107 protein-coding genes, 1 tRNA gene, 1 other RNA gene and 1 pseudogene (1 of these 110 only partly in view) are annotated in these 110,804 nt (G+C 72.3%); 56 read left to right on the forward strand and 54 right to left on the reverse strand.

Features of this window, described 5'->3' with window-relative positions; genetic code table 11:
• Positions 1-211 precede the first annotated feature (211 nt).
• Positions 212-4,942 (forward strand): ExeM/NucH family extracellular endonuclease, encoded by a 4,731-nt coding sequence (locus tag DC432_RS01065; RefSeq protein ID WP_116536311.1) that lies wholly within the window; start codon positions 212-214, stop codon positions 4,940-4,942.
• Positions 4,943-5,006: 64 nt separating this feature from the next.
• Here the strand turns inward: DC432_RS01065 and DC432_RS01070 are convergent, their stop codons facing one another.
• Entirely contained in the window at positions 5,007-6,020 is a 1,014-nt protein-coding gene (locus DC432_RS01070) for a LacI family DNA-binding transcriptional regulator (protein WP_116536312.1), read from the reverse strand.
• A gap of 237 nt (positions 6,021-6,257) precedes the next feature.
• Here DC432_RS01070 and DC432_RS01075 point away from each other — a divergent pair, with 237 nt between their 5' ends.
• The 3 genes from DC432_RS01075 (at position 6,258) to DC432_RS01085 (ending at position 10,043) form a co-directional block, all read left to right on the forward strand.
• On the forward strand, positions 6,258-7,589 hold the full coding sequence (locus DC432_RS01075; RefSeq protein ID WP_108317204.1) for an ABC transporter substrate-binding protein: 1,332 nt from the start codon (positions 6,258-6,260) through the stop codon (positions 7,587-7,589).
• 124 nt (positions 7,590-7,713) lie between these two features.
• Positions 7,714-9,069, forward strand: a complete 1,356-nt coding sequence (locus tag DC432_RS01080) for a carbohydrate ABC transporter permease (RefSeq protein WP_375136041.1) — start codon at positions 7,714-7,716, stop codon at positions 9,067-9,069.
• Entirely contained in the window at positions 9,066-10,043 is a 978-nt protein-coding gene (locus DC432_RS01085; protein WP_108317203.1) for a carbohydrate ABC transporter permease, read from the forward strand. The genes DC432_RS01080 and DC432_RS01085 overlap by 4 nt, the downstream gene beginning before the upstream one ends.
• 332 nt (positions 10,044-10,375) lie before the next feature.
• Here the strand turns inward: DC432_RS01085 and DC432_RS01090 are convergent, their stop codons facing one another.
• Together DC432_RS01090 and DC432_RS01095 are read right to left on the reverse strand one after the other, a co-directional pair.
• The gene (locus DC432_RS01090; protein ID WP_243392973.1) at positions 10,376-11,047 is read right to left on the reverse strand and encodes a DUF305 domain-containing protein; all 672 of its coding nucleotides are present in this window, start codon (positions 11,045-11,047) and stop codon (positions 10,376-10,378) included.
• Between the two features lies 1 nt (position 11,048).
• Complete coding sequence (locus tag DC432_RS01095; RefSeq protein WP_116536314.1) at positions 11,049-11,756, reverse strand: DUF3105 domain-containing protein; 708 nt, start codon at positions 11,754-11,756, stop codon at positions 11,049-11,051.
• Between the two features lie 329 nt (positions 11,757-12,085).
• Between DC432_RS01095 and DC432_RS01100 the strand changes: the two genes are divergently transcribed.
• The 3 genes from DC432_RS01100 (at position 12,086) to DC432_RS01110 (ending at position 16,204) form a co-directional block, all read left to right on the forward strand.
• Complete coding sequence (locus DC432_RS01100; protein WP_431739668.1) at positions 12,086-13,390, forward strand: multidrug effflux MFS transporter; 1,305 nt, start codon at positions 12,086-12,088, stop codon at positions 13,388-13,390.
• A 116-nt stretch (positions 13,391-13,506) separates the two neighbouring features.
• The gene (locus tag DC432_RS01105; RefSeq protein ID WP_116536315.1) at positions 13,507-14,205 is read left to right on the forward strand and encodes a phosphatase PAP2 family protein; all 699 of its coding nucleotides are present in this window, start codon (positions 13,507-13,509) and stop codon (positions 14,203-14,205) included.
• Positions 14,206-14,215: 10 nt separating this feature from the next.
• The gene (locus DC432_RS01110) at positions 14,216-16,204 is read left to right on the forward strand and encodes a helicase HerA-like domain-containing protein (protein WP_116536316.1); all 1,989 of its coding nucleotides are present in this window, start codon (positions 14,216-14,218) and stop codon (positions 16,202-16,204) included.
• A 377-nt stretch (positions 16,205-16,581) separates the two neighbouring features.
• Here the strand turns inward: DC432_RS01110 and DC432_RS01115 are convergent, their stop codons facing one another.
• From DC432_RS01115 to DC432_RS01135, 5 genes are all read right to left on the reverse strand, one after another.
• Complete coding sequence (locus DC432_RS01115) at positions 16,582-18,051, reverse strand: MFS transporter (protein WP_116536317.1); 1,470 nt, start codon at positions 18,049-18,051, stop codon at positions 16,582-16,584.
• Between the two features lie 62 nt (positions 18,052-18,113).
• Entirely contained in the window at positions 18,114-19,676 is a 1,563-nt protein-coding gene (locus DC432_RS01120; protein WP_116536318.1) for a carboxylesterase/lipase family protein, read from the reverse strand.
• Positions 19,677-19,684: 8 nt separating this feature from the next.
• Entirely contained in the window at positions 19,685-20,359 is a 675-nt protein-coding gene (locus tag DC432_RS01125; RefSeq protein WP_116536319.1) for a GAP family protein, read from the reverse strand.
• A gap of 10 nt (positions 20,360-20,369) precedes the next feature.
• Positions 20,370-22,049, reverse strand: coding sequence for a hypothetical protein (locus DC432_RS01130; protein WP_116536320.1), 1,680 nt, complete (start codon positions 22,047-22,049; stop codon positions 20,370-20,372).
• On the reverse strand, positions 22,046-22,675 hold the full coding sequence (locus DC432_RS01135) for a response regulator (RefSeq protein ID WP_116536321.1): 630 nt from the start codon (positions 22,673-22,675) through the stop codon (positions 22,046-22,048). Before DC432_RS01135 ends, DC432_RS01130 begins: the two co-directional genes overlap by 4 nt.
• 78 nt (positions 22,676-22,753) lie before the next feature.
• On the opposite strand from DC432_RS01135, the gene DC432_RS01140 reads away from it, so the two are divergent.
• From DC432_RS01140 to DC432_RS01150, 3 genes are all read left to right on the forward strand, one after another.
• Positions 22,754-24,367, forward strand: a complete 1,614-nt coding sequence (locus DC432_RS01140; RefSeq protein WP_116536322.1) for an SDR family oxidoreductase — start codon at positions 22,754-22,756, stop codon at positions 24,365-24,367.
• A gap of 90 nt (positions 24,368-24,457) precedes the next feature.
• On the forward strand, positions 24,458-24,970 hold the full coding sequence (locus DC432_RS01145) for a MogA/MoaB family molybdenum cofactor biosynthesis protein (RefSeq protein ID WP_116536407.1): 513 nt from the start codon (positions 24,458-24,460) through the stop codon (positions 24,968-24,970).
• On the forward strand, positions 24,967-25,395 hold the full coding sequence (locus DC432_RS01150; protein ID WP_108320487.1) for a molybdenum cofactor biosynthesis protein MoaE: 429 nt from the start codon (positions 24,967-24,969) through the stop codon (positions 25,393-25,395). Before DC432_RS01145 ends, DC432_RS01150 begins: the two co-directional genes overlap by 4 nt.
• 514 nt (positions 25,396-25,909) lie before the next feature.
• Here the strand turns inward: DC432_RS01150 and DC432_RS01155 are convergent.
• From DC432_RS01155 to moaA, 5 genes are read right to left on the reverse strand one after another with little or no spacing between them, the layout of a single operon-like run.
• The gene (locus tag DC432_RS01155) at positions 25,910-26,146 is read right to left on the reverse strand and encodes a MoaD/ThiS family protein (RefSeq protein ID WP_116536323.1); all 237 of its coding nucleotides are present in this window, start codon (positions 26,144-26,146) and stop codon (positions 25,910-25,912) included.
• On the reverse strand, positions 26,143-26,634 hold the full coding sequence (moaC, locus tag DC432_RS01160) for a cyclic pyranopterin monophosphate synthase MoaC (RefSeq protein WP_116536324.1): 492 nt from the start codon (positions 26,632-26,634) through the stop codon (positions 26,143-26,145). The genes DC432_RS01155 and moaC overlap by 4 nt, the downstream gene beginning before the upstream one ends.
• Positions 26,631-27,854, reverse strand: coding sequence for a molybdopterin molybdotransferase MoeA (locus DC432_RS01165; protein ID WP_116536325.1), 1,224 nt, complete (start codon positions 27,852-27,854; stop codon positions 26,631-26,633). The genes moaC and DC432_RS01165 overlap by 4 nt, the downstream gene beginning before the upstream one ends.
• Positions 27,851-28,627 (reverse strand): HesA/MoeB/ThiF family protein, encoded by a 777-nt coding sequence (locus tag DC432_RS01170; RefSeq protein WP_116536326.1) that lies wholly within the window; start codon positions 28,625-28,627, stop codon positions 27,851-27,853. The genes DC432_RS01165 and DC432_RS01170 overlap by 4 nt, the downstream gene beginning before the upstream one ends.
• A complete protein-coding gene (gene moaA / locus DC432_RS01175) occupies positions 28,624-29,793 on the reverse strand; it encodes a GTP 3',8-cyclase MoaA (protein ID WP_116536327.1) in 1,170 nt (389 codons plus the stop codon). Before moaA ends, DC432_RS01170 begins: the two co-directional genes overlap by 4 nt.
• 88 nt (positions 29,794-29,881) lie before the next feature.
• On the opposite strand from moaA, the gene DC432_RS01180 reads away from it, so the two are divergent.
• From DC432_RS01180 to DC432_RS01195, 4 genes are all read left to right on the forward strand, one after another.
• On the forward strand, positions 29,882-30,274 hold the full coding sequence (locus DC432_RS01180; protein ID WP_116536328.1) for a TOBE domain-containing protein: 393 nt from the start codon (positions 29,882-29,884) through the stop codon (positions 30,272-30,274).
• Between the two features lie 112 nt (positions 30,275-30,386).
• Positions 30,387-31,148 carry a molybdate ABC transporter substrate-binding protein gene (modA, locus tag DC432_RS01185; RefSeq protein ID WP_116536329.1) on the forward strand — a complete coding sequence of 254 codons (762 nt, stop codon included), beginning with the start codon at positions 30,387-30,389 and terminating at the stop codon, positions 31,146-31,148.
• Complete coding sequence (gene modB / locus DC432_RS01190; protein ID WP_116536330.1) at positions 31,145-31,921, forward strand: molybdate ABC transporter permease subunit; 777 nt, start codon at positions 31,145-31,147, stop codon at positions 31,919-31,921. Before modA ends, modB begins: the two co-directional genes overlap by 4 nt.
• Positions 31,918-32,976: a sulfate/molybdate ABC transporter ATP-binding protein gene (locus DC432_RS01195; RefSeq protein WP_116536408.1), complete on the forward strand. Its 1,059-nt coding sequence runs from the start codon at positions 31,918-31,920 to the stop codon at positions 32,974-32,976. The genes modB and DC432_RS01195 overlap by 4 nt, the downstream gene beginning before the upstream one ends.
• A gap of 191 nt (positions 32,977-33,167) precedes the next feature.
• Here DC432_RS01195 and cydC read toward each other — a convergent pair whose 3' ends face one another.
• The 4 genes from cydC to DC432_RS01215 are packed head-to-tail and all read right to left on the reverse strand — an operon-like array spanning position 33,168 to position 39,047.
• Entirely contained in the window at positions 33,168-34,850 is a 1,683-nt protein-coding gene (gene cydC / locus DC432_RS01200; protein WP_116536331.1) for a thiol reductant ABC exporter subunit CydC, read from the reverse strand.
• Entirely contained in the window at positions 34,847-36,556 is a 1,710-nt protein-coding gene (gene cydD, locus DC432_RS01205) for a thiol reductant ABC exporter subunit CydD (RefSeq protein WP_116536332.1), read from the reverse strand. The genes cydC and cydD overlap by 4 nt, the downstream gene beginning before the upstream one ends.
• 10 nt (positions 36,557-36,566) lie before the next feature.
• On the reverse strand, positions 36,567-37,598 hold the full coding sequence (gene cydB / locus DC432_RS01210; protein WP_116536333.1) for a cytochrome d ubiquinol oxidase subunit II: 1,032 nt from the start codon (positions 37,596-37,598) through the stop codon (positions 36,567-36,569).
• A 9-nt stretch (positions 37,599-37,607) separates the two neighbouring features.
• Positions 37,608-39,047, reverse strand: a complete 1,440-nt coding sequence (locus DC432_RS01215) for a cytochrome ubiquinol oxidase subunit I (RefSeq protein WP_116536334.1) — start codon at positions 39,045-39,047, stop codon at positions 37,608-37,610.
• 156 nt (positions 39,048-39,203) lie between these two features.
• Here DC432_RS01215 and DC432_RS01220 point away from each other — a divergent pair, with 156 nt between their 5' ends.
• The 5 genes from DC432_RS01220 to DC432_RS01240 all read left to right on the forward strand — a co-directional run bounded on the left by DC432_RS01220 (position 39,204) and on the right by DC432_RS01240 (position 42,900).
• Positions 39,204-39,749, forward strand: a complete 546-nt coding sequence (locus tag DC432_RS01220; RefSeq protein WP_116536335.1) for a PadR family transcriptional regulator — start codon at positions 39,204-39,206, stop codon at positions 39,747-39,749.
• Between the two features lie 110 nt (positions 39,750-39,859).
• Positions 39,860-40,132, forward strand: a complete 273-nt coding sequence (locus DC432_RS16295; RefSeq protein WP_108318662.1) for a hypothetical protein — start codon at positions 39,860-39,862, stop codon at positions 40,130-40,132.
• 122 nt (positions 40,133-40,254) lie between these two features.
• Positions 40,255-41,169 (forward strand): LysR family transcriptional regulator, encoded by a 915-nt coding sequence (locus DC432_RS01230; RefSeq protein WP_116536336.1) that lies wholly within the window; start codon positions 40,255-40,257, stop codon positions 41,167-41,169.
• Between the two features lie 112 nt (positions 41,170-41,281).
• Positions 41,282-42,268, forward strand: a complete 987-nt coding sequence (locus DC432_RS01235) for an aldo/keto reductase (protein ID WP_116536337.1) — start codon at positions 41,282-41,284, stop codon at positions 42,266-42,268.
• On the forward strand, positions 42,262-42,900 hold the full coding sequence (locus DC432_RS01240; RefSeq protein WP_116536338.1) for a hypothetical protein: 639 nt from the start codon (positions 42,262-42,264) through the stop codon (positions 42,898-42,900). The genes DC432_RS01235 and DC432_RS01240 overlap by 7 nt, the downstream gene beginning before the upstream one ends.
• Before the next feature lie 156 nt (positions 42,901-43,056).
• On the opposite strand, the gene DC432_RS01245 is transcribed toward DC432_RS01240, so the two are convergent.
• Both DC432_RS01245 and DC432_RS01250 read right to left on the reverse strand, forming a co-directional pair.
• Complete coding sequence (locus DC432_RS01245; RefSeq protein ID WP_116536339.1) at positions 43,057-43,398, reverse strand: heavy-metal-associated domain-containing protein; 342 nt, start codon at positions 43,396-43,398, stop codon at positions 43,057-43,059.
• A 9-nt stretch (positions 43,399-43,407) separates the two neighbouring features.
• A complete protein-coding gene (locus DC432_RS01250; protein WP_116536340.1) occupies positions 43,408-43,689 on the reverse strand; it encodes a metal-sensitive transcriptional regulator in 282 nt (93 codons plus the stop codon).
• 230 nt (positions 43,690-43,919) lie between these two features.
• On the opposite strand from DC432_RS01250, the gene DC432_RS01255 reads away from it, so the two are divergent.
• Complete coding sequence (locus DC432_RS01255) at positions 43,920-44,282, forward strand: hypothetical protein (RefSeq protein WP_243392975.1); 363 nt, start codon at positions 43,920-43,922, stop codon at positions 44,280-44,282.
• On the opposite strand, the gene DC432_RS01260 is transcribed toward DC432_RS01255, so the two are convergent.
• Positions 44,263-44,958, reverse strand: a complete 696-nt coding sequence (locus tag DC432_RS01260) for an ABC transporter ATP-binding protein (protein WP_116536341.1) — start codon at positions 44,956-44,958, stop codon at positions 44,263-44,265. The genes DC432_RS01255 and DC432_RS01260 overlap by 20 nt on opposite strands.
• Positions 44,955-46,016, reverse strand: coding sequence for an FtsX-like permease family protein (locus tag DC432_RS01265; protein ID WP_116536342.1), 1,062 nt, complete (start codon positions 46,014-46,016; stop codon positions 44,955-44,957). Before DC432_RS01265 ends, DC432_RS01260 begins: the two co-directional genes overlap by 4 nt.
• A 146-nt stretch (positions 46,017-46,162) precedes the next feature.
• On the opposite strand from DC432_RS01265, the gene DC432_RS01270 reads away from it, so the two are divergent.
• The 5 genes from DC432_RS01270 (at position 46,163) to DC432_RS01290 (ending at position 50,302) form a co-directional block, all read left to right on the forward strand.
• A complete protein-coding gene (locus tag DC432_RS01270) occupies positions 46,163-47,326 on the forward strand; it encodes a sensor histidine kinase (RefSeq protein WP_116536343.1) in 1,164 nt (387 codons plus the stop codon).
• The gene (locus tag DC432_RS01275; RefSeq protein ID WP_116536344.1) at positions 47,323-47,943 is read left to right on the forward strand and encodes a response regulator; all 621 of its coding nucleotides are present in this window, start codon (positions 47,323-47,325) and stop codon (positions 47,941-47,943) included. Before DC432_RS01270 ends, DC432_RS01275 begins: the two co-directional genes overlap by 4 nt.
• Before the next feature lie 49 nt (positions 47,944-47,992).
• A complete protein-coding gene (locus tag DC432_RS01280) occupies positions 47,993-48,511 on the forward strand; it encodes a bifunctional nuclease family protein (RefSeq protein ID WP_116536345.1) in 519 nt (172 codons plus the stop codon).
• A gap of 81 nt (positions 48,512-48,592) precedes the next feature.
• A complete protein-coding gene (gene gnd, locus DC432_RS01285; RefSeq protein WP_116536346.1) occupies positions 48,593-49,654 on the forward strand; it encodes a phosphogluconate dehydrogenase (NAD(+)-dependent, decarboxylating) in 1,062 nt (353 codons plus the stop codon).
• A gap of 81 nt (positions 49,655-49,735) precedes the next feature.
• Positions 49,736-50,302 (forward strand): ribonuclease H family protein, encoded by a 567-nt coding sequence (locus DC432_RS01290; RefSeq protein ID WP_116536347.1) that lies wholly within the window; start codon positions 49,736-49,738, stop codon positions 50,300-50,302.
• Here DC432_RS01290 and DC432_RS01295 read toward each other — a convergent pair.
• A complete protein-coding gene (locus DC432_RS01295) occupies positions 50,299-51,255 on the reverse strand; it encodes an NAD-dependent epimerase/dehydratase family protein (protein WP_116536410.1) in 957 nt (318 codons plus the stop codon). The genes DC432_RS01290 and DC432_RS01295 overlap by 4 nt on opposite strands.
• 225 nt (positions 51,256-51,480) lie before the next feature.
• Here DC432_RS01295 and yiaA point away from each other — a divergent pair, with 225 nt between their 5' ends.
• The gene (gene yiaA, locus DC432_RS01300) at positions 51,481-51,948 is read left to right on the forward strand and encodes an inner membrane protein YiaA (protein ID WP_108320686.1); all 468 of its coding nucleotides are present in this window, start codon (positions 51,481-51,483) and stop codon (positions 51,946-51,948) included.
• Between the two features lie 4 nt (positions 51,949-51,952).
• Here yiaA and DC432_RS16680 read toward each other — a convergent pair whose 3' ends face one another.
• Positions 51,953-53,116 carry a GNAT family N-acetyltransferase gene (locus DC432_RS16680; RefSeq protein WP_116536348.1) on the reverse strand — a complete coding sequence of 388 codons (1,164 nt, stop codon included), beginning with the start codon at positions 53,114-53,116 and terminating at the stop codon, positions 51,953-51,955.
• A 99-nt stretch (positions 53,117-53,215) separates the two neighbouring features.
• On the opposite strand from DC432_RS16680, the gene DC432_RS01310 reads away from it, so the two are divergent.
• Positions 53,216-53,548 (forward strand): hypothetical protein, encoded by a 333-nt coding sequence (locus tag DC432_RS01310; RefSeq protein ID WP_116536349.1) that lies wholly within the window; start codon positions 53,216-53,218, stop codon positions 53,546-53,548.
• Between the two features lie 102 nt (positions 53,549-53,650).
• Here the strand turns inward: DC432_RS01310 and DC432_RS01315 are convergent, their stop codons facing one another.
• Complete coding sequence (locus DC432_RS01315) at positions 53,651-54,685, reverse strand: LLM class flavin-dependent oxidoreductase (protein ID WP_116536350.1); 1,035 nt, start codon at positions 54,683-54,685, stop codon at positions 53,651-53,653.
• A gap of 89 nt (positions 54,686-54,774) precedes the next feature.
• On the opposite strand from DC432_RS01315, the gene DC432_RS01320 reads away from it, so the two are divergent.
• The gene (locus tag DC432_RS01320; RefSeq protein ID WP_116536351.1) at positions 54,775-55,527 is read left to right on the forward strand and encodes a hypothetical protein; all 753 of its coding nucleotides are present in this window, start codon (positions 54,775-54,777) and stop codon (positions 55,525-55,527) included.
• A 55-nt stretch (positions 55,528-55,582) separates the two neighbouring features.
• On the forward strand, positions 55,583-58,114 hold the full coding sequence (locus tag DC432_RS01325) for a DEAD/DEAH box helicase (protein ID WP_116536352.1): 2,532 nt from the start codon (positions 55,583-55,585) through the stop codon (positions 58,112-58,114).
• A 336-nt stretch (positions 58,115-58,450) separates the two neighbouring features.
• Here DC432_RS01325 and DC432_RS01335 read toward each other — a convergent pair whose 3' ends face one another.
• Positions 58,451-59,011: a Dps family protein gene (locus DC432_RS01335; protein WP_116536354.1), complete on the reverse strand. Its 561-nt coding sequence runs from the start codon at positions 59,009-59,011 to the stop codon at positions 58,451-58,453.
• A 178-nt stretch (positions 59,012-59,189) separates the two neighbouring features.
• Between DC432_RS01335 and DC432_RS01340 the strand changes: the two genes are divergently transcribed.
• The gene (locus DC432_RS01340) at positions 59,190-60,998 is read left to right on the forward strand and encodes a glycoside hydrolase family 15 protein (protein WP_116536355.1); all 1,809 of its coding nucleotides are present in this window, start codon (positions 59,190-59,192) and stop codon (positions 60,996-60,998) included.
• Positions 60,999-61,060: 62 nt separating this feature from the next.
• Entirely contained in the window at positions 61,061-61,954 is an 894-nt protein-coding gene (locus DC432_RS01345) for an SDR family oxidoreductase (protein WP_108317929.1), read from the forward strand.
• Positions 61,955-62,058: 104 nt separating this feature from the next.
• Here the strand turns inward: DC432_RS01345 and DC432_RS01350 are convergent, their stop codons facing one another.
• From DC432_RS01350 to DC432_RS01360, 3 genes are all read right to left on the reverse strand, one after another.
• A complete protein-coding gene (locus DC432_RS01350) occupies positions 62,059-62,523 on the reverse strand; it encodes a GNAT family N-acetyltransferase (protein WP_116536411.1) in 465 nt (154 codons plus the stop codon).
• A 92-nt stretch (positions 62,524-62,615) separates the two neighbouring features.
• On the reverse strand, positions 62,616-62,888 hold the full coding sequence (locus DC432_RS01355) for a hypothetical protein (protein ID WP_108317931.1): 273 nt from the start codon (positions 62,886-62,888) through the stop codon (positions 62,616-62,618).
• A 93-nt stretch (positions 62,889-62,981) separates the two neighbouring features.
• A complete protein-coding gene (locus DC432_RS01360; RefSeq protein ID WP_116536356.1) occupies positions 62,982-63,986 on the reverse strand; it encodes an epimerase in 1,005 nt (334 codons plus the stop codon).
• A gap of 85 nt (positions 63,987-64,071) precedes the next feature.
• Between DC432_RS01360 and DC432_RS01365 the strand changes: the two genes are divergently transcribed.
• The 4 genes and pseudogenes from DC432_RS01365 (at position 64,072) to DC432_RS01375 (ending at position 67,810) form a co-directional block, all read left to right on the forward strand.
• The gene (locus DC432_RS01365; RefSeq protein ID WP_116536357.1) at positions 64,072-64,668 is read left to right on the forward strand and encodes a hypothetical protein; all 597 of its coding nucleotides are present in this window, start codon (positions 64,072-64,074) and stop codon (positions 64,666-64,668) included.
• Positions 64,669-64,912: 244 nt separating this feature from the next.
• Positions 64,913-66,324 (forward strand): annotated as a pseudogene (locus DC432_RS01370) (PepSY-associated TM helix domain-containing protein).
• Between the two features lie 158 nt (positions 66,325-66,482).
• A complete protein-coding gene (locus tag DC432_RS16145; RefSeq protein WP_133177865.1) occupies positions 66,483-66,743 on the forward strand; it encodes a hypothetical protein in 261 nt (86 codons plus the stop codon).
• Positions 66,686-67,810 (forward strand): serine hydrolase, encoded by a 1,125-nt coding sequence (locus tag DC432_RS01375; RefSeq protein ID WP_116536358.1) that lies wholly within the window; start codon positions 66,686-66,688, stop codon positions 67,808-67,810. The genes DC432_RS16145 and DC432_RS01375 overlap by 58 nt, the downstream gene beginning before the upstream one ends.
• Before the next feature lie 94 nt (positions 67,811-67,904).
• Here DC432_RS01375 and DC432_RS01380 read toward each other — a convergent pair whose 3' ends face one another.
• Entirely contained in the window at positions 67,905-68,366 is a 462-nt protein-coding gene (locus DC432_RS01380; protein WP_116536359.1) for a hypothetical protein, read from the reverse strand.
• 151 nt (positions 68,367-68,517) lie between these two features.
• Between DC432_RS01380 and DC432_RS01385 the strand changes: the two genes are divergently transcribed.
• A complete protein-coding gene (locus tag DC432_RS01385) occupies positions 68,518-69,510 on the forward strand; it encodes an aldo/keto reductase (RefSeq protein WP_116536360.1) in 993 nt (330 codons plus the stop codon).
• Positions 69,511-69,606: 96 nt separating this feature from the next.
• On the opposite strand, the gene DC432_RS01390 is transcribed toward DC432_RS01385, so the two are convergent.
• From DC432_RS01390 to DC432_RS01405, 4 genes are all read right to left on the reverse strand, one after another.
• Entirely contained in the window at positions 69,607-70,059 is a 453-nt protein-coding gene (locus tag DC432_RS01390) for an SRPBCC family protein (protein ID WP_108320432.1), read from the reverse strand.
• Positions 70,060-70,597: 538 nt separating this feature from the next.
• Positions 70,598-71,818, reverse strand: coding sequence for an NAD(P)/FAD-dependent oxidoreductase (locus tag DC432_RS01395; RefSeq protein WP_116536361.1), 1,221 nt, complete (start codon positions 71,816-71,818; stop codon positions 70,598-70,600).
• Positions 71,819-71,899: 81 nt separating this feature from the next.
• Positions 71,900-72,226 carry an ATP-dependent DNA ligase gene (locus DC432_RS01400; protein WP_116536362.1) on the reverse strand — a complete coding sequence of 109 codons (327 nt, stop codon included), beginning with the start codon at positions 72,224-72,226 and terminating at the stop codon, positions 71,900-71,902.
• A 108-nt stretch (positions 72,227-72,334) separates the two neighbouring features.
• Complete coding sequence (locus DC432_RS01405) at positions 72,335-73,267, reverse strand: AraC family transcriptional regulator (RefSeq protein WP_116536363.1); 933 nt, start codon at positions 73,265-73,267, stop codon at positions 72,335-72,337.
• Positions 73,268-73,437: 170 nt separating this feature from the next.
• On the opposite strand from DC432_RS01405, the gene DC432_RS01410 reads away from it, so the two are divergent.
• A complete protein-coding gene (locus DC432_RS01410) occupies positions 73,438-73,797 on the forward strand; it encodes a sugar ABC transporter ATPase (RefSeq protein WP_116536364.1) in 360 nt (119 codons plus the stop codon).
• Between the two features lie 121 nt (positions 73,798-73,918).
• Here the strand turns inward: DC432_RS01410 and DC432_RS01415 are convergent, their stop codons facing one another.
• From DC432_RS01415 to DC432_RS01425, 3 genes are read right to left on the reverse strand one after another with little or no spacing between them, the layout of a single operon-like run.
• Complete coding sequence (locus DC432_RS01415) at positions 73,919-74,866, reverse strand: glycosyltransferase (protein ID WP_116536365.1); 948 nt, start codon at positions 74,864-74,866, stop codon at positions 73,919-73,921.
• 12 nt (positions 74,867-74,878) lie between these two features.
• Positions 74,879-75,079 carry a CDGSH iron-sulfur domain-containing protein gene (locus DC432_RS01420; protein WP_116536366.1) on the reverse strand — a complete coding sequence of 67 codons (201 nt, stop codon included), beginning with the start codon at positions 75,077-75,079 and terminating at the stop codon, positions 74,879-74,881.
• Positions 75,076-76,146 (reverse strand): iron-containing redox enzyme family protein, encoded by a 1,071-nt coding sequence (locus tag DC432_RS01425; RefSeq protein WP_431739667.1) that lies wholly within the window; start codon positions 76,144-76,146, stop codon positions 75,076-75,078. The genes DC432_RS01420 and DC432_RS01425 overlap by 4 nt, the downstream gene beginning before the upstream one ends.
• A 250-nt stretch (positions 76,147-76,396) precedes the next feature.
• On the opposite strand from DC432_RS01425, the gene DC432_RS01430 reads away from it, so the two are divergent.
• Both DC432_RS01430 and DC432_RS01435 read left to right on the forward strand, forming a co-directional pair.
• On the forward strand, positions 76,397-77,278 hold the full coding sequence (locus DC432_RS01430; RefSeq protein WP_116536368.1) for a manganese catalase family protein: 882 nt from the start codon (positions 76,397-76,399) through the stop codon (positions 77,276-77,278).
• Positions 77,275-77,835: a DUF2231 domain-containing protein gene (locus DC432_RS01435; protein ID WP_116536369.1), complete on the forward strand. Its 561-nt coding sequence runs from the start codon at positions 77,275-77,277 to the stop codon at positions 77,833-77,835. The genes DC432_RS01430 and DC432_RS01435 overlap by 4 nt, the downstream gene beginning before the upstream one ends.
• Before the next feature lie 13 nt (positions 77,836-77,848).
• Here the strand turns inward: DC432_RS01435 and DC432_RS01440 are convergent, their stop codons facing one another.
• A complete protein-coding gene (locus DC432_RS01440) occupies positions 77,849-78,742 on the reverse strand; it encodes an SDR family NAD(P)-dependent oxidoreductase (protein WP_116536370.1) in 894 nt (297 codons plus the stop codon).
• A gap of 233 nt (positions 78,743-78,975) precedes the next feature.
• Here DC432_RS01440 and DC432_RS01445 point away from each other — a divergent pair, with 233 nt between their 5' ends.
• Positions 78,976-79,752, forward strand: a complete 777-nt coding sequence (locus tag DC432_RS01445; protein WP_116536371.1) for an MBL fold metallo-hydrolase — start codon at positions 78,976-78,978, stop codon at positions 79,750-79,752.
• Between the two features lie 36 nt (positions 79,753-79,788).
• On the forward strand, positions 79,789-80,616 hold the full coding sequence (locus DC432_RS01450; RefSeq protein ID WP_243392976.1) for a UbiA family prenyltransferase: 828 nt from the start codon (positions 79,789-79,791) through the stop codon (positions 80,614-80,616).
• Between the two features lie 66 nt (positions 80,617-80,682).
• Here DC432_RS01450 and DC432_RS01455 read toward each other — a convergent pair whose 3' ends face one another.
• The 8 genes from DC432_RS01455 to DC432_RS01490 all read right to left on the reverse strand — a co-directional run bounded on the left by DC432_RS01455 (position 80,683) and on the right by DC432_RS01490 (position 87,259).
• Positions 80,683-81,795: an FAD-dependent oxidoreductase gene (locus DC432_RS01455; RefSeq protein WP_116536412.1), complete on the reverse strand. Its 1,113-nt coding sequence runs from the start codon at positions 81,793-81,795 to the stop codon at positions 80,683-80,685.
• Positions 81,788-82,519, reverse strand: a complete 732-nt coding sequence (locus DC432_RS01460; RefSeq protein WP_116536413.1) for a methyltransferase domain-containing protein — start codon at positions 82,517-82,519, stop codon at positions 81,788-81,790. Before DC432_RS01460 ends, DC432_RS01455 begins: the two co-directional genes overlap by 8 nt.
• Positions 82,520-82,524: 5 nt before the next feature.
• Positions 82,525-83,619, reverse strand: coding sequence for a type III polyketide synthase (locus tag DC432_RS01465; protein ID WP_116536373.1), 1,095 nt, complete (start codon positions 83,617-83,619; stop codon positions 82,525-82,527).
• A gap of 120 nt (positions 83,620-83,739) precedes the next feature.
• A complete protein-coding gene (locus DC432_RS01470) occupies positions 83,740-84,936 on the reverse strand; it encodes a glycosyltransferase (protein WP_116536374.1) in 1,197 nt (398 codons plus the stop codon).
• A 194-nt stretch (positions 84,937-85,130) separates the two neighbouring features.
• Positions 85,131-85,316, reverse strand: a complete 186-nt coding sequence (locus DC432_RS01475) for a hypothetical protein (RefSeq protein WP_116536375.1) — start codon at positions 85,314-85,316, stop codon at positions 85,131-85,133.
• Between the two features lie 173 nt (positions 85,317-85,489).
• Positions 85,490-86,053, reverse strand: coding sequence for a DUF3618 domain-containing protein (locus tag DC432_RS01480; RefSeq protein WP_116536376.1), 564 nt, complete (start codon positions 86,051-86,053; stop codon positions 85,490-85,492).
• The gene (locus DC432_RS01485) at positions 86,050-86,463 is read right to left on the reverse strand and encodes a phage holin family protein (protein WP_116536377.1); all 414 of its coding nucleotides are present in this window, start codon (positions 86,461-86,463) and stop codon (positions 86,050-86,052) included. Before DC432_RS01485 ends, DC432_RS01480 begins: the two co-directional genes overlap by 4 nt.
• On the reverse strand, positions 86,441-87,259 hold the full coding sequence (locus DC432_RS01490; RefSeq protein ID WP_116536378.1) for a hypothetical protein: 819 nt from the start codon (positions 87,257-87,259) through the stop codon (positions 86,441-86,443). Before DC432_RS01490 ends, DC432_RS01485 begins: the two co-directional genes overlap by 23 nt.
• 189 nt (positions 87,260-87,448) lie before the next feature.
• Here DC432_RS01490 and DC432_RS01495 point away from each other — a divergent pair, with 189 nt between their 5' ends.
• A complete protein-coding gene (locus DC432_RS01495; RefSeq protein ID WP_116536414.1) occupies positions 87,449-87,901 on the forward strand; it encodes a MarR family transcriptional regulator in 453 nt (150 codons plus the stop codon).
• Between the two features lie 54 nt (positions 87,902-87,955).
• Here the strand turns inward: DC432_RS01495 and DC432_RS01500 are convergent, their stop codons facing one another.
• Complete coding sequence (locus tag DC432_RS01500) at positions 87,956-88,309, reverse strand: hypothetical protein (RefSeq protein WP_133177867.1); 354 nt, start codon at positions 88,307-88,309, stop codon at positions 87,956-87,958.
• Between the two features lie 300 nt (positions 88,310-88,609).
• Between DC432_RS01500 and DC432_RS01505 the strand changes: the two genes are divergently transcribed.
• On the forward strand, positions 88,610-89,545 hold the full coding sequence (locus DC432_RS01505; RefSeq protein ID WP_207770720.1) for a helix-turn-helix transcriptional regulator: 936 nt from the start codon (positions 88,610-88,612) through the stop codon (positions 89,543-89,545).
• Positions 89,546-89,571: 26 nt separating this feature from the next.
• Here DC432_RS01505 and DC432_RS01510 read toward each other — a convergent pair whose 3' ends face one another.
• The gene (locus tag DC432_RS01510; RefSeq protein ID WP_116536380.1) at positions 89,572-91,065 is read right to left on the reverse strand and encodes a SulP family inorganic anion transporter; all 1,494 of its coding nucleotides are present in this window, start codon (positions 91,063-91,065) and stop codon (positions 89,572-89,574) included.
• Between the two features lie 117 nt (positions 91,066-91,182).
• Between DC432_RS01510 and DC432_RS01515 the strand changes: the two genes are divergently transcribed.
• Together DC432_RS01515 and DC432_RS01520 are read left to right on the forward strand one after the other, a co-directional pair.
• Complete coding sequence (locus DC432_RS01515; RefSeq protein ID WP_116536381.1) at positions 91,183-91,554, forward strand: MerR family transcriptional regulator; 372 nt, start codon at positions 91,183-91,185, stop codon at positions 91,552-91,554.
• Positions 91,551-92,138, forward strand: a complete 588-nt coding sequence (locus tag DC432_RS01520; RefSeq protein ID WP_116536382.1) for a GNAT family N-acetyltransferase — start codon at positions 91,551-91,553, stop codon at positions 92,136-92,138. The genes DC432_RS01515 and DC432_RS01520 overlap by 4 nt, the downstream gene beginning before the upstream one ends.
• 174 nt (positions 92,139-92,312) lie before the next feature.
• Here the strand turns inward: DC432_RS01520 and DC432_RS01525 are convergent, their stop codons facing one another.
• Positions 92,313-93,056 carry a FadR/GntR family transcriptional regulator gene (locus DC432_RS01525; protein ID WP_116536383.1) on the reverse strand — a complete coding sequence of 248 codons (744 nt, stop codon included), beginning with the start codon at positions 93,054-93,056 and terminating at the stop codon, positions 92,313-92,315.
• 78 nt (positions 93,057-93,134) lie between these two features.
• Between DC432_RS01525 and DC432_RS01530 the strand changes: the two genes are divergently transcribed.
• The 4 genes from DC432_RS01530 (at position 93,135) to DC432_RS01545 (ending at position 96,593) form a co-directional block, all read left to right on the forward strand.
• Positions 93,135-94,025, forward strand: coding sequence for a proline iminopeptidase-family hydrolase (locus tag DC432_RS01530; protein ID WP_116536384.1), 891 nt, complete (start codon positions 93,135-93,137; stop codon positions 94,023-94,025).
• A 67-nt stretch (positions 94,026-94,092) separates the two neighbouring features.
• Positions 94,093-95,517 carry an APC family permease gene (locus DC432_RS01535; RefSeq protein WP_116536385.1) on the forward strand — a complete coding sequence of 475 codons (1,425 nt, stop codon included), beginning with the start codon at positions 94,093-94,095 and terminating at the stop codon, positions 95,515-95,517.
• Entirely contained in the window at positions 95,514-96,443 is a 930-nt protein-coding gene (locus tag DC432_RS01540; RefSeq protein ID WP_108320620.1) for an acetamidase/formamidase family protein, read from the forward strand. Before DC432_RS01535 ends, DC432_RS01540 begins: the two co-directional genes overlap by 4 nt.
• Positions 96,444-96,501: 58 nt before the next feature.
• Positions 96,502-96,593, forward strand: a tRNA-Ser gene (locus tag DC432_RS01545).
• Positions 96,594-96,633: 40 nt separating this feature from the next.
• On the opposite strand, the gene DC432_RS01550 is transcribed toward DC432_RS01545, so the two are convergent.
• The 3 genes from DC432_RS01550 to DC432_RS01560 are packed head-to-tail and all read right to left on the reverse strand — an operon-like array spanning position 96,634 to position 101,220.
• Positions 96,634-98,934, reverse strand: coding sequence for a DUF3488 and transglutaminase-like domain-containing protein (locus tag DC432_RS01550; RefSeq protein ID WP_116536386.1), 2,301 nt, complete (start codon positions 98,932-98,934; stop codon positions 96,634-96,636).
• Entirely contained in the window at positions 98,921-100,177 is a 1,257-nt protein-coding gene (locus tag DC432_RS01555; RefSeq protein WP_243392977.1) for a DUF58 domain-containing protein, read from the reverse strand. The genes DC432_RS01550 and DC432_RS01555 overlap by 14 nt, the downstream gene beginning before the upstream one ends.
• Positions 100,174-101,220, reverse strand: a complete 1,047-nt coding sequence (locus DC432_RS01560; protein ID WP_116536387.1) for an AAA family ATPase — start codon at positions 101,218-101,220, stop codon at positions 100,174-100,176. The genes DC432_RS01555 and DC432_RS01560 overlap by 4 nt, the downstream gene beginning before the upstream one ends.
• Positions 101,221-101,385: 165 nt before the next feature.
• Here DC432_RS01560 and DC432_RS01565 point away from each other — a divergent pair, with 165 nt between their 5' ends.
• Together DC432_RS01565 and ffs are read left to right on the forward strand one after the other, a co-directional pair.
• A complete protein-coding gene (locus tag DC432_RS01565) occupies positions 101,386-102,321 on the forward strand; it encodes an ROK family protein (RefSeq protein WP_116536388.1) in 936 nt (311 codons plus the stop codon).
• A 53-nt stretch (positions 102,322-102,374) separates the two neighbouring features.
• An RNA gene (ffs, locus tag DC432_RS01570) (signal recognition particle sRNA small type) lies at positions 102,375-102,471 on the forward strand.
• Between the two features lie 23 nt (positions 102,472-102,494).
• Here the strand turns inward: ffs and DC432_RS01575 are convergent.
• Together DC432_RS01575 and DC432_RS01580 are read right to left on the reverse strand one after the other, a co-directional pair.
• Complete coding sequence (locus tag DC432_RS01575; protein WP_116536389.1) at positions 102,495-103,136, reverse strand: DedA family protein; 642 nt, start codon at positions 103,134-103,136, stop codon at positions 102,495-102,497.
• 137 nt (positions 103,137-103,273) lie between these two features.
• Entirely contained in the window at positions 103,274-103,942 is a 669-nt protein-coding gene (locus tag DC432_RS01580; RefSeq protein WP_116536390.1) for an NUDIX domain-containing protein, read from the reverse strand.
• Positions 103,943-104,030: 88 nt separating this feature from the next.
• Between DC432_RS01580 and pta the strand changes: the two genes are divergently transcribed.
• Together pta and DC432_RS01590 are read left to right on the forward strand one after the other, a co-directional pair.
• Positions 104,031-106,172 carry a phosphate acetyltransferase gene (gene pta / locus DC432_RS01585; protein ID WP_116536391.1) on the forward strand — a complete coding sequence of 714 codons (2,142 nt, stop codon included), beginning with the start codon at positions 104,031-104,033 and terminating at the stop codon, positions 106,170-106,172.
• Positions 106,169-107,416, forward strand: coding sequence for an acetate/propionate family kinase (locus DC432_RS01590; RefSeq protein ID WP_116536392.1), 1,248 nt, complete (start codon positions 106,169-106,171; stop codon positions 107,414-107,416). The genes pta and DC432_RS01590 overlap by 4 nt, the downstream gene beginning before the upstream one ends.
• Before the next feature lie 25 nt (positions 107,417-107,441).
• On the opposite strand, the gene DC432_RS01595 is transcribed toward DC432_RS01590, so the two are convergent.
• A complete protein-coding gene (locus DC432_RS01595) occupies positions 107,442-108,191 on the reverse strand; it encodes a GntR family transcriptional regulator (protein WP_116536393.1) in 750 nt (249 codons plus the stop codon).
• A gap of 168 nt (positions 108,192-108,359) precedes the next feature.
• Here DC432_RS01595 and DC432_RS01600 point away from each other — a divergent pair, with 168 nt between their 5' ends.
• The 3 genes in view from DC432_RS01600 to nagB are tightly spaced (at most 31 nt apart) and all read left to right on the forward strand, a layout consistent with a single transcriptional unit that may run on beyond the window.
• A complete protein-coding gene (locus tag DC432_RS01600) occupies positions 108,360-108,809 on the forward strand; it encodes a PTS sugar transporter subunit IIA (RefSeq protein WP_116536394.1) in 450 nt (149 codons plus the stop codon).
• Between the two features lie 31 nt (positions 108,810-108,840).
• Positions 108,841-110,409 (forward strand): PTS transporter subunit EIIC, encoded by a 1,569-nt coding sequence (locus tag DC432_RS01605; protein WP_116536395.1) that lies wholly within the window; start codon positions 108,841-108,843, stop codon positions 110,407-110,409.
• Positions 110,409-110,804: the 5' portion of a glucosamine-6-phosphate deaminase gene (nagB, locus tag DC432_RS01610; protein ID WP_116536396.1), read on the forward strand. Its footprint extends 390 nt past the window's final position; only the first 396 of its 786 coding nucleotides appear in the window; its start codon is at positions 110,409-110,411; its stop codon lies beyond the right edge, outside the window. The genes DC432_RS01605 and nagB overlap by 1 nt, the downstream gene beginning before the upstream one ends.

The following is a 110,804-nucleotide window of genomic DNA, read 5'->3' on the forward strand; positions in this document are numbered from 1 at the left end:
GGTCTCCGTCGTTTCCGGGCCTCGACAGCGATGGGCGAGGACCGGTCGGACGGGAGCTGGGACGCGGTGTCACCCGAGGAGGGACCGATGTTCACCGGATCGAAACAAAGAAGTCTGGGAAAAGGGTATGTGGATCGTTTACGGTCGTTGAGACCCCCCGTCGATCCCCCCACCCCGACGTCGCCCTGCGCGCGTCGGTCCTTGGAGACCCATGCCTTCCGCTGCTTCGCGCGTGCCCGCACGCCGTTTCACGACCGCACTGAGCGCCGCTCTCGGCGTCGCTCTGCTCGGATCCGCTCTCGTCCCGCTTCCGGCTTCGGCCGCGGTCGGTTCGAAGGTGGTGATCAACGAGGCCTACCTGAAGGGTGGGAGCGCGAACGCGTTCTACACGAACAAGTTCGTCGAGCTCTACAACGCCGGCGACACCGCTCAGGACCTGAGCGGCTGGTCGCTGCAGTACCGTGCCGCCACGTCGACGACGGCGCCCAACGCCGCCAACACCCTGCCCCTGACCGGATCGATCGCCGCGGGCGGGTACTACCTCATCGGCCTGACGAGCAACGGCGAGAACGGCGCCCCCCTGCCGACGGCCGACATCACGAGCACCGGCCTGAACCCCGGGGGCGAGCGCGGACAGCTCGTCCTCGCCAACGTCGCCGAGTCGCTCGCCCTCCCGGCGGGCAACGTCTCGGACGGTCGCGTGGTCGACTTCCTCGGATACGGCACCGCCACCACCTTCGAGACGGCGGCAGCCGCGGTCACCGGTGGCAACAGCACCCCCAACGCCCTCGTGCGCACCGGCTTCGCCGACACGAACGACAACTCCGCCGACTTCACCAACACCACGACGGTGACCCCCCAGGGCTCGGGCGGCACCACCCCCGCGCCGACCCAGAGCCCCAGCGCTTCGCCGTCGCCGACGCAGAGCGCCAGCCCCTCGCCCACGACCGCCCCCACCCCGGGGGTCGTCACGCCGATCCGCGACATCCAGGGCACCGGCGCCACCACCCCCCTCGCGGGCCAGACGGTCACGACGCGCGGCGTCGTCACGGCCGCCTACCCCACGGGCGGCTACAACGGCTTCTTCATCCAGACCCCGGGCACCGGGGGAGTCCTCGACCCCGCCACGCACCGCGCTTCAGACGCCGTCTTCGTCTACGGATCCGCCGCGACCGCGAAGGTGAAGATCGGCCAGCACGTCGAGGTGACGGGGACCGCGGGCGAGTTCTCGGGTCAGACGCAGATCACAACGGATGCCGCCTCGGTCACCGTCCTGACGGAGCAGGCCGAGGGCGTGGCCCCGGCTCAGGTGTCGTGGCCCAAGACCGACGAGGAGCGCGAGCGCTTCGAGGGCATGCTCCTCGCGCCGCAGGGCGACTTCACCGTCACCAACAGCTACTCGACCAACCAGTACGCCGAGGTGGGGCTCGCCGCGGGCACGACGCCGCTGCGGACCCCCACCGACGTCGCGCGCCCCGACTCCCCGGAGTACGTCGCCGCGGTGGCCGACAACAACGCGCGCGCCGTCATCCTCGACGATGGTGCGTCGATCAACTTCCTGAACAGGGCGAACCAGGGCATCCCCCTGCCCTACCTCTCGCTGACCGAGCCGGTCCGCGTGGGCGCGCCCGTGACGTTCACCGGGCCCGTCATCCTGGATTACCGCAATAACGCGTGGAAGTTCCAGCCGACGACCCAGCTGACCGTCGACAACGCCGAGACGGTTCAGCCCGCGACCTTCGCGAACACCCGCACCGCGGCGCCCGCCCCGGTGGGCGGCACCGTGAAGATCTCGAGCTTCAACGTGCTGAACTACTTCACCACGACGGCCGAGAGCGTCGGCTGCACCTCGACGTACAAGGACCGCGAGGGGAACCCCGTCACCGCCGACACGTGCCCCGCCCCGGGACCGCGCGGTGCCGCGGACGCCGCGAACCTGAAGCGTCAGCAGGACAAGATCGTCGCCGCGGTCAACGGCCTGGGCGCGGACGTGGTCTCGCTCGAAGAGATCGAGAACTCCGCGAAGTTCGGCAAGGACCGCGATGCGGCCCTGTCGACGCTGGTCGGCGCGCTGAACGCCGCGGCCGGTTCGGAGCAGTGGGCCTTCGTGCCCTCGCCCGCCGCACTGCCGGCCACCGAGGACGTCATCCGCACCGCCTTCATCTACAAGAAGGCCGTCGTCGCCCCCGTCGGCGACAGCGTGATCCTGGACGATGCGGCGTTCCGCAATGCCCGCCAGCCGCTCGCCCAGGCCTTCGCCCCGGTCGGCTCGCCGGACGCCAAGATCCTCGCGATCGTCAACCACTTCAAGTCGAAGGGCGACAGCAACCCCAAGGCCACCGGCGACAACGCCAACGGCATCCAGGGCGCCTTCAACGGCGACCGCGTCCGCCAGGCCGACGCTCTCGGCACGTTCGCGAAGGAGCGCGCCGCGGCCGTGGGCACCGAGGACGTCTTCCTGCTGGGCGACTTCAACTCCTACGCGCAGGAGGACCCGATCGAGAAGCTGCGCCAGTACGGCTTCGAGACGCTCGAGGCGGGGACGGGCAAGTACTCGTACTCGTTCAGCGGGCAGTCGGGTTCGCTCGACCACGTCCTCGGATCCGCCTCGGCGCGCGAGCTCGTCACGGGCACCGACATCTGGAACATCAACGCCGTCGAGGCGCTGGCTCTGGAGTACAGCCGCTACAACTACAACGCGACGAACTTCTACGACGCCTCGCCGTACCGCTCCAGCGACCACGACCCGGTGGTCGTGGGTCTCGACCTGGGCGACGCCGTCACCCCGATCAACCTCGTCGGCATCAACGACTTCCACGGTCGCATCGACGCCAACACGGTGAAGTTCGCGGGAACGGTCGAGCAGCTGCGCGCCGAGTACGGTGACGCCAACTCGCTGTTCCTCTCCAACGGTGACAACATCGGCGCCTCGGTGTTCGCCTCGTCGTACTTCGGCGACGAGCCGACGATCGACGTGCTGAACGCGCTCGAGCTGGCGGCCTCGGCGACGGGCAATCACGAGTTCGACAAGGGCGCGACCGACCTGACCGGTCGCGTCACGGACCGCGCCGACTTCCCCTACCTCGCCGCGAACGTCTTCAAGGACGGCAAGCCCCTGCTGCCCGAGTACGCGATCTTCGAGGTCGACGGCGTGCGCGTCGGCGTCATCGGAGCCATCACCGATTCGACCCCGACGCTGGTCACGCCCTCCGGCATCCAGGGGATCGAGTTCCGCGAGCCGGTCGCCGAGGTCAACCGTGTCGTCGCCGAGATCGACGACCAGGTCGACGTCATCGTCGCGCAGTACCACGAGGGCTCCGGCACCGGGCAGAAGACCACGACGATCGAGCAGGCCGTCGCGGCGGGAGGCCCGTTCGCCGCCATCGTGAACGAGACCTCTCCCGAGGTGGATGCCATCTTCACCGGCCACACGCACCAGCTCTACGCGTGGGACGCTCCGATCCCGGGACGCGAGGGCACCCGCCCGATCGTCCAGACCGGGAGCTACGGCGAGAACGTCGGTCAGATCGTCCTCGACGTCGACCGTGACGGCGACGTCGTGGACTACACCGCTCGCAACGTCGCTCGTCTCGTCCCGGCCGAGAAGCAGACGGCCGCGCAGCTCGACACGCAGCTGATCGACACCTACCCCCGTGTGAAGGAGGTGTCGGAGATCGTCGCCGACGCCCGCCAGCGGGCCGACGTCGTCGGCCAGCAGCCCGTGGGCAAGGTGACCGCCGACATCACGACGGCCTTCAGCGGCGGTTCGTACGTCGACGGGGTCTACACCGGCGGCACCCGCGGCGACCGCACCAAGCAGTCCGCCCTCGGCGGCCTCGTCGCCGACGCCCTGCTGGACTCGCTCTCGGATGCCGACCGCGGCGGCGCGGAGGTGTCGTTCGTCAACGCGGGCGGTCTGCGCGAGGAACTGCTCTACGGCACCGACGGCGTCATCACGCTCGCCGAGGCGAACGCGGTGCTGCCGTTCCTGAACAACCTGTGGACCACCACGCTCACGGGTGACCAGCTGCGACGCGTCCTCGAGCAGCAGTGGGGCGACTTCGCCCAGCGCAAGGACGCGGCGAACCTGTCGCTCGGTGTCTCGGAGAACCTCCGCTACACCTACGACGCCTCGCGTCCGGCGGGCGAGCGCATCACCGGCATCTGGATCGACGGCGCCGCCGTCGACCCGGCCCGCGGGTACCGCGTCGGTTCGTTCAACTTCCTGCTCGGCGGCGGTGACAGCTTCTCGGTCTTCGCCCAGGGCACCGACACCCGCGACTCGGGGCTCATCGACCGCGACGCGTGGATCGCCTACCTCGACGAGAACAAGGACCCGGGCCTGAGCCCCGACTTCACGGCACGGGGTGTGCAGGTCTCGACCCTCGCGCAGCCCGTCGCGGCGGGCTCGGACGTCAGCGTGACGGTCTCGAACCTCGACCTCACCTCGCTCGGGGCGCCGGCCAACACCTCCCTCGACGCCTCGTTCGGCGCGGCGGTGGCCTCGACCCGCGTCGCCGATCTCGTCGCCCCCACGGCGAACGCCTCGGCCCTGGCCGCCCCGGCGGCCACGAGCGTCGCCGTCGTCGACGGCTCGGCGACCGTGACCGTGGGCGTTCCCGCGGACGCCACCGGAACCCTGCAGCTGCGCCTGACGGCCCAGCCCACGGGGACGGCCGTGACGGTTCCGGTGCAGGTCGCCGTCGCCGGTGACGGTGCGGGCACGCCCGGCACCGGTGCCGGTCAGGGTGGCACGGGCCAGAACGGCGCGGGTCAGAACGGCGCGGGTCAGAGCGGCTCCGGCGGAGCGGGCTCGAGCACCGGAGCACTGCCGGTGACCGGTTCCGACACCGCGTGGATGGGTGCGGGCGTACTCGCGGCCCTCGCGCTGCTGGGACTCGGACTGGTGGCCCGTCGACGGGCGACGCGCCAGCTCGACTGATCGAGGAACATCGGAAGACCCCGGATGCCACGGCATCCGGGGTCTTCTGCGTTCGAGCCCGTCCTCAGTTCGACGCGCGCGGGGGAGCGGTCGAGGTGCGCACGACGAGACGCGTGTCGGCCTCGGTGCGCCACGACGGCTCACCCGTGCCCTCGATCATCGAGACCAGGATGCGCGTCGCCTCGACCCCCTGGGCCTCGGGGAACTGCTCGATCGTGGTGAGCGAGAACATCTCGGCGTAATCGTGGCCGTCGATCCCCACGACGCTGAGCTCGGTGGGCACCGAGATGCCCATGCGGCGTGCGGCGATGATGACGCCGATCGCGACCTCGTCGCACGCTGCGACCACCCCGGTGGGGCGCGACGCCGCATCGGCGAGGAAGGATGCCGCCGCGGCGTAGGCGTCGGTGATGGTGAGGGTCGAGGGGACGTTGCGGATGCGCACGGCCAGGCCGTGGTCGTTCATCGCGTTGCGATAGCCGATCGAGCGTTCGTCGACGTCCTTGGCGGGGGCGTCCGTGGGAGGCGTGCTGCCCACGAAAGCGATGTCGGTGTGGCCGAGGGCGATGAGGTGCTGCGTGATGATGCGCGTGATGGCGATGTTGTCGAGACCCAGCGTGGGGACGCCGGTCAGGGCGTTGCCGATGCTGACGACCGGTTTGCCGATGTTGGCGAGGCGTTCCAGGTCGGCGTCGTCTGGCTCGAGGGCGACCGCGATGATGCCGTCGAATCGCTTGCGGGCGAGATAGGTCGAGTACAGGCTCTCGCGGTCGTTCGACCCGGGCTCGGCGACGTACAGCGTGACGTCGTAGCCCAGGGGGATGAGCGTGCGCTCGACGCCTTCGACGATCGAGCCGAAGTACCAGCGGTTGACCTTGGGAACGATGAGGGCGATGGTGCGGGTACGTCCGGTCGCCAGACTCACCGCGCTCGTCGAGGGTACGTAGCCCAGCGACGCCGCGGCATCGGTGACGCGTCGGCGCGTGTCGTCCGAGACGTAGCCGCCGCCCGTGAGCGCGCGGCTCGCCGTCGACTTGGAGACGCCGGCCAGGCGTGCCACATCGGCGATTCCGCTCATGCGTGATCTTTCTCGTCCCGCGTCGACGTCCGTGTCGACGTCGAAGAAGAGTATCCGATATTCCACAATCCTGGAACCGGTCCCGGGTCGTTTTATCGTGCTTCTCGCGCGTCTTTTCGCCCGTTATCGGTCCGTAACATGACACCGGTTGCGGTGCTTCGGAATTGCCTCTACGGTTACCTGGAATCGGTTCCCTACGGATCCGGTGCACCACAGAACTCAAAGAGGAGAGACCACATGGGTATGTCACAGCGGACCCGCCTGCTGGCGCCCGTCGGACTGCTGGCGGTCGGTGCGATCGCCCTCGCGGGCTGCGCCGAGGGCGACAGCAGCGGATCGAGCGGCTCAGGCGGCGGCGAGACCACGGTCCGCATCGCCGGCGGTATCACCGGCACCGAGGCCGACGCGCTGAACCAGAGCTTCGAGCAGTTCACCGCGGACACGGGCATCAAGGTCGTCTACACCGGCGACAAGAGCTTCGAGGGCAACATCGTCACCAAGGTGTCCGGTGGAGACGCCCCCGACATCGCGATCGTCCCCCAGCCGGGTCTGCTCAAGACCCTCATCGGAACCGGCGAGGTGCAGAAGGCGTCCGACGCCGTCTCGTCGAACGTCGACGAGTACTGGGGCGAGGACTGGAAGTCCTACGGCACCGAGGACGGCACGTTCTACGCCGCCCCGATGCTCGCCAACCTCAAGGGCTACGTCTGGTACTCGCCGGCGAAGTTCAAGGAGTGGGGCGTCGAGGTGCCCAAGACCCTCGACGAGCTCATGACCCTCACCCAGACGATCCAGCAGAAGACCGGCGCCGCTCCGTGGTGCGCGGGCTTCGCGTCCGACGCCGCCTCGGGCTGGCCCGGAACCGACTGGGTCGAGGACATGGTCCTGCGCCTGTCGGGTCCCGACACGTACGACAAGTGGGTCGCCAACGAGGTCAAGTTCACCGACCCCGAGATCAAGCAGGCCTTCGACGCGGTGGGCGACATCCTGCTCAACCCGAACTACGTCAACGCCGGCTTCGGCGATGTCCGCAGCATCAACTCGACCGCGTTCGCCGACGTGGCCGCCAAGGTCGCCGACGGCAGCTGCCCGATGACGCACCAGGCGTCGTTCCTGTCGGCCAACTTCCTGACGGTGACCAACGCCGCGGGCCAGACGCCCACGATCGCGCCCGACGGCGACGTCTACGCGTTCCTGACCCCGGGCGTCACCGAGGGCGAGCTCGCGGTCGAGGGTGGCGGCGAGTTCGTCGCGGCCTTCTCCGAGGACGAGAACGTGCAGAAGGTCGTGGAGTTCATGTCCACCCCCGAGTTCGCGGACGCCCGCGTCAAGCTCGGCGGCGTGATCTCGGCCAACAAGGGCGCCGACCCGTCGCTGGCCTCCAGCGAATTCCTCACCGAGGCGATGAAGACGCTGCAGGACCCGAAGACCACGCTCCGCTTCGACGCGTCGGACCTCATGCCGGCCACCGTCGGCGCCGGTTCGTTCTGGAAGGGCATGGTCAGCTGGATCGACGGCACGCCGACCGACCAGGTGCTCAGCGACATCCAGGCCGGGTACGACAACTAATTCACCCGATCACTGATGGGCCGTCCGCGACGCGGGCGGCCCATCAGGTCCATACTTCTATTCCGCCCCACGCATCACGCGGGCACTCATCGATGAGCACGAAGGCGTGTTCGGGAGGGACGTCATGACCGATATCAAGAACGCGGAGACGACGCCGTCGGCGTCGCCGCCGCCGTCCCGCGGGCAGGAGGTGCGCCCGCGACGCGGGTCCGCGTCCACCCGGCGGACCACGCTGCTGGTGGTCCTGGTGGGGCTCATCCTCGTGGTGGCGCTCTTCCTCTTCATGGTCACGCGGGCTCCCGCCGAGACCAAGCCCACCACCCTCGGCTTCTCGCTGAACAGCTTCTTCATCTGGCTCGGCGGCCTGAGCCCGATCGTGCAGATCCCGCTCGTGCTCGTCGTCTTCGGCGCCGTCGTGGGTCTGCTGCTGCTCCTCATCGAGTACGCCCCGCGCTCGGGCAAAGGCTACTTCTGGCTCCGCCTGATCGCGTGCTTCGCGATCCCCGTGCTGGCGTTCATGCTGCTGCGGCCCTACCAGAACGCCGTCGTCTACGTTCTCGGCATCGCGGTGATCCTCGGCGCGATCCTCTTCTACGCCGATTACCGCTCCCGCCAGGGCGCCGGGTACCTCTTCCAGCTGGTCCTCTTCGCCGCGCCGGCCGCGATCCTGCTGCTGATCGGCCTGGTCTACCCGGCCATCACCACCTTCTTCCAGTCGTTCTTCGACAAGACGGGCGACAACTTCGTCGGTCTCGAGAACTACATCTGGACCTTCACCAACCCCGAGGGGTTCTGGTCGGTCATCAACACCCTCATCTGGGTGCTGCTCGCCCCGACCATCGCCACCGCGATCGGCCTGGCCTACGCGGTCTTCATCGACCGGGCCGCGGGAGAGAAGTACCTCAAGGTGCTCATCTTCATGCCGTTCGCGATCTCGTTCGTCGGTGCCGGCATCATCTGGAAGTTCGTCTACGACTTCCGTCAGGGCGACCAGCTCGGCATCCTGAACGCCATCGTCACCGCGTTCGGGGGCCAGCCGATCTCGTGGCTGTCGGCGGCGCCGCTCGTCAACACGCTGCTGCTCGTCGTCGTCTTCATCTGGAGCCAGACGGGCCTGGCGATGGTCATCCTCTCGGCGGCGATCAAGGCGGTGCCGCCGGAGCAGAACGAGGCCGCCGAGCTCGACGGCGCGAGCGCCTGGGAGCGGTTCATCAACGTCACCGTCCCCGGCATCCGCTCGTCCCTCATCGTCGTGCTGACCACGATCGCCATCGGCGCCCTGAAGATCTACGACATCGTCGCCGTCATGACCGGCGGGCGCAACGACTCGACCGTGCTCGCCTTCGAGATGGTCAACCAGCAGCAGCGGTTCCAGAGCTACGGGCACTCCGCCGCCCTGGCCGTCGTGCTGTTCCTGTTCGTGCTGCCGCTGATCATCTTCAACGTGCGCCAGATCCGGAAGCAGAGGGAAGTGCGATGACCACCTCCACCGTGGTGCTCGAGCCCACCACCGACACCCGCTCGGCCCGTCAGGTCGCCCGCGACACCCGCAAGCACGAGGCGATGGCGCGCAAGCGCCTGACCTCGAAGGGGGCGACGATCGCCGCGATCGTCATCGCGTTCTTCTGGACGATCCCGACGTTCGGTCTGTTCATCACGTCGTTCCGACCGGGCTCGGACACGCAGTCCACCGGCTGGTGGACGGTGTTCACCGACCCGTCGTTCACGCTCGAGAACTACCGTCTCGCGCTGACGTCGGGTGGGACCGCCCTGACCCTCGCGCAGTCGTTCCTGAACTCGCTGGCCATCACCATCCCGGTGGTGCTGTTCGCCCTCGCGGTCGCCTCGCTCATCGCGTACGCGTTCGCGTGGATCGACTTCAAGGGCCGGAACTTCTTCTTCATCTTCATCTTCGCGTTGCAGATCGTGCCGCTGCAGATGGCCCTCGTGCCGCTGCTGAGCCTGTTCTCGCGCGGGCTGACGATCAACGACGTCACGATCTTCCCGGGCTTCGATCTGCGCGGCGTGGAGCACAGCTTCGCGACGGTGTGGATCGCGCACGTGATCTTCGCGATGCCGCTGGCGATCTTCCTGCTGCACAACTTCATCGCCGAGATCCCCGCCGAGGTCATCGAGGCCGCGCGCGTGGACGGCGCCGGGCACGGGCAGATCTTCTTCCGCCTCATCCTGCCGCTCGCGGCTCCCGCGCTGGCGTCGTTCGCGGTGCTGGAGTTCATCTGGGTGTGGAACGACCTGCTGGTGGCGACGATCTTCGCGCCATCGTCATCGCTCCCGCTGACGCAGTCGTTGAACTCGCTGTCGGGCACCTGGGGCGACCAGTGGTTCCTGCAGTCCGCGGGAACGTTCATCTCGATCCTGGTTCCGCTGATCGTGTTCTTCCTGCTGCAGCGCTTCTTCGTGCGCGGTCTGCTGGCCGGAGCCACGAAGGGCTGAAGCTCTTCCGACGAAGGGGCGCGGCATCCGCACGGATGTCGCGCCCCTTTCTCTGTCGTTTCGAGGTGCCCCCCGCTGCGATAAACGCCATTCCTGTCGAGACACGCGCTGAGGCGGCGTGTCTCGGCAGGAACGGCGTTTATCGGAGGGATGCCGGAGGCCCGGCGGGCGCCGGGCAAGGCCGGGCGGCGCGGGGGCGAGGCCGGGCGGGCGCCGCGGAACGCCGGGCGGGCGCCGGACAAGCTGGGCGGCGCCGGGGAATGCTGGGCGGGCGCCCGACAAAGCCCGGCCGCGCCGGGCGGGGCCGGGCGGGCGCCGGGCGGGGGAGGGCGTCAGCCGGTGCAGGCGAGGCGCGACTGGATGTCGCGCATCGCGTCGAGCTCGGCGGACTGGCCGGTCACGATCGAGCCGGCGACCTCTTTCACCCGGGGATCGTCGCCGAGTTCGATGACGGCCTGCGCCATGGGGATCGCGCCCTCGTGGTGGCGGATCATGAGGTCGAGGAACAGGCAGTCGGCCGGCTGGCCCTGCAGCGCGCGCAACTGGTCGAGCTGCGCGTCGGTCGCCATGCCCATCTGGTCGAGCAGCTGCTGCTCGGTCTGCGACGAGGTGTCGCCGTGGCTGTGCGCGCCCGACTTCTCCATCCACGTCATCAGCGGCTGGCTCGACGCCTGGGGCAGGCCCCACTCGACCAGCCACCCGTACATCTCGCCGCGCTGGCCGGCCTGGGTCGTGGCGATGTCGTACGACAGGGTGCGCAGTTCGTCGTCGCCGGTCTTGCGGTAGATCTCCATCGCCATCAGCACGGCCTGCGTGTGGTGCACCTGCATGTCGCGGGCGAAGCCGGCATCGGCGGAGGTGTCGGCGGGGTGCGCCGGCGCGGCCGTCGCCCCGAACGCGGTGAAGCGTCCGATCGCGAAGGCGACGGCCACGACGGCGACGGTGACGAGCGCGACGACGGCCCAGCGGACCGCGGGACGCGCGACCGGGGTGTCGTCGCTCACGTCAGGCCTTGCCGGGGCCGTCGACGCCGCCCGAGCAGGGGGCGTTGGGCTCGGGGGAGTTCTGGCTGCGCCAGAACTCGGTGAAGAACTCGCCGATGCGGGCATCGGTGGGGTCGTCGAGTTTGAGCTGGTGGTTCCAGGCGCTCACCGCGACGGGGGTGTCCATGCCGGGGTAGGGCGAGAGGACGGCGTAGCTCGAGGGCATGAAGGCCTTGAGCGCGTCGATACCGGCCTGGTCGACCCGCTCGGGGTCGTACGTGATCCAGATGGCACCGTGCTCGAGGGAGTGCACGGCGTTCTCGTTCTGCTGCGGCTCGGTGTACACACCGCAATTGAGCCAGACGGGGTTGTGCGGACCGCCCGCGGGGGGAGTCTGCTCGTACTCGACCGTGCCCTGCACGTGGTCCGAGCGGTTCGTGAAGGTCTGGACCTCGGTGATCTCGCGGCCCGTGCTGTTTCCCGCTTCGTAGCTGGTGGGGGGAGCGGGGGCGAAGACGAAGGATGCCACGACCAGGCCGACGACGGCGAGCGTCGCGACGGAGCCGACGACCCACCAGACCGCCTTGCCGCGCTTACGGCGGGCCATCTCTTTCTGGTACTGCGCCAGCTTCTCTTGACGCTTCTGCTCGCGCTGCTGCTTCTGGGTCAGCTCGATCTGGGCCTGCTTGGCGGGGTTGCCGCTCGCTCGCTTATCGGAGGGGGAGGTCATGCGCTGTGTTCAGTCTCTCTTCGGGGCGGGACACATCGGCATCCGCCGACGAGCCCAGCCTATGCGGGTGAATGAGCCGGTGGCCTGGGAGGAACCCGCGAGCGGGGATGGTGGCGCGCGGGGGTGTCACGGTAATATGACGATGTCGAATCGATTCGAGGTTCGATGATCCCCCCTTTCTTCAGCCCGGCCCCGCCGGGCTGTCCGTGTTGCGAAACGAAACCAGACGCGTGCTCGATACTGCCTCCCACCCCGTGATCCCCTCGTCGCCCCATACCCCTGACGGTGTCTCCGCCGACCGCACGAGCGAGAAGACCCCCACCGGCTCGGTGCGCTCCGGCCACAAGACCCCCGCGACGGGCGCGATCCGCACGCTCGGGTCGAACCCTGCGACCGCTCCGATCGTGCTGCACCCCGGCGATGCGATCCCCGCGTCGCGCCGCGTGCTGTACATCATCGTCCTGGGCGCCCTGACGGCGCTGGGCCCCTTCACGATCGACCTGTACCTGCCGGCCTTCCCCGTGCTCGAGGCCGACTTCCAGACCACGGCCGCCGCGATCCAGCTGACGCTCACCGGCACGATGGTCGGGTTCGCGCTCGGCCAGCTCATCGTCGGGCCCCTGAGCGACAAGGTCGGCCGCCGGATCCCCCTGCTGTCGGTGACCGCCCTGCACGTCGCCGCGAGCATCTTCGCCGCTCTCGCCCCGACCCTCGGCACCCTGTCGATCGCGCGCGTGCTGATGGGGGCGGGAGCCGCCGCGGGCGGTGTCGTCGCCGCCGCGATCATCCGCGACCTGTTCGGTGGTCGCCGTCTGGTGGTCATGCTCTCGCGCATGGCGATGGTGTCGGGCGTCGCCCCCGTTCTCGCCCCGCTCGCCGGGTCCGCCCTGCTGCTGGTGATGAACTGGCGCGGCATCTTCGTCGTGCTGGCGGTCTACGGCGCCGTCATGCTCGTGTCGGCGATCCTCTTCATCCCCGAGACGCTCCCCGCCGCCCGCCGCGGAGGCCCCGGGGCGACGACCGTCTGGCAGCGCTACGGCAGCGTCTTCCGCGATCGCGTCTTCATCGGCGTGCTCGTGATCGGCGCGATGACCTTCAGCGGGCTCTTCTCGTACCTGTCGGCATCCTCGTTCCTCTTCCAGGTGACGTACGGCTTCAACCCGCAGCAGTACGGCGTGCTGTTCGCCGCGAACTCCATCGGCGTCGTCGTCGGCGTGCAGGTCGCCTCGCGCCTGGCCGCGCGGTTCGGACCGCAGTGGGTGCTCGCGGTCTCGACCGCGGTGCTCGTCGTCGCGGGCGGTGCCATCGTGCTGACCGACCAGCTCGGCCTCGGCCTGTGGGGCACGATCGTGCCGCTGTTCTTCTTCATGACGGCGTGCGGCTTCACGTTCCCGTGCGCGCAGGTGCTCGCGCTCGACCGTCACGGCAAGGCCGCCGGCACGGCGCAGTCGATCATCGGCGCCGCCAACTTCGGCGTCGCGGGCGTCATCTCGCCCCTCGTGGGCCTGCTGGCCACCGGGTCGGGCATCACGGCGACGACCATGGCCTCGGTCATGGTGGGCTGTGCCGCGATCGGCGTGCTGTCGCTGTGGCTGCTCGTGCGCCCGCGCACGGTCGAGCGCCTCGCGCCCTGACCCCCGGCATCCCCGCAGAAGCCGTCGCGGTCGCGAACAGTAGCAGAGCGCCCGCGGCGGCTTCTTCCGCGGGGTGGGCGGTTCCGCCGGGCGCGTGGACCGGGCATCATGAGGCGATGGATGCCACGGCGATCGACGACGTGCTCGACACGCGCCCGCAGCGTTTCCGGGCGACCGTCGGGATCGTGCTCATCGCGCTGGCCTCGGCCCTGGGCGCGTGGGTCTACGTGCGCGGACCGAGTCCGTTCACCGTCGACGTCTGGTGGAACCAGCTGTTCGCGGCAGCCCCCTCGGAGCCGCTGTACGTCTTCGCTCTCGTGATGGACCAGGTCGGGGGCCACCTCACGGCGGTGCTCATCGTGCCGGTTCTGGGGGCCGTCGCGATCTTCGCCACCCGACGACGGTGGTCGGCTCTGTACTTCCTCACCGCGTCGGTGGGCAGCGCCCTGCTCGTGCAGGTGCTCAAGCACACCTTCGGGCGCGCTCGGCCCGAGGACATCCTGATCCTCAGCGACTACGGCTCGTTCCCGTCGGGGCACACGGCGAACGCGGCGACCATCGCCGTGGTGGCCGGAGTGCTCTTCCCCCGGGCCTGGGTGCGGGTCGTGGGCGCGGCCTGGGTGATCCTCATGGCCTTCAGCCGCACGTACCTGCACGCGCACTGGCTCTCGGACACCGTCGGCGGTGCCCTCGTGGGCGCCGGGGCGGCGCTGGTGCTGGCCGCGGCGTTCTCGCGTCTGCGCGCCCGCGACGAGGATCGGCTGACCATCAGACGCGCTCGCAAGGTGGATGCCGTGGAGGCGGGGTCGTCGTAGGCTGACGCGCATGACCGCGCCCGGTGACGTGCCCGCCGTTCCCTCCGACGCCGACGCCGAGGTGGCCCGACTGAGGGCCGCGGCCGAAGCCGCCGAGGCCGAGTTGCGCCTCGCCCGCGCCCGTGCGGACCTCGCCGAGGCCGAAGCGGCCGCGGCCCGGGCGCGCGTCGCCGCGGCGGGGGCGGGACCCGTTGTGGCGGCAGCGGATGAGCGCTCGGCGCCGGTCGTCGAGGCGGTCGCTGCTGCTCCGGCGGCTCCCGGGCCCGCCGCGGCCACGGGCCCCGCCGCGGACTCGTCCGCCGCGGCCACGGGCCCCGCCGCGGCACCGCCCGCTGCGACCCCCGCCGCCGCGCCGGCGGCCCCGGCCGAGGGACCGCTCACGAGCGCGCAGGTCGCGGCGATCGCCGCCGGGTACGCCCTCGACGGTGCGGCGCTCGACCTCGGCGTCCTCGTCAACGGCGGGCCCGTGGCATCCGTCCCCGTTCGCATCCCGCTCGCGATGACCAACCGCCACGGACTCGTCGCCGGCGCGACCGGCACGGGCAAGACGCGGACGCTGCAGCTGCTGGCCGAGCAGCTGTCCGAGAACGGGGTGCCCGTCTTCGCCGCCGACATCAAGGGCGACCTGTCGGGACTCGCCGCGGCGGGGACGCCGAGCGACAAGCTGTCCGCCCGCACCGCGGCTCTCGGGCAGGACTGGTCGGCGCGGGCCTTCCCCACCGAGTTCTACGCGCTGGGCGACGACGTCGGTTCCGGCATCCCGGTGCGCGCGACGGTGTCGGGGTTCGGCCCGCTGCTGCTCAGCCGCGTCCTCGGGCTGAACGCGACGCAGGAGTCCAGCCTCGGTCTCGTCTTCCACTACGCCGACCAGAAGGGCCTCGCGCTCGTCGACCTGTCCGACCTGCGGGCCGTGCTCACCTTCCTCACCAGCGACGAGGGCAAGCCCGAGCTGAAGGGCATCGGCGGACTCTCGTCGGCCACCGCGGGCGTGATCCTGCGCGAGCTCGTGGCGTTCTCGGCCGCCGGCGCCGACACGTTCTTCGGGGAGCCCGAGCTCGACGCGAGGGTGTTCCTGCGGACGGATGCCACGGGCGCGGGCATCGTGAGCCTGCTCGAGGTGCCGAACGTCGCCGCCCGGCCCGAGCTGTACTCGACGTTCCTGATGTACCTGCTTGCGGAGCTGTACGAGGTGCTGCCCGAGGTCGGGGACCTCGACAAGCCGAAGCTGGTGTTCTTCTTCGACGAGGCGCACCTGCTGTTCCGTGACGCGTCGAAGGCGTTCCTCGAGGCGATCACGCAGACCGTCCGCCTGATCCGTTCCAAGGGGGTCGGGGTGTTCTTCGTCACCCAGACGCCCAAGGACGTCCCCGGTGACGTGCTCGCCCAGCTCGGCTCGCGCGTGCAGCACGCGCTGCGCGCCTTCACCCCCGACGACGCCACGGCCCTGCGCGCCTCGGTGCGGACGTATCCCTCGTCCGGCTACGACCTCGAGCGGGTGCTGCAGGAACTCGGCACGGGCGAGGCCATCGTGACCGTGATGAGCGAGCGGGGAGCGCCGACGCCGGTCGCGTGGACGCGCATGTACGCCCCGCGGGCGTCGATGTCGCCCATCGCGCCGGATGCCATGGCGGCGGCGGTCGCGGCATCCCCCCTCTTCGCGGACTACGGGACGCCGATCGATCGCGAGTCGGCGCGCGAGATCCTCGCCGCGCGCATGCAGGCGGCCACCGAGGCCCGCGAGGCCGAGGAGCGCGCGAAGAAGGCCGCCGCCGACCAGGCCGAGTACGCCAAGCAGAAGGCCGCGATCGACAAGGCCCACGCCGAGGCGCAGAAGAAGGCGCAGCGCGAGTACGAGCGGATCCTGAAGTCCACCGCGGCGCCGCGCGGACGCGCCAGCGCCCCCGCACCGGGGCTCGACGGCCTGCTGGGGCGCGGGGCGACGAAGTCGATCGTGACGGGCGTCATCCGCGGGTTGTTCGGCAACGGCCGGCGGCGCTGACGAGGACGGCGCGGCGCCCCCTCGCGCGTGCGGGGGATCCGCCGCGCGTGCGCTGAGTCACTGATGTGCGCAAAGTCCGTCGGATTCGGGGTGCCGGGGCTGAGGTTGTGCACATCGCGGAGGTTGTGCACGCGCTCGGGTGCGGGACCCGCCGTCGCCGCGCGTGCGCGAGGGCGAGCGCTGAGTCAGTGATGTGCGCAAAGTCCGTCGGATTCGGGGTGCCGGGGCTGAGGTTGTGCATATCGCGGAGGATGTGCGCAGCGCGGGAGACACCGCGGCGCGTCAGGGCGACGCATGCGCCGCGGACCGGCCGACGTCGCCGCGCGCTGGAAGGACGGGGATGGATGCCGGGGCTCCGGCATCCGTCCCCCTTCCTGTCAGCCGCGGCGGATCGCCAACGGCATGGTCGAGGTGTCGATGAGCGGGTCGCTGTCCTGACGCTCGACCAGGGCCGCGGCCTCGGCGGGCGTCTCGACCGTGGGCATCGACCCCAGCAGGGGGCGCTTCGCGGTCTCCCGCATCGCCAGCAGGGCGACGAGGCCGAGGGCGGCGAAGAACATGATGTAGAACGCCGGCATGAGCGTGTTGCCGGTCAGGTCGATGAGGGCCTGGCTGAAGAGCGGGGTGGTGCCGCCGAACAGCGACACGGCCACGTTGTACGCCACCGCCATCGCCCCGAAGCGCGAGGCCGTCGGAAAGAGCGCCGGCAGAGCGGATGCCGAGATCGCCACGTAGAACGCCACCGGTACCGCCGCCATGCACAGCGCCACCATGACCGCCCACAGCTCGCCGATCTGCATGATGAGGAACGCCGGGACGAGCAGCACGAGGGCCGAGCCGGCGGCGATCGCGTAGACGGGTTTGCGGCCGATGCGGTCGCTCAACCGGCCGATCAGGGGGAGCGCGGCCGACATCACCAGCAGCACGGGAACCGTGGCCACCGCGGCGGTGATGTTCGACACGCCCACCTCTTTCTCGAGGTAGGTGGGCATGTAGCTCGTCAGCGCGTAGCCGGCCGTGTTGGTCGCCGCGACGAGCGCGATCCCGATCAGCAGGGCCTTCCAATGGTGGCGGACGATGCCCACCAGGCCCTGGCGGGCCATCGGGTCGTCGGCATCCGTCGCGACGGTGTCCGCCTGCTCGAAGGCGGGCGTCTCGGGGATGCGCAGACGGAAGTAGATCGCGACGATACCGAGGGGCACGGCGAGCAGGAAGGGGATGCGCCAGCCGTAATCGACCATCGCGTTCTCGCCCGAGACCGCGGTGGTGATCGCGGTGGTGAGGGCGACGGCCGAGGCGCCCGCGGCGAAGCCGACGTACGAGCCGACGTCGAGCCAGGACGACCAGAACCCGCGCCGACGGTCGGGCGAGAACTCCGAGACGTAGGTGGTGGCCCCGGCGTACTCGCCGCCTGTCGAGAAGCCCTGCACCATCTTCAGCAGGTACAGCGGGATGATCGCCCACAGCCCGATCTGCGCGGACGTGGGCAGGACGCCGATCAGCGCCGTGGCCGTGGCCATCATGGCCATGGTGAGGAAGAGCACCTTCTGCCGCCCGATGCGGTCGCCCAGGGGGCCGAGCACGAAACCGCCGAAGGGGCGCACGAGGAAGGAGATCGCGAAGCCGAGCAGGGTGACCAGCAGACCCCAGGGCGCGGGCACGTCGGATGCGAAGACGACGGTCAGCGTCACGGCGAGGTACCCGTAGATGCCGAAGTCGAACCACTCCATGAAGTTGCCGACGACGGTACCGCCGATCGCCGTGCGCACGCGCTTCGTGTCGACGACCACGACGTCGTCGACCTCGAGCCGAGGGGAGCCGGATGCCGAGGAGGATTTCTCGTTCATCCTTCTAGCGTTACTCCGATCCGCCCGTCGTTTCCAGTCGGGGCGGCGCGGAGGGCGCCGTGCTACCGGAAGGCGAGCACCTCGTCGCCCCACGCCTCGCGCAGCTCGTGGTCGAGGTCGGCGACGACCCGATCGCGTCGGTCGATGACGAGCGTCTCGCGCGGGTCGGGGCCGTCGCAGCGGAACGGCTGCCACGAGACGGCGTCCGGCGCGTCGGGGGAGTCGCCGCGGGCGAAGGCGACCCACCGCGCCTGCATGCGCGCCGAGATCTCTTCGGCCACCCGTCGGCCGCCGAGGCGGAACGTCAGGTCCTTCGGGCCGCTGACGAGATTGCCCCACAGATAGGGCAGCTCGCTGGCGTGCGTGGCCCCCAGGCCGATCAGGCGCAGGAAGGGGGCGGCGTGATCGAAACGGTACAGCCACACCGGTGCGACGGCGGAGTGCCCCTCCGCCAGCCACAGCGTCGGCAGGCGGAAGCCGATGTCGCGCGCGACGCCCAGCCCCACGGCGCGGTGGCGCACGTGCTCGTACGCGGTCAGCACCTGCTCGCGGCTGGGCAGCTCGACGCCGGGGTTCTCGGCCGCCATCGCGGCGAACATCTGCTCGAGACGGTCCCCGGTGATGGGGATGAGCGGCGACTTCATGAACGAGAACAGCGACGCCTCGTCCTTATTGGTACCGATCATCAGCGGGACGGGCAGACCGCGGCCCTCGCGCAGGACGGTGAGCGGCGCCTCGGGCAGCAGATCGCCGTCGACGACGGGCGCGAAGGCGAGCGTTCCGGGGGCGGTGGTGGGCACCTCGGCGTACACGGTCTGACCGGCCTCGACCACGCGCTCGACCGCGATGGCCCGGACCGCATCCGCCGCCCGCGGATCGGCCGGATCGATCGAGAGCAGTTCGAGGAAACGGGATGCCACCCGCCGCGCCCGGTCGGGACCGTACATGCTCGACGCGGGCGACGACTGCGCGATCGCCCGGTGGAACAGACCCGCTGCCGACGGCGTCGCCAGGAGCGTCGTGACCAGACCGCCACCGGCCGATTCGCCGAAGACGGTCACCCGTTCGGGATCGCCGCCGAAGGCCGAGATGTTGCGCTGCACCCAGCGCAGTGCGAGCAGCACATCCTTGAGGGCGAGGTTGCCGTCGAAGCCGCCGCCCGGCAACGCGCTCGACAGGTCGACGAAGCCGAGCGCCCCCAGGCGGTAGTTGATCGTGACCACCACGACCTCGCCGGTCGACACCATCGACGTCGCGTCGTACAGCGGCTGGCTCGACGCCCCGAACGTGTATGCGCCGCCGTGCAGCCACACCATCACCGGGCGGGCGGGCGCGCTCTCGTCGATCGGCGTCCAGACGTTCAGCGAGAGGCAGTCCTCGTCCTGCACGCTGCCGTCGCCGAGGGCGATCGCCGGGGTCACGGGCTGCGGGCAGACGGGGCCGAAGGTCGTGGCATCCCTCGTCTCCGACAGGTCGGGCGCGGGGACGGGATCGCGGAAGCGGCGCTCGCCCGCGGTGGGGAGGGCGTACGGGATGCCGCGCCACACCTGGACACCGCGGTCGACGGTGCCGACGAAGGTGCCGGCGGGTGATTCGGCCCGGCAGGGGACGGAAGGAGGGGTCATGTCGGTCCTCACGCGAGCTGGTGGATGAGGTGGGCCGCCTCGTTGGCGGCGAGGATGGCGAACAGTACGGTCATGATCACGGCGTTGTGCTCGATCATCTCGCTCTTGAGGCGGTCGAGGGCCGTCGTGATGCGCGGGATGCCGGTGGCACCGAGCACGGTCGGGAGGATCAGGGTGAGCGAACCCGCCACCGCCAGCGCGACGCACAGCAGCACCGTGGCGGCGATCGGCAGATGCGCCGCGCCGATCAGGGCGCCGCCCTTGAGCTCGAGGGGCAGGTTCTTGCTGTTCGTCGCCGCCATGAGCAGGCCGAGGCCGGCGGCGCGGCCGAGGGTGATCGAGTCCATCGCGGCGAGCCACTTGGGTGCGACGGCCGGCTGACCGTGGCGCGGTCGACCGCGCCAGCTGACCACGGCGAAGGCCGCGAACCCCACGGTCAGCAGCGCCCCCAGGACCACGACCACCACGTTGCCCTTCGCTCCGCCCGACGCGCCGGACGCGCCGGCCGCGGTCAGCGCGCCCACGGCGATCGCGGCGAGTGTGACCGCGAAGAAGGTCGCCGTGTACGCCGGAGCCGCTCGGCGTCCGCGCGTCGACAGCAGGATCGCGACGACGGCGACGATCGGCAGCGGAGAGATCGCCATGCCGACGGCCAGGGGCAGGAGTGCGGTGAGCTCGGACATCGCGGCGAGGCTACGCCCGCGGCATCCGGGTCCCGTCGCGATGTTCGGTCGACACGACAATCGGCGCGCCGGGGGTCAGATCGGCGGTCAGACGCACCGTGTCGGCGTCGGCCGTCAGTCGTCCCCCCAGACGTCCCACCCACGCATCGCGTCGCAGCGCCGCACCGGGAGCGAGCGTGCCGGGCGTCTCGACCTCCACGCGCAGCCGGGGGCCGCCGCCGGTCCGGACCACGCGGGCGGTCACGACCGCTTCGCGGCGGCGGGCGTGCTTCGCGGCGTTCAGCAGCCCCTCGGCGACGACCTCGACCGCCTCGCCGGCGAGGGCCGCGTCGGCGTCGAGCAGAGCGCGGGCCTCGGCATCGAACCGGGTGTCGATCCGCAGGGCGTGTCCCCACGTGGCCACGAGGGCGTCCAGCGCGGGGGCGTCCGCGGCGGTGGGCGGTGCGGCGAAGGCGCGCTCGACGTCGTCGGCGAGCGACGCCAGCACCGGCGACAGCGCGGCCGTGTCCGAGGGGCGGGGATCGGGATGCCGCAGGGCCCACAGCACGAGGGCGCTCTGCACGTCGCGGTGCAGCACCTCGGCCGCAGCCCTCAGACCGGCTCGCGAGCCGCGGGTGCCGCGGTCGTCCGACCGCGTCAGGGCCGTGATCGCGGTGGACAGTCGACGGCGCTCGACGGCGACGGCGCGCGCGCCGGTGCGCCATCTCGTCATCGCCCAGGCCAGGGCCGGGAAGGCCAGCGCGGGAACGGCTGCCGTGGGCCATGCCACGCCCTGCGCGCTCGCGAGCGCCGTCAGGAACAGCCCTGCCAGAACGGCCGACCACGCGTACCGTCGCGTCCGTCGCCGCGGGGACCGCCGGGCCCGCCCGAGGCGCGGCAGGGCCTCGGCGGCCGAGCCCACCAGCAGGGTGAGGGCGATGCCCGTCGCCACGGCGACCGCATCCACCGTCCGCACCGCGAACGGCAGCACCGCCAGCGCGTACGTCGCGCTCACCGTCCCCGTCGCCGGAAGGCGCGTCAGCATCGGCGCGCGTCGCGACGCGGGCGCCGCGATCGGGACGCGGGGTTTCGCCAGGGATAGCGCCGGCAGGTCGTGAGCACGCGCGCGCACGGCGGCGGCGCGGGCCCGGACGGCGTCGGCATCCGCCTCGACGGGAGCGCGCACCAGCGCGGCCGCGGCCTGGACGGCGGCCGCGGCCTCGGCCGCGAACAGGCGTGCGCGCTCGGTGCTCGCGCGCAGGTCGTCGCGCACCGAGCGGAGGAGGGCGTTGGTGGATCGGGCGGTGCGCGCGGCATCCACCAGGACCGCCGTACCGGCGAGCGCGATCGCCCAGACGAGCACGTTGGTCGCCGCGCGCAGCACCTCGGCTCCCGGGGCTGGGGCGGGCAGCCCGAGGGCGAGAGAAACGGCATCCTGCATCGACGGCCGCGAGACGGCCCACGCGAGCAGCGCGATCAGGACGATCGCACCGCGCACGGCGGGGCGGGTCGTCGCTCGCTCGGCGACCGCGACCACGGCCCAGACGAGCGCGGACAGGCCCGCGGTCGCGATCGAGACGACGAGGCGCTGGCCGGGGTGCAGCGGGACGGGAGTGGGCGCCAGAACGACGACCGACACGAGCAGGATCACCGCGAAGGTGTACCGGGTGACGAACCGTCCGCTCGTGACGACGCCGACGAGACCCCTCATGACACGGAGCCGAACTCCGCCATGTACAGCGCACTCGCCCGCACCCGCGCGTTCGTGGACGGATCGGATGCCAGCCCCAGCCGCTCGAACATGCGGCTCACCGCCCGCTCCACCGCCCGGACGCCGGTTCCGCGATCGGCGGCGATCTGCGCATTGGTCCACCCGCGCGCGACGAGGGCCAGGATCTCGACCTGCTGCCGGGTGAGCACCGCCAGCGGCGAGGCGCGCGGCGACGGGGACACCGCATCGGGCGAGGAATCGGCCAGGGCGGTCTCGAGGGCCCGCACCACGACGTCGGCCGAGGTCACGTCGAGCTTCGAGAGGAAGACGGCGCCCGCGGGTCCACCGGTGGCCGCGCCGGGGAAGCTGCTCAGGAACACCACGGCCAGGTGCGGGGCGAGGCCGGTCAGCATCACCGCCAGCTCGACGCCCGACGGACGCGAACCCAGGTCGATGTCGGTCAGCAGGACGTCGGGATCGGTGCGCGAGAAAGCGTCCACGGCCCCGGCCGCATCGGCGACCCCCGTGGCCTCGAACCCGCGGTGGGCGAGCATGTCGCACAGCAGCGCACGCATGGCCGGCTGGTCCTCGACGACGAGCACGCGTCTCACCCACGCGGTCTGCACGCGCTCACTTTATCGTCGCGCACCCCCGCGATCCGTCAAGCCCTGGGCGATGTCGGAGCCCCGGCGTACCGTGTGGCCATGACCGAGCTCTCCGCCCCCACCGGCCGCGAACCCGCGCTGGTCGCGCAGCCCCGACCCGACGGGTCGGCTCCTCTCGCCCTCGTTCTGGGGGCCACCGGCTACCTGGGTGGCCGACTCGTTCCGCGCCTGCTGTCGGCGGGGTACCGGGTGCGCGTCCTCGCGCGCGATCCGCGCCGCGTCGGCGCGTTCCCCTGGGGCGAAGATGTCGAGGTCGCGACGGGCGATGCGACCGATCGCGCGGCGGTACGCGCCGCCGTCGACGGCGTCGACGTGCTCTACTACCTGATCCACTCGATGGGCAGCGCGCGCGACTTCGAGGCGACCGACCGCGTCGCCGCCCAGACCGTCGCCGACGCCGCCTCGGCGGCATCCGTTTCTCGCATCGTGTACCTCGGCGGACTGCACCCCGACGACGCGACCCTCTCGGCCCACCTGCGCTCGCGCGTCGAGGTCGGCGAGATCCTGTTGCGCAGCGGCGTACCCACCCTGGTGCTGCAAGCCGGTGTCGTGATCGGCTCGGGCTCGGCGTCGTTCGAGATGGTCCGTCACCTCACCGACGTGCTCCCGTACATGCCCGCGCCCAAGTGGGTGCGCAACCACATCCAGCCGATCGCCGTGCGCGACGTGCTGCACTATCTGTTGGGCGCCGCGCGCGTGGCCCCCAACGTCAACCGCGCGGTCGACATCGGCGGTCCCGACGTCCTGCGCTACGGCCAGATGATGAACGGCTATGCCCTGCAGGCCGGGCTGCCGCAGCGGGCGATCGCCTCGCTGCCCGTCCTCACGCCCCGCCTGGCGTCGCACTGGGTCAACCTCGTCACGCCCATTCCGAAGGCGATCGCCCGGCCCCTCGTCGAGTCGCTGCAGAACGACTGCGTCGTCAAGGACCGCGCGATCGACGATCTCGTCCCGCGACCCGAGGGCGGGCTGATGCCCTACCGCGAGGCCGTACGACGGGCCCTGGGACGCGTGAACGACGACGACATCGAGACGAGCTGGCAGGACGCCGAGGTCTCGGGTGCGCCGAGCGACCCCCTGCCCAGCGACCCCGAGTGGGCCGGGCGCCTGGTGTACACCGACATCCGCACCATGACCACCACGGCCAGCTCCGCGCAGCTGTGGTCGGTCATCGAGGGCATCGGCGGCGAGAACGGCTGGTACTCCTCGCCCCTGCTCTGGGCGATCCGCGGGTGGATGGACCGCCTCGTCGGCGGGGTGGGCCTCGCCCGAGGCCGCCGCAGCCGCTCGGTGGTCACGGTCGGCGACGCGCTGGACTTCTGGCGGGTCGAGGCGATCGAGCCGGGCCACCTGCTGCGCCTGCGCGCCGAGATGAAGGTGCCGGGCGGCGCATGGCTCGAACTTCGCGCAACCCCCGAGGGCACGGGCGCCCGCTTCGACCAGCGCGCGCTGTTCTTCCCCACGGGTCTGGCTGGGCGCCTGTACTGGTTGTCGGTGCTGCCCTTCCACGGCCTCATCTTCAGCGGCATGGCGCGGCGCATCACGGCCGCGGCCGAGCACGTGCAGCGCGACGATCTCGAGCCGAAGGCGAAGGCGGGGCGTATCGCGCCCGAGATCGCCGAGGTCGAGACGACCGCGGCGCCGTCGGCGTGACAGCTGCCGGCGCGGGCGACGGGCGGATCTCTCGTCGCGCGGCGGGCGGGAGTGCGACTTCTCGTGTGCGCCACGCCGTCGCGGGACCGCATGCGGCCGGAGCGGCCTAGGCTGATCCGCGTGCCCCCTCGCGCCCGCGTCCTGACCGTTTCCGACCGCTCCGCCGCCGGCCTGCGCGAGGATCGGGGTGGGCCGCTCGCAGTCTCGCTGCTGCGCGAAGCCGGTTTCGACTGCGCCGACCCGGTGATCGTGCCCGACGGTGCCGACAGCGTCGAGAGGGCACTGCGCGCGCTCGTCGCCGAGGGGCCGGGTCTCGTCGTGACCACCGGGGGCACGGGCATCGCGCCCACCGACCGCACACCCGAGGGCACCGCCCGCGTCCTCGACCGCGCGCTGCCCGGGATTGCTGAGGAACTCCGCCGCCGTGGCCTCGCCGACACGCCCCTGGCCGTCATCTCCCGCGGTCTCGCGGGCATCGTCGACCCGGGCACCCTCGTGGTCAACCTCCCCGGATCGACGAGGGCCGTGGCATCCGGGATCTCCGTCCTCGCGGAACTCGCCCCGCACATCCTCGACCAGCTCGCCGGAGGAGACCACGCATGAGCGCCGTCCGCATCGCCCGCCTGTCCGATCAGCCCCTCGACCTCGACGCGCACCTCGACGCCGTCGAGGAGTCCTCCTCGGGCGCCGTCACCACCTTCGTCGGTCGCGTGCGCGACACCGATCCCGACGCCGCCGACGCCGTGGTCGCCCTCGAGTACAGCGCTCACCCCGACGCCGAGCAGACCCTGCACCGCATCGCAGCGGACGCCGCCGCCGGCACCGACGCGATCGTCGCGGTCAGCCATCGCGTCGGACGCCTGGGCGTGGGCGAGGCGGCGGTGGTCATCGCCGTGGCATCCGGTCACCGCGCAGCGGCGTTCGAGGTGTGCCGCACGGTCATCGAGACGATCAAGACCGACCTGCCTGTGTGGAAGCGGCAGGTCGAGGCCGACGGCACGACGGAGTGGAAGGGCCTCGGGGGCTAGCTCCCACCTCGTGCGCAGTGGGGGCTGCGCTCGCTTGCGCGGCCGAGCCGTCCCCGGAACGCGGAGACGCCTGCGCGCGTACCTCGGAGAATCGCGCGGAAGTCGGATCTTTCGCGGGGGATCGTCCGAGTTGGGTGCGTTCGTCCGAGTTTCGCGCGCCGCGCCGGCCCCGCGGGTTCGCGTCGCGCCCCGGGCCGGCGGGCTCGCGTCGCACCGGCAGCTCGGCGGCTGGCGCGAAGCTCGGAGAATCGCGCAAAAGTCGGATGTTTCGCGGGGAATCGTCCGAGTTCGGTGCGTTCGTCCGAGTTTCGCGCGACGTGTGACGGCCCCGCGGGGCCGCGCCGCGTGCCGGCCCGCGGGTGCAGGCCGGGCTCGCAGTTCGGCGGCTGGAGTCAAACTCGGAGAATCGCGCGAAAGTCGGACGTTCCGCCGGGAATCGTCCGAGTTGGGTGCGTTCGTCCGAGTTTCGCGCGCCACCCGGCGCCCGCCGCGCCCCGGCGCGCCGCGGCCCGGCTCAGCCGCCGGCGAAGGGCGGCAGCACGTCGACGTGCGCGACGGCGTCGAGCGCGGCGTCGTCGTCGCGGCGCGTGCCGTCCACGAGCACCGCGCAACGGTCCAGGATGCCGCCGAGCGCGACGTGGTCGCGGACCATCCCCGCGCGCAGCGCCGTCAGCGTCGTCTCGGCGCGGTCCTCGGCATCCGTCCCGGCGGCCTCGGCGGCGGCGGCGAAGTAGCGGACGCGGACGCTCACGCGGACACGCCCTCGGCCTCGCCCGGGCGCGCCCAGTCGCCGGATTTGCCGCCGGTCTTCGACACGATCCGCACGTTCTCGATGAAGGTGCCCTTGTCCATGCCCTTCACCATGTCGACGATCGCCAGCGCCGCGACCGACACGCTCGTCAGCGCCTCCATCTCGACGCCGGTGCGGTCGGCGGTGCCGACGGTCGCTTCGATCTCGACGCCGTCTTCGGTGATCTCGAGGTCGACCGAGGCCCGGTGCACGCCGATCACGTGCGCGAGCGGAAGCAGGGCGGGCGTGGCCTTGGCGGCCTGGATGCCGGCGATCCGCGACACGGCGAGCACGTCGCCCTTGGGGGCGGTGCCGTCGCGCAGGGCCGCGACCACCTCGGGCGCGCAGCGCACGAAACCCCGCGCGGTGGCGGTGCGGACGGTGGGCTGCTTGAGGGTGACGTCGACCATGCGGGCGTGGCCCGCGGCATCCAGGTGGGTGAAGGTCATGGAATCAGCATGACATCGAGCGGGTCTCCGGCGGACACCGTGGACACGTCGGCGGGAATCACGGCGAAGGCCTCGGCCCGCGCGAGCGAGGCGGCCAGGTGAGAGCCCGAGCCTCCGGCGGTGGCGGGGCGGACGGTGCCCGCGACCAGGTCGATCGCGGCGGGGAGGTACTGGCGGCGGCCGGGCGGCGTCGTCCAGTCCTCGGATGCCGTGAGGCGGGCGATGCGTCGATCGATGACCGCGCGCCCCTGCAGCGCCAGCAACGCGGGCCGCACGAACACCTCGAACGACACCGCGACGCTGACGGGGTTGCCGGGCAGGCCGAAGACGAGCCGGCCGTCGTCGAGTGCGCCGAAGGCCTGGGGTTTTCCGGGCTGCATGGCGACCTTGACGAACGAGATGCGCTCCGACAGGGCCTGCCGCACGGGTTCGTAGGCCCCGGCGCTCACGCCTCCGCTGAAGACGATGACGTCGACGTCGGCCGCGTGCGCGAGCAGGGCGTGGATCGCGTCCGCGTCGTCCCGCAGCGACGAGACGACGGTCACGTCGGCGTCGGCGTCGGCGACCAACGCCGCGAGCAGCGTCGAGTTCGAGTCGGGGGTCTGTCCGCGCCCCGGCGCGACGCCCGGCGGTACGAGCTCGCTGCCGGTCGACACGACGGCGACCCGGGGGCGTCGGCGCACCTCGACGTCGGCCACGCCCGCGGCGGCGGCGGCGGCCACGGCGAACGGCCCCAGGCGCTCGCCGGGGGTCAGCACGACGTCGCCGGTGCGGGTGTCGCCGCCGCGTCGGCGGATGAAGGCCCCGGATGCCGCGGGCGCACGCCGCACCTCGACGGTGCCGAGCGAGTCGGCGAGGCCTCCGGCGGTGTCCTCGAACGGGACGATTGCGTCGGCGTGGGTGGGGACGGGCGCGCCCGTCATGATGCGCACCGCCTCGCCCGCGCCGAACGACGGGTCGTCGGACGAGCCGGCCGGCAGATCGGCGACGACGCGCAGGGCGACCGGGTTCTCGGCATCCGCGCCTTCGACGTCGGCGAGGCGCACCGCGAACCCGTCCATCGAGGAGTTGTCGAAGCCGGGCAGGTCGTGCGCGGCGCGCACGGGGGCGGCGAGGGTGCGCCCGGCCGCGTCCGCGAGCCGCACGGTCTCGACGGGCAGGGGCGTCACGGCGTCGAGCACGCGGGCGCGGTGCTCCTCGACGGTCAGCAGCTCGCTCACGCGGGGGTCCTTCCGGAGGGGATCAGCGGGATGACATCCTGTCGGGCGCGCAGCGCGTCGACGACGACCAGGCGTCCGAGCAGGGGTTCCCCCGCGCCGGTGACGAGTTTGATCGCCTCGGTCGCGAGCAGTCCGCCCACCTGGACGCACAGCGATCCGAGCACCCCGACCTGCGCGCAGGTGGGGGGTTCGCCCGCCGATCCCGGGGGGAACAGGTCGCCCAGCACGACCGGCGCGTGCCCCTCGGGCGGCGCCGACCAGAACACGGTGACCTGCGCCGCCCATTCCTGCACGGCCCCCCAGACGAGGGGGATGCCGAGGTGCTCCGCCGCGGCGGCGACGGCCTCGCGGGTGTCGAAGGTGTCGCTGCCGTCGATGACGAGGTGGGCGCCGTCGAGCAGGTCGACGGCGTTGTCGGCGGTCAGGCGGAGCGTGCGCTCGTGCACGACGGTGAGGGGCGAGAGGTCGCGGACGGCGCGCGCCGCCGAGGCGGTCTTCGCCGTGCCGATGTCGTCGACCCGGTGCGCCAGCTGACGCTGCAGGTTGGTGCGCTCGACCACGTCGTCGTCGACGACGACGAGCTCGCCCACTCCGGCGGCGGCGAGGGCGAGCAGCACGGGGGAGCCGAGTCCTCCGGCGCCGATCACCGCGATGCGCGCGGCGGCGAGGCGGCGCTGGCCCTCTTCGCCGATCGCGGCGAGGACGGCATGACGAGCCGTGCGGATGAGTTCTTCGGGGGCGAGGGATGCCACCGGCTCGACGAGCGGTCTCATCCGCCGATCGCGCTCATCGTGCGCTGCGGCTGGACGAAGTCGGCGCGGGCGAGTCCCACCCGGTCGGAGCCGTGGGCGCGGGGCTTGACCCACATGGCATCCCGCCAGATCTGCGCGAGACCCTCGTCGTCGGCTCCGTCGCGCAGGGCCGTGAGCAGGTCGGTCTCTTCGTGCGAGAACAGGCACGAGCGGATGCGCCCGTCGGCGGTCACACGGGTGCGCGTGCACGCGGCGCAGAACGGCTCGGTCACCGACGAGATGATGCCGACGTGACCGGCGACGGCGGTCTCGCCGGGGCGGCGCACCTCCCAGCGCTCCGCGGGGGCGGCCCCGCGGCCGCGCGGGTCGGGGGCGAGCGAGAACGCCGTCTCGATCTCGGCGCGGATGTCGCGCGCCGGGATGACGGCCCCCTCGGTCCACGACCGGTCGCCGTCGAGCGGCATGTCCTCGATGAAGCGCATCTCGAAGCCGTGCGTGACGGCCCAGTCGACGAGCGAGACGATCTCGGTGTCGTTGATGCCGCGCAGCAGCACGGCGTTGATCTTGATCGGGCCCAGGCCCGCCGCGCGCGCGGCCTCGAGGCCCGCGAGCACCTTGTCGAGGTGCGGTCGGCGCGTCAATTCGGCGAACGTCTCGGGATGCAGGGTGTCCAGCGACACGTTCAGGCGGGTGAGACCCGCGTCCCTGAGGGGCTGCGCTCGTTTGTCGAGCCCGACGGCGTTGGTCGTCATCGAGATCGGCAGGTCGGGGTTGTCGGCGCGGATCCCGGCGATGATGTGCTCGAGGTCCTTGCGCACGAGCGGCTCGCCGCCGGTGATGCGCAGCTCTTCGGCGCCGAGGGAGTGCACGGCGACCCGCACGATGCGGCGGATCTCGTCGGCGCTCATCAGCTGCGAGGTCGGCAGCCACGGCATCCCGTCCGCCGGCATGCAGTACGTGCAGCGCAGGTTGCATTTGTCGATCACCGAGACGCGCAGATCGGTGGCGACGCGACCGAAGCGGTCCTGCAGGCCGCCCTCGCGGGGGGCGTCGTTCGCGGGTCGGGTGGTGGTGCGGGATGCCGGTGCCCCGGTTGAGGGGAGGGCCGTCGCCCCGGATGCCGTCACGGTGGCGCCGAGCGCCGCGGCCACCGGCCCTCGCGTCGCGCTCGCGTGCTCGGTGGTCATGGGTCGAGCCTAGTTCGGTCATGACGGGGCGGGGCGGCCTCGGGGCTGTGCGCTCGGCCTGAGAACACCCGGGCGGTAGCGTCGATCCATGGCCACCACCTTCCGGATCGCCCAGGCCGCGGGTCTTCTCGGCGTCAGCGACGACACCGTCCGGCGCTGGATCGAACAGGGACTGCTGCCGACGACGGGGGCGACGCCGGTCGAGATCCCCGGCGCGGCTCTGGCCGAGCGGGCCGTGGCGCTCGCCGACGAGCCGGCCGATCCCACCGGGATCGCCTCGAGCGCTCGCAACCGCTTCGTGGGGATCGTCACGAGCGTGCGCGTCGACGGGGTGATGGCGCAGGTCGATCTGCAGTGCGGGCCCCACCGCGTGGTGTCGCTGATGTCGGCCGAGGCCGCGGAAGAACTCGGCCTCGAGCCCGGGTCGCTGGCCGTCGCCTCGGTGAAGGCGACCGTGGTGACGGTCGAGACGCCGCGCTGACGGGTTCGCGCTGACGGTTGAGAACGCGGATGCGGTCTTATCTCGCCCTACGGGGCGCAGATGCGGAAGAATGGATGCCGCGGGCCGCCCGGTGCCGCCGGAAGGACCCCTCATGCGTCGCCCTCTGCGCACCGCCGCCCTCGCGATCGCGACCCTCGCCGCTCTCGCGGGCTGCGCCGCTCAGTCCGCCGAGCCCGCGGCATCCGGCGATGCCCTCTCGGGCACGGTCGAGGTGTACGCCGCGGCGTCGCTGCAGCGCTCGTTCGACGAGATCGCCCGGGCGTTCGAAGCCGCCCACCCCGGCGTGACGGTCAGTCCCGTGTACGACGGGTCGAGCACCCTCGCGACCCAGATCGCCGAGGGCGCCCCCGCCGACGTCTTCGCCTCGGCCGACGAGAAGAACATGGCCAAGGTCGTCGATCAGGCCCCCGAGCCGCAGGTCTTCGCGGGCAACACGCTCGTGATCGCCGTGCCGACGGGGAACCCCGCAGGAGTCGAGACCCTCGCCGACCTCGCCCGCGTCACGACGGTCCTGTGCGCACCCGAGGTGCCGTGCGGGGCCGCGTCGCAGACGCTGCTGTCGAACGCCGGGGTCGCCGTCACCGCCGCCAGCTCCGAACAGAACGTCACCGCCGTCCTCACCAAGGTCGCCGCGGGCGAGGCCGACGCGGGACTCGTCTACGCCACCGACGTGGTCGGCCGCGGCGACGTCGAGGCGATCGTGCCGGCGGGAGCGGATGCCGTGATCAACCGCTACCCGATCGCCTCGCTCTCCGATGCCCCGAACCCGCGGGCGGCGGCGGCGTTCGTGGAGTTCGTCTTCTCGGACGCCGGGCAGCGGATCCTCGCCGACGCCGGCTTCCGCGCCCCGTGACCGGCGGCTTCATCCCGCGCTGGCTCATCGTTCCGGCGGGGATCGGACTGCTCTTCCTGCTCGTGCCTCTGACGGCGCTCGTCGCGCGGGTGCAGTGGACGACGCTGCTGAGCGACGTCACCTCACCCGCGGCGCTGTCGGCGCTCGGGCTGTCGCTGGGAACCGGGGCGGTGGCCACCGTGGTCTGCGCGGTGATCGGCATCCCGCTCGCCCTCCTGATCGCCCGCAGCGCCGACCGGACCGCGGCGGTGCTGCGCGCCCTGGTGACGGTGCCGCTCGTGCTGCCGCCGATGGTCGGGGGCGTCGCCCTGCTCTACCTGTTCGGGCGCAGCGGGCCTCTCGCGGGGCTCGGCCTGCCGTTCACGACCCCGGCGGTCGTGCTGGCGCAGGTCTTCGTCGCGCTGCCGTTCCTGGTGCTCGCCGTCGAAGGAGCCCTGCGCAGCACGGGCGTCGCCCTCGAGCGCACCGCGGCCTCGCTCGGCGCCTCGCGCGCCACGATCCTGCGCCGCGTGACCCTGCCGCTCGCGGCCCCCGGGATTGTCGCGGGGGTCGTGCTGTGCTTCGCGCGAGCGATCGGGGAGTTCGGGGCGACGGCGCTGTTCGCCGGCAACCGCCCGGGGGTCACGCAGACCATGCCGCTCGCGATCTACACGGCCTTCAACGGGGCCGGGGTGTCGCAGGGCACCGCCGTGGCGCTGGCGCTGCTGCTGCTCGTGACGGCGATCGCGGTGCTGCTGCTCGTGCGCGGGTGGCGTCCGGGGGTGGGGCGATGACGGCCCCGGATGCCGCGGAGCCGGCGCCCGCCGACCTGCGCGCCCACGTGGTGGTCCGTCGTCGGGACTTCGCCGTCGATGTCTCGCTCGACGTGGCCGCCGGTGAGACCGTCGCCGTGATGGGCCGCAGCGGAGCGGGCAAATCGACGCTGCTCGACGCTCTCGCGGGCCTGACGCCGCTCGACGGGGGCGAGATCTCGGTCGGCGGGCGCCTTCTCGATCGCGCGCCGCGCCGGCGGACGGCGCCGATGCACCGGGGCGTCGTGCTGCTGGGACAGCAGGCGCGGCTGTTCCCGCACCTGAGCGCGCGCGAGAACGTCGCCTTCGGCCCGCGGGCGGCCGGGGTCCCGGCATCCGTCGCCCGTTCCGCCGCCGACGAATGGCTCGCGCGCGTGGGGCTCCCGGGCACGGGGGACCGCCGGCCCGCGCAGCTGTCGGGCGGGGAGCAGCAGCGCGTCGCGGTCGCGCGGGCGCTCGCCGCGGAGCCGCGGGTCGTGCTGCTGGACGAGCCCCTCGTCGCCCTCGACGCGGTCACGGCATCCGAGATCCGGGCGATGCTGCGCGAACGGCTGGCGGGGGTGACGACGGTCGCCGTGACTCACGACGCGGTCGATGCCGCCGCTCTCGCCGACCGTCTGCTAATCGTCGAGCGCGGGCGCGTGACGCAGGCGGGCGCGGTCCGCGAGGTGCTGTCGGCGCCGGCGACCGAGGTGGCGGCGAAGATCGCCGGTCTCGAGCGGATCGTGGGTGCGACGCGCGACGGCGGGTGGGAGCGCTTGGGCCTGCGCCTGGAGTCCGCCGATGCGACCTCTCGCGCGCTCGCGGCGGCGGACGGCCGGACGCTGGCCGCGGTCTTCCGCGCGGTCGACGTGCGCCTCGGGCGAGGGGCGCCGGCGACGGTGTCGCACCTCGAGCCCACCCCGGCCGGGGTGCGCGTGGTCACGGACGTCGCCGTCGCCGAGGTGTCGCCGGTCGAGGCCGCGGCGTTGCGCGCCGGCGACGTGGTGCACCTGTCGGTCCCGCCGGATCGCGTGCGCTTCGTCGCGGCATCCTGACCCGCCCCGCGCCCCCCCCCCCCCGGGGCATCGAGTGTCCAGAACACCCGGACGCGTCGCGAAACCGTCCGGGTGTCGTGGACGCTCGATCGACCGACGGCGTCGTGCGGGCTCGCCGGCGCGATGGTGTCGACCGCGGGCGATTCGGTGGGCGGTCGATCAGCAGCCGCGCGCCCGGCGGGCCCGGGCGATCACGCGACGACGCGCCCGCCCTCCATCCGCACCTCGCGGTCGACCAGGCCCGGGGGGACGTCGACGTGCGACACGAGCACCACCGCCTGATCGTCCTCGACCGCGCCGAGCAGGTCGTGCAGAAGGGCATCGGATGCCGCGGGGTCCACGCCCGCGGTCGGTTCGTCGAGCACCAGCACCGGAAAACCGCGCAGCAGCGCGCGGGCGAGGGCCAGACGCTGCGCCTGTCCGCCCGAGACGAGTCCGCCGCGATCGCCCACGCGCGCGTCGAGTCCTCCGCGTTCGCGCGCCCAGTCGCTCAGGCCCACCCGGGAGAGGACGCCCCAGAGGTCGGCGTCGGTGGCGGTGTCGCGCGCGAAGAGCAGGTTCTGCCGCACCGACTCGTCGAACAGGTACGGGGACTGCTCGATCAGTCCGACCGTGCGGCGCAGGTCGTCGCCCGAGAGCTCGCGCGCCTCGACCCCGCCGACGCGGAACGAACCGTCGTAGTCCAGGAAGCGGGCGAGCACGTGCGCCAACGTCGTCTTGCCGGCGCCGCTGGGTCCGCTGACGAGCACCCGCTCGCCGGGGCCGACGCGCAGCGACACGTCGTGAAGGCGCCCCGCGTCGTCGTCGTCTGCGCCGCGGGCGGGCCAGTGCGCGCCGAGCCCGCTCAGCTCGATCCCGGTACCCAGGGCCGGGGCGCGACCGGTCGCCGCCGGCTCGTCGCGGGGCAGGCCCTCGGGGACGGTCGCCGGCACGGCATCCGCGATCCGCTCCGCCGCCGAGCGCACCTGCCGCCACGACGCGAGAGCGAGCGGCACCGGGCCGAACACCTCGAACACCGCCATCGGCAGCAGCACGACCACGGCCAGACCGGGTCCCGAGAGCGTTCCCCCCGTCACGGCCGGGGCGGCCACGAGCAGGGCTCCGAGAGACGCGATGCCGGCGAGGGTCGAGACGGCCCCCGAGGTCAGGCCCTGCGCGCCGCCCCGGCGGACGACGGCGCGGCGCAGCGCCGCATCCGCGCGGCGAACGCGATCGCGCGCGGCATCCAGGGCTCCGTAGGCGGTCAGGACGTCGAGGTTCGTCAGCAGGTCGTGCACCGCGTCGGCGACCGCGGCGCGAAGCGGCGCCAGCGAGCGCTCCGCGCGCGCACCGGCCGCCCACCCGAGGGCCACGGCGGCGGCGAATGCCGCGACCAGGCAGGCGAGCAGCACGAGCGCGGCGGGCCACGAGATCAGCGCCGTGAAGACCACGGCCGCCACCGCCGTGATCGCGGCCGTCACGAGCGGCAGCACCACCCGCAGGGGCAGGTTCTGCAGCTCCTCGACGTCGTCGACGACGCTCGACAGCAGGCCGCCCCGGCTCGACCGCGCGAGACCGTCGGGCGCCAGGGGCACGAGGTCGCGGACCAGATCGGCGCGCACCCCCGCGAGCTGGTGCAGTGCGGCGTCGTGCCCGCTCAGGCGTTCGAGGTAGCGGAACACCCCGCGCGACAGTGCGAAGGCGCGCACGCCGACCACGGCCATCGACAGGTACATCACCAGCGGCTGCTCGGCGGCCCGCGCGATGAGCCAGGCGCTCGCCGCGAGCAGGGCGACCGCGCTCGCCGCCGTGCCGAACCCGGCCAGCAGGGCCGGGGCGAATCGCCGCCGCGACGGAAGGGCGGAGCGCAGGATGCCGCGCACCCGGGCGTTCACGAGCGCACCCCGCGGGCGAGGGGGAGGGGCTCGTCGACGTTCCCGGTCGTTTCGACGGGCGCGGGGGCCCCGCTGGGCTCCGTCCCCTCGACGTGCTCGGCGACCTCGGTCGCGAGCGCGACCACGCGGTCGGCGATCGCGCGGGCCGAGCGACGGTGCGACACCAGCAGCACCGCACGGCCGGCGTCGGCCTCGCGGCGCAGGGTGGCCCATAGGTGGGCCTCGGTCGTGGCATCCAGGGCGCTCGAGGGCTCGTCGAGCACGAGGATCGCCGCCCCCGTCGTGCGCGCGCGGTACAGGGCGCGCGCCACGGCGACGCGCTGGGCCTCACCGCCCGAGAGCCCCGCGCCGGACGCGCCGAGCGGCGTCGCGGGATCCAGCACGGCTGCGCCGGCGTCGGCCAGCGCCGCGGCGACCCGCTCGGGGTCGTCAGCGACGCCCAGGGCGACGTTCTCGGCCACCGTGCCCGCGATGAGACCCGGACGCTGCCCGGCCCAGGCCACGGCGTCGCGCGCGTGCGCGACCGCGACCCCGTCGAGCCGCACGGTCCCGTGGTACTCGGCGAACCCCAGGACCGCGGCGATCAGCGACGACTTGCCCGCTCCGCTCGGTCCGGTCACCCACACGACCTCGCCCGGCGCGACCGACAGCGACACCGGCGGCAGGGCACGAGCCCCGCGTCGCACGGCGACCCCCTCGAGCGCGAGTGCTCTCCCGCGCGCGGGGGCAGCGGCATCCGTCCCCCGGTCCTCGCGGGCCGCGTCGAGCGTGTCGAAGATCTGCTCCGTCGCGGCCACGCCCTCGGACGCCGCGTGGAACTGCACGCCCACCTGTCGCAGCGGCAGGTACGCCTCGGGCGCGAGCAGCAGCACGAACAGTCCGACCAGCAGCGACAGATCGCCGGCGAGCAGCCGGAAACCGATCGTCACCGCGATGATCGCGACCGAGATGGATGCCAGAAACTCCAGCGCGAAGCCCGACAGGAACGACACGCGCAGCACCGTCATCGTCTCGCGCTTGTAGTCCCGGGTGACCGATTTGATCGAGTCCGCCGCGCGGTGCTGGCGTCCGAAGGCCGTGAGCGTGCCGAGCCCGTCGACGGTGTCGGCGAAGCGGGCGGCGAGACGGCCGAGCGTGGCGTACTGCTTCTGCTGCACGCCCCGGGTGGCCAGGCCGATCAGCACCATGAACAGCGGGATGAGCGGGATCGTCAGCACCACCGTCAGGCCCGACAGTGGATCGACGAGCGTCATCGCGCCGATGAGTATCGGCATGGTGATGGCCGTGGCCACCAGCTGTGGCAGGTAGCGGCCGAAGTAGGCGTCCAGCGCGTCGAGGCCGTGCCCTGCCGTGACGGCGAGGGTGGCGGCGTTGCGCGCACCAAGCCAGCGCGGGCCCAGACGCGCGACGGCCGTCACGAGGGCCTCGCGCAGCTGTCGAGACGCCGAGGCCGCCCCGCGCGCCGACGCTCGCTCCGAGGCGGCGATCAGCAGACCCCGCAGGAGGGCGAAGGATGCCGCCGCCCCCACGTATCCCCAGAGCTCGCCCACCGGCCTGCCCTCGATCGCGCCGACCAGCGCGGTCGTGAGCGTCCAGGCGAACCCGACGATCACGCCCGTCTGCGCGAGCACGATCGCCGCGGTCACGGCGAAGAAGCCGCGCGAGGCGGTGGCGTACCGCAGCAGTCGGGGGTCGACGGGTTTCATGACGCGGGTCTCAGTGCGCGACGAGCGCGGCCTTCTCGATGCGCGCGCGGGTCACGCGCTTGCGGAACACCCAGTAGGTCCACCCCTGGTACGCGAGGATCAGCGGCAGGAAGATCAGCGCCGCCCAGCTCATGATCGTGAGCGTGTAGTCGGTGCTGGAGGCGTTGTCGATGGTCAGGCTCGCGCCGCCCGCCAGGGTCGAGGGCATGACGTTCGGGAACAGGGCGAAGAACAGCGCGGCGACCGCCGCGACGATCGTGACGGCACCGAGGGCGAAGGCCGTGCCCTCGCGGTCGCGCAGGTTGGACACCCACGACCCGATCAGGGTCAGCGCGGCGACACCGGCCAGGGCGACCACGCCGAGCAGCAGGGGCGCCTGCGCGTTGGCGGCGTTGACGATGGTCCAGCCCAGGAACAGCGCGGCCAGGGCGATCGTCACGGCCCCCGAGCGGGCGGCCAGACGCCGCGCGTCGGCGCGGACCTGTCCGTCGGTCTTCAGGGCGACGAAGTACACGCCGTGGGTGAAGAACAGCGTCAGGGTCGTCAGGCCCCCGAGGATGCCGTAGGGGTTCAGCAGCGTCAGCACCGTACCGGCGTATTCGTGGTCGGCATCCAGGGGCACTCCCTGCACGATGTTGGCGAACGCCACACCCCACAGGAACGCGGGCACCGCGGAACCACCGACGATCATGCGATCGAACGAGCGCTTCCAGCGCAGCGAGTCGCGCTGGTGGCGGTACTCGAACGACACTCCGCGGGCGATGAGCGCGAGCAGGATCGCGAGCAGGGGCAGGTAGAACCCGCTGAAGAGGGTCGCGTACCACTCGGGGAACGAGGCGAACAGCGCCGCTCCCGCCACGATCACCCACGTCTCGTTGAGATCCCACACGGGACCGATGGTGTTGATGATCTGCCGGCGGGCGATGTCGTCCTTACCGAGGAACGGAAGGGACATGCCGACGCCGAAGTCGAACCCGTCCAGGACGAAGTACCCGACGAACAGGAAGGCGACGATCCAGAACCACAGTTGCGCGAGATCCATGATGAGCTCCTAGTAGACCGTCGTGGGGGTGTTCTCGATGGAGTCGTCGTGCTCGGCATCCGGGTCCGGCAGGGGGTCGGGGCCCTTCTGCGCGAACTTCACGATCAGACCGAACTCGACGATGGCGAGGCTCAGGTAGACGAGGGTGAAGGCGACCAGCGAGATCAGCACGCTCCAGCCCGGGACGCTGGGTGAGACGCCGTCCTGGGTGAGCATGAGGCCGAAGACGATCCAGGGCTGGCGGCCCATCTCGGTGAAGACCCACCCGACCAGGCTGGCGAGCATGGGCAGGGGAGCGGCCCAGATCGCCACGCGCCACATCCACGGCGCGACGGGGCGGGTGGCCTTCTTGCGCGTGACCCACAGGCCCGCGACGCTGACCAGGGCGGCGATGCCGCCGAGGGCGATCATCCACCGGAAGGCCCAGTAGGTGACCCACAGGACGGGGGCGAAGTTGCCGTCGACCTGGTCGGCGAACTGCGGGAACATCTGCTGGCTGTAGAGCGTGTTGAGGTCGTTGATGCCCTCGACGCAGCCGTCGAGCGAGTGCGTCGACAGGATGCTGAGCAGGAACGGCACGCGGATGCTGAACAGCTCGCTCGTGCCGTCGGGGGTGCCGAGGGTGAAGATCGAGAACGACGCGTCCTGCCCGCAGACGGTGTTGAACGTCGCCTCGGCGGCGGCCATCTTCATCGGCTGGGTCGCGACCATCACCAGGCTGAGCTGGTCGCCGACGATCGCGACGAGGACGAACGACACGAGTGTCGACCAGAGGCCGAAGCGCAGGGTCTTGCGCATCATGTCGGTGTTGCGCCCGCGGGCCATGTGCCAGGCCGAGACGGCGACGACGACCATCGCGGCGAACATCCAGCCCGCGAAGATGGTGTGCGGGAACGCCGCCAGCGCCACGGGGTTGGTCAGCATGGCCCAGAAGTCCACGAGTTCGGCGCGGTTGCCGTCCGCCGACATCTGGTAACCCACGGGGTTCTGCATGAAGGCGTTCGCGGCGATGATGAAGTAGGCCGAGAGGGTCGCGCCGATCGAGGCCATCCAGATGCTCGCGAGGTGGGCGAGGCGCGGGAGCTTGTCCCAGCCGAAGATCCACAGGCCGATGAAGGTCGCCTCGAGGAAGAAGGCGAGCAGCCCCTCGAAGGCCAGCGGAGCCCCGAAGACGTCTCCGACGAAGCGGGAGTAGGCGGACCAGTTCATGCCGAACTGGAACTCCTGCACGATGCCGGTCACCACGCCCATGGCGAAGTTGATCAGGAAGATCTTGCCGAAGAAGCGGGTGAGGTGGAGCCACCGCACGTCGCCGGTGCGGTACCAGGTGGTCTGGAAGATGGCGACGATCAGCGACATGCCCAGGGTCAGCGGCACGAAGAGGAAGTGGTACAGCGTCGTCAACCCGAACTGCCAGCGGGCGAGGGCGAGGGGGTCGAGCCACTCCATCGGGAGCCTCCGATCGAACCGGATTATGTGGTCAGACCACATGGTACGCCGGGGTCGCGAACCGCCGCCGGTCGATCATTCGCCGTCGAACCACCTGCGCCGTCTACCCTGGGGCTTACCGAGGAAGTCATTTCGTCACACCGGTCCGGAGGCCGAATGTCGGTGCGTCAGAGCCTGCTCGCGATCCTCGATCGCGGCGCGTGCTACGGCTCCCAGCTGCGCGCGGAGTACGAGCGCCGAACGGGTGCGCGCGTCAACGTCGGGCAGGTCTACACGACCCTCGAGCGTCTCGAGCGCGACGGGTTGGTCGAGGGCGCGGGCGTCGACGACGAGGCGCGCGTGCTGTGGCGCCCCACGGCCGCCGGTCGGGACGCCGCCCGCGAGTGGCTCTCGACGGCCTCGCTCGCCGAGGGGCGCGACGAGGTCGCCCTCAAGATCGCGCTCGCGGTGACCCTCCCCGGCGCGGACGTCGACGGCATCCTGTCCGTGCAGCGGAGGGCGGTGCAGCACGCGCTGGCGTCCACGGCGGGAGAAGAGGGGGATGCCGTCTCGCTCGCGATCGTGCACGCCGCGCGCCGCGCACGGCTCGAGGCCGACCTGCGCTGGCTCGACGAGGTGGAGCGGATCGTCGCCGACGTCTCGCCCTTCGGTCTGTCGGAGGAGCGCCCGCGTCGGGGCCGCCCCGCGAGGTCCGCCGTCTGACGCGACCGCGTCGTGCGACTAACGCCGTCCCGCCGCCGCGTCAACCCCGTCGGCACCGATGCGGCACTGACGCACAGTGGGGGATATCCGGTCGACCCAAGGAGTCCCACATGGTCATGGAAGCGCCCCTCGGTCGCCCGGTTACGCGTCGTGACATCCTCTCCGCCACGGCGCCGGCGACGGCGATCAGCGAGATCCCCTGGACGCGCATCGACCCCGACCTGTACGAGGTCGCCCGCGCGGGCGAGGTCTGCGGCTACGTCGAGGTCGTGGGCGCCGTCTTCGTCGCCCTCGGGGGAGCGCGTTACGACCGCGCCGTCGAGATCTCGCAGCACCTGACCTTCCACTCCGCGGTCGACGTGCTCGTGCGTCGCGCGCGCTGAGGCGCGTCCGACGCGTCGCGCGTTCGCTGAACGCTGCGCCTGGCGGACATCTCCGCATCGTCCCCCGCGGCAGTAGGGTCCTATCGAGACCGGAACCCGACGGTCGCGAAAGGTGTCGTCCCATGGAACTACGCCAATTGGAGCACTTCGTGGCGGTCGCCTCGGAGAAGCACTTCGGCAACGCCGCGCTCGACCTGCGCATGTCGCAATCCGGCCTCTCCGCCTCGATCCGCGCTCTGGAGTCCGAGCTCGGGGTCGGCCTGTTCGTCCGCAGTACGCGCCATGTCGCCCTGACCCCCGCGGGGGCCGCGCTGCTGCCCGAGGCGCAGGCGCTCCTCGCGGGAGCGGGGGCCGCCAAGGCCGCGGTGAACGCCGCCTCGGGCGAACTGGGCGGTGTCGTCCGCGTCGGCACCGAGTCGTGCCCCGGCGTGGTCAAGCTGGCGAACGAGCTCGCCGTGTTCCGCGAGCATCACCCCCGGGTCGAGATGCGCCTGCGGGTCGACGGTTCGGGCCCCCTGCTGACGCAGGTCGCGAACGGACGAGTGGATGCCGCGATCGTGGTGCCCACCGAGGCTGCGCCGGCGTCCATCGAACTGTCGCCGCTCGGCCGCGAACCCCTCGTCGTGCTCAGTCACCGCTCGCGCCCCTTCGTGCAGCGCGGACACGTCGCCATCGACAACCTGGCCGACGAGACGTTCGTCGACTTCCAAGAGGGCGCGTCGTCGCGGGTGCTGACCGCTCGCGCGTTCGAGGAGAGGGGTCTGGCCTACCGCCCCGACCTCGAGGTCAACGACGTGCACACCCTGCTCGACCTCATCGACGTCAACCTCGGTATCGCGATCGTCCCGCAGGCGATCGCCAGGAAACGCGCGGTCGATTTCGCCGCGACGCCGATCTCGCACCCCATGCCCGTGTGGGAGGTCTGCGTGGCCGTGCGCGTGGGCGCGAACCCGGCCACGCGCGCGCTGCGCGATCAGCTCCGCGCGCAGGCGGTCGGTGTGCCCGAGGCGGTCGAGGAGCTGACCCCGGTCGATTGAGCGATCCGCTCGATGAATGCCTTCGTTCCGCCCTGTTGGACGCGGCCGCGAGCCGTCCTCCAGGGTGGGTGACGTGCGGCGCGGTGCCGCGCGAACACGGAGGAACACATTCATGGAGAACCGCGGGATTCCCCGTCTCGGACGCGACGTCTCGGTCGTCGGCCTCGGAACCTGGCAGCTCGGAGCGGACTGGGGCGACGTCTCGACAGAGGACGCTCTGTCCGTCCTGGATGCCGCCTATGACAGCGGAGTGCGGCTGTTCGACACGGCCGACGCGTACGGTGACGGGTCCAGCGAGAAGGTCATCGGCGAGTTCGTGCAGTCGCGCGGCTACGACGACATCGTGGTGGCGACCAAGATCGGTCGCCGCGTCATGCCGCAGCGCGCCGACATCTACACCCTCGACAACTTCCGCGCATGGGTCGACCGCTCGCGCGAGAACCTGCGGGTCGACACTCTCGACCTCGTGCAGCTGCACTGCCCGCCGACCTCGGTGTACGCCGATGACGAGGTCTTCGACGCTCTCGACACCCTCGTCGACGAGGGACGGATCGCCGCCTACGGCGTGAGTGTCGAGACCCGCGCCGAGGCCCTCGCCGCCATCGCTCGTCCGCGACTGGCCACCGTCCAGTTGGTCTTCAACGCCTTCCGCCAGGGTCCGCTGACCGAAGTGCTGCCGGCGGCGTCCGCCGCGGGGGTCGGACTGATCGCCCGCGTCCCACTCGCGAGCGGATTGCTGTCGGGCAAGTACGACGAGAACACGACCTTCGCGGCCGACGACCACCGCACCTACAACCGGGACGGCAGCGCCTTCGACATCGGCGAGACCTTCGCGGGCGTCGACTTCGCGACGGGTCTCGAGGCCGTCCGTCGCCTGGCCCCGTTCGTGCCCGAGGGGGTGACGATGGCGCAGTTCGCGCTGCGCTGGGTCATCGATCAGGTGGGCATCAGCAGCGTCATCCCCGGTGCGCGCAACGCCGCCCAAGCGCACGCGAACGCCGAGGCCGCCGCTGCCGCTCCGCTGTCCGCCGAGGTGCAGGCCGACATCGCCGCCGTCTACGCCGAGCTCATCGCGCCGCAGATCGGCGACCGATGGTGATCCAGGGTGCCGAGGTGGCGTCGACGTCGCCGAGCGGTCTGAACGTCCGCGTCGTCGTGCGTCGCCACCCCTACGGACACCTGCTCGACGCCGAGGCGTTCGCGCAGCTGCTGTGGGAGCTCGGCGCGCACCGCGCGGAGAGCATCCGGGCGCATCACGCGCTCGACGCGGCGGAGGCGCCGCGCGGCGTCTACCCGCGGGACTGCCTGGCCATGATCGTGATGGATCCGACGGTGGGCCCGTGGGTCGACAACGTCGACGCGGTCATGGCCGCGATCGTGATCGGCGAGGGCGACTACTTCCTGCCGAACGCGGCCGCGAAGGCCGGAGGACATCGCCGCGTGGGCTACGACTACGGCGAGGCGTACATCACCGATCCCCACCTGGTGGCCCACGGCGGTTTCCGCCACGGTCACTCCGCCCGCATCCGGGGGGTCGTGGTGGGGGCGAGTGCGCTTAACCCCGACCAGGACCTGTACGAGTCCGCGCAGCTCGCCGCGCAGTTCGTCGCCCGCATCGGCGACCTGCACGACGACTGGACGCAGCGCGCCGGCTTCGGGGAGTGGTTGTCGGAAGGCGACGTCCCCGACGCCGAGACGCGGGCCATGGCGCGGTTCGCGCAGCGGCTGTAGCGATCTCCCCCAGCGCGGACCTTCTCCCCGTCTCGGTGCCCTCCCCCGGCTCCCCCAGCCGTGGCGGGGAGGAGGTCCGCTTCTTCTCGACCCCGTCCTCGCCGCGAGAGGCGCGGTGGCACCGGATACACGTCGACGCGGAGCGGGTCGGTGCGATCACGGTGCGAGCGTGTAGCCCGCCTCGTCGATGGCGGCGGCGATGGCGTCGTCGTCCGCGGGGCGGTTCGTGGCCACGCGAACGGTCGAGACGGCTCCTTCGCGCAGGTCGACGTCGAGCACCTCGACGCCGTCGACGGCGTTGAGCTCCTGCGTGACCGCGCTCACGCAGTGGGCGCACGTCATCCCCTCGACGCGGAGCTCTCGGGTGGTCGCCGACGACGTGCCGGCCGAGGTCGTCGCGGCGGCGCCACCGCCGTGCCCGCAGCCGCACGCGTCGCCGCATCCCCCGCTCCGGGGGGTGGATGCCGTGAGGCCGAGGTCGATGCGCTGTTCGGTCATGGGGTCTCCTCAGGATCGGACCAGGCGCGCGATGGCCTGGTTGGCTTCTTTGAGCTTCTCTTCGGCGACGGGGCCGCCCTGCGCGGCCGCTTCGGCGACGCAGTGGGAGAGGTGGTCGTCGAGCAGCGACAGGGCGACGTTCTCGAGAGCCTTCGTCACAGCGGACACCTGGGTGAGGATGTCGATGCAGTACTGGTCGTCGTCGACCATGCGGGCGATGCCGCGCACCTGTCCCTCGGCGCGGCGCAGGCGCTTGAGAAGGTCCTCCTTGTGGCCCTCGTATCCGTGCATCCCGTCAGCATACCCCCATGGGGTATGCCTAGCACCGTCTCGCGAGGTGTCAACCCCCTCGGCTCCGGCCGGTTCATGACGGATCGTCGAACCATCAGGAGGTCGACATGCTCTTTCGTCGTACCGGTGGTGGTCGGCGATGACCACCGAACCTTTCCCCACCGGACCACACCGCCCCGTGCGCATCCCGCACCTGCCCCCGTTGCGCTCGCAGCGGCGAGAATCGAAGGATGACGCGAACACTGGCGCATCTGCCGGGCGCCGCCCGGAGACTGTGTCTCAGCCGAAGAAACGGCGAGATCTGCACGCGTGAGGACGGTCACCGCGGTCTGCATCATCGCACCGGGGGACGACTGCTGTGGAGCGATCTGCAGGCCGACCCGCCCTCGTGCGCCGGGGCGGGCACGCCGGCGGCTCCGGCCCCCGCCCTGCCGGACGGGTTCCCGCACGGACGGGCGGTGTGCCCGGTGTGCTGGGCGTTCGTGACGCTCGACGAGAACGACGCGCTGTCGGCGCACGACTCGTGGCGGGGCGACGAGTCGCGCGCCGAAGCAGATCAGCGTCGCGAGTGGTTCAACGCGTACGGATGGTGAGCAGCGACGCCCGCCCGTCGACCACCTCGACGATCTCGTCGAGAGCGTCGCGGTGCACGAGGTCGTGCGTGACCAGCAGCGTCGCGGTCCCGCGCTCGCGGGTCAGCCGCGCGATCAGGGCCATGATCTCGGCGCCGCGGGCGGTGTCCAGGGCACTCGTGGGCTCGTCGACCAGCAGCACGCGCGGGTCGTGGACGAGGGCGCGCGCGATCGCCACGCGCTGACGCTGGCCGCCCGACAGCTGCGCCGGACGTCGGTCGCCGATGTCGGCGAGGCCCACGGCATCCAGCAGGTCGTCCACGCGGGAGCGCACGGTCGCGCGACGCTCGCGCCCGCCCCGACCGCCGAGCTCCGCCATGACCCGCAACTGCTCCCGCGTCGTCAGGGCGGGGAGCAGCTGCGGCTGCTGGAAGACGATGCCGAGGCTCTCGCGGCGCAGCCGGGTGGCCTCGGCGCGGCTGAGGCCGGTCGTCTCGGTGCCGGCGACCACCACCCGCCCCGAGTCGGGTCGCACGAGCGTCGCCGCCACCGCTAGCAGGCTCGATTTGCCCGAGCCGGACGGGCCGGTGATGCCGGTCAGGACGCCGGGGCGACCCTCGAGGGTGACGTGGTCGATGGCGGTGACGCGGGCGTCCCCGTCGGGGTAGGTCAGGGTGACGTCGTCGAGAAGGATCATCGGGTGCTCCCCAGAGCGGTGAGAGGGTCGGACGAGGTGACGATGCGCAGCGACACGGCGGCCCCGGCGAGGCCGAGGACGATCAGCGCGAGGGCGGGCGCGAGGGTGGTCAGCGGACTCAGGAGGAACGGCAGGGCGTTGCCCGCGAGCGCGCCGAGCGCGGTGGTCAGCGCGATGCCGACGCCGACGCCCACGACCAGCACGACGAGCGCTTGACCGATCGCGTCGCGCACCAGCGCCGGGGTGCTCGCACCCAGCGCCTTGAGCACGGCGACGTCCGCGGAGCGCTGCATCGTCCACACCGTGAAGAACGCGCCGACGACGAGCGCCGAGACGCCGAAGAGCATCGCGATCATCAACGCGAGCGAGCCGATCTCGGATCGGAACGTCGGCAGGGCGGTCAGGCTCGACAAGGGAGGGGATGCCACCGTCCCCGTGCCCGCGGCGATCTCGTCCCACGCCGGGGTGCCGTCGACCGCGAGCACCGTCGCCGCTCCCGTCCCGCCCAGCCGCTGGTCGAGCGCCCTCCACGCCGCCGAGGTCATCGACACCACCGGTGTGTGGCTGTACGACAGGTCGTCGGCGATCCCGGCGACGCGGAAGCTCTGCCCGGCGATCGTCACCTCGTCGCCCGCAGCCGCGCCCAGGGCCGTGGCCGCGCCAGATGACAGGTCGACGTCGCCGTCATGGGTCGGGGCGGGGAACGTCGTGCCGGGATCGAGCCCGAACAGCGCCACCCCGCCCGAGCCGTCCGGGCCCTCGGCGCGGGTCTGCACGATGCCCACGGCCGTGACCGCGTCGACCCCCGGCGCCGTGCGCCAGGCCGCGACCGTGTCGTCGTCGATGGCCGAGTCCGCGAACGTGGCGGCGGCGTCGCCCACGGGGTGCAGGACGAGCCGGTCACCGGGGAGCGCGAGGACGGCCGAGACGTTCTGCGCGGCGAGGCCGCCGGTCAGACCCGAGAGGAATCCGACGAGCAGGGTGATGAGGGCGACGACCGCCCCGATGAGGGCGAATCGCCCGCGGGCGAACCGCAGATCGCGCCATGCGACGTACACGTCGCCTCCTTCCGCCGGCGGATCTCACCGGCACTCCTCCAGCGTCGTCGCGAGCCTGCGCCGGGGCATCGGGGCAAGGGACGAACTCGGTCTCCACCTTTCGGATGATCCGGTGGCGCCGTGGCATCCGTACTGTGGAGGGCGACATGCCGCACCGCACCCTCGCCCCCGTCTTCGCGGGCCTGCGCCTGGGCCTGCACGTCCTGTTCGGCGGGCTGCTGGCGCTGGTCGTCGTGCGCGTCCTGCTCACCGACGGTTCGCCGGTCGCGCTCGCCCTCAGCGGGGTGCTGGGGCTCGTCTACCTGTGCGGGATCGCCGTCGCCCGACGGCGGAGCCGGGTGCTCGCCGTGGCGTGGGTCGCCGTGCTGACCCTTTTGTGGGCATCGCTGGTGTGGCTGGTGCCCGAGGCGGCGTATCTCGTCTTCCCCCTGTTCTTCCTGTACCTGCACGTGCTTCCCCGGGTCGCGGGCCCGCTCGCCGTCGTCGCGACCACCGCGGTGACGATCGTCGCCTTCGCGGTGCACGGCGGGCTGACCGTCGGGGGAGTCGTAGGACCCATCGTGGGCGCCGGCGTGGCCCTGCTCATCGGTCTGGGCTACTCGGCCCTCGAGCGCCGCGCGGCCGAGCGCGAGGCCCTCATGGCCGAGCTGATCGCCACGCGCGACCGCCTGGCCGCGGCCGAGCGCGAGCAGGGCGTCCTGGCCGAGCGGTCGCGCCTCGCGCGCGAGATCCACGACACCGTCGCGCAGGGACTGTCCAGCATCCAGATGCTGCTGCACGCGGCGGAGCGGGCGGATGCCGACGGCCCCGGCCTCGACTACGTGCGGCTCGCGCGCCGGACGGCGGCGGACGGTCTCGCCGAGACGCGCCGGTTCATCCGCGAGCTCGCCCCGCCGAGCCTGGACAGCGGACTGGGCTCCGCCCTCACCCGGCTCGCCGCCGAGCGCGCCACGAGCGAGGGCATGGACGTCGACGTCGTGATCGACGATGACGTGGTCCTGCCGATGGACGCGCAGACGGCGCTGCTGCGCATCGCGCAGGGGGCGCTCGCGAACGTCGCGCAGCACGCGCGCGCGGACCGGGTCGGCATCCGTCTGACCCGGAACGAGCGGACGGTGCGGCTGCGGATCGCCGACGACGGCGTGGGCTTCGACCCGGCGGACCTCGAGGGCTCGGCATCCCCGACGGATTCCTTCGGTCTGCGCGCGATGCGCGAGCGGGTGGACCAGCTCGACGGCCGGCTCGACGTCGTCAGCGCCCCGGGACGGGGGACGGTCGTCTCGGTGACCCTGCCGGTGGGGCCGTCGTGATCCGGGTGGTGATCGCCGACGACCACCCCGTCGTGCGCGCGGGGGTGCGGGCGCTGCTCGACGCCGAGGACGACATCGTCGTGGTGGGCGAGGCGGCGACCCCCGACGAGGCCGTCGCCCTGGCCGAGACCCACGCGCCCGAGCTGGTGCTCATGGACCTGCAGTTCGGCGACCGCGCATCGGGAACCGAGGCGACGCGTCGCGTGCGCGCGCTCGCGGCGCCGCCCTACGTCCTCGTGCTGACGAACTACGACACCGACGGCGACATCCTGGGAGCCGTCGAAGCGGGAGCCAGCGGGTACCTGCTCAAAGACGCGCCGCCCGACGAGCTGCTCGCGGGCGTCCGCGCGGCGGCGGCGGGGCAGAGCGCCCTGGCCCCGGCCATCGCGGGGCGCCTGCTCGCCCGACTGCGCGAACCGCGCGTCACGCTCTCGGCGCGCGAGATCGAGGTGCTCCAGCTCGTGTCGCGCGGGGCGTCCAACGCCGAGGTCGCGGCCCGTCTGCACATCACCGACGCCACGGTGAAGTCGCACCTCGCGCACGTGTTCTCGAAGCTCGGGGTGACCTCGCGCACCGCCGCCGTCGCGAGCGCACGGGGTCTCGGCATCCTGCGCTGATCCGGTCGACGGCGCTCTTGCGCCGAGGAGCCGCCCGTACGATGGGGGGATGATCCGGGTGCGCGTGGTCGGTGTCGCCCTCGATCCGGCCCAGCAGCACGTCATCCTGCTCTCGCCCGCGGATCCCCTCGCCGACGGGGAACGCGTCCTCCCGGTCTGGATCGGGGCGCAAGAGGCGATGTCGATCCTCGTCGCGATCGAGGGCACGGGCAGCCCCCGCCCCCTCGCGCACGACCTGATGACGGCGATGCTGGGTGAGCTGTCGGCATCCGTGTCCCGGGTCGAGATCACCCACCTCGACGAGGGGACCTTCCACGCGCGGGTGGTGCTCGACACGCCCGCGGGACCGCGGACCTTCGACGCGCGGCCCTCGGACGCGATCGCCCTCGGCGCGCGCGTCGACGCCCCGCTGTGGGTCGCCGAGACGGTGTTCGCCGAGGCGGGCGTCCCGCGCGACGCGGTCGAGCTCGACGGCGAGGAGCCCGACACCGGCCGCGGCGACGAGGAGCGGGTCGCGGAGTTCCGGCGATTTCTCGACGACGTCGATCCGGACGACTTCCAGGGCTGACGGGCCGCCACGTCCCGCGCGCTCCTAGACTCGCCAGGGGGCCGCGCGTCGCGGCCGTCACCCACGACGAACGGGGAACTGATGCAACTCGCCATGGTCGGACTCGGACGGATGGGCGCCAACATCGTGCGCCGGTTGATGAGGGACGGTCACGACTGCGTCGTCTTCGACGTGAACCAGGATGCCGTCGCCGCCCTCGTCGCCGAGGGGGCGACCGGCGCGACCAGCATCGCCGACCTGGCCGCGAAGCTGCAGAAGCCGCGCGCGGTCTGGCTCATGATCCCCGCCGGTCTCACCGGCACGGTCGTCGATCAGGTCGCCGAGGTGCTCGAGCCGGGCGACATCATCATCGACGGCGGCAACTCGAACTACCGTGACGACGTCCGCCGGGCGAAGAAGCTCGACGACAGCGGCATCCACTACGTCGACGTGGGAACGAGCGGGGGCGTCTTCGGTCTCGAACGCGGCTACTGCCTGATGGTCGGCGGGCACGACGAGGCCGTCGCCCACCTCGAGCCGGTCCTGCGCACGATCGCCCCGGGGCCGGGCGAGGTCGAGCGCACCCCCGGCCGCGAGGGCGACTACACCACCGAAGAGCAGGGCTACCTGCACTGCGGTCCCTCCGGGGCCGGGCACTTCGTGAAGATGGTGCACAACGGCATCGAATACGGCATCATGGCCGCCCTCGCCGAGGGGCTGAACGTGCTGAACAACGCCGACGCAGGGCTGCACCAGGGCGAGCACTCGGCCGAGGTCGCCCCGCTCGAAGAGCCCGAGTACTACCAGTTCGACATCGACACGGCGCGCGTGACCGAGCTGTGGCGTCGCGGATCGGTCATCTCGTCGTGGTTGCTCGATCTCACCGCCGCCGCTCTCTCGCAGAACCCCACGCTGGACGGCCTCGCCGGCCGCGTCTCTGACTCGGGCGAGGGGCGTTGGACGGTCAAGGCCGCCGTCGACACCGGCGTGCCGGTGCCGGTGCTGGCCGCGTCGCTGTTCGAGCGCTTCGCGTCGCGCGGAGAGGACCACTTCGCCAACCAGGTGCTCTCGGCGATGCGCCTGCAGTTCGGCGGACATCAGGAGCTGCCCGCCGGCGACGTGCTCGAGGCCGGTCAGAAGAAGGCCGAGAGCGGTCGCGACTGACCGCGACGCCCCGCCCGCCGTGCCCGGCATCGGGGGCGGGGCGCGTCGTCGACATGGTGCCGGCCGGGGGAGACTAGAGGGATGAGCAGTTCCGCCCCGACCTCCCCGACCGACCGCTACGTCGTCGCCACCGACGGCGCCTGCAAGGGCAACCCCGGTCCCGCCGGCTGGGCGTGGGTCGGCGAAGACGGGCACTGGGCCGCGGGCTCCATCCCCTCGGGCACCAACAACATCGGCGAGCTGCTGGGCCTGCTGTACGCGATCACCGACCACGCCGATGTGCGCGAGCTCGTCGTGCAGGCCGACTCGAAGTACGCCATCGACACCTATTCGTCGTGGATGGACGGCCATCGTCGCCGAGGCTGGGTGACGAGCGCCAAGAAGCCCGTCGCCAACCAGGGCATCCTCGAGGCGCTCATCGCCGCGCGTGACGCGCGGCGGGCCGCGGGCCTGCCCGACGTCGTCCTCGAACACGTGCGCGGGCACTCCGGCCACGTGCTCAACTCGTGGGCCGACGAGCGCGCCGTGCGGGCCTCGCAGCACGCGGCGAAGGGCGAGGAACTCATCTGGACGTCGCTGCGCGGACTCGAAAAGCTCGAGGTCGCCTCGGCGCCCCCGCGCTCGGCCGCCGACCGCAACGGCCGCTAGCCGGCGAGCACCTCGGTTTCTTCGGCGGGCGTCAGGCCCGCCCGTCGCGGGCGGACGATCCCGCGCTCGCGCTCGTCCCGCAGGGTTCTGCGCATCGTCTCGGAGAGCGACCGGCGTCGACCCCCGGATGCCACGAACATCGCGTCGCTACGGCGGGCGAAGCCGTCGGCGTCGCGGGGCAGCCAGAGCGGCAGCGAGCGGGGCCCCGCCCAGAAGGCGACGCCGCGAGCGGTCAGAACGTCGTCCTCGACGACGACGGTCTCGCCGTCCGCCGCTGCGGCGTCTCGCGCGGACGCGAGCACCGCGGCGAGGGGGAGGGCTTCGCCGACCGCATTCACCGGTCCGGTGATCCCGGCGTCACCCGCTGACACGATCCACGCCGCGAGATCGTCGACGTCGATCGCCTGAACCCAGCGGTCGGTCGCGTCGGGGACGAGGACCTGCCCGCCGCGGGCGAAGCGGGCGGGCCAGTAGCCGTATCGGTCGGTCGGGTCGCCGGGACCGACGATCAGCCCCGCCCGGGCCAGCAGGGCGCGCTCGCCCACGGCCGCCGAGGTGAGCCGTTCGGCGTGCACCTTGGCATCCGCGTACTGCTCGAGATCGGCCGGCTCGACCAGCTCCGCCGTCTCGTCGGCGAAGGGGGCGTCGGAACGGGCGTAGACCGAGACGCTCGACACCAGGGTCCAGTGCGCGGCGTTGTCGGCGAGGGAGTCGAGGGCGGATGCCACGAACCCGGGGTCCCACGAGAGTTCGACGACCTCGTCCCAATCGCGCCGCACGGCGTCGTACGCCGTCGGGTCCTGCCGGTCGGCGCGGATCAGCCGGGCGCCAGGCGGCGCGTGGCCGGATTCGCCGCGGGCGAGGCACGTCACCTCGGTGCCCTGCGCGACGGCGTGCGCCGCGACGGCGCGACCGAGCCACGCGGTTCCCCCGAGGACGAGCATCTGTCGCATGCGTCCGAGCACACCATCGGCGGCCCCCCGGAAGCCAGCGATTTCGCGGACGGCGGACGGGCCGGGGCCACAGCCGGTTCGGGTGACGGGGAGGGTGATTCTCTGGGGGCGGCGGTTGTCTGGGCCCGTGACATTGGGGTCCATCGCCGATCCGGCATACGCCTTCCGCTAGCTTCTCGCCCACGGCATATGTCTCCGTGGGGGGACTCGACGAAGGAGTGGAACATGACCGACGTACGTACGCATCACCAGCTGGGCCGACCGACCGCAGCGTTCGTGGGGGCCTCGTGGGTGGCCCTCGGCCTGGGTGCCTCGGTGTACTTCATCGGGCTGTACAACGCGCAGATGGCCCTCTCGGAGAAGGGCTTCTACCTCGCGGTCTTCCTCCTCGGCCTCTTCGCGGCGATCTCGGTGCAGAAGGCGGTCCGCGACCGCGCGGAGGACGTCCCGGTCACGGGCGCCTACCTCGGCGTCGCGTGGGGAATGCTGCTCGTGGCCCTCGCCCTCATGTCCGTCGGGCTGTGGAACGCCGACCTGCTGCTCTCCGAGAAGGGGTTCTACGGCATCGGTTTCGCCATGAGCCTCTTCGCGGTCGTCGCGGTGCAGAAGAACGTCCGCGACCTGGCCGCCTTCCGCTCGGTGCACCCGGATCCCGCACCCGTCGAGCACCCCGGATACCCGACCATCGGCTGACGCCTCAGGCGACCGGCGTCCCCTGATGGAACAGGCACCGCGGTGCGGGGTCGAACCGCCAGAGGGACGACCGGCGGCTGACGCGGTCCTCGAACCGCAGCAGGTAGGTGAGCAGCACGCTGTCGGGGCCGACGAGGCGACTGTCCTTCTCGCAGATCTCTGGAGCGTCGTCCGCCCCCGGGTCTTCCCGCAGGGCGGCGACGATCGCGTCCCGTGTCCACCGGCGACCGGACCGACCGATCTCCACGAACGAGGGATCGAGCAGGGCGGTGACCTGCCGCGGATCGGCGCGCACGCCAGGGTTCAGCAGACGCTCCTCGGCGGACCAGGCCGCGGCGGCGAGGCTCTCGGCATCCCGAGCTCTGCCGCGGATGACGTAGGAGCGCTCGATCCCCGCGGTCTCTCGTCCCCACGTGCTCGTCGCGACGCGCCGCTGATGCGCGTCGAACGCCGCTTCGTCGACGAAGCGCTCGGACACGCGCCAAATCCCCTCGCTCCCGGTGGGGGCCACGTCGAACGAGAGGCATCCCGGCTCGGCGCGGGTCAGGGCGATGTGCTCGGCGAGGTGGGCGTGTACGCGCTTCGCCTCGGCGGCGTTGGCGCACCGCAGCTCTCCGGTGAGGGTCACCTCGGGACTGCGCGGCACGGGCGTCGTGGTGCCGGTCGCCCAGTCGCGGCGAAGCACGCTGTAGGCGACGGATGCCACCGGCTCCGCGCCCTCGACCGGCCAGCCGTCGCGGTAGAAGGCCTCGTGCACCCACCCGCACCGCTCGAAGACCCGCCGCATCGCGATGTTGTCCTCGCGGGTCTGGCCCTCGAAGCGGATGACCGCGGGATACCGCGAGAAGACGAGGTCGGTGGCGATCCGAAGCGCGGCGGAACCGTGTCCCCGACCCCGGGCGTCGTCGGCGAGGCGCACATCGATCATCGCCGTGGCATCGTCGAGATCATCGAGACGGAGCACGCCGACGCGGCTGCCCCGGTCGTCGACGATCCAGAACGTCGCGACTGCGTCGCCGTGCCACGCGCCGTCGTCGATGGACGCGCGAACCTGAGCCGCCGTCCATCGCGGGCGGACGTGGAAGGGAAAGACCTGCGTCGTCAGAAACGACGCGAGTGCGGCACTGTCGATGCCGGCCGGATCCATGCGCGCGAGGGTGATTCCCATCCGCCCACCGTAGACAGCCCCGGCACAGTCGCGCTGTCTAGGCTGGAGTGAACGATCCGTTCTTCTGAGGAGCCCGCCATCTCGACTGCCTCGACCTCCGTGTCCACCCGTGCGATCCGCACCGTGTCGTTGTCGATCGCGGGGATCGGTGCCGCCGTCACGATGGGCGCCCTCGGCCCCTGGTTCACCCCGGTCATCCTGCTGGTGGCGACGGCGGGAGCGCTGCTGGTCATCTGGCGCGGGGGCGGTGCGGTGGTCGGCGCGCGCGCGGCCGTTCCGGTGCTCGCCGTCGTGGCGGTGTTGACGGTCGCGGCGCTGATGGGGCTCGCCGGCGTCCTCTCCTCCGCGTGGGTGTGGGCGTCACTCGGCGCATACGCCGTCGCCTGGGGCGAGTACCTCGTCTCGCAGACGGTCGCCCGCTCCCGCGTCTGAGCAGGGCCGCGTCAGGCCGCAGTGTCCAGACGCTTCCGCCCGAAACGCCGAACGGACCCGGATGCCGAGGGCATCGGCATCCGGGTCCGTTCGGGGGTTCGCTCAGACCGTCGCGAGCGTCGATCGCCAGCCGAGGGCGGGAGCGACGTGCCTCGCGAAATTCTCGACCAGGCGCAGGTTGAACTCCACGCCCATCTGCGAGGGGATGGTCAGCATCAGCGTGTCGGCGCTCATCACCGCGGCGTCGTTCTGCAGCTGCTCGACGAGGACGTCGGGCGTCGCAGCGTACGTCTTGCCGAACGTGGAACGCATGCCGTCGATGACGCCGATCTGGTCGCTGCCGGCCGAGCCCGAGAAGTACAGCTCGTCCTCGGCCGTCACGATCGGGAAGATGCTGCGGCTGACCGATGTGCGCGGCTCTCCCGCGTGGCCGGCCTCGCGCCACGCGGCGCGGAAGGCGTCGAGCTGCTGCGCCTGCAGCAGGTCGAAGGGCGTTCCGTCGGCCTCGGTGAGCAGCGTCGACGACATGAGGTTCACGCCGAGTCGACCCGCCCACTCCGCCGTCGCGGTGGTGCCCGCACCCCACCAGATGCGATTGCGGAGCCCGGGGGAGTGCGGCTCGATGCGCTGCAGCCCGGTGCCGCCGCCGAAGGGGCTCATCGGGTCGCGCTCGGCCAGGCCCTCGCCGTCGATCGCGCGCAAGAAGAGGTCGAAGTGCTCGCGGGCGATGTCGGCGCCGCGGGGGTCCTGCGAGCCGGTGTATCCGAACGCCTCGTAGCCGCGCTGCACCGTCTCGGGTGACCCACGGCTGACGCCGAGCGCGAGCCGGTTGCCGCTGATCAGATCGACGGATGCCGCCTCCTCGGCGAGCATGAGCGGGTTCTCGTACCGCATGTCGATGACCCCCGTGCCCACCTCGATGCGCGAGGTGCGGGCGGCGATCGCCGCGAGCAGCGGCATGGGAGCTGCCTGCTGACGCGCGAAGTGATGCACGCGGAACGAGATGCCGTTCACGCCCAGGTCGTCCATGCCCTGGGCGAGGTCGATCGCCTGGAGCATCGAGTCGCCGGCGGACAAGTGGTGCCCGCCGCCGAGGGGGCCGTAGTGGCCGAAGGAGAGTGTGCCGAAGGAGCGCATGCGGTGTTCAACACCGCCCCGTCTGATCTATTCCCGCGCATGTACCGAGAACGACCCCGGGGCGGCCGGGGTGTGGAACCATTCTGAGAATGGACGACGGCGCGCGCGACGAGCTCGAGCGGCTGCGTGCGCGGGCCTACGGACCGGACGCCGACCTCGCCGACGACCCCGTCGCGTGGGACCGCCTGCGCGAGCTCGAAGAGCAGGTGCGGTTCGCGGCGATCGCGCCCCCGCCCGCCCCGGCTTCCGTTCCGCCCGCGGGGCCCGTGGCATCCACCGATCCTGAGATCGAGGACGACGACGATGTCGGGGCCGACGAACCTCCGCGCCGACGGCGGCTGCCCGTGCGCTCGCGCCGTGGGGTGTGGGCGTGGGCGGTTTCGCTCGCCGCGGTGACGGCGCTGGCCAGCGCGGCGACCGCGTTGGGGGTGTCGTTCGTGCCGGTGGCCGGCGCCGCGGTGGCGCCGCAGGTCGGCACGCTCACGCCGGATCCGGGCGCGGACATCCCCGCGGTGTTCGGTCAACGCACCGGTTCCGAACGGGCGTTCCAGGATTACTTCGGTGTGACGGCCTACGTGGCGCTCGCGCGCACCGACTCCACCGACACCCGCAATCCGTGCCTGTACCTGCTCGACTCGGGCGAGGTGGGCCGCGACGACGGGCGGGCCCCGGGCGGCAACTTCGTGTACGGGGGCTGCGGGGCCGGGGTGTTCCCCGCGACGGTCGAGTTCGTCGTCGCCGAGGGGATGCCCCCGGCGTTCGTGGAGCGCTTTCCGATCGGCACGAGCGTGCAGTTCGTCTACGACGGCGAGAACGTCGGCGTGTTCAGCGACCGCGGCTGACGCTCCCGCACGTCCAGCGGGGGCTCGCGCGCTCCGCGGATGAGAGGGTGGAGCAGTGACCTCCCTCCTCGACCACGTGCCCGCCGGCGCCGATCCGGATGCCGTCTACCTGGGCTTCGTCGAGTGGGCGGCCTCGCGCGGGCTCACCCTCTACCCCGCGCAGGACGAGGCCGTCATCGAGATCGTCTCGGGCGCGAACGTCATCCTCTCCACGCCCACCGGCACGGGCAAGTCGCTCGTCGCGGTGGCCGCGCACGCGGCATCCCTCTCCCGAGGCGGCCGCACCTATTACACGGCGCCGATCAAGGCACTCGTGAGCGAGAAGTTCTTCGCCCTCGTCGACATCTTCGGCGCCGAGAACGTCGGCATGGTCACCGGCGACTCGTCGGTCAACTCCGACGCGCCGATCGTGTGCTGCACCGCCGAGATCCTGGCGAACCTCGCCCTGCGTCAGGGGGCCGACGCGGACGTCGACCAGGTCGTGATGGACGAGTTCCACTACTACGGCGAGGCCGACCGGGGTTGGGCGTGGCAGGTGCCGCTGCTGCTGCTGAATCGGGCGCAGTTCATCCTCATGTCGGCCACCCTCGGCGACGTCGAGGACATCGCCGACGACCTGTCCCGGCGCACGGGGCGGCCCACGGCCCGCGTGACGGGCGTGGAGCGGCCCGTACCGCTGCACTTCGAGTACGCCCGCACACCCGTGCACGAGACGGTGCAGGAGCTGCTCGACACCCGGCAGGCCCCCATCTACGTCGTCCACTTCTCGCAGGCCGCCGCCATGGAGCGCGCCCAGGCGTTGTCGTCGATCCGGATCATCGGGCGCGAGCAGCGCGACGAGATCGCCGAGGCGATCGGCGGTTTCCGCTTCACCACCGGCTTCGGCAAGACGCTCTCGCGCTACGTCCGCGCGGGCATCGGCGTGCACCACGCGGGCATGCTGCCGCGCTATCGGCGACTGGTCGAGACGCTCGCCCAGCGGGGCCTGCTGCGCGTCATCTGCGGCACCGACACCCTCGGCGTGGGGATCAACGTCCCGATCCGCACCGTGCTCATGACGGCGCTCACCAAGTACGACGGCACACGCATGCGGCAGCTCTCGGCGCGCGAGTTCCATCAGATCGCCGGACGCGCGGGCCGGGCCGGCTACGACACCGCGGGCACGGTGGTCGTCATGGCACCCGACCACGAGATCGAGAACGCCGCGCAGATCCTCAAGGCCGGCGACGACCTCAAGAAGCAGAAGAAGATCGTCCGCAAGAAGGCGCCGCAGGGCTTCGTCAACTGGACCGAGCAGAGCTACGACCGGCTCGTCGCAGCCGAGCCCGAACCCCTGCAGCCCCAGATGAAGCTGAGCGCCGCAATGCTCATCAACGTCATCGCTCGCGGCGGAGACGTGTTCGGCAACGTCCGCTCCCTCGTCTTCGACAACCACGAGCCACGCGCCCGGCAGTACGAGCTCGCCCGTCGCGCCATCGCGATCTTCCGCACCCTCGTGCAGGCCGGCGTGGTGGAGGCCGGGGCCGACGGCATCCGTCTCACCGTCGACCTGCAGCCCAACTTCGCGCTGAACCAACCGCTGTCGCCGTTCGCGCTCGCCGCGATCGAGATGCTCGACCCCGAGGTGGAGCTCGGAAGGGGACCGGATGCCGCGCCCCCCGCATCGTCGGTCGGCACCGGCCACTACGCGCTCGACGTCGTCAGCGTCATCGAGGCGACCCTCGACGACCCGCGCCCGATCCTGTCGCAGCAGCAGTTCCGCGCGCGCGGAGAAGCGGTCGCGGCGATGAAGCGCGAGGGCATCGAGTACGACGAGCGCATGGAGCTGCTCGAGGAGATCACCTGGCCCAAGCCGCTGGACGAGCTGCTCGCCCAGGCGTACGAGGTGTTCGCGTCGAGCCAGCCGTGGATCCGCGACTTCGAGCTGTCGCCCAAGTCGGTCGTACGCGACATGTTCGAGCGGGCCTGCTCGTTCGGCGAGTACGTCTCGCTGTATCAGCTGGCCAGGAGCGAGGGGCTCGTGCTGCGCTACCTCAGCGACGCCTACCGGGCTATCCGCCAGACGGTGCCGGTCGATGCGCAGACGCCCGACCTGCTCGACCTGATCGCGTGGCTCGGCGAGCTGGTGCGGCAGGTGGACTCGAGCCTGGTCGACGAGTGGGAGCAGCTGATCAACCCCGCCGACGACCCGGACGCCCCCGTCGTCCCGCCGGCGCCGCCGTCGATCCTCACCAACCGACGCGCGTTCGTCGTTCTCGTGCGCAACGAGATGTTCCGCCGCGTCCAGCTGGCGGCCCTGCAGCGCGATGACGAGCTGGTCGAGCTCGATGCCGAGGTCGATTGGCCCGGGGTTCTCGACCGCTACTTCGACGAGCACGACTCCATCGGGACAGGGGGAGCGGCGCGCTCCTCCGCCCTGGTCGAGATCGACGAGTCGTCGGCGTCGGACGGCGTCTGGCGCGTCGAGCAGACCATCGACGACCCCGCGGGCGACCACGACTGGCGCATCCGCGCCGAGGTCGACCTCGCCGCCTCGGAAGAAGAGGGCACCGCGATCGTGCGGGTCACCGAGGTGCTGCGGCTTTGACGGGTTCTCTCATGGATGGGGTGAACTCCGGCGGATTCCCATGTTCACATGCGGCTGTTCCGGTTACGGTGCACTCATGACTGCGACGCACGGCGCCACCTCGTCAACCTCGACACCGATCAGGTGTTGATCGGCCTCGGAGCGGTGCTCTCGACGTCCACCGTGGTGGTTCTCTGCGGGTTGCGCATCATCTTTCTCGGGGTGGAACGGCGGATGGACCGCCGACTGGCCGAATCAAACCACGCGTCTCATGAGGCCGGGAAGGTCGCCATCGTCCTCGGGGAACGACGGATGCCGAGGCCCTGAGGCCCCGGCATCCGGTGTGTTCGATCGCGCTCAGGACTTGCGGGCGACGCGGTTCTCGGCGCTGACCATCCACGACAGCTGCTCGAGACGCTCGAGAACACCGTGCAGGATGTCGGCGCTCGTGGGGTCCTCGTCGTCGACGTCGTCGTGCACGTCGCGGACGGTGCCGACGACGGCATCCAGACGCTCGGTGATGAGGTCGATGACCTCGGCGGTGTCGACCTCGCCCTGCGGGAACTCCGGCAGGGTGGTGGTCTCGGCGACGGTGTCGCTGCGGCCGTCGGGCAGGGCGTGCAGCGAACGCATGCGCTCGGCGATCTCATCGCCGAACTCGCGAGCGGCGTCGATGATCTCATCGAGCTGCAGGTGCGTGTCGCGGAAGTTCTTGCCGACGACGTTCCAGTGCGCCTGCTTGCCCTGGATCGACAGTTCGATCAGGTCGACCAGTACGGCCTGCAGGGCGTCGGTCAGCTGCTCGGACGCCTGGAAGCCCTTCTCGGCGTTCTGCTCGTCGGTGGTCTCGGGACCGCTGCCTCCGCGCGCGGGGCGACGGCGGTTCTTGGTGGGGGCGTCCTTGGTGGTGGTGGACATGCGCGTTCCTTTCGCTCACGGTCACCAGCGACGTTAGGGCCGCCGGGTCGGCAGCCACCGGGGGTTGCGGGGGTGGCGGCGGCGGGTTAGCGGGGTGGAGGACCGGCGTTCCGTAGCCGCTCGGCATCCATCGGGCAACCCCGCCCCCGCCGTTCGGGGCCGTTCCTAGCGTGAGCGTGTGCCCCCGACTCCGCCACCGCCCTCCCGGCCCCTCCGCGACTACGCCGCCATCGGCGATGGACGTACGGTCGCGCTGATCGGGCTCGACGGGTCGGTGGACTGGCTGCCGCTGCCGAACATCCACTCGCGACCCGTGTTCGCGCGTCTGGTCGACGAATCCGCCGGCGGCTGCATCGAACTCGCCCCGGTGGGGGAGTACACGGTCACGCGCCGTTACGTCCCCCGCACCAACGTGCTCGAGACCACCTTCACCACCGACACGGGCGTGGCGACGGTGACCGACGCGATGGTCACCGGCATCGCCGGTCGCCTGCCGTGGGCCGAACTGGCGCGACGCGTCGACGGGGTGAAGGGAGAGGTCGAGTTCGCCTGGTGCGTGCAGCCGGGCACGATGCTGCGTTCCGCGGCGCCGTGGACCGAACGCATCGACGGGTTCTCGATCATGCGCGTCGGACACGTCTCGCTCGCCGTCACCGGTGACGAGCACGGCCTGAACGGCGACCCCGACAGCGAGAACGCGAGTATCGACGGCGGCTTCACCACCTCGAAGGGGTCGCGCCACCTGCTCGTCATCGCCGCCACCGAGGGTGAGCCCCTGCGCATCCCCGACGCGAAGAACGTCGACCGCGGCATCGACCGCACCATCGGCGGCTGGACCATGTGGTCCGACGAGTTCTCGTACGAGGGGCCCTGGGCCGACGACGTCCAGCGCAGCGCCCTCGCCCTGAAGCTCCTGCTGTTCAGTCCGACGGGCGCCATCGCGGCCGCGGCGACCACCTCTCTTCCCGAGAACCCGCGCGGCGGCAAGAACTGGGACTACCGCTACGCCTGGGTGCGCGACCTCGCCTACACGGCCCACGCCTGGGTCGGCTTCGGACTGCGCGAAGAGACGCACGCCGCGATCTCGTGGCTGCTGCGCACGATCCGCAGGAACGGCCCCGAGGTGCAGGTGATGTACACCCTCGACGGCGACGCCGAGATCGGCCTCGAGAAGCACGAAGTGCCCGGCTGGAACGGCAACCAGCCCGTCGTCACCGGCAACCCCGCACAGGGACAGCTGCAACTCGGCGTCTACGGCGACCTCATCGCCCTGTGCCGCACGTACGTCGAGGCCGGCAACCGCCTCGACACCCAGACCGGCCGGCTGCTCGCCGACGTGGCGGACCGCACGTGCGATCTGTGGCGCCGCGAGGACTCCGGCATGTGGGAGCTGCCCGAACTGCGCCACTACACCTCGTCGAAGATGGGCTGCTGGAAGGCCCTCGACGACGCGCAGTGGCTCGCCGACGGCGGCCACATCCCCGACAACGGCGACCGCTGGCGCGCCGAACGCGACCGCATCCACCGCTGGGTCGAGGAACGCTGCTGGTCGGACGACCTGCAGGCCTACACCCTCGCCCCCGGCAGCGACGACCTCGACGCCTCGGTGCTGCTGCACGCGCCCACCGGCTTCGACCGCGGTGAGCGGATGTCGAAGACCCTGGATGCCATCACCGAACGCCTCACCACCGAGAACCACCTGGTCTACCGGTACACGGGTATGGACCAGGAGGAGCAGACCTTCGTCGCCTGCGCCTTCTGGCGGGCCACCGCGCTGGCGTGCGTCGGACGCCACGCCGAGGCGATCGAGGCGATGGACGCGCTCGTCGCCCAGGGCAACGACGTCGGCGTCTACTCCGAGATGATCGCCGAGTCGGACGGCGCCTTCTGGGGCAACCTGCCGCAGGCGCTCAGCCACCTGGCCCTCATCAACGCCGCCCTGGTCATCCGCGACCTGGTCGACGACGCCGATCTCGGGGATCGCTGACCCGGCGCTCCCCGCACCCGTCGGGACGGTCTCGTCCCGGCATCCCCTCGAAAGGACTCGTCATGACTTCGCAGTACACGTTCACCGACCCCTCGAAGCTGTACGCCGACATCGATCCGCAGTCCCAGGATGCGAAGGAGCCCGGCCTCGACGCCGAGCTCACCCCGAAGGCCGCGCTGGGCGAGGACACCTACGTCGGCAGCGACCGACTGAAGGGGCGCAAGGCTCTGATCACCGGCGCCGACAGCGGCATCGGCGCGGCCACCGCGATCGCCTTCGCCCGCGAGGGCGCCTCGGTCGCCATGTCGTACCTGCCCGAGGAGAAGGTGGATGCCGATCGCATCGCCGGCATCCTGCGCGACGCCGGCGCCACCGTCGTCCAGATCCCCGGCGACCTGCGCGAGCGCGACTACGCCCGCACCCTCGTGAAGGAAGCGGTCGAGGGCCTCGGCGGACTCGACATCGTCGTGAACAACGGCGGGAAGCAGCTCTTCAACGAGGACGTCACGACGCTCTCGGACGAGCAGTTCGACGACACGTTCAAGACCAACGTCTACGCGATGTTCTGGATCTGCAAAGAGGCCGTGCCGCACCTGCAGCCGGGCTCGACCATCATCAACACCACCTCGATCCAGGCGTACTCGCCCGCGCCGATCCTGGTCGACTACGCCTCGACGAAGGCCACGATCAACACCTTCACCAAGGCCCTCGGTCAGCAGCTCGCACCCAAGGGCATCCGCGTTAACGCGGTCGCGCCCGGCCCGATCTGGACGCCCCTGCAGGTGACCGACGGTCAGCCCGACGAGAAGGTCGACGAATTCGGCGAGGAGACCCCTCTCGGCCGCATGGGTCAGCCGGCCGAACTCGCCCCCGCCTACGTGTACCTCGCGTCGGCGGAGTCGAGCTACGTCATCGGTGAGACGCTGAACGTCAACGGCGGGATGCCGACGCCGTAAGCATCCGCACGAGAAGGGGCCGCCATCCGGATTCGGGTGGCGGCCCCTTCGGCGTTCCGGGCCGGTCCCGTCGACGGGCTCGAGGACCGGGCGTGAGAGGTGCGTCAGTCGGTCAGCGGCTTGCGGTAGAAGATCTCGCCGTCGTCCGTGGTCTCGCTGCGGTGGTACCCCTCGCGCTCGTAGAGACGCTGGTTGGCCTCGCTGAGCGCTCCGGTGAACAGTTCGGCCTGGGCGGCGCCCGCGTCGCGTCCGCGCTGCTCGACCGCCGCCAGCAGGTGGGTGCCCCACCCTTCGCCCTGCTGGTCGGGGGCGATGGCCAGCCGGCCGATGAGCAGCAGGTCGCCGTCGAGGCGGGCGCGCACCGCCCCCACGATGCGCCCGTCCGCGAGGGCCACGCAGCCCAGGTTGTCGACCAGCTCGGCGTGCAGCTCCTCCAGCGTCTGCGTGAGCGGCGGCATGTCGGGGTCGCCGTAGATCAGTGCTTCGCTGGCGAATGCGGCGCGCTGGATGGTCAGCACCTCGCCGGCGTCCTCGGGCGTGATGGGGCGGATGTCGGACGAGTCGGCCATCGGGTTCTCCTCGGGGCGGTTCGACACCTTCAGCGCTCGATACCGCGACGCGCACGGGGTGAGCCCGGGCACGACGCGGTCAGGCGGAAGGCTCAGCGATCGCGGTCGGTGTATTCGCCGGGGTTCTCGAGGTCCTCGCGGGATTCGTCGCCGGTCGGGAGCTCGACGTCGGTGTAGGCCCCCGCCTCGTCGGCGCGGGGGCGGTCCTCGCTGCCGTCGGCGTTCTGCCGGTCGACGTACTCGCCGGGAAGGTCGGCGCTGCCGCGGTCGGCCGTCCCGTCGGGCAGCTGGACGTCGGTGTACTGCCCCTCTTCGGGTCCGGTGCCGTGTCCCTTGACCTGCTCGTCGTGGTCGTGTTCGGCCATGGCCGCCTCCTGAGTTCGTGGTGATCCGACGTTAGACCCCCGGATGCCGCACCCGCAGCACTCTTGACACGGCGGCCCCGCACGGGACCGCGCTCACGCCGAGAAGATGTCGCGCGCGCGGGGTCGTCGCACCGACGCGACGGCATCCAGGGCGGGCCCGAGCGCGGGGTGACCGAAGACGAAACCGGCCTCGGTCAGCACGCGGGGGACCGCCCACCGGCTCTTCAGCACGAGCTCGGGTTCGTTGCGCAGCAGGGCCATCGCCGGGTCGAGCATCCAGCGGAACGCCGGCAGGCCGAACGGCATCCGCGAGACCCGCCGTACCTCGCGCATGAGTTCGCGGTTGTCGCTCACGCCGGGAGCCGACAGGTTGACGGGACCCGCGAGGTCGTCGCGGTCCCGCAGGAAGCGGACGGATGCCACGACGTCGTCGATGTGGATCCAGCTGAAGCGCTGGTGCCCCCGCGTCCGGTGCCAGGTCGAGCGCACCGGTCCGGTCGGCCGGGCGCCGATGCCGCGGTACCGGCGGTGCGGGAACCACCAGCTGTCGATCTGCGGACCGCCCAGGCCCAGCCGGCCGAGCGCCAGCAGCATGCGGGTCGCGGGTCCGTCGCCCAGGACGATGGCCATGCGCAGCGCGACGCGCCGCGTCGCGGCGAGGTCGCCCGCGAAGAACGCCCGCTCCCAGCTCGTCGCGACGTCGACCGAGAACCCCTCGCCGATGACGCCGTCGACCTCGTCGTTCCCGCGCGCGGTCTCGTGACGGTAGATCGTGGCGGTCGAGGCGTTCATCCACACCCGCGGCGGGTGCGCGGCGGCGGCGACCGCCGCGTGCAGGGCTCGCGTGGTGTCGACGCGGGAGCGCAGGATCTCGTCGCGGTTCGCGTCGGTGTACCGGCACGACACGATCTTGCCGGCGAGGTTGATCAGCACCTCGGCGCCGTCGACCAGGCGCGCGATCCCGGCATCGTCGCCCCAGACCGCGGAGCCCGAGCGGCCCACGGTGAAGACGTCGTAGCCGTCGTCCTCGAAGGCGCGGGCCAGCGCGCGGCCGACGAAGCCGCTCGCACCGGCGATGACGACACGGGGTCGGGACACGGCATCCTCCAGGGGTCGGTGGCCTCAGCCTAGGGGCGCACCCCCGCGCGACGGCGCCGCGCGGGGGACTGACACAATGAGACCCATGCGACGACAGGCACGGGCCGCGCGCGCCGGGCGCGGCGCCGCCGCGGCGACCGTCGCCACCTTCGTCGCGCTGCTGTCGCACGTCTCGGCCGGGGGCCAGGTGCCCGGAGCGCTGGGCGTACTCGTCCCGCTCGCGCTGTCGTTCGTCGCATGCACGGCCCTCGCGGGACGGCGGCTCTCGGCTCTGCGGCTCGGCGTCGCGGTCGCGCTCAGCCAGGTGCTGTTCCACGGGCTGTTCGTCCTGGGCGCGTACGACCCGGGCGCCGCGGGCCACGTGCACGGCGCCGTGTTCGCGGCATCCGGTGCATCCCTTTCCGTGGTGTCGATGGATGCCACGATGAGCGCCGGACACCTGTTCGCCGCGGTCGCGACCACCGTCGCGCTCCATCGGGCCGAACGCACCATCGCGCTGCTGCGCGAGCTGGCCGACCGGTGCGTCGCGTGGGTCCGCGCGCGGGTGGCGCTGATCGCGGCCGCCCTCGGACCCGCCCCCGTCCGCCGGTCGCTCGCCGTCGACGCCGTGGCGGTGCGTCCCCTCGTCCTGATGCTCGTCCGGTCGATCGGGCGACGCGGGCCGCCGGTCGCGGCATCCTGACCCCCGCCCCACCTCTCTGACGGGTGGGGCGTCCGGCCGTGAGCCGGGTGCTTCGTGCGCCCACCGCGGCCGTCCCGCGTCCGCCGTCCACGCGGACGCCCCTCATCGATGACCCCGTCGCCACGGCGCGGGGCCCGGTCGCGCACGCGCGCCGCCGGAGGACGGGTGCCGCGCGCACCCGGGAGAAAGACACGACCATGCCTCGTTACAGCCCTGCCCCGATCGTCCCGACGGCGGTCCGCTCATGACCGCCACCACCCCGGCCCCCGCGACGGCGACCAGCTCGTCCGCCCGGCCGCGAGGATGGTTCACCCCGCTGCTGCGGAGGCTGCACTTCTTCGCCGGGATCCTCGTCGGACCGTTCATCTTCGTCGCCGCCGTCAGCGGTGCGCTCTACGCCGTGACCCCGACGCTCGAGAAGGTGCTCTACGCGCACGAGCTGACCGCGGCATCCGATGCCCCCGCCCTGCCCCTCGCGCGCCAGATCGACGCGGCGGAAGCCGTCGTGGGCGACGGGTCGACGCCCGTCGCCGTGCGCCCCGCCCCCGAGGCCGGGGCGACGACGCGCGTGATGTTCGCCGACGAGACGCTGCCCGAGAGCACGACGCGGGCCATCTTCGTCGACCCCGCCACCGCCGAGATCCGCGGTGACCTGCCCGCTACGGCACGAGCGGCGCGCTGCCGCTGCGGCACTGGATCAGCGACCTGCACCGGTCGTTGCACCTGGGCGACGTGGGGCGCTGGTACAGCGAGCTCGCGGCATCCTGGCTCGGGATCGTCGCCCTCGCGGGGCTCGGACTGTGGATCGGACGCTTCGTGCGCTCCCGCCGGGGACGCCGCGACCTGCTGCGCCCCAACCCGCGTCACACGGGCTACCGGCGACTGTCGGGATGGCACACCTCGGTGGGGATCTGGGTCGTGCTGGGCGCGGTGTTCCTCTCGGCGACGGGCATCACGTGGTCGACCTTCGCCGGGGCGCACGTGAGCGACCTCCGCGCCGCGGTCGGCGAGGGCACTCCCGCACTGACGACCTCGCTCGACGGCGGGGCGGCGGCGGGCGAGCACGCCGGGCACGCCGGACACGGGGGGTCCGCCCCCTCGGCCGGGTCGGCGGACCCGGCGACCTTCGACGCCGTCCTCGCCCTCGCCCGGCAGGTGAACGTCGACAGCGGAGACGTCGAGATCAAACCCCCGGCCGCCGCCGGGAAGGCGTGGGTGGTGCAGGAGATCCACCGCAGCTTCCCGACCGAGGTGGATGCCGTCGCGATCGACGCATCGAGCATGCAGGTGACCGATCGGATCGACTTCGCCGACTTCCCGCTGCTGGCCAAGCTCTCGCGCTGGGGAGTCGATCTGCACATGGGCACGATGTTCGGCCTGGCGAACCAGCTCGTGCTTCTCGCCCTGGCGCTGGGGATCGCCGCCCTCGTCGCCCTGGGCTACGCGATGTGGTGGAAGCGGCGGCCGACGCGCGGCCTCGCGGCTGCCCCCGCCCGTGCGCTCGGCGGGGCACCCTGGTGGGGGATCGCGATGGTTCTCGCCGTCGCGATCGCGATCGGGCTGTTCCTGCCCCTGGTGGGCTACACCCTCGCGGCGTTCGTGGTGATCGACGTGCTGCTCGGCTGGCGCGCGCGGCGCGCCGTCACGAGGCGCTGAGAACCGCGGCGGCAGTGCGCGGACACGGCCTTCCGGTCGACGTCCGCGGAATGCCGCCTCTTGCGTCGCACCGGCCGCGGCGCGCACCTCCGCCGTGAGAGGGAGGTGCGCGCCGTCGCGCGCTCGTAGCGTGGGAGGACCCCACCGGAAGGACTCCCGTGACCCTCGCCCGTCGCCTCACCGCCCTCGTCTCGCTCGTCACCGTCGCCGCCCTCACCGCGTGCGCGAGCGCGAAGCCCGCTCCGAGCGGCAGTCCCGCGGCATCCGTCGACATCCCGGCCACCCCGGTCGGAGAGCGCATGTCGTGGATCATCGACGTGTTCGAGGCCGAGGACGACACCACCCCGGCGCGTGGACCCGCGTGCTGGACGAGAACTTCCAGAAGCAGGTGCCGGCCGCGCAGGTGTCCGAGATGGTGAACCGGCAGATCCGTCCGGCCGCGCCCTTCACCGTGACCGCGTACACCGGGACCGAGACGCAGGCCCGCGCGACGCTCGCCGGCGCCTTCGGCGACCCGTTCGACCTCACGCTCGCGATCGACTCCGCGGGGCGAATCACCACCATGCTGCTGGGACCCGTCGCCCCCGCGTGGGAACCCTCGACCTCGCTCGACGAGGTGCAGCAGCGGCTGCGCGAGCTGCCGGGCCAGGTGAGCGCGCTCGTCCTGCGCGCAGACGAGACGGTGGTCTCGATCGACGCCGAACGCGCCGCGCCCCTGGCATCGGTGTTCAAGCTGTACGTGCTCCTGGCGGTGGCGGATGCCGTGGCATCCGGCGATCTGTCCTGGAACGACACGCTCGTCCTCGTCGACGCCGACCGCAGCCTGCCCTCGGGCGAGCTGCAGGACGCTCCCACCGGCACCGAGGTGTCGGTGCGCGAGGCGGCCTCGGCGATGATCCGCATCAGCGACAACACCGCCACCGACCTGCTGATCGGCCGGCTCGGACGCGAGCGCGTCGAGGCGACGGTGGCACGCAGCGGTCACGCCGATCCCGCCGCGCTGCGGCCGTTCGTGTCGACCAAGGAGCTGTTCACGCTCGGCTGGGGCGACCCCGCCGTCCGCGCCGAATGGGCCGCGGCCGACGAGGCGGGACGGCGTGCGCTCCTGGACCGCATCGACGCCGCTCCGCTCGCCGTCGAGGGCGAGAGGGTCGTGGCTCCCGCGTGGCAGGACGGATTCGATTGGTTCGCCTCGGCGCGGGATGTCGCCGCCGTGCATCGAGCGCTGCAGCAGACTCAGGATGCCGAGGTGCTCGGCATCCTGAGCGAGAACCCCGGGCAGGGGCTCGACGTCGGGACGTGGCCCTACGTCGCGTTCAAGGGCGGGTCGAGTCGGGGAGTGCTGACCGGCAGCTGGCTGGTGCGCGACGACGCGGGGGAGGCGACCGTGGTGCTCATGATGGCGGACACGGATGCCGCGGCGGTGTCGGGGGCGATGCCGGACTTCTTCCATCTCGCCGAGGATGCCCTGCGCCTGGCGCACTGACGGGGCTTCGCACGGGTGCGACCGCCGGCGGAGCGCGCGCCCGTCGAGGGATCGGGCGGGAGGCGCCGGCGACGGAACCTCCCGCCCGAGCCGGTCAGGCCTGGTCGGGGTCGGGCAGCCGCTGGGCGATCTTGCTCGATGCCGCGGAGTCGCGACCGACGCCGGGCTGGAACGCGGCGATCGGGTCGTCGGCGTCGACGTGCGGCTCGGCGCCGTCGTCGTCGGGCCCGGGCGAGGCGGGGGTCTTCTCGTTCGGGTCCGGCTCGTCGGCGTGCTCGTCCGCGTCGGTGTCCTCGGTGTGACGCGAGGTGGAACCGACCTCGTCCGTGCCCCGCTCGGTGAGTCCGTCGGCGGCGCGGGTGCCGACCCCGGGCAGGTCGTTCTGGCTCGATACGCCCTGGATGCGGGCCTCGTCGTCGGGGTCGATGCGCGCCGTGCCCACGGCTCCGGAATCGGCTCCGGCCGCACCCGCGGGCACGTCGGCGGCGGGGCCGTCGGATTCGGGGATGAGGTTCTCTTCGTCGGCTCCGGGCAGACGGTCGGCGGGGATGTCCATGGTGATCCTTCCGTGGGTGTGCCGCCACGCTAGGTCGTCGCCCGGCGGGCGGGGGCGGGGTTGCGCGACGCCGGGTCGCGGCATCCGGTCCGAGGAGACCCCGATGTCGGAGGGGCTGGATAGGCTCGACGAAGCTTCGAAAGGAATTGCAATGCAGCAGCGTCCCCTCTCCCGCACCGGCCGCGAGGTCTCGGCGATCGGTCTCGGCACCTGGCAGCTCGGCGCCGACTGGGGTGATGTCAGCGAGGACGACGCGCGTGCGGTCCTCGCCGCGTCGGCCGACGCCGGCGTCACCCTGTTCGACACCGCCGACGTCTACGGCGACGGGCGGTCCGAGCAGATCATCGGGTCGTTCCTCAAGAGCCGTTCCGGCGCCGACATCACCGTCGCGACCAAGATGGGTCGGCGCGAAGACCAGGTTCCCGAGAACTACGTGATGGAGAACTTCCGCGGCTGGCTCGACCGGTCGCGGCGCCTGCTCGACACCGAGACCCTCGACCTGGTGCAGCTGCACTGCCCGCCGTCGGCCGTCATCGACGACGACGCGACCTGGGACGCCCTCGATCAGTTGGTGTCCGAGGGCGTGATCGCCGCGTACGGCGCCTCGGTCGAGACGATGGATCAGGCGCTGTCGGCCCTGCGGCGGCCGAACCTGACCAACCTGCAGATCATCTTCAACCCCTTCCGGCTCAAGCCCCTCGACGAGGTGCTGCCCCTCGCCGCGCAGAAGAACGTCGCCGTGTTCGCGCGCGTGCCGCTGGCGAGCGGACTGCTGTCGGGCAAGTACTCCCGCTCGACGACGTTCGCCGAGAACGACCACCGCTCCTACAACCGCAACGGCGAGGCGTTCGACAAGGGCGAGACCTTCTCGGGCGTGCCCTTCGACGAGGGCGTCGCCGCGGCCGACGAACTCAAGGCGTCGCTTCCCGAGGGCGTGACGCTGCCCGCGGCGACCCTCGCGTGGATCGCCTCGCGCGAAGGTGTGACGAGCGTCATCCCCGGCGCGCGGTCGACGCAGCAGGCCACCGCCAACGCCCAGGCCGCCGACCTGCTCGACGGCGGCTTCGACCTCGACGCCTTCGACGCTCTCGTGCGCGACGTGTACAACCGCCGCCTGCGGGCCGAGATCCACCCGCAGTGGTGACAGCTGCTTGGGAGCGGATGCCACGGCATCCCGCGTCCTGAGAACGACGAAGCCGGGCCCCTCGCGGGACCCGGCTTCGTCGTTGCGGAGCGGACGTCAGCTGACGTCGCCGCGCCAGGCACCCGACTCGGCGCCGCGCGACTCGATGTACTCCTTGAAGTTCTCGAGGTCCTTCTTGACCGAGTGGTCGTCGGCGCCGAGGACGGCGCCGGCCTTCTCGAGCAGGCCCGTGGGCTCCCAGTCGATCTGCACCGTGACGCGGGTCTCGGCGTCGGACAGGCGGTGGAACGTGACGACACCGGCGTGGTTCTCGTCGCCGCCCACGCTGTTCCACGCGACGCGCTCGTCGGGGTGCTGCTCGGTGATCTCGGCGTCGAACTCGCGCTCCGCGCCGGCGATCTTGACCTTCCAGTGCGTGAGGGTCTCGCTCTTCTGCGTGATCGACTCGACGTAGCTCATGAAGTGCGGGAACTCCTCGAACTGCGTCCACTGGTTGTACGCGACGCGGACGGGAACGTCGACGTCGATGGTTTCGATGACCTGTGCCATGGTGTCCTCTTTCTCGGCGGCCGGCCCCCCGCGGGAGGTGCGGCGCCTGGTGTCGATGTCTTCCGGGGCTGGTCCCAGTCTTCGCGCGGTCCCGGCGACGGGCCCCGGGGGTTGAGCGATCGGCGTTCGTGCCCTATGGGCGTGGAGCCGCCGCGTGCTCTCGACCCTGCCGACCTGGGCTTCCGGCCCGCCGCCTCAGGCCCGGACCGCGGACCGCGCCGCCGTACGGCGCGCGCCGCCGGCCTGCCGCGGCCGACCCGCCGCGCCGGCCTCCAGCGCGGCGCGCGCCGCGGGCCTGCCGCCCATAAACGCTGTTCGTGCTGAGACACGCGGTGTCGGAGCGTTTATGCGCACGGATGGCGTTTATCGCGAGCTGGGGACGGGTTCCTGACGGCCGGCGCGCGCGCCGCCGGCCTGCCGCCCATAAACGCTGTTCGTGCTGAGACACGCGGTGTCGGAGCGTTTATCAGCACGGATGGCGTTTATCGCGAGCTGGGGACGGGCTCCCGAGGGCGGGCGCGGGCGCGGGCGGGCGCGCTCAGGCGCGTCCGCGCAGGATCAGGTGCCAGTACACCCACGGCAGCACGCGCCGGTCCGCGATCCACGTCGACCGGCGCTCGCGGTACAGCGACCGCCAGAACGGGATCGTGGGCTGCAGCCGCCCTCGCCGGTCGAACTCCGCGAAGACGACGGTCCCCCGCGACACGGTGAACGGCACGACGCTGTACCCGTCGTACCGAGAGGTCGGCTCGCGACCCGCGAGCACCGCGGTGAGGTTCTTCACCAGCGTCCTGGCCTGCTGCCGGATCGCCCCGCCCGAGGGGCGCGTGGCCACCCGTGCCGCGTCTCCGACCGCCCAGACCTCCGGGTACCGGACGTGCCGGAGGGTCTCGGGATCCACGTCGACCAGACCCTGGGGATCATCGGATGCCGCGAGCCCGCTGCCGGCGATCCACTCGGGCGCCCGCTGCGGCGGCACCGCGTGCAGGACGTCGTACGAGAGGGTCTCGACCGTCTCGCCGTGACCGATCACGAGGGTGCGGGTCGCGGCATCCACTTCTCGCAGTTCCCGGCTGTACCGCACCTCGATGCCGTACTCGTCGAGCTTGCGCTGCAGTTCGCGATCGATCGCGGGGATGCCGAACGGCACCGGATCGGGGCACACGAACACGACCCGGATGTCGTCGCGCACGCCGATCGCGCGCCACCAGTCGCACGCGAGGTACATCGGCTTCTGCGCCGCGGCACCGCACGAGGCGGGCTCGGGCGGCTGCGTGAACACGACCGTCCCCGCGCGCAGGTCGCGCAGGACCGGCGAGGCCTTCGCGGCGAGGGTGAAGTCGTAGTTCGACACGCCCTCGGGGGCGTTCATCGCCTCGGTCAGCCCGGGCACCTGCTCCCACGCCATTCGCAGCCCCGCGCACACGACCAGCTGGTCGTAATCCACGCGACCGCCCGACACGAGGTGCACGCGCCGGGCCTCGGCATCCACGGTGAATGCCTCATCGCGCAGCCACCGCACGCCCGGGGGGATGACGTCGGCCTGGGCGCGCACGGCGAGTGACGCCCGGGCGGCACCTCCGGCGATGTGCGACTGCAGCGGCGCGTACGCGTGCTGCTCGCGGGGTTCGATCACGGTGATCTCGCCCGCGCGGGCGCGCTGCAGGCGGCCGGCCACCGACAGCCCGGCATTACCGCCGCCGATGATCACGATGCGCGGGGGCGCGCCGGCATCCGCGGGGGAGGGGGAGTCGACCATGGGGATCCTCTCGTCTCCCTCACGGTGCGCCCCGGTCGGTCGTCGCACCAGCGCCTTGACAGCGGCGTCGGCGCACCCGGCTCAGGCGTAGGAGTCGGGCGGGACGACGTCGTCGGCGGGCTCGGGCACGACGTAGAGGCCCGTCGGGGAGTTGGCGGTCGACATCAGGGCCTCGAGCCAGGCGCGGTTGAGCGCGGGGGGTCGCCCGCCGTTGAACTTGAAGACGATGTTGGCCCGCGGGTGGACCCACACCGACGTCCGTCCGCCACCGGTGCTGATGTCGTCCTTCCACACGAAGTAGAACGGCTCGCCGCGGCGCAGCTTGTTGCCCACGACCACCTGGAGGTGCGCGAGGAGACGATCCTCGAAGTCGTTGCGAACGCCGCCCTCGTAGATGAACTTGCCCACGTCTCTCCTTCAGCGGGCACCGCGCCCGACCTTCTTCACTGTGCATTCGCTGTGTGCGTCGGTCGGGGGCGCGAGACCATGCGCGCCACCGCGAGACCGAAGGCGCCGCTAGAACATGCGCGCGATCTGCGCGGGGTTCTGCCCGTAGTGCTCGCGGTGATAGCGGGCGAATCGCGAGGCGCTCGAGAACCCCCACCGCCGGGCGACGTCCGCTACCGACACGGCCGTTCCCGCGCGCAGTTCCTCGTGCGCTCCGCTGAGCCGCACGCGACGCAGGTATTCGGTGGGCGTGGTGTCCAGAGCCCGGCGGAAGGCGTGCTGCAGGCCGCGCGACGACATGCCGGAGGCGGCCGCGATCTCTTCGAGCGTCAGCGGTTCCCGCGCATGCTCCTCGATGAACGCGATCGCCCGGCGGACGGTCCGCGGTGCCGCCGAGCGCTGGCGCTGCCGCTCGACGGCCTCGACGAAGGGGGTCGAGAAGGTCGAGAGCGTGGTGAGCAGCGCGTGCCGCCGCAGCTCTGCCGCGATGAGGTCGTCGTCGTGCAGCGACATGAGCGAGGTCGACACGTGCACGAAGGCGCGCTCCCACTGCGTGGTCGCGTCGCGACTACGGCCCTCCGGTTCCATCCGCCGCAGGACGAGTCGGTCGTCTCCCGAGGCGAGGCGGGCGATGCGTTCGGCGTCGCTGCGGTCGAACACGAACGCGCGGACCCGCGCCGAGCGCGCCCACTGCGCCTCCGCCCCGGCCTCGGACGTCACCCACGGACGCCGCGGATCGATCGCCCGCCCCTCGGCCTCGACCCGGGCGTCGTCGGCCACCAGTCGGCACGCCATGAACTGCTCGTCGACGCGTACCGAGGAGTGCACGCCGGCGCCGAGCTCGTACGACACGGTCGAGAACCCCGGGAGCTCGACCGAGGTCCACGCGAAGGCGATATTGCGGGGGTCGACGCGGTCGAGACGGGCGCCGGGGATGAACTGCTTCCACACGCGTTCGACGTCGTCGACGCCGTGCGAGCGCACGCGCAGGATCTGTCCCATGATCTTCCTTTCGCCGCGGCGAGGTGCGGCTGACTGTTCGGCGGGGGAGGCGAGCGGCCCTACGGAGGGGGTGGTGGGCCTGTCAAGGGTCGGGGCGGGGGGCGCCCTGCGACGTTGGATGGGAGACACCGCCGATCCCGGCGGTCACCGCGTCCGACGGAAGGACCCCCATGAGCGACGCTTCGATCGACCCGACCCCCGACGCGACCACCCCCGCGGCCGACGTGGGCATCGCGGGCGTGCAGCCGTTGCGCGACGGCGACACCTCCATCGAGCCGGATCCCGCGCTCGACCCCGCTCAGGCGGAGTGGGATGCCACGACCGCCCTCGACGAGGGTGCCGACCCGGACGACATCAACCCCGAGACGGCGACGGGTGCCGACCCGGCCGAGATCGCCGACGGCGAGACCGAGATCCCGTTCGAGGACCTGCACCCCGAGTCCACGGGCACGGACTCGCAGGGCGAGGACCCCGGCGTCGTCGAGCTCGGCGAAGAGGGACAGGGCGATCTCGCCCCCGAGGACATCTGACGCTGTCCCGACGCCCCGCGTCCCCGTGAAGGGGGGCGGGGCGTCGCCGCGTGCGCGCGACGCGGTCGAGCGTGCGGCCGCATCTCGGGATCGTTCCGGTTCCGTTGCGCTCACCTGCGCCTCACGCACCCTCGGTCGCCCGTCGGAGCCGACGCAGCGGGGTGGCCGCCCGCTTCATCCGACGGCCGGCGTAGGGCACTCCGCCGCCCACGCGCAGCGCCGCAGCGATCCAGCTCGTCACCGCACGCTCGGCGACCCAGAGGGGAGCCCACAGGGCGGCGGACGGGGAGAAGACGTGGCGACCGTGGTCGCGGCGTCGCCCGATCTCGGCGGCGACGATGCTCGCGCCGAAGAGGAGACACAGGATGCCGGGCCGGCGCCGCAGCGCGAACATCGCCGGTGCGAGGGCGAGCTCTCCCCCCATCCGCATCGGCTGGGCGAGGCTGTCGTACGCCTGGCGGACGCGCTGACCGAGGAACTGCCGTGCCGTCGGGGGCCGGCGCGGGACGAACAGGTCGGGCCGGCGGCGCACTCGACCGCCGCGTGCGCGGACCGTCCGTTCCATCTCGAGGTTCTCGAAGAGGGTCTCCTCGTCGTACCCGCCCGCGAGGATCGACCGGCGCACCGCGTACGTCCCCGGGTAGTCGTTTCGCGCGCAGCGGTTCACGAGAGACCTCGCGGTGTCCCAGCGGGCATGCCACGGACCCGGAACGAAGACGTTCTGCGGAACGACGAGATCGGCATCCCGCAATCCCGACACGAGCGCGATGAGGCTGGACCTGTCGTGGCGCACGTCGTCGTCGGCGATGACGACCCGTTCATGCCGGGCCAGGGCGAGACCGCTGACCACGCCGCACGCTTTGCCGTTGCCCCGGCGCGACGCGGGAGCGACCTGGCGTACCCGCGGGGGAAAGGCCGCGGCGTGCGCGGCGAACCGGGCCTGCTCGGAGCCGTCCACGACCGTCACGTCGATCCAGCGCACGACCACTTCGAGGTACGACGCGAGATCGTCGAGGTCGTGGTCGTCGTCCCAGCGCAGCGGCAGGACGTATTCGGCGTCCAGGCGCATCGCTCCGACTCCTCAGGCATCCGTGCGGAAACCCGACGCCTTGTGGCTCCCGTCGCACAGCGGCTTGATCGTCGACAGTCCGCACCGGCACAGGGCGACCGTCCGGCGGGCGCGCGGCAGCTCGGCGCCGTCGTCGATCACGACGCGCGCGGCGCCGCGTAGCAGGAGGGGACCGTCGGGGTACGCGGTCACGGTCACCCGGTCGTCGCTCATCGCTCGTCCTCGGTGCGCAGCGACGACTGCCCGCGCGACCAGCGGTCGAGCATGTGCCGCCCGACGCGGTCGTCGACCTCGAGGCAGGCCGCGGCTCCGAAGACGATGTCGGCGAGCAGGTCGGGCCTGTCCTCGGCGAGGGCTCCCGCCAGATCGCGGCCGGCGATCTGCTCGTGCACGGCGTCGGCTTCGACGTGCTCGTCGAAGTACTCGCAGACGTCGTCGCCGAAACCGAGGCGCCGCAGCCCCTCGGCGTAGAGACGGTTCGGGATCGACGAGGTCATCTCGAAGGCGGCGAGGTGGCCCACGATCGCGCCCACGAGTCGGCGGTTGAGCCCGAACATCGACATCGTGTTGTGCGACGCCAGCGTGACGGCGGGCACGTCGTCGATGTAGGCGCCGTAGGTGTCGGTGAGGCCGGCGGAGCGCACCGCCCGCGCGAAGAGGGCCGCGTGCATCCGCTCGGGTCGGCCGGCGCCGTACTCGTCGGACTGGATCTCGACGAGGGCGGCCTTGGGGCGGCCGGTGAGGCGGGGGATCGCCCACGAGTGCGGGTCGGCCTCGCGCAGCGTGTACACGGTGCGGTGCACGAGGAATTCGTGCGCCTGCTCGACGGTCGCCTTGCGCGCGAGATGCCGCGACAGGCTCGGACCGCCCTCGGCGCCGGTCATCGCGAAGAGCGCGCGGGCCACGGCATCCGCTGTCGCGGCGGGCAGTTCGGGCAGGCTCACGCTCCGCCGCAGCGACGCTTCGAAGGCGTCCTCGAGGATCCGGCGAGTGGCGATCAGAGCGGGGTCCCACTCGAGGTCGGCGCGCAGGGCGCGGAAGGAGCCGTAGGCCGAGGCGTACAGCGCGAAGAGGGCGAGCTGCAGGTCGTCGTCGCGCTCGATGTCGGCGGATGCCAGGACGGCGGCGTCGGCGAGGCCGGTGTGTCCCGAGGGGGTGCCGTCGACCAGGTGCTCCAGGACCGCCGCGCTGACCGGCCCCCGAGGGGTGAACGGCAGGCCTCGCGGGTCGGCCTCATCAGCGGGCGCGGCGGGGACGGGGGAGATCAGAGTGGGGGGCACCCGGGAACTGTGCGTCGGAAACGCGGGGGATGCCGAGGCCCTTGACAATCCGGCCGGGATCGCGAGGAGGCCGCGCGGGTGGGAGCGTTCTCTCCGGGGCCCGGCGTCAGGGGCGGGCGCGCGATTGTGCCCGAAGGGTCTGCACCCCACAACCCCCGTGCCAGACCCCCCGGCGCCGCCGTTGCGTGGGCCTCGAGGCGTTCCCGCGGTCGACCGACCGCTCATCCCCGGGGCGCGACGAGGAGAGACGATGTACTTCCACCGGCAGGAACTTCAGCACGCGGCCACCCCCGAGAAGCCCGACGCGGTCTACGCCCGAAAGCTGCAGGAAGTGCTCGGCGGCCAGTACGGCGAGATCACCGTCGCCCTGCAGTACCAGTTCCAGGCGTGGAACATGCACATCCCGGGCAAGTACCGCGACCTGGTCTTCGGCATCGGCGCGGAGGAGATGGGCCACGTCGAGATGCTCGCCGTGATGATCGCCCAGCTGCTCGAGAAGGCGCCGCTCGGCATCACCGAGGACGCCGTGCAGAGCGACCCCACGGTGGCCGCGGTGATCGGCGGAACCGACATCCAGCACGGGATCGTCGCCGGGGCCGGCGCGCGCCCCGTCGATTCGAACGGCAACCCCTGGCAGGGGAGCTTCATCACCGCGAGCGGCAACCTGCTCGCCGACTTCACGGCCAACGCCAACGCCGAGATGCAGGGCCGCGTGCAGGTCGCACGGTTGTACCACCAGACGGACGACCACGGGGTGAAGGACCTGCTGGCCTTCCTGCTGGCTCGCGACACGATGCACCAGAACCAGTGGATGGCCGCCGCCGCCGAGCTGCAGGCCGAGGGGCTCGAGAAGCTGCCGGTGCCCAGCAACTTCCCGCTCGACAAGGAGGACCGCGACGTGGCGTACCAGTACATCAACTTCAGCGACGGGGCGAAGGCCGGCGACGGCACCTGGGCGTCGGGGCCGACGCCCGACGGGAAGGGTGAGTTCAGCTACCTGCCCGAGCCCCCGGCCGGGGTGCCCATGCCGCCGCCCACCCACCCCGATGCGCGGTTCTACGGCACGACCGAGGTGCCCAACACGGTCGAGAAGCTCGCCGGGCGCGCCCAGGACGCGCTGCACAAGGAATGAGCGGCGTCGAGGCGGCGGTGCCCGGGCCGCAGACCGCGCAGCGCTCGGGCGCGAGCTTTCCCACGATGCGCAGCGCCAAGGTGCCGCGCTCGATCGTGGCCGGCCCGTACGGCCACCCCTTCCACCCGGTGGCGGTGACCGTCCCGATCGGTGCGTGGTCGTCGAGCTTGGTGTTCGATCTGCTGGCGCTGGCCCGCGACGATCCGCGGGCCTTCGCGACGGGCTCGCGGTGGCTCGTCGCGATCGGCCTCGGCGGAGCGGTCGGCGCGTCCGTCCTCGGTCTGCTCGATCTCTCGCGCATTCCGAAGGGCACCCCCGCGCGACGCACGGCGCTGGTGCACCTCGCCCTCAACGTCACCGCGATGGCCCTGTTCTCGGTCGGACTGGTCGTGCGCCTGCTCGACCTGGGCCGCGTACCGCTCGTCGCCTTCGCCCTGAGCGTCGTGGCATCCGCGGGACTCGGGGTCTCGGGGTGGCTCGGCGGCAAGCTGGCGTACCGCTGGGGCGTGCGCGTCGCCGACGAGAACACCCAGCGCGAGGGGTTCGAGACGGCCTGATCGGCCGGGGTCGTCAGCGGGGTCGGCGCAGGGGAACGCGCGCCCAGCCGCCGCTGACGGCCCCCTCGTCATGGTGGGCGCCGAGCACGGCACCGGTGGTCGTGGGCGCGGGACGACGGCGCAGGCCGAGCGATCGCTGCAGGGCGCGGATGAACCGGTCGAACACGCGCGGCGCGAGGACGCGCAGCGGGCGGGTGACGAATTGCGCCGCCCCCACCCCCACCTCGAGGCGCCGGCCCCGGACCACCCTCTCGATCGCCCGGGCGACGCGCTCCGCCGAGACCACCGGCGGCAGGGGGAAGGGCGTCCGCCCCGTCGCGTTCGCGGCGCGACGGTAGATCGGGGTGTCGATGCTCGCGGGGAGCACGATCTTGACCCGGATGCCGCGGTGCCCGAGCATCTCCTGCCGCAGCGATCGCGCGAAGCCGAGCAGACCGTGCTTGGCGGCGACGTACGACGAGACGTAGGGACCCGCCACCTGCGAGTACAGCGATCCGACGAAGACGATCGTGCCGCCCCCGCCGACCCGGAAGTACGGGACCACGGCCCGCGCGGCGCGCATGTGCCCCACGAGGTTGGTCTCGATGACGCGGTCGCGCACGGCATCCGGGGTGTCCTCCACCGACCCGTACGAGAACACCGAGGCCGAGCCGATCCACACGTCGATGCGGCCGAAGCGTTCGACCGCGGCGTCCGCTGCGCGCTGCGGGCCGTCGGGCTCGGCGAGGTCGACGCTGACCGTGTGCACCTCGGCGCCGGCCGCACGGCAGTCGGCCGCCGCCGAGGCGAGGGCGACCTCGTCGCGGGCGACCAGCACGAGGCGCGCGCCGCGTCGCGCGAAGCGCAGGGCCGTCGCCCGGCCGATACCGCGGGATCCTCCGGTGACGACGACGACCTGCTGCGGCATGGGAGCTCCTCGGGTGGGGTGCGGGCGGATGCCGCGCCTGCGGGGAGACGTTAGGCCCGGCCGGCCGGAACGCCGCGGGGGTTGACGCCGCTCCGGCGGCGCGCGGGGGTGCCGGCGCCGACCGCCTCGCACCCGGTGGACCGTGGCGGCGGAGCGGACGCGCGCGATAGCCCCCGTCGACGGGTCCCGCAACCCCGTCGCCCCGACGACCGCCCCGACCGGAGGGTGGCGCCATGACGCCCCGTGAGACCGCCTCCGCCGGACGCACGACCGACGGCATCCGCGAGGTCGCCGAGGGGGTCGTCATGATCACCCGCGCCGAGACGAACAGCTATCTCGTCGCCACGGACGAGGGGATCGTCCTGATCGACGCGGGTCTTCCACGCAGCTGGCCGCTGCTCGAACGCGCGCTCGCCACCTTCGGATCCCTCCCCGACGACCTGGCGGGGGTGCTGTTGACGCACGGGCACTTCGACCACGTCGGCACCCTGGAGCGGCTGCAGCGCGAGCACCACGTCCCCATCCACGTGCACGCGGCGGACGTCGAGCTCGTCCGCCATCCCTACCGCTACGACCGCGAGGCGAGTCGGGGACTGTATCCGATCGTCCATCCGGGTGGCATCCCGATCCTGTTGCGGATGACGCTCGCCGGCGCCCTCGCGGTGCGCGGGGTCGACGCGCGCGGCGACATCGTGCCCGGTCGACCCACTCGCGGGGGGCTCGTCCCGCTGGCCACTCCGGGACACACCCACGGCCACGTCGCCTTCCACCATCCCGACCGGGGACTGCTCTTCACGGGTGACGCGCTGGTCACCCTCGACCCCTACACCGGACGCGCCGGTCCGCAGATCGTCGCCCGCGCGGCCACCGCCGACAGCGCGGAAGCCCTCGCCACCCTCACCCCGCTGACCGCCACCGGCGCCCCCGTCGTGCTGCCCGGGCACGGTGCGGCGTGGACGCGCGGCATCCATCGAGCCGTCGCCCTCGCGCTCGCCGCGGGTGCCCACTGACCTCTCGCGATGCCCGGGCGCGGTAGCGTCGTCGGCGTGACGGATGCCGCGAATCAGACGTCGGCGATCCGTGCGCTGTGGGGCGCGACGCATCCCGGACCGACGCTCGTGGTGACGGTGCTCTCGCTCGCGCTCGGCCTCGCGGCGGGGGTCGAACCGGCGCGGCTGGTCCTGCTGGTGATCGCCGTCTTCGCCGGACAGGTGTCGGTGGGCCTGTCGAACGACGCGATCGACGGGGCACGGGACGCCGCCGTCGGGCGCACCGACAAGCCCATCGCCGGGGGCGCCGTGTCGCCCGAACGCGCCCTGGGTGTCGCGATCGGCGCCGTCGTCGTCGCCCTCGGGCTGTCGCTGCCGCTCGGACCGGGCCTGCTCGCCGCCCACGCCATCGCGCTCGCGTCGGCGTGGGCGTACAACGCGGGTCTGAAGTCGACGCCGTTCTCGATCGCGCCGTTCCTGCTGAGCTTCGGGCTGTTCCCCTCGTTCGCGACGCTGTCGTCCGGGATGCCGGTGCTCGCCGCCCCGTGGGCGACGCTCGCGGGCGCCGCGCTGGGCGCCGCCGTGCACCTGACCAACGTCGTGCGCGACCTCGACGACGATCGCCGCACCGGCGTGCGGGGACTGCCGCACCGCCTGGGGGCGCGGGTGTCCGTGCTCGTCGCCGCGGCCGGGATCGTCGTGGGTGCGCTGGCCGTGCTGCTCGGGTCGGGGGTCACGGTGAGCGGCCTCGCGTTCTTCGCCGCGGTGGTCGCGGTCGCCGTGGTCACCGCCGTGCTGGTGGGGGTGCGGCCGCCGGGCCGCGCGGTGTTCCAGCTGACGATGCTCGCGGCGCTGCTGTTGGCGGCGCAGCTCGTCGTCGCCTGAGCCGGCGGTCGCGCCCGCCGAGGGCCGTGGCGCCGGGAGACCGCGGTTCCGAGCCGGGCCGCGCGGTCAGGTGCCGCGCGCGGCGCGGTCCAGACGCATCGCGTAGGCCCGCGTGAACCCCGCGCCCCCGGCCCCGCGCAGCACGGCGCGCAGCGCCGCCGACCGCGCACGGTGAGCGGCCGGAGCCGCGGCCCGGCCGAGCAGCGTGTTGAGGAACGCCAGGCGCGCGGCGTGCCGGGCCGAGGCCAGGCGATCCCGCTCCCAGCCCGCGAGGGGGGTGTCGTCGCCCGCGCGCACCCACGGTGCGAGCAGCGGCGCGAGCGTCAGCGCGTCGAGCAGGCCGAGGTTCATCCCCTGCCCGCCGATGGGGCTCACCTCGTGGGCGGCGTCGCCGATCACCACGACCCGCCCGCGACGCAGGGCCGGGGCCACCGCGCGGCGGACGCCGAACGTCGAGGCCCCCGTGATGTCGACCTCGACCCCCGTGCGCGCGGCGACGGCTTCGCGCAGGAAGGCGTCGGCATCCGGGATCTCCGCGGCACCCGCCCAGGCGACGAGCCGTCGACGACCGTCCGGAAGGGGGAACGACTCGACGACCCCGCCGCGCTCGAGGTGCACGCGGGCGATCGGGCCGCCCGGCGCCTCGACGTCGGCCATCGCGTACCGGTCGGGGTAGTGGTGCGTGCGCACCGCGCCGGGGCGGTAGACGAGCTCTCGTCCGGCCCACCCGGATGCCACGACCACCACGCTGGCGCGCAGCTCTTCGCCCGCCGCGGTCACGGCGCGGACGCCCGACCGCTCCTCGTGCAGCGCGGCGATGCGGATACCGTGCCGCACGGGAGGGGCGAGCGCGGTGAGCACCTCGAGGGTGTCGGACTGCGGCAGAGCGGCCACGTACGGATGCCGCGCGCGCAGCCGGTCGAAGCGGATCTCGGCCAGCACACGGCCGTCGGCTCGCGCCTCGCCGCGGCCGATGCGCACGGCGCGCGCGCGGATCCCGTCGGTGGCACCGCACGCCTCGAGCAGGGTCAGCGCGGGGGAGTGGATGCCGATGGCCCGCGTCCCGCCGCCCACGGCGTCCCGCCGGTCGACGATGTCGACATCCACCCCGCGCCTGCGCAGGTCGGCGGCCAGGGCCAGGCCCACGGGCCCCGCGCCGACGACGAGCACCTCAGGCATCGCGGGCACCCCCCGGTGCGGGAGCGCCCGCCGCGCGTCCCCGCGCGACCGCGAGCACCCGGAACGGGGCGGGGGTCAGCACCCGCCACGGCGCGCCGAGGGCGGCCGCCAGTTCGGGGGCGCGATAGCTGCGGCGGATCGAGCGCAGGCCGTCGACCCGCAGGAACGTGCCGACCGAGAGCGGGGCGATGCCCACCGCGTACAGGGCGTAGGCGAGTCGTCCGCGCGCGATGTCGGCGTGCAGCACCGATCCGCGCGAGAGCGCCAGCGAATCGTCGGCGAAGGTGTCGAGCGCCCCGGCGTCCAGGTGGTGCAGCACGTGGTTCGACAGCACGAGGTCGAACGTCTCGCCGGCGGCGATGAGGTCGCCCGACCCCTGCGCCGTGAACCGCACGCCCGGGCGCGAGCGGACGCGCGCGGCGTCGAGGGCGCGGGGGTCGGGGTCGGCGCCCACCCACTCGACGTCGAGGCCGTCGCGTCGGGCGAGCCCCGCGAGGCGCGCGACGACGTCGCCGCCCCCGCAGCCGAGGTCGAGCACGCGAGCGGGCCGGCCGAGGGCGCGCAGCTCGGGACGCACGTGCGAGCGATAGACGTGGCCCCACGCCGAGACGAGGCGGTTGACCACGTCGAACCGGCGGTACGTCGCGGCGAGGGCGCGGGGATCGCAGTGGGGGTCGTCCATCAGCTCGGTCAGCGCGGTGTCGCGCCGGTCCAGACCCGCCATCACGCTCACGCGGCCGCGCGACGCCGCGTCAGGGTCGCCGCCTCCACCGTCAGTCCGGGGCCGAAGGCCAGAGCGGCGACGCGGGCGCCGTCGGCCAGGGCGGCGTCGGCGAGCAGGTCGCGGAGGATGAACAGCAGCGTCGCGCTCGACATGTTGCCGTGCGCGCGCAGCACCTCTCGCGAGGGCGCGAGGGCTGCGGCATCCAGGTTGAGCGCGCTGTCGACGCGGTCCAGGATGCTGCGGCCGCCGGGGTGTACGGCCCACGCGTCGACGGCGGCGAGGTCGCCGAGCACGTCGGTGGCGATCGCGGTGATCTCTCGGCCGATGATGCGCGGCACCTCGGGCGTAAGGGTCATCTCGAAGCCCGAGTCGCCCACGGTCCAGGCCATGTCCTTCTCGCCGTCGTCGGTCACGTGCGTGGCGAAGCCGTCGAGGTCGAGACCGTCGTGCGCGCTGTCCGCCGAGGCGACGATCGCGGCCGCCGCGCCGTCGGCGAACACCGAGGCCGCGACGATCTGATCGGGATGCGACGAGGTCTGCCAGTGCAGCGAGCACAGCTCGCAGCACACGACCAGGACCACCGCGGCCTCATCGTTTCCGACGATTCGCGCCGCCAGCCGCAACGCCGGGATGGCCGCGGCGCAGCCGATGAAGCCGAGGTGGTAGCGCTCGACCGTCACCGGCAGGTCGAGGTCGCGGACCAGGTGGTAGTCCGGCCCCGGGGCGAACATGCCCGTGCACGACACGGTGACGACGTGGGTGACCGCCGAGGCGTCGTACGCCGAGCCCTGCAGCGCGGCGCGCGCGGCCGCGGCGAACAGGGGCGGGGCGGCCCGGCGGTACTCGTCGTTGCGTGCGCCGGTCGGGGGCATCAGCAGCGTGTCGCCGTCGCGGACGGCCAGGCCGTCGTCGGCCGCGCCCGCCAGCTGGGGCAGGACGACGTGGCGGGTGTCGATGGCGGCGGCGTCGAAGGCGGCCCCCACGAGGCGTTGGCTCTTGCGGTCGAACCCGGGTTGCGCGGCGAACAGGTCGCGCAGTGCCGATTGGGTGACGCGGGTGTCGGGCAGAGCCGTGCCGATCGACACGATGCGGGCGGTCATGCCTCACTGTAGACACGCTTTCGCGAGACGGGCGCGGGGATGGTGCGCGGGTCCCGCCGTGTCTAAGGTGCGGGGTCGCGAAGCGGCGCGGGGGAGGCGGCGTCGGAACCGTACGGCGCGTCAGGCGGCCAGGGCGTCCGAGAGCAGCAGGCCCGAGATCGCGGCGCGGTAGTCGTCGATCATGCGGCGGCGGTCGAGGCGGCCGCGCGCGGCCAGGGCGGCGGCGCGCATCTCGGGTCGCAGGGCGAGCGCATCGTCCCACGCCCGCACGATCGCGTCCTCGTCGCGCGGGGTGACCAGGCCGAAGCCGGCCACCATGCGGGCGGCGTCGCCGACGTCCGTGGTGACGGGGATGGCCCCGGATGCCGCTCCCTCGACCAGGCACAGGGGCGACGCCTCGCCGAACGCGCTGGTGAGGGCGACGACGTCGGCGATGCGGTACAGCTCCGGCATGTCCTCGCGCAGGCCGAGGGCGTGGACCGGCACGTCCGCGGCGACTCCGCTGTCGGCGCGCAGGGCGCGGAAGGCGGGGTTGTCGGGCGTCATCCCCGAGCCGCACATCAGATAGTGCGCACCGGGGGCGGTGCGGGCGTGCCGGGCGACGGCGCGCAGGAACAGCCCCGGGTCCTTCATGGCGTCGAAACGAGCGGCGAGCAGCACGACCGGAGCCTGTTCCGGGATGCCGAGACCCGCGCGGATCCGACGCCGTTCCGCGCGCGTGCCGGGACGGAATCGACGGGTGTCGATGCCGTTGTCGATGACCCACGCATCGCGGGCCGCGACGCCGGCGCGGGCGTAGGCGGACGAGGTCGACTCGGCGCAGGCGATGGTGGCGGTCACGGCGCCGGAGGCCGCGGCATCCACGAGCCAACCGAGAGCGGGACCGGAGTGCGTCGGATCGGAGCGGTGCAGGCACGCGGCGAGGGGGCGGTCGGGGAGCATCCCGGCGCGCTGGAGGGCGACGACGAGGCTGAGGGGCTGCTCTTTGAGCGAGAGGACCACGTCGGATTCGGCGATGAGGTGGGCGGCGAGCGCGAGCTCGGCGGGGGTGAAGTCCTCGGGAGCGATGGGGCGGTCTCCCGCGACTCTGTCGAGGGTGTCGATCATCACGCCGGCGTCGCGCAGGCGCCGGAACCGCGTGTCGTCGCGGGCGAACTGCACCGAGGCGTCGCGGCGCGCCGCCGAGGTGAGCGAGAGCACCCGGTGCTGCTGCGCGCCGCGGTGGGCCAGACCCGCGACGACGTCGGAATGCAGGATCCGCGCGCCACCGGCGAAGAAGCCTTCGTAGAGCGACAGCACACGGACGGGTCGGGTCATCGGGATCGCCTTCGCTGCCGGGGACGGGGACCGCGGATGCGGTCGTCCCATGCTGGAGGCAGAACCCCGGGTGATGGGTTACGCCGCGAAGACCATCGCGTGAACGCCCGGACACCGATCCGTTCGCCGCGAAAGAGCCGACGCGCCGGCTCCTGGGGGAAGGAACCGACGCGTCGGGGGTGGGGGCTGCGGGGTCAGGCGCGGGGCGCGACCGCCAGGGATTCGCCGGCGTCGCGGGTGCGCGACCAGAGCCGCCGCGGCGCGGGGCGCTCGCGGTATCCGTCATCCGAGCGCGGGACGATGCCGTTGCCCATCGCGGTCGACATCGCGATGCTCCACACCGAGCCCGCCTGCTGTCCGCTCTGCTGTCCGTAGATCATGGTGTTCTCCTCGCTCCCGTCTCCCGACGGGACGTGCGCCCGCATGTCGGCGGGGCTTCTGCTGTCAGTCATAGACCGTCGCCGGCGTCGCCGAGAGCCTCTTGACAGCGGTGCCGCCGTGCGCGTGCGGACGACAGGGGGCGCGCCGCGCCGCGCGGCCCGCCCCCTGTCGATCAGGCGTCGGCGACGGCGTCGCGGGCGTCGCTCGCCCGCTCTCGCACGCTCGTGGCCGCGTCGGTCGAATCGTCCTTGACCTGTTGAACGGCTTCGGCGGCCCGATCCTTGACGGCGGCGGCCGCCTCGCCCGCGGGCTGACGGAGGTCGTCGACCAGCTCGTGCGCGACGTCCTTCGCCTGCTCGACGAGGGGTTCCGCCGCGTCCTTCGCCCTCGCCGCCGCATCGCGCTCCGCACGGGACGGGGGGATGAGCGCGGCCGCGATGAGCCCGGCGGCGAAGGCGGCGAGGCCGACTGCCAGCGGGCTGCCCTTCGCGGAGTGACCGACGTCGTGCGCCGCATCGCCCGCTCGATGGGCGAGCGAGGCCGCCGCAGAACCGGTGTCGTCCGCCGCGCCCATCAGGCGCTCGCGCACGCCGCGGACCGCGCCGTGCAGTTTGTTCTTCTGCCGGTCGACGATCTTGGACGGTGTCACCTTGTCGGCGAGGGCGTCCACGTCGGACCCGAGGTCCGCACGGGTGCGCTCGATCTCGGCGCGGATGGCTTCTGGTGAGTCGGTCATCGGTTCTCCTCGTTTCTGGTGAATGCATCGGGGATCTCCTGCAGGGTCGCCGCGGTCTGCGGAGCGCCCTGCACCTTCCCGAGTTCGGAGCGGCCCGTCGCGTACAGCACGGCCGCGAACACCGCCCAGAGCGCGGCCACGACGAGTCCCGACCAGCCCCAGCCGATCAGGGTCGCCAGCGCCGCCCACAGTGCGAGCGACAAGAAGAGCACGACCATCCCGCCCGCGTATCCGGCGGCGCCCAGGAGCCCGCCGGCCTTCGCCGACTTCGACGCGGAGTCCTTCAACTCCGCCTTGGCCAGCGCCAGTTCCTGCCGCATCAGCGTGGACATGTCGCGAGTGACTTCGCCGACGAGCTCGCCGAGCGAGGTCGTCGCGGCGCGCTGCTCAGACGGTGTGGGGTCGGTCATGCGAGCCCTCCTCACGGATGCCGTCGAGTCGAGCGGCCGATTCGGTGTACAGCGGAGGATCCCCACCGTCGGCGTCGTCGATCAGTCCCGTGTCGTCGGTGCGTCCCGCGTCGTCGACCACCGCGGTCGAGCCGGCGAGGCCGCCGCCGACGGCGGGGGCGGTCGCGATCGGGACGGAGGGGTCGGAGCCGGCGGGCTCGTCCGTCCGACGGGCCGCGGCATCGGCGTCCGCGAACAGCGGTCCACCCGACGCGGACGGGGTGTGCGATCCGCCGGCGGTCGCACCGCCGTCCGTGGATCCGGCCGCGATGGCTCGTCCCAGTCGTCCCGCCACGATGCCCGCGACGGCGGCGACGGCGATGAACGTGCCGGGTCGCCGTCGCGCGAAGCTCGCGACGTCTTTCATCAACTGCTGCGGATCGCGATCGGCCAACCATGAGCCGACCGTGGTCACGTGTCCGGCGGCCCGGCGGACCAGGTCGCCGGCGATGCCGCCGTTCTCATCGGCATCCGCCATGCGCGTCAGATCGTCGCCCATCGTGCTCAGGCTGTCGGCTACCCGCTGCTGTTGCGTCGCGGCATGGTCCGAGAGCTCGCGCCCCGATTGGGCGACGAGATCGCCGAGCTGCGCCTTCGCCTCGCTCGCGACCGCCGCGGCCTCGTGTGCGCTGCTCTCGACGACGCCCTGCGCGGCGTGGCCGGCCGCCTTCGCGGTGTCGGCTGCCTCGTGCGTCGCCGCACCCGCTTTCGCGGATGCGCCGGTGTCCTCGTCGTGCGAGGTGGTGAATTGCGACATGTTCGCTCCTTCCGTCCGGGAAGGTCCGGTCTAGGGGCGACCGAGGGGGCTTGACGCGGGCCTTGCGCCATGGTGGGCATCGTGCAACGCGCGCAACGGCCCGAGGAATCGCGGTGGGCGGTCCGTGGCGCACGTCGCCCTCGCGAGCCCGCTCCCGGCGCGGCGTGCGACTGGGTACGATCGACGGTCGTGCAGACGTCTTCCGACACTCCCTCGCCGACCCCCGCGGAGTCGACCCTGCAGCGCGCGCTCCTGGCGTACGGCGAGGCGCGTCGTTCCGCCGCCGTCGATGCGCGGCGCGAACTGTCGCTGAACGAGCTCGACGCCCGGGCGCTCCTGTTCATCGCCGAGAACCCGGGCGCGCGTCCCTCGCACGTGCGCGATCACCTCGGCATCACCTCGGCGGGGGTGACCACGCTGATCGACCGGCTGGTGCAGCGCGAGGCGGTGCGCCGCGATCTGGACGACGACGATCGCCGCGTCAACCACATCACCGTGATCGTCGATCTCGACTCCCCGCCGTGGTGCCGCCTGCGCGCCTTCGACGACGACATCGAGTCGGCGATCGCCTTTCTCGACCCGACCGAGGCCGACCGCCTCGCGAGCGTGATCGACGAGTTGACCTCCGCCGCGACCCGCTGAGACGCGGACTCGCGCGGGCGAGCGGCGGGCCGACGTGCGGAGGGCGCGTCCCGCTCAGTCCGCGGCGGATGAGGTCGCGAGGAACGCTTCGGAACGCGCCTGCAGGAACGAGCACAGGGCGGCGAGGGTCGACAGTTCCCCCGCGAGCGCCATGACGCGCCCCGCGGGCAGGGGGGCGGCATCCTCCCGGGGTTCGAAGGTCACGGCCCAGGCGGTCGATCCCTCTTCGGCTCCGGGCGCGACGAAGAAGGTCGTCGAGACGCTGCGCAGCTTGGCCGCGATGAGTCCGGCGTCGGAACCGTCGTCGCTGTCCTGGGGGATGACGCGCAGGATCTCTGCGTCGTCGTAGCCGAGGTCGCGGAAGTCGTCGACCCACTGCTGCAGGGTGGTCATGGTGCGGAACGGCATCGGCATCCCTTCGGCGAGCGGCGCCGAATGGCGACCGGGTCCATTATCTCGATGCAGATGCCCGCGAAAGCGCTCGGATGCGGAATGCGATTGCGTAACGCGGCTTTCGAATCGCGCACGGCGTCCGGGGGCGCCGAAATACGCGAAAGGCGCCTTTCGCCCGGATACGGTGAATGCGGGTGGGGGCACTCTGATTCGCGGGATTCGGCTCGACGACTGCGTGAGAGCGGTTTCATATCGCGCTCGACCTCATCGGGCAATGGTCTTGCCGCACATTCTCGGACGATTTAGGAAACTCGCGTGGAGCATACGAATATCGAATCCCGGGACGCCGAGACGGTCGAGCACCTCTGGCAGAGCGTCGTGCCCGGAGCCCGGATCTCGCGCACCGAGGCGATCCAGCCCGCGCTGGCGTGGCATGCCGCGACCGAACCCGGCTTCGCCATCTGCGACTACACGATCGGCTCGACCATGCTCGTCGAGTCCGACCCTCGTGACCAGGTCGTGCTCGGGCGCATCGCCGGCCCGCGCGTGACCGGGACCTACCGCCGCGAGCGCATCGACACCTCGACCCCCTTCATGGTCGTGGACCGTCCTCTCGAGATCGCCTTCACCGGGCGCATCGCCGGATCGGCCGTGTCGTTCGCACGGTCCGACTTCGACGACGCGGCCCGCCGCCTGTCGGGCGACGACTCCCTGCGCGTGCGCGCCACCGGGCACGGGCCCGTGAACGAACAGCGGCTGCGCTACTGGTCGCGCACGTGGGAGTACAGCCGCGACGTGCTCCTGCGATCCTCGGAGCGGACGCCCCTGATCGAGCAGCAGGCCCGCACGCTTCTGCTCGAGGCATCGCTGCTGACCTTCTCGACGACGTTCACCGACGCGCTGGCCGCCGGCCGCCCCTCGCGCCCGCTGCCCGCGCCGGTGCGCCGCGCCAAGGCGTTCGTCGAGGCGCACGCGGCCGAACCCGTCGTGCTCGCCGACATCGCGCAGGCCGCCCGGCTCTCGCCGCGTGGTCTGCAGTACGCCTTCCGTGCCGCGACGGGGCGCACCCCCATGCAGTACCTGCGCCGGGTGCGCCTGGACGCGGCGCGCGCTGAGCTGCGCAACGCCGACCCCTCGGTCGAGACGGTCGCGGCGATCGCCGCCCGGTGGGGGTTCTCGAACCTCGGTCGCTTCGCGGCGATGTACCGGGGCGAGTTCGGCGAGACCCCGTCGACCACGCTGCGCTCCTGAGCCGGCGGGCCCGCGTCGCCCGCCCGTCAGTGCCCGGCGCCCATGCCCCCGCTCAGGCGGTCGTGGAACAGAGCGGCCGTCGGGTTGAGCCCTTCGAGTTCGACGGTGGTGCCCAGGTGCGCGTACTTCGTGCGCACGGCATCCAGAGCCGCCACCGTCGAGGCGTCCCAGACGTGCGTGCGCGACAGGTCGATCACGACCCGTGACGGATCGCGGTGGTAGGCGAACTTCGTGGTGAGGTCGTTGCTCGAGGCGAAGAACAGCTCGCCCTCGACGACGTAGCGGGCGAGGTCGCCCTCGACCGTGCGGGTGACGCTCGTGAGGCTCGCGACGCGGCGGGCGAACAGCACGGCCGCGGCGACCACGCCGACGCCGACGCCGATCGCCAGGTTGTGCGTCCACACCGTGACCGCCACGGTCAGCACCATCACGATCGTCTCGCTCAGCGGCATTCGCCGCAGGGTCGAGGGGCGGATGCTGTGCCAGTCGAACGTCGCGATCGACACGACGATCATCACGGCCACCAGCACCGCCATCGGGATGATCGCGACGACGTCGCCGAACGCGAGGACGAGGACGAGCAGGAAGACGCCGGCCAGGAAGGTCGAGATGCGGGTGCGCGCTCCCGAGGCCTTGACGTTGATCATCGTCTGGCCGATCATCGCGCAGCCGCCCATGCCGCCGAACAGGCCCGACAGCACGTTCGCCGCTCCCTGGCCGAGCGACTCGCGGGTCTTGGACGAGGGGGTGTCGGTGATGTCGTCGACCAGGGCCGCGGTCATGAGCGACTCGAGCAGACCGACGATCGCCATGGCGACGGCGAACGGCAGGATGATCCCGAGCGTCTCGCCGGTCAGCGGCACGTTCGGCAGCAGCAGCGAAGGAAGACTCTCGGGCAGGGCGCCCTGGTCGCCGACGGTGGGCACCGAGATGCCGAACACCACCGCCGCGCCGGTCAGCAGCACGATCGCGACGAGCGGGGCCGGGACCGCCCGGGTCAGCCGCGGCAGCAGGTACATGATCGCCAGGCCCGCGGCGGCGATCGGGTACACGGCCCACGGGACGCCGATCAGCTGGGGCACCTGGGCGATGAAGATGAGGATCGCGAGGGCGTTGACGAAGCCGACCATGACGCTGCGGGGGATGAAGCGCATGAGCTTGGCCACCCCGAGCAGGCCGAGGATTACCTGCAGGATGCCACCGAGGATCACCGTCGCGAGCAGGTAGTCGACGCCGTGCTCGCGGGCGACGGGCGCGATGACGAGGGCGATCGCGCCGGTGGCCGCCGAGATCATGGCCGGCCGCCCGCCGAGGAACGCGATGGCCACCGCCATCACGAAGGACGAGAACAGGCCGAGCCGGGGGTCGACGCCGGCGATGATCGAGAACGCGATGGCTTCGGGGATGAGCGCGATCGCGACGACGAGGCCGGCGAGCACCTCGCGCGTGAGCAGGCGCGGGGAGCGCAGGGCCTGAAGGACGGTCGGTTCGGGGCGCGGGCGCGCGAGGACGTCTGTCATCGTGTCTCCGGATGGTGGGGGAGGGGACCCGCGGCGACGCGGGGAAGAATAGAGGGGTCGCGATCGCGACCGAGAGAAACTCTACCGTAACGTGAGGGTTGCGGGATCGGGGATGCCATGACCGAGGAGCGTCCGATGCAGATCGGCGAGCTCGCCGAGCGGACGGGCCTGTCCATCCGCACGCTGCGCCACTACGACGAGATCGGTCTGTTGCGCCCCTCGGCCCGCAGCGAGGGCGGCTTCCGCCTGTACACGCTCGACGACGAGTCGCGGCTGCTGCTCATCCGACGCATGAAGCCCCTCGGCTACTCGCTCGAGCAGATGGGCGAGCTGCTCGCGGTCGTCGACGGTCTCGAGGCCGATCCGCGCGACGAGACCCTGCGTGCCCGCCTCGCCGACATCCGCACCGAGGCGCGGGAGCGGCGCGAAGAACTGCGGCGCAAAGCCGCCGCCGCCGACGAGTTCGTCGCCCAGTTGGAGGCTCGATGACCGCCCACGACCTCACGCTCGAGGGGCACGGCATCCGTCTCGATCCCGCCCTGCCGTCCGACGCCGCCAAGGCGTGGCCGCTGACCGACCCGCAGCTGTGGAGCCGCATGACCACGGCGTGGGCGGACTCGGTCGACGCCTACGCCGCGCGCGTCGAGCAGCAGCGGGCGACTCCGGGGCTTTACGCCTTCACGGTGCGGGATGCCGTCACCGGCGCGGTCCGCGGGGCCACGACGTTCTACGAGTACGTGCCCGCGCAGGGGCGCGTCGAGATCGGTACGACGTGGTACGGCCGGGCCTTCCAGGGCGGGGCGACCAATCCCGCGGCCAAGCTGCTGCTGCTCGAGCACGCCTTCGAGGTGTGGTCGGTGAACCGCGTGGCGCTGCGGTGCGACGCGCGCAACGAGCGCAGCGCACGGGCGATCGAACGCCTCGGGGCGACCCCCGAGGGGCGCCTGCGGCAGCACCGCATCGCTCCCGACGGCTCCGTCGGCGACACCCTGTACTTCTCGATCCTGCGCGCCGAATGGCCCGCCGTGCGCGCGGGGCTCGAGGCGCGTCTGTCCTCCGCCGCGCCCGCCTAGCCCGGCGCCCGGTTCGGCCGCCCGCGGGTCGTCCTCGGGCCGCCTCCGGGCCGCCTCCGGGCCGCCCTCGGGCCGCGAGACTGCACGCGGCTGACAACTCGGCGACATCCTGCAACCGGGATGTCAGAGGCGTGCAGTCTCGACGGCGCGGCGGGCGCGGCGGGCGGGGCGGGGTCAGGCGCGCGCGGCGGCGGCGGCGCGGCGGCGGGCGAACGCGCGCGCCTCGGCGAACAGCTCGAGGTCGATCTGCACGTGGCGGCGGGCGAGCTCCGCGGCCTCGTCGGGCGAGGCGGCGACGATCGCGGCGACGATGGCGTCGTGCTCGCGTGCCGCGCGCGACTCCATGCCGCGGTGGCTCTCGCGATCGCCCCACGGGTGCGCGGGCGCCGACAGCGACAGGTGACGCTCGTGCTCGAGCAGGATCTCGCGCAGCGCGGTGTTGTGGGCGGCGTCGATGATCGCGAGGTGCAGCAGGCTGTCGGCGCGTTGCTTCGGATCGCCCGAGGGTGCCGCGTGAAAGGCGGCGAGCCGCTCGCGCATCGTCGCCAGGTCGGCATCCGTCCGTCGTTCGGCGGCGAGGCGGGCGAGCGAGGAGTGCAGCAGAGAGCTCGCGGTGCACGCGTCGACGAGGTCGCTCCAGCGCTCCTCGAACCACCGGTCCACGCCCACCACCACCGAGTCGGGCCACTCCTGGGCGACGAAGGTGCCGCCGCCCCGGCCTCGGCGGCGCTCGATGAGGCCCCGCGTCGACAGGTCGTCGAGGGCCGCCCGCACGGTCGTCCGGCCGACGCCGAGCAGGGGCGAGAGGTCGCGCTCGGCGGGAAGACGCGTGCCCGGCAGGAACTCACCCACCGCGACAGCGGTGATGAGGCGTTCGGTCACACGCTCCACCAGGGGAGCGTCGTCGGTCTCGGCCATGGGGTCCCGTCGTTTCCTCCATGTTAATTCCGCAGAAAAGGTTTGCCAACGCACCTTTACCGGGTCCACGATGACTCCATGCACCGCGAGATCACCGTCCCGTTCCACGACGGCTTCACCTGGGCCCGCCTGACCGAGCCCGCCGAACCCACCGGCGCCGCGCCGCTGTTCGTCCTGCACGGCGGACCGGGAATGGCCCACGACTACGTCCGCAACCTCGACGCGCTCGCCGATCTCACGGGCCGCACGGTCGTGCACTACGACCAGATCGGCTGCGGTCGCAGCTCGCACCACCCGGACGCTCCGCGTGGACAGTGGATGCCGCAGCTCTTCGTCGACGAGTTCCACAGCCTTCGCGCGGCCCTGGGGATCGAGAGCTACCACGTGCTCGGTCAGTCCTGGGGCGGCATGCTCGGCGCCGAGATCGCCGTGCGCCGACCCGCGGGGCTCGAGGGTCTGATGATCTGCAACTCCCCGGCATCCATGCAGCTCTGGCTCGAGGGCGCGGCGCGCCTGCGCTCCGAACTGCCCGCCGAGCACCGCGAGGCCCTCGACCGTCACGAGGCGGACGGCACCCTCGATCACCCCGACTACGTCGAGGCCACGCGCGTGTTCTATGAGCGCCACGTCTGCCGCATCACGCCCATGCCCGAGGACTTCGTCGACAGCGAGGCGCAGATGCTGGCCGACCCGACGGTGTATCACACCATGAACGGGCCCAACGAGTTCCACGTCGTCGGCACCGGACGCGACTGGACGATCATCGACCGCCTGCCGCAGATCGAGGTGCCGACCCTCGTCGTCGCGGGCGAGTTCGACGAGGCCACGCCCGAGACGTGGGCGCCGTTCGTCGAGCACATCCCCGGCGCCCGCTCGCACGTGTTCGCCGGCGCGAGCCACTGCACTCACCTCGAGATGCCCGACGTCTTCCGCGGGGTCATCGCCGACTTCCTCGCCCCGCTTCCCTGACCCGAACCCGCCCCACCCGCACACGCCCCACCCGAACCCGCCCGCCCCACCCGAACCAGGAGTCTCGATGTCGAAGACCACCCCCGAGGCCCAGCAGCAGCTGGAGTCCTTCGGCTACACGCAAGAGCTCAAGCGCTCCATGTCCACCCTCGACCTCGTCGTCTACGGCCTGGTCTTCATGGTGCCGATCGCCCCCTGGGCCATCTTCGGCGTCGTCTACAACGCCGCCAGCGGCATGGTCCCGCTGGTGTACATCACCGGCGTCGTCGCGATGATCTTCACCGCTCTCGCCTACGCGCAGATGTCCAAGGCGTTCCCGATCGCGGGAAGCGTCTTCTCGTACGTCGGCCGCGGACTGCACCCCACCGTCGGCTTCTTCGCCGGGTGGGCGATCCTGCTCGACTACCTGCTCGTGCCGACGCTGCTGTACGTCTTCGCGGCGTCCAGCATGGCGGGCATCTTCCCCGACGTGCCGCAGTGGATCTGGGCGGTGTCGTTCGTGATCATCAACACCGTCATCAACGTGCTCGGCATCGGCTCGATCAAGATCGCCAACCGGGTGATGCTCGTCATCCAGCTCGCTTTCGTGGTGATCTTCGTCGCGATCGCGATGATCGCGCTGAACGCTGGAACGATCCCCGGCGCCGAATTCACCATGGCCCCGGTGTGGGATGCCGAGAAGGTCAACCCCGCGCTGATCGCCACCGCCCTGTCGATCGCGGTGCTGAGCTTCCTCGGCTTCGACGGCATCTCGACGATGGCCGAGGAGTCCACGGGCGACCGCAAATCGGGCGGCCGCGCCATGATCATCGCCCTGCTCGTGGTCGCCGTGCTGTTCATCACCCAGACGTGGTTCGCGAGCGCGCTGGCCGCCGGCACCGTGTCGTTCGGCGACGACGAGGTCAACAACGCCTTCTTCGTCCTGGTGGCCAAGGCCGCCGGTTCGGGCTGGGCGACGGCGTTCCTGGCCGTCAACGTCATCGCGGTCGGCATCGCCAACGCCGTGGCCGCCCAGGCCGCCACCTCGCGCCTGCTCTACTCGATGAGCCGCGACCGCCGCCTGCCCGCGTTCCTGTCCAAGGTCACCGCGCGTCAGGTGCCGATGGCGGCGATCCTGCTGGTCAGCGGGATCTCGCTGGTGCTCGTGCTGTTCTTCGTCGGCCAGATCGCGGTGATCTCGTCGCTGGTGAACTTCGGCGCTCTGCTCGGATTCCTGCTGCTGCACGTGTCCGTCGCCGTGTACTACGTGGGCAAGAAGAAGTCGAAGAACTACCTGCTGCACCTGATCGTGCCGGTCGTCGGGTTCCTCATCATCGGCTACGTCCTGCTCAACGCCGACATCACGGCGAAGGTCGGCGGCATCCTGTGGCTCGTCATCGGCGCCGTCGTCTACGTGATCTTCGCCCGCCGCGACCGCTCCACCCCGGCACCCTCGCCCGAGCGCGCCACCGCGACCGCGGGCGAGGGCGGCGGCGAGGTGGCCCCCCGATGAGCGACGTGACCCACTCCCTCGGCAGGGAGCACGGTCGCCCGGGCTTCGATGCCTCCGTTCCCGCGGCGCTGCGCATCCAGCCCGGCACGGGCGAGACGATCGCGTTCGAGACCGACGACGCCGTCTACGCCGAGCTGCACGAGCACGGCGACCTCGCGGCCCTGCGGGCGCCGATCAACCCGGTCACGGGCCCGGTGTACGTCGAGGGCGCGCGTCCCGGGGACGCCCTCGCGGTGCACGTGCACGAGATCCGCCTGGGCGCCTACGGCTGGTCGCAGAGCCTTCCGGGAGCGGGCGCCCTGCAGCACCGCATGCCCGATCGCGTCGTCAGCCGGCGGATCCCCATCGACGCCGAGGGGGTGCACCTGACCGACCGTCACGTGGTCGCACCGCGTCCGATGATCGGGTGCATCGGCACCGCCCCCGCCCAGGGGCGCAACTCGACCGTCATGCCGACGACGGCGCTCGGGGGCAACATGGACGTCACCGACGTCGCCCCCGGCGCCACGGTGTACCTGCCGGTCGAGGTCGAGGGAGCCCTGCTGTCGATCGGCGACATCCACGCCGTCATGGCGCGCGGTGAGTCGTCGTTCGTCGCGATCGAGGCGGCGGGCGTCGCGGTCGTCTCGATCGAGCTGATCCCGGATGCCGGGCTGCGGGCGCCCCGGATCGAGACGGCCGACGAGTGGGTCTTCGTCGGTCTGGGCGACCCGGTGCAGGAGAGCATCCGCCGCGGCTACGAGGACGTGTTCGACCACCTCGTGGACGAACGCGGGTGGGACCGGATGGACGCCTACGCCGTCATGAGCGCGCTCGTGCACAGCGAACTGGGCGGTCCCACCGGTTCGGAGCAGCCCGACCCGCTGCACCCCTTCCGCGCCGTCGGGGCGGTGACGCTGCACCGCCTGCCCAAGAGCGTGCTCTGACGGTCCGCCCGTCGACCGCGATTCGGACGAGCGCGGGGGCCGTGTAAGATCGTCCCTTGGAAGTGTGTCCGAGCGGCCTAAGGAGCATGGCTGGAATCCATGTAGGCGGGGTAACTCGCCTCGCAGGTTCAAATCCTGTCACTTCCGCCAGACGAAGAGCGTCACCCACGAGGGTGGCGCTCTTCGGCGTTCACCCCACCGTTTCGCGATCGGGGGCGGTCGTGACGGCGCCGGGTCGGACGACCAGGGCGCGAGGCAGCAGCCGCGCGCGAGCGCGGCGGCCGGCGCCGACCCGCGCCGCCAGCGAGGCGCGCACCCGCTCGACGGCCGCGGCCAGCGCGGGGCCGCGCGCGGGATCCGCGGCGTCGCCGGCGTAGCTCGCGCGCTCCAGCGCCTCGCGCAGCAGGTCGACGTCGTCGGCCTCGGCCCCGTGCTCCTCGACCAGTCGTGCGGCGAAAGCGCGCGGGGACTCGGCACCGGGGGCGGGGATGCCGAGGTCCACCGCGTCCTCTCGCACGGCCGTCCACGCGGCCACGGGATCGCCCGCCCGCGCGTCGGCGAGGCGCCGGCGACGCAGCACCGACCGGACCGTGCCCGGCGCGGCAGCCGCGACCAGCAGGACCAGCAGCACCACGACCGGGACGACCCAGCCCGTGCCGACGCGCGTGCCGACGGTGCCGCCGGCGCCGCCCTGCGCGTCGATGTCGCCGCGGTCGGCCTGCGAGGGTGCGGCCGAGGGGGCGGCTTCGGGGGCGGCGGCATCCTCTTCGGGAGTGGTCGGCGCCGTCGTGCCCCCGCCGGTCGTCCCGGAGGCGAAGTTCGTGGGCACCCCGAGGCTGTTGGTCGGTTCGAACGGCACCCAGCCGATGCCCTCGAAGTAGGTCTCGGGCCAGGCGTGCAGCTGACTCGACGACACCGTGTACTCGGTGCCGCCCTGCTGCGGGATGCTCGACGCCGTCCCCGGCAGGTAGCCGATGACGATGCGGGAGGGGATGCCGAGGGTCCGCGCCATCACGGCGAACGCCGAGGCGTAGTGGACGCAGTAGCCCGCCTTGACCTGCAAGAAGTCGGCGACGGCGTCGAGACCGGCGCCGTCGAAACCGGCGTCGACGGGGGCATCGAGCGAGTAGCGGAACGAGCTGCCGCGGAACCACGACTGCAGCGCGATCAGCTGGTCGTACGGGTTCTGCGCGCCGGCGGTCACCTCGCGGGCGGTGTCGCCGATCACGGCGGGGACGTCGGCGGGCAGCGCGCTCAGGCTCGCGTCGACTCCGGGGCCCCCGGTCGAGCGCGAGCGGATCTGCTCGAGCGTCGGGCGGGGGACGTTCGCCTGCACCTCGTAGACCTGGTCGCGCGTGGACCCGGCGCGAGTGACGACGGTGCGGTTCTGCGGCATCCCGAGCCAATCCCCGGTGAGACCCGAGACGGTCGACGCGGGGTAGGGGACGGGCAGCCACGGGCTGTCGAGCTGGTCGACGGTCACGGTGGTGGTCCAGTCGGCCAGGGTGATGTCGCCGTCGACCGCCGGGGCGTCGAAGACGGGGCCGTCCGCGGGCACGGGCACCGTGTCGGAGCTGTCGGGCTGCCACACCGTGCCGTCGAAGGTCGACAGGGTGACGGCGCGCAGATACGGCGCGGTGGGGGCCGTGGTGCGGACGGTCAGCACGTCGACCTCGCGCGGCTGGCGCAGGTCGTTGCCGAGCTCGAGGTTGGGGTTGATGGTGGTGCCGACGCCGCCGGTGCCGCCCGTGGCGAAGCGCAAGCCGGGCTGGGGCAGGAGCGGGGTGGCGACGATCGCGACGATCACCGCGACCGCGGCGACCCCCAGTGCGGTCGCGGACACCCCGAACAGGTGCGGGGAGCGGGCCCGCGTCTCGGTGGCGGTGCGCGCGCGGGTGTCGACCCGCAGGAGGAACAGCAGGGCGGCGGCGAGCAGCACGAAGGCCACGACGTCGACGTCCGAGGGGATCGCGATCGTCGGGATCAGCGAGACGGCGACCAGGCCGACCCCCGCGAGCAGCGGCATCCGCGCCGTCAGGACGACGTGATCGAGGACGATCGCCAGGCCCCCGATCGCGGCGACGAGCAGGAACGCCAGTCCCGTCTCGGGTACCACGGGTGCGACGCCCACCCTGATCTCCTCGGCCGCCGCGTCGAGAAGGCGCGGCACGGTGGCGAAGGTGCCCGGGGTGGGGACGACCAGGAGCAGCGAGGTGGTCCGACCGAAGATCGCGGTCAGCAGAGCCACTCCCGCGACGATCTCGGCGACGCTCGCGAGCACGGCGGGAAGGCGCGCGAGGCGCACCAGCAGACCCGCCCCGAGCACTCCGGCGGTGACGAGCACGGCACCCGCGACCCAGGGGCCCGGGGCGATGACCGAGAACACCGGCAGCAGCGCGGCGGCGATCGCGACGAACAGACCGAGCGTCAGCAGCGAGGCATCGCGTCGGCGGCGGGGGGTGCGCAGCACCGTGACGTCAGCGCCCGACACCGGCGTACCCCTGTTCCATCGCGTCGTCCCAGGCGGCGGCGACATCGCCGCCGGGCTGCAGGATCGCGGCCCGCCATCCCCCGGCGCGCAGGCGGTCGAGCTCGACGTGCTCGGTGACGACCAGCAGCACGGGGAGCGCGGAGTGGTTCGCCACGCCGCCGAGCGTCGCGCGGTCCTCGGGCCCCAGAGCCCCGGTGATCACGACCACCGGACCGGCCAGCGCGGCGGCCGAGGCCGGGACCACGCGGTGGGCGGGGTCGTCGGGGCGAGCGCGCAGCGACGCGAACCCGGCGGCCGCGGCGCGGGCCTCGACGTCGTCGCCGCCGTCGACCGGGTCGGTCAGCAGCGTGCCGTCGCTGTCGACCACGTCGACGGTGTAGCCCTCGTGCACGAGCCGCGCGACGACCGACACGCACGCCGTGACGGCGGTCTCGAACGCCGCGTCGGACCCGGGGGCGTGCGTGGCCGCGGGGGACCAGCGCGAGACGGCCCGGTCGAGGACGACGGTCGCCGCCGGGCTGGACTCCTGCTCCTCCTGCCGCACCATCAGCGTGTCTCGGTGGGCCGTCGCCCGCCAGTGAATGCGGCGCATCGAGTCGCCGGGGGCGTAGGGGCGCGCGACCAGGTTGTCGGCCCCCTGGCCGAGCTGCAGGGTCGTGGTCTGCCGCGTCCCGCCCGCCTCACCCGAGGCCGAGGGCAGCGCACCTAGGTCGACGACCGCGGGGGCGACCGTCACCGGCGTCGTACGGCCCAGCGCCAGGCGCCGCCGGAGCAGGCCGAAGGGATCCGTCGTGACGATCTCGAACGGACCGAGGGCGTGGATGCCACGCGTCCTGCCCACGATGTCGTAGCGCGCCTGCAGGCCCCCGCCGCGGCCCGAGAGCGTCGACGCGGTCGCGGGGGAGGGGCCCTCGGCGAGTCCGGTCACGCCCGACGGCAGGACGTCGCGCCACCGGCCGGGACCGCTGGGCAACGTGCTGCGCAGTCCCGCCCGCACGGCCACCGTCGCCGAACCGCCCACCTCGGGGACTTCGGGCGTGATCGCCCGCGAGACCGTTCCGGCCCCGCGGGTCAGCAGCAGGGCCACGGCCGAGGCGGCCAGCAGCGCCACCATCAGCGTGGCGAAATACAGGAGTTCCGGGATGCCGGCGCGCTGCGCGATCACGAACGCCGCCACCGCGAGAAGCAGCGCCCCCGTTCCGCGCAGGGTGAACGGCCACCAGCGGCGCACGCGGCGACTCACGTCCTCGACGCGAGGGGCACCCGCACGCTCGTGGCGATGCGCTCGAGGGCGTCGACCACGACCGCGGCCCCCGCCCGTCCGCCGGCCGCCGACCGGTTGGGGATCAAGCGGTGCGCGAAGACGGGTGAGAGCAGCGCCGTGATGTCGTCGGGGATGACGTAGGCCCGCCCGTCCAGTGCCGCGCGCACCTTGGCGGCGCGCACGAGCTGCAGGGTCGCGCGCGGGCTCGCGCCCAGGCGGATGTCGGGGTGGCTGCGCGTGGCCTGCGCGAGGGCGACGACGTATTCCTCCAGCGCCGGGGCGACGTGCACCCCGCGCGCCCACGCGATCATCGCCGTCACCTGGCGGGCGCTGACGACGGGGGTGAGCCCGTCGAGCGGATTGACGGTGTCGCGCTGACGGAGCATGAGCGCCTCGGCGGCGGCATCCGGGTACCCCATCGAGATGCGCAGCAGAAAGCGGTCGCGCTGCGCCTCGGGCAGCGCGTAGGTGCCCTCCATCTCGAGCGGGTTCTGCGTCGCGACGACGAGGAACGGCGAGGGCAGCACGTGCGTGCGCCCGTCGACGGTCACCTGGCGCTCCTCCATCGCCTCGAGCAGCGAGGACTGCGTCTTGGGCGAGGAGCGGTTGATCTCGTCGGCGATGACGATGTGGGCGAACACCGCGCCGGGGGTGAACTCGAACTGCCGCTGCACCGGGTTGAAGACGGAGACGCCGGTGATGTCGCCCGGAAGCAGGTCGGGCGTGAACTGGATGCGGCGCACGTCGGCGTCGATCGTGGCGGCCATCGCCCGCGCGAGCATGGTCTTGCCCACGCCCGGCACGTCTTCGATGAGCAGGTGCCCCTCGGCCAGCAGGGCGATCAGAGCGCTGCGGACCGCGTCGGGCTTGCCGTCGATGACCCGCGACACGGATGCCACGATGTCCCCGGTCAGGCGGGCGAAGGCGTCCGCGTCGAGGGGGCCGTCGGCCCCCGGGCGGGCAGGGGCGGTGTCGGCGCGGCGCAGCCGTGATGTCGCCTCGGGCGTGACCGTCTCGTCCATGGCATCCCTCGTGTCGCGGGGGCGGAGGCGCGTCCTCGCCGCCGTGACCTGATCGTAACCTGCGTCTCGGGACCCGGGGGCGGAATGGGCGGGGCGCACAGGCGTCACTCGGGTGATGCACCGGACCCTAGGATCGGGGCATCGGCCCAACGGAGGAGCCCGCGCATGGCAGCTGCCACCCCCCACGCCTTCACCCACGTCCTCGCCGTCGACATCGGGGGGACCAAGGTGGACGCCGCCGTCGTCTCGGTCGACGCCGAGGTGGAGCGCTCCAGCGTCCAGCGCCGACCGACCGGGCGCGACGCCGACCGCGACACCATCGCCCGCAACGTGCGCGACGCCGCCGCCGCGGCGCTCGCCGCCGCGCCCGACGCCCGCGTGGGGGCGATCGGCGTCGGAAGCGCCGGCCCGGTCGACCTGCCGGCGCGGACCGTCTCTCCGCTGAACCTGCCGCTCGCGGCCGGTCTGCCGATCGACGAGGTGCTCGGCGGTCTCGTCGACGGCCCGATCCACCTGGCCCTCGACGGGACGTGCATCGCGCTCGCCGAGCACTGGCGCGGAGCGCTCGTCGGCTGCGACGACGCGATGGCGATCGTGGTGTCGACGGGGGTGGGCGGCGGGTTCGTGATGGGCGGTCGGCCCATCACGGGAGCCAGCGGCAACGCGGGGCACCTGGGCCAGACGTTCGTGCGCACCATCGAGGGCGACGAGGTGGTGGCATCCACCCTCGAAGCCGTCGCGGCGGGACCGGGGACGGTCGCGTGGGCCCGCGCGCAGGGCTGGGCGGGCGAGACGGGGCTCGACCTCGCCGCGTCCTGGGCGGCGGGCGACGAGATCGCGGTGCGCGCGGTCCGACGCTCGGCCACCGCGGTCGGCCAGGCCATCGCGGCGGCGGCGACGCTGTGCGACCTCGAGGCGGTCGCGATCGCCGGAGGCTTCGCCCAGGTCGCGCCCGACTACGTCGATCAGGTGCGGACCGCGGCGCAGGCGGCCTCGCTGCACGCCTACGCCCGGCGCTGCCGCATCGTGGGGTCGGGTCTGGACGGCGACGGTCCGCTGCTGGGCGCGGCCGCCCTGGCGCTGCGCGAGCTGCGGGACTGAGCGTCCCGCGCCCGCGCCGTGTGAGAGACGCCCCGCGCGTCGGGTAGGCTGTACTCGGCTCTCCGCGTGGCGGCATCCAGGCCAACTCCCCCAGGACGGAAACGTAGCAAGGGTAACCAGGCTCTACCGGGTGCGCGGAGGGTCTTTTTCTTTGCCCGGATGCCGTTCCCGGCTCACTCGCGGCGGTCGGCCGTCCCCTCCGCCCGGTGCGTCTTGCGCCGGCGGCGCACCGCGGCGATGACGACCGGCAGCACCGACACCGCGACGATGACGATCACGAGCACGTCGATGTTGTCCGCCACGAACGGGATGCCGCCCAGCAGCACCCCCACAAGGGTCATCGCGCACGACCACCCGACGGCGCCGACCGCGTTCCACAGCAGGAAGCGGCGATAGGGCATGTCGGCCGTCCCCGCGACCAGCGGCACGTAGGTGCGCACGACGGGGACGAAGCGACCGACCACCAGCGACAGACCGCCGTAGCGCGCGAAGAACGCCTCGGCCTCGGCCAGGCGCGCGGTGCTCAGCAGCCTGGCGTCGTCGCGGAAGAGGCGCCTTCCGAAGCGGCGGCCGAGCCAGAAGCCGACCTGGTCGCCGGCCAGGGCTGCGATCGAGGCGACCAGGGCGACCTGCCACGGGCTGATGCCGAGCGGACCGCTCAGGATCGCGGCGGTGACCAGCAGCGAGTCGCCGGGCAGGAAGGGGAAGAGGACCCCGGATTCGATGAACACCAGCAGCGCGATGCCGCCCAGCACGAACGGGCCGAAGGCCTGCAGCACCGAGGCGGCGTCGAAGGGATTCAGGGCGGTGAGCATGGGCGGACGTCCTCCGGTCGATGGCGGTGGGTCCGCCCGTGTCGACGCGCATACGCCGACGAGGCCGACTGTAGGACCCGTGCTCCCAGACGCCGCCCAGATTGACGGCGGGGGCTCCTCGTGGATGCGTTCGCGCGTCAGCCGCGGGCGAAGGGCCCGTCGAGCACCGCCCACTGCAGCAGCATGATGGTCTTGGCATCCTGGATCGAGCCGTCGCGGATCATCGACAGGGCCTCGTCGATGTCGTACTCGAGGATGTCGATCTCTTCGCCCTCGTCGATCAGGCCGCCGCGGTCGCCCTCGCGGGTGGAGCCGTCGTAGGCGGCCGCGAAGAAGTGCAGGCGCTCGGTCACCGACCCCGGACTCATGTAGACGTCGAACACGTGCTGCACGTCGTCGACGCGGACGCCCGTCTCCTCCTCGGCCTCGCGACGGATCGCGGTGACGGGGTCGTCGTCGTCGAGCAGCCCAGCGGCGGTCTCGACGAGCATGCCGTCGGGGTGGTCGTTGACGTACACGGGATAGCGGAACTGCCGGGTCAGCAGCACGGTCCGTCGTGCCGCGTCGTACAGCAGGATCGTCGCGCCGTTGCCGCGGTCGTAGGTCTCGCGCGTCTGGGTGACCCACTCGCCGTCGTCACCGCGGTAGCGGAAGGTCGTCGCGCGCAGCACGTGCCAGCCGGCGGCGAGCAGCTCGACGTCGTCGACGCGCACGCGCGGGTTGCGGTCGAGGTCGCGGCCGGTGAGGTGCAGACCCGTGCGGCCGCGGTGGTCGGGGACGGTGGTTCCGGGGGCGTCAGAGGTCACGGTCGCGAGCCTAGACGCGCGGGGTCACGATGACTCGACGCCGAAGCAACCCCGGAGCGATGTCGGGGCCCCGCAATAGGCTGAACGCGTGACGCAGAGCATCTACATCACGTCGGCCGAAGGTCATTCGGGCAAATCCTCCGTGGCTCTGGGCGTCCTCGACGCCCTCAGCCGGGTCACGCCGCGCGCGGGGGTGTTCCGTCCCATCGCGCGGTCGACCGCCGAGCGCGACTACGTGCTCGAGATGCTGCTCGACCACGACAGCGTCGACCTCGAGTACGACGACTGCGTGGGCGTGACCTACGACGACGTGCGCGACGACGCCGACGCCGCCCTGGCGCGCATCGTCGAGCGGTACAAGGCCGTCGAGGCGCGGTGCGACGCCGTGGTCATCATCGGCAGCGATTACACCGACGTCGGCAGTCCCGCCGAGCTCGCCTACAACGCCCGGATCGCGGCCAACCTCGGCGCCCCCGTGCTGCTCGTGCTCGGAGGTCGCGCGCAGCAGGGTCACAGCGAGACGCTGGGCCTGTCGGTGGCCCGCACGCCGCAAGAGGTCGGTCAGATCGCCTCGCTCGCGATCTCCGAGCTGCAGCACGAACGCGCCGCCCTCTTCGCCGTCATCGCCAATCGCGCGGATGCCGATCACCTCGACCCGATCGTGGCATCCGTCCGCCAGGTGGTCGACGCTGCTCCGTTCGCCGGGGCCGAGGGGCGCACGGTGCCGGTGTGGGCTCTCCCCGAGGACCGCTTCCTGATCGCCCCCTCGGTGCGCGGCGTGCTGCGCTCGGTCGAGGGCGAGCTGATCAAGGGCGACCCGGCTCTGCTCACGCGCGAGGTGCTCGGCGTCGTGGTCGCCGGCATGTCGATGGTCAACGTGCTGCCCCGGCTGCAGGAGTCCGCGGTCGTCGTGATCCCGGCCGACCGCACCGAGGTGCTGCTCGCGGCGCTGCTCGCCAACGCCTCGGGCACGTTCCCCTCGCTCGCGGGCATCGTGCTCAACGGCGGCTTCGAGCTGCCCGACGCGATCGTCCGCCTGATCGACGGCCTGGGCTCGCCGCTGCCGATCATCGCCACCGACCTCGGCACCTACGACACCGCGGTGCGCATCATGAACACCCGCGGTCGCCTCGCCGCCGACTCGCAGCACCGCTACGACACGGCGCTGGCGCTGTTCGAACGGCACGTCGACACCGAGCTGTTGACGAGCGAGCTGGGCGTCGCGCGCCCGAGCGTCGTCACCCCGCTGATGTTCGAGTACGGCCTGGTCGACCGCGCCCGCACCGACCGCCGCCGCATCGTCCTGCCCGAGGGCAACGACGATCGGGTGCTGCGCGCCGCGGCCACCGTGCTCTCGCGTGGCATCGCCGACCTGACGATCCTGGGAGAGCCGATCGAGGTGCGCGGCCGGGCCATCGAGCTGGGCATCGACATCCGCGACGCCGAGGTGCTCAGCCCGTTCGACGCCGTCCACGTCGACAAGTTCGCCACCGAGTACGCGCGTCTGCGCGCGCACAAGGGCGTCACGTACGCCCAGGCCGCCGACACCGTCACCGACGTGTCGTACTTCGGCACGCTCATGGTGCACCTCGGGCTCGCCGACGGCATGGTCTCGGGCGCCGCGCACACCACGGCGCACACCATCCGCCCGGCGTTCGAGATCATCAAGACGGCGCCCGGGGTCTCGGTCGTCTCGAGCGTGTTCCTCATGGCCCTCGCCGACCGCGTGCTGGTCTACGGCGACTGCGCCGTCATCCCCGATCCCACCAGCGAGCAGCTCGCCGACATCGCGGTGTCGTCCGCGGCGACGGCCGAGCAGTTCGGCATCGCCCCGCGCGTGGCGATGCTGTCGTACTCGACGGGGGAGTCCGGCACCGGAGCAGACGTCGAGAAGGTGCGCACCGCCACCGCGCTCGTGCGCGAACGCGCCCCCGAACTGCTGGTCGAGGGCCCGATCCAGTACGACGCGGCGGCGGACGCCGCGGTGGCCCGCGCGAAGATGCCCGGGTCCGCGGTGGCGGGTCGGGCGACGGTCTTCGTCTTCCCCGACCTCAACACCGGCAACAACACCTACAAGGCCGTGCAGCGCTCGGCGGGCGCGGTCGCGATCGGCCCGGTGCTGCAGGGGCTCAACAAGCCGATCAACGACCTGTCGCGCGGCGCGCTCGTCGACGACATCGTCAACACCATCGCGATCACCGCGATCCAGGCGCAGGGAGGCGCGCGATGAGCGTCGTGCTCGTGGTCAACAGCGGCTCCTCGTCGTTCAAGTACCAGCTGCTCGACATGGCCACCGAGAGCGTGCTCGCGGTCGGCCTGGTCGAGCGCATCGGCGAGCCCGCGACGGCCACCGGCGCCGGGGGCGTCGCGACGCACACGGTCAAGGCCGCCGCTCTCGCCCCGACCGACGGACCCGCGCCGACGGTGACGGATGCCACGGTCACGATCGAACGCGAGATCCCCGACCACACCGCGGGCTTCGCCGTCATGCTGGAGGCCTTCGCGGCGCACGGCCCCTCGCTCGAGCAGTACGCGCCGGTCGCCGTGGGGCACCGCGTGGTGCACGGCGGCGCCCGCTTCTTCGCGCCCACGGTGGTCACGCCCCTGGTCGAGATCAACATCGACGAGTTGTCCGTCCTGGCGCCGTTGCACAACCCCGCGAATCTTGCGGGCATCGTCGCGGCCAAGAAGGCGTTCCCCGCGGTGCCGCACGTGGCGGTGTTCGACACCGCGTTCCACCAGTCGCTCGCTCCCGAGGCCTACACCTACGCGATCGACCGCGACCTCGCCGAGGCGCACCGCATCCGTCGGTACGGCTTCCACGGCACCAGTCACAAGTTCGTCAGCGAGGCCGCCGCGGCGTTCGTCGGCCGCCCGCTCGCCGAGCTCAAGCAGATCGTCTTCCACCTGGGCAACGGGGCGTCGGTCACCGCGATCGAGGGCGGCCGTTCCGTCGACACCTCGATGGGTCTCACCCCGCTCGAGGGGCTGGTCATGGGCACCCGGTCGGGCGACCTCGACCCCGCGGTGCTGCTGCAGCTCGCGCGACGCGCCGACATGTCGACCGCCGACCTCGACACCCTGCTCAACAAGCGTTCGGGCCTGCTGGGCATCGCGGGCGTCTCGGACATGCGCGACATCGGTCAGCGCCGCGATGCCGGCGACCCGGCGGCGCGGCTCGCGTTCGACGTGTACATCCATCGCCTGCGCGCCTACGCCGGTGCGTACCTGGCCCAGTTGGACGGCGTCGACGTCATCTCGTTCACGGCCGGCGTGGGCGAGAACGCCGCGGCCGTGCGCGCCGAGGCGATGGCGACCCTCGGCTTCGCGGGCGTCGAGATCGACGCCGAGCGCAATGCGGCGCGGGGGCGCGGCATCCGTCGCATCTCCACCGACTCCTCGCGCGTCGAGGTGCTCGTCGTGCCGACCGACGAAGAGCTCGAGATCGCGCGGCAGACGCTGTCGGTCGCGTAGCCGCGCGGCGAGGTCGGCCGGCGACTCAGGCGCCGGCGAGGGCCATGTGCACCTGGTACCGGTCGCCGCGGTACCACGACGTGACGTACTCGACGGGTACTCCCGCCGCGCGCGAGGTGCGGCGGAACACCAGGACGGCGGTACCGGCGGGGACGTCGAGGGCGTCGGCGACGCCGTCGGCCACGGTCTCGGCCCACACGGTCTGCTCGGCCGCGTCGATGCGCACGCCGTAGCGCTCGGCGAGGACGGCGTACAGCGATCCGGCCAGATCGTGTGCGCCCAGGTCGGACGCCGCGCGCGGCGAGTACCACCCGGTTTCGAGAGCCATCGGGATGCCGTTCGCCAGGCGCAGGCGCTCGATCGACCAGGCCCGTTCGTCCTCGTCCAGGCCGAGGGCCGCGCGCACCTCCAGGGGAGGGGTGGCCCGCTCGACGCGTCGGACGAGCGTGGTGGCGACCATCCCTCGGCGACGCATGTCCTCGGTGAACGAGGCCAGATGCAGCTGCGACTGGACGCGTTCGCCGGCGACGAAGGTGCCCTTGCCCTGGACGGTGTACAGCTTCTGCTCCTCGATGAGCTGCCGCAGCGCCTCTCGGACGGTGGCGCGGCTGACGCCGTGCCGGGTCGCCAGGTCGCGCTCCGAGGGGATGGCGGCGTGCGCGGGCCAGGTGCTGCCGATGTCCGACAGCAGGATCGCCCGCAGTTGCGCGTGCTTCGGGATCGGGCCGGGCGTGACGGTGGTCGCCGGGGCGTCGGCGTCGCGGAGTCGGGGCATGACGGCATCGACTTTCGGTGTTGACACGACCACCCCGGGCCAGTACTTTCACTGGTACGTACCAGTCCGAGCCAGTGGGCGGATCATGCGGAGGAACGGCGTTCCTCTTCAGCCTAGGCGCGAGCGGTGGTGCGGACCGCTGACCCGCCGTCTCACCGAGGAGTACCCGTGCCCGACATCCAGTCCCCGCTCGTCGGAACCGTCCGATCCCTGTCCGCCGTGCCCGACGAGCTCTTCGCGCAGGGTGTCATGGGTCCCGGGGTCGCGATCGATCCGCCCGACGAGGTCGTCGACGCGGTCGCTCCGATCGACGGCACCCTCCTGCAGGTGTTCCCGCACGCCTTCGTCGTCGTCGCCGACGACGGTCTCGCCGTGCTCGTGCACCTGGGCCTCGACACCGTCCAGCTGCAGGGCGAGGGGTTCACCGTCTTCGCCGCCAAGGGCGACCGCGTGAGCGCGGGCACCCCGATCATCGCCTACGACGTCCCCGCGGTGCGCGCCGCGGGACGGGCCACCATCGCCCCCGTCGTCGTGCTCGAGCGCTCGTCCGAGGACGTCACCGTGCTCGCCGCGCTCGACGCCGGCATCCGTCCCGGCTTGCCGCTCCTGTCCGTCTGACCCGCTCCTTCACCGTCGAGAGAGACCCGCCATGACCACCAGTGCCCCCGCCGCCCGTCGTCGCGGCATCCCGGGCTTCGCCCAGATGCAGCGCCTCGGCAAGAGCCTCATGCTGCCGATCGCCGTTCTGCCGGCGGCCGGCATCCTTCTGCGCCTCGGTCAGCCCGACCTGCTCGGCCAGATCGACCTGCCGGTCATCGGCCCCTTCTTCCAGGCGATGAGCGCCGCCGGCGGCGCCCTCTTCGACAACCTGGCGCTGCTGTTCGCCGTCGGCGTCGCGATCGGCTTCGCCAAGAAGGCCGACGGTTCGACGGCGCTCTCGGCCGTCGTCGGCTATCTCGTGCTCGCCAACGTCCACAAGGCCATGTCGCCCGTCGTCCTCGCGGGCCAGACCACCGCCGCGGGCGAGCAGGTGCAGATCAACTACAGCGTCTTCGGCGGCATCGTCATCGGGCTGCTGACCGCGTGGCTTTTCGACCGGTACCACACCATCCAATTGCCCTCGTACCTGGGCTTCTTCGGTGGTCGGCGGTTCGTGCCCATCGTCGTGTCGCTCGCGAGCCTCGTCGTCGGCTTCGGGCTGAGCTACTTCTACCCGATCTTCAACACCGGCCTGACGGGCCTCGGCGCCTTCATCGGCGGAACCGGCGCCCTCGGCGCGTTCGTGTACGGCTTCACCAACCGCATGCTCATCCCGGTGGGGCTGCACCACATCCTCAACTCCTACGTGTGGTTCCTGCAGGGGTCGTACACCAAGGGCGATGGCAGCGTCGTCACGGGCGAACTCACCCGCTTCGCCGCCGGCGACCCCACCGCGGGCGCCCTGACCTCGGGCTTCTACCCCGTGCTCATGTTCGGCCTGCCCGCCGCCGCGCTCGCGATGATCCACCTCGCCAACCCCGCCCAGCGCAAGGCGGCGATCGGCATCCTCGGCGCCGCGGGCCTGACCGCCTTCCTCACGGGCGTCACCGAACCGCTCGAGTTCGCCTTCATGTTCGCCGCGTTCCCGCTGTACGTCGTGCACGCGGTGCTCACCGGCATCTCGCTCGCCGTGGCGTACCTGCTCGACATCCACCTGGGCTTCTCGTTCTCGGCGGGGCTGTTCGACCTGCTGCTGTACGGCACCGCGCCCGCGGCGAACAACGTGTGGCTGCTGGTGGTCATGGGCGTGGTCTACTTCGGCGTCTACTACCTGCTGTTCCGCCTCGTCATCAAGAAGTGGAACCTGCGCACCCCGGGCCGAGAGGACCTCTCGGCCCCCGTGACGGAGGCTCCGGTAACGGATGCCGACACCACCGCCCCGGTCGCAGGAACGTCGCAGCCGGTCACGGCATCCGCTCCGGTCGCCGCCGCCGTCGCGGCGCGCGAGGACTCCCTCGCCGAACAGCTGATCGCCGCGTTCGGAGGCCGCGACAACCTCACGCACGTCGACGCCTGCATCACGCGCCTGCGCATGGAGGTGGCCGATCGCGCGCTGGTCGACCACGCGCGCCTCAAGCAGTTGGGTGCCGCCGGGGTGCTCGAGGTCGGCGACAACGTGCAGGCGGTGTTCGGCCCGCGGGCCGAGGCGCTCAAGAACGACATCATCGAGGTGCTGTGATGGAGGTCGTCGTCGTCCCCACCCCCGAGGATGCCGCGACCCTGGTCGCCGACGCCTATGCGGCCCTGCTGCGGCGCACGCCCGCGGCGGTGCTCGGGCTGGCGACCGGATCGACGCCGCTGCCGGTGTATCGCGAGCTCGCGCGTCGCCACCGCGACGAGGGACTGAGCTTCGCCCGGGCCCGTGGCTTCCTGCTCGACGAGTACGTCGGGTTGCCGACCGGGCACCCCGAGCGCTATCGCGAATTCATCCGCACCGAGCTCGAGCAGCACGTCGACTTCGCTCCCGGGGCGATCGTCGGGCCCGGCGATCTCGACGTCGCGCCCCTCGAGGCGGGCCCCGCCTACGAGCAGCTGATCCGCGAGGCGGGGGGCATCGACCTGCAGATCCTGGGC

This window comes from Microbacterium testaceum (assembly GCF_003075375.1).
Classification (GTDB): Bacteria; Actinomycetota; Actinomycetes; order Actinomycetales; family Microbacteriaceae; genus Microbacterium; species Microbacterium testaceum_E.

Bases quoted from the DNA above. Each gene is read 5' to 3' on its own strand.
- DC432_RS01065 (WP_116536311.1), top strand. From the start codon at position 212: ATGCCTTCCGCTGCTTCGCGCGTGCCCGCACGCCGTTTCACGACCGCA.
- DC432_RS01070 (WP_116536312.1), bottom strand. From the start codon at position 6,020: ATGAGCGGAATCGCCGATGTGGCACGCCTGGCCGGCGTCTCCAAGTCG.
- DC432_RS01075 (WP_108317204.1), top strand. From the start codon at position 6,258: ATGGGTATGTCACAGCGGACCCGCCTGCTGGCGCCCGTCGGACTGCTG.
- DC432_RS01080 (WP_375136041.1), top strand. From the start codon at position 7,714: ATGACCGATATCAAGAACGCGGAGACGACGCCGTCGGCGTCGCCGCCG.
- DC432_RS01085 (WP_108317203.1), top strand. From the start codon at position 9,066: ATGACCACCTCCACCGTGGTGCTCGAGCCCACCACCGACACCCGCTCG.
- DC432_RS01095 (WP_116536314.1), bottom strand. From the start codon at position 11,756: ATGACCTCCCCCTCCGATAAGCGAGCGAGCGGCAACCCCGCCAAGCAG.
- DC432_RS01105 (WP_116536315.1), top strand. From the start codon at position 13,507: ATGGATGCCACGGCGATCGACGACGTGCTCGACACGCGCCCGCAGCGT.
- DC432_RS01110 (WP_116536316.1), top strand. From the start codon at position 14,216: ATGACCGCGCCCGGTGACGTGCCCGCCGTTCCCTCCGACGCCGACGCC.
- DC432_RS01115 (WP_116536317.1), bottom strand. From the start codon at position 18,051: ATGAACGAGAAATCCTCCTCGGCATCCGGCTCCCCTCGGCTCGAGGTC.
- DC432_RS01120 (WP_116536318.1), bottom strand. From the start codon at position 19,676: ATGACCCCTCCTTCCGTCCCCTGCCGGGCCGAATCACCCGCCGGCACC.
- DC432_RS01125 (WP_116536319.1), bottom strand. From the start codon at position 20,359: ATGTCCGAGCTCACCGCACTCCTGCCCCTGGCCGTCGGCATGGCGATC.
- DC432_RS01130 (WP_116536320.1), bottom strand. From the start codon at position 22,049: ATGAGGGGTCTCGTCGGCGTCGTCACGAGCGGACGGTTCGTCACCCGG.
- DC432_RS01140 (WP_116536322.1), top strand. From the start codon at position 22,754: ATGACCGAGCTCTCCGCCCCCACCGGCCGCGAACCCGCGCTGGTCGCG.
- DC432_RS01145 (WP_116536407.1), top strand. From the start codon at position 24,458: ATGCGGCCGGAGCGGCCTAGGCTGATCCGCGTGCCCCCTCGCGCCCGC.
- DC432_RS01150 (WP_108320487.1), top strand. From the start codon at position 24,967: ATGAGCGCCGTCCGCATCGCCCGCCTGTCCGATCAGCCCCTCGACCTC.
- moaC (WP_116536324.1), bottom strand. From the start codon at position 26,634: ATGACCTTCACCCACCTGGATGCCGCGGGCCACGCCCGCATGGTCGAC.
- DC432_RS01170 (WP_116536326.1), bottom strand. From the start codon at position 28,627: ATGAGACCGCTCGTCGAGCCGGTGGCATCCCTCGCCCCCGAAGAACTC.
- moaA (WP_116536327.1), bottom strand. From the start codon at position 29,793: ATGACCACCGAGCACGCGAGCGCGACGCGAGGGCCGGTGGCCGCGGCG.
- DC432_RS01180 (WP_116536328.1), top strand. From the start codon at position 29,882: ATGGCCACCACCTTCCGGATCGCCCAGGCCGCGGGTCTTCTCGGCGTC.
- modA (WP_116536329.1), top strand. From the start codon at position 30,387: ATGCGTCGCCCTCTGCGCACCGCCGCCCTCGCGATCGCGACCCTCGCC.
- DC432_RS01195 (WP_116536408.1), top strand. From the start codon at position 31,918: ATGACGGCCCCGGATGCCGCGGAGCCGGCGCCCGCCGACCTGCGCGCC.
- cydD (WP_116536332.1), bottom strand. From the start codon at position 36,556: ATGAAACCCGTCGACCCCCGACTGCTGCGGTACGCCACCGCCTCGCGC.
- cydB (WP_116536333.1), bottom strand. From the start codon at position 37,598: ATGGATCTCGCGCAACTGTGGTTCTGGATCGTCGCCTTCCTGTTCGTC.
- DC432_RS01215 (WP_116536334.1), bottom strand. From the start codon at position 39,047: ATGGAGTGGCTCGACCCCCTCGCCCTCGCCCGCTGGCAGTTCGGGTTG.
- DC432_RS01220 (WP_116536335.1), top strand. From the start codon at position 39,204: ATGTCGGTGCGTCAGAGCCTGCTCGCGATCCTCGATCGCGGCGCGTGC.
- DC432_RS16295 (WP_108318662.1), top strand. From the start codon at position 39,860: ATGGTCATGGAAGCGCCCCTCGGTCGCCCGGTTACGCGTCGTGACATC.
- DC432_RS01230 (WP_116536336.1), top strand. From the start codon at position 40,255: ATGGAACTACGCCAATTGGAGCACTTCGTGGCGGTCGCCTCGGAGAAG.
- DC432_RS01235 (WP_116536337.1), top strand. From the start codon at position 41,282: ATGGAGAACCGCGGGATTCCCCGTCTCGGACGCGACGTCTCGGTCGTC.
- DC432_RS01240 (WP_116536338.1), top strand. From the start codon at position 42,262: ATGGTGATCCAGGGTGCCGAGGTGGCGTCGACGTCGCCGAGCGGTCTG.
- DC432_RS01245 (WP_116536339.1), bottom strand. From the start codon at position 43,398: ATGACCGAACAGCGCATCGACCTCGGCCTCACGGCATCCACCCCCCGG.
- DC432_RS01250 (WP_116536340.1), bottom strand. From the start codon at position 43,689: ATGCACGGATACGAGGGCCACAAGGAGGACCTTCTCAAGCGCCTGCGC.
- DC432_RS01255 (WP_243392975.1), top strand. From the start codon at position 43,920: ATGACGCGAACACTGGCGCATCTGCCGGGCGCCGCCCGGAGACTGTGT.
- DC432_RS01260 (WP_116536341.1), bottom strand. From the start codon at position 44,958: ATGATCCTTCTCGACGACGTCACCCTGACCTACCCCGACGGGGACGCC.
- DC432_RS01270 (WP_116536343.1), top strand. From the start codon at position 46,163: ATGCCGCACCGCACCCTCGCCCCCGTCTTCGCGGGCCTGCGCCTGGGC.
- DC432_RS01280 (WP_116536345.1), top strand. From the start codon at position 47,993: ATGATCCGGGTGCGCGTGGTCGGTGTCGCCCTCGATCCGGCCCAGCAG.
- gnd (WP_116536346.1), top strand. From the start codon at position 48,593: ATGCAACTCGCCATGGTCGGACTCGGACGGATGGGCGCCAACATCGTG.
- DC432_RS01290 (WP_116536347.1), top strand. From the start codon at position 49,736: ATGAGCAGTTCCGCCCCGACCTCCCCGACCGACCGCTACGTCGTCGCC.
- DC432_RS01295 (WP_116536410.1), bottom strand. From the start codon at position 51,255: ATGCGACAGATGCTCGTCCTCGGGGGAACCGCGTGGCTCGGTCGCGCC.
- yiaA (WP_108320686.1), top strand. From the start codon at position 51,481: ATGACCGACGTACGTACGCATCACCAGCTGGGCCGACCGACCGCAGCG.
- DC432_RS16680 (WP_116536348.1), bottom strand. From the start codon at position 53,116: ATGGGAATCACCCTCGCGCGCATGGATCCGGCCGGCATCGACAGTGCC.
- DC432_RS01315 (WP_116536350.1), bottom strand. From the start codon at position 54,685: ATGCGCTCCTTCGGCACACTCTCCTTCGGCCACTACGGCCCCCTCGGC.
- DC432_RS01320 (WP_116536351.1), top strand. From the start codon at position 54,775: ATGGACGACGGCGCGCGCGACGAGCTCGAGCGGCTGCGTGCGCGGGCC.
- DC432_RS01335 (WP_116536354.1), bottom strand. From the start codon at position 59,011: ATGTCCACCACCACCAAGGACGCCCCCACCAAGAACCGCCGTCGCCCC.
- DC432_RS01345 (WP_108317929.1), top strand. From the start codon at position 61,061: ATGACTTCGCAGTACACGTTCACCGACCCCTCGAAGCTGTACGCCGAC.
- DC432_RS01350 (WP_116536411.1), bottom strand. From the start codon at position 62,523: ATGGCCGACTCGTCCGACATCCGCCCCATCACGCCCGAGGACGCCGGC.
- DC432_RS01355 (WP_108317931.1), bottom strand. From the start codon at position 62,888: ATGGCCGAACACGACCACGACGAGCAGGTCAAGGGACACGGCACCGGA.
- DC432_RS01365 (WP_116536357.1), top strand. From the start codon at position 64,072: ATGCGACGACAGGCACGGGCCGCGCGCGCCGGGCGCGGCGCCGCCGCG.
- DC432_RS01380 (WP_116536359.1), bottom strand. From the start codon at position 68,366: ATGGACATCCCCGCCGACCGTCTGCCCGGAGCCGACGAAGAGAACCTC.
- DC432_RS01385 (WP_116536360.1), top strand. From the start codon at position 68,518: ATGCAGCAGCGTCCCCTCTCCCGCACCGGCCGCGAGGTCTCGGCGATC.
- DC432_RS01390 (WP_108320432.1), bottom strand. From the start codon at position 70,059: ATGGCACAGGTCATCGAAACCATCGACGTCGACGTTCCCGTCCGCGTC.
- DC432_RS01395 (WP_116536361.1), bottom strand. From the start codon at position 71,818: ATGGTCGACTCCCCCTCCCCCGCGGATGCCGGCGCGCCCCCGCGCATC.
- DC432_RS01405 (WP_116536363.1), bottom strand. From the start codon at position 73,267: ATGGGACAGATCCTGCGCGTGCGCTCGCACGGCGTCGACGACGTCGAA.
- DC432_RS01410 (WP_116536364.1), top strand. From the start codon at position 73,438: ATGAGCGACGCTTCGATCGACCCGACCCCCGACGCGACCACCCCCGCG.
- DC432_RS01415 (WP_116536365.1), bottom strand. From the start codon at position 74,866: ATGCGCCTGGACGCCGAATACGTCCTGCCGCTGCGCTGGGACGACGAC.
- DC432_RS01420 (WP_116536366.1), bottom strand. From the start codon at position 75,079: ATGAGCGACGACCGGGTGACCGTGACCGCGTACCCCGACGGTCCCCTC.
- DC432_RS01430 (WP_116536368.1), top strand. From the start codon at position 76,397: ATGTACTTCCACCGGCAGGAACTTCAGCACGCGGCCACCCCCGAGAAG.
- DC432_RS01435 (WP_116536369.1), top strand. From the start codon at position 77,275: ATGAGCGGCGTCGAGGCGGCGGTGCCCGGGCCGCAGACCGCGCAGCGC.
- DC432_RS01440 (WP_116536370.1), bottom strand. From the start codon at position 78,742: ATGCCGCAGCAGGTCGTCGTCGTCACCGGAGGATCCCGCGGTATCGGC.
- DC432_RS01445 (WP_116536371.1), top strand. From the start codon at position 78,976: ATGACGCCCCGTGAGACCGCCTCCGCCGGACGCACGACCGACGGCATC.
- DC432_RS01455 (WP_116536412.1), bottom strand. From the start codon at position 81,795: ATGCCTGAGGTGCTCGTCGTCGGCGCGGGGCCCGTGGGCCTGGCCCTG.
- DC432_RS01460 (WP_116536413.1), bottom strand. From the start codon at position 82,519: ATGGCGGGTCTGGACCGGCGCGACACCGCGCTGACCGAGCTGATGGAC.
- DC432_RS01465 (WP_116536373.1), bottom strand. From the start codon at position 83,619: ATGACCGCCCGCATCGTGTCGATCGGCACGGCTCTGCCCGACACCCGC.
- DC432_RS01470 (WP_116536374.1), bottom strand. From the start codon at position 84,936: ATGACCCGACCCGTCCGTGTGCTGTCGCTCTACGAAGGCTTCTTCGCC.
- DC432_RS01475 (WP_116536375.1), bottom strand. From the start codon at position 85,316: ATGATCTACGGACAGCAGAGCGGACAGCAGGCGGGCTCGGTGTGGAGC.
- DC432_RS01480 (WP_116536376.1), bottom strand. From the start codon at position 86,053: ATGACCGACTCACCAGAAGCCATCCGCGCCGAGATCGAGCGCACCCGT.
- DC432_RS01485 (WP_116536377.1), bottom strand. From the start codon at position 86,463: ATGACCGACCCCACACCGTCTGAGCAGCGCGCCGCGACGACCTCGCTC.
- DC432_RS01490 (WP_116536378.1), bottom strand. From the start codon at position 87,259: ATGTCGCAATTCACCACCTCGCACGACGAGGACACCGGCGCATCCGCG.
- DC432_RS01500 (WP_133177867.1), bottom strand. From the start codon at position 88,309: ATGCCGTTCCGCACCATGACCACCCTGCAGCAGTGGGTCGACGACTTC.
- DC432_RS01510 (WP_116536380.1), bottom strand. From the start codon at position 91,065: ATGACAGACGTCCTCGCGCGCCCGCGCCCCGAACCGACCGTCCTTCAG.
- DC432_RS01515 (WP_116536381.1), top strand. From the start codon at position 91,183: ATGACCGAGGAGCGTCCGATGCAGATCGGCGAGCTCGCCGAGCGGACG.
- DC432_RS01520 (WP_116536382.1), top strand. From the start codon at position 91,551: ATGACCGCCCACGACCTCACGCTCGAGGGGCACGGCATCCGTCTCGAT.
- DC432_RS01525 (WP_116536383.1), bottom strand. From the start codon at position 93,056: ATGGCCGAGACCGACGACGCTCCCCTGGTGGAGCGTGTGACCGAACGC.
- DC432_RS01530 (WP_116536384.1), top strand. From the start codon at position 93,135: ATGCACCGCGAGATCACCGTCCCGTTCCACGACGGCTTCACCTGGGCC.
- DC432_RS01535 (WP_116536385.1), top strand. From the start codon at position 94,093: ATGTCGAAGACCACCCCCGAGGCCCAGCAGCAGCTGGAGTCCTTCGGC.
- DC432_RS01540 (WP_108320620.1), top strand. From the start codon at position 95,514: ATGAGCGACGTGACCCACTCCCTCGGCAGGGAGCACGGTCGCCCGGGC.
- DC432_RS01560 (WP_116536387.1), bottom strand. From the start codon at position 101,220: ATGGACGAGACGGTCACGCCCGAGGCGACATCACGGCTGCGCCGCGCC.
- DC432_RS01565 (WP_116536388.1), top strand. From the start codon at position 101,386: ATGGCAGCTGCCACCCCCCACGCCTTCACCCACGTCCTCGCCGTCGAC.
- DC432_RS01575 (WP_116536389.1), bottom strand. From the start codon at position 103,136: ATGCTCACCGCCCTGAATCCCTTCGACGCCGCCTCGGTGCTGCAGGCC.
- DC432_RS01590 (WP_116536392.1), top strand. From the start codon at position 106,169: ATGAGCGTCGTGCTCGTGGTCAACAGCGGCTCCTCGTCGTTCAAGTAC.
- DC432_RS01595 (WP_116536393.1), bottom strand. From the start codon at position 108,191: ATGCCCCGACTCCGCGACGCCGACGCCCCGGCGACCACCGTCACGCCC.
- DC432_RS01605 (WP_116536395.1), top strand. From the start codon at position 108,841: ATGACCACCAGTGCCCCCGCCGCCCGTCGTCGCGGCATCCCGGGCTTC.